The 115,343-nt window shown below is 35.3% G+C and carries 129 protein-coding genes and 7 pseudogenes (2 of these 136 cut by a window edge); 36 read left to right on the forward strand and 100 right to left on the reverse strand.

All coding sequences use genetic code 11. The annotated features are described in order from the left end of the window. Positions 1-4: the start of a LytR/AlgR family response regulator transcription factor gene (locus NST66_RS17385; RefSeq protein ID WP_165636272.1), read on the reverse strand. It extends 707 nt beyond the left edge of the window; 4 of the gene's 711 nt are visible here — the first part of the coding sequence; its start codon is at positions 2-4; its stop codon lies off the left edge, out of view. Continuing rightward, positions 1-2,966, reverse strand: the 5' portion of a protein-coding gene (locus NST66_RS17390; RefSeq protein ID WP_165636271.1) for a substrate-binding domain-containing protein. It extends 22 nt beyond the left edge of the window; the window shows 2,966 of its 2,988 coding nt (coding positions 1-2,966); it begins with the start codon at positions 2,964-2,966; its stop codon lies beyond the left edge, outside the window. The genes NST66_RS17385 and NST66_RS17390 overlap by 26 nt, the downstream gene beginning before the upstream one ends. Before the next feature lie 295 nt (positions 2,967-3,261). Continuing rightward, positions 3,262-3,554, reverse strand: a pseudogene (locus tag NST66_RS17395) (arsenate reductase/protein-tyrosine-phosphatase family protein); the annotation flags it as partial. Positions 3,555-3,834: 280 nt separating this feature from the next. Here NST66_RS17395 and NST66_RS17400 point away from each other — a divergent pair. The 6 genes from NST66_RS17400 to NST66_RS17425 all read left to right on the forward strand — a co-directional run bounded on the left by NST66_RS17400 (position 3,835) and on the right by NST66_RS17425 (position 7,337). Further along, the gene (locus NST66_RS17400) at positions 3,835-4,080 is read left to right on the forward strand and encodes a hypothetical protein (RefSeq protein WP_034649925.1); all 246 of its coding nucleotides are present in this window, start codon (positions 3,835-3,837) and stop codon (positions 4,078-4,080) included. A gap of 16 nt (positions 4,081-4,096) precedes the next feature. Further along, on the forward strand, positions 4,097-4,465 hold the full coding sequence (locus tag NST66_RS17405; RefSeq protein ID WP_016766279.1) for a spore coat protein: 369 nt from the start codon (positions 4,097-4,099) through the stop codon (positions 4,463-4,465). Positions 4,466-4,483: 18 nt separating this feature from the next. Further along, positions 4,484-5,620 (forward strand): zinc-dependent alcohol dehydrogenase, encoded by a 1,137-nt coding sequence (locus NST66_RS17410; protein WP_165636270.1) that lies wholly within the window; start codon positions 4,484-4,486, stop codon positions 5,618-5,620. 17 nt (positions 5,621-5,637) lie between these two features. Next, positions 5,638-5,832 carry a hypothetical protein gene (locus NST66_RS17415; RefSeq protein WP_048019372.1) on the forward strand — a complete coding sequence of 65 codons (195 nt, stop codon included), beginning with the start codon at positions 5,638-5,640 and terminating at the stop codon, positions 5,830-5,832. Between the two features lie 18 nt (positions 5,833-5,850). Beyond that, positions 5,851-6,150, forward strand: coding sequence for a spore coat protein (locus NST66_RS17420; protein ID WP_165636269.1), 300 nt, complete (start codon positions 5,851-5,853; stop codon positions 6,148-6,150). Positions 6,151-6,302: 152 nt separating this feature from the next. Then, positions 6,303-7,337, forward strand: coding sequence for a DUF3231 family protein (locus NST66_RS17425; protein WP_165636268.1), 1,035 nt, complete (start codon positions 6,303-6,305; stop codon positions 7,335-7,337). Between the two features lie 648 nt (positions 7,338-7,985). Here the strand turns inward: NST66_RS17425 and NST66_RS17430 are convergent. The 5 genes from NST66_RS17430 to NST66_RS17450 all read right to left on the reverse strand — a co-directional run bounded on the left by NST66_RS17430 (position 7,986) and on the right by NST66_RS17450 (position 12,943). Then, positions 7,986-9,305, reverse strand: a complete 1,320-nt coding sequence (locus NST66_RS17430; RefSeq protein WP_340843596.1) for an MFS transporter — start codon at positions 9,303-9,305, stop codon at positions 7,986-7,988. 93 nt (positions 9,306-9,398) lie between these two features. Beyond that, complete coding sequence (dgoD, locus tag NST66_RS17435; RefSeq protein WP_013058319.1) at positions 9,399-10,547, reverse strand: galactonate dehydratase; 1,149 nt, start codon at positions 10,545-10,547, stop codon at positions 9,399-9,401. Then, complete coding sequence (locus tag NST66_RS17440) at positions 10,534-11,196, reverse strand: bifunctional 4-hydroxy-2-oxoglutarate aldolase/2-dehydro-3-deoxy-phosphogluconate aldolase (protein ID WP_176343600.1); 663 nt, start codon at positions 11,194-11,196, stop codon at positions 10,534-10,536. The genes dgoD and NST66_RS17440 overlap by 14 nt, the downstream gene beginning before the upstream one ends. A gap of 17 nt (positions 11,197-11,213) precedes the next feature. Beyond that, on the reverse strand, positions 11,214-12,167 hold the full coding sequence (locus tag NST66_RS17445; protein WP_165636266.1) for a PfkB family carbohydrate kinase: 954 nt from the start codon (positions 12,165-12,167) through the stop codon (positions 11,214-11,216). Between the two features lie 17 nt (positions 12,168-12,184). Further along, positions 12,185-12,943: an IclR family transcriptional regulator domain-containing protein gene (locus NST66_RS17450; RefSeq protein ID WP_165636265.1), complete on the reverse strand. Its 759-nt coding sequence runs from the start codon at positions 12,941-12,943 to the stop codon at positions 12,185-12,187. Positions 12,944-13,078: 135 nt separating this feature from the next. On the opposite strand from NST66_RS17450, the pseudogene NST66_RS17455 reads away from it, so the two are divergent. Beyond that, positions 13,079-13,243: pseudogene (locus tag NST66_RS17455) on the forward strand (helix-turn-helix transcriptional regulator); the annotation flags it as partial. A gap of 305 nt (positions 13,244-13,548) precedes the next feature. Here NST66_RS17455 and NST66_RS17460 read toward each other — a convergent pair. The 5 genes from NST66_RS17460 to NST66_RS17480 all read right to left on the reverse strand — a co-directional run bounded on the left by NST66_RS17460 (position 13,549) and on the right by NST66_RS17480 (position 16,552). Next, positions 13,549-14,298 carry an ABC transporter permease gene (locus NST66_RS17460; protein WP_165636264.1) on the reverse strand — a complete coding sequence of 250 codons (750 nt, stop codon included), beginning with the start codon at positions 14,296-14,298 and terminating at the stop codon, positions 13,549-13,551. Next, a complete protein-coding gene (locus tag NST66_RS17465; protein ID WP_165636263.1) occupies positions 14,299-15,060 on the reverse strand; it encodes an ABC transporter ATP-binding protein in 762 nt (253 codons plus the stop codon). 189 nt (positions 15,061-15,249) lie between these two features. Continuing rightward, entirely contained in the window at positions 15,250-15,603 is a 354-nt protein-coding gene (locus NST66_RS17470; protein WP_340843597.1) for a DUF1048 domain-containing protein, read from the reverse strand. A gap of 70 nt (positions 15,604-15,673) precedes the next feature. Continuing rightward, entirely contained in the window at positions 15,674-15,994 is a 321-nt protein-coding gene (locus NST66_RS17475) for a PadR family transcriptional regulator (RefSeq protein WP_028414817.1), read from the reverse strand. Positions 15,995-16,237: 243 nt separating this feature from the next. After that, positions 16,238-16,552: an isochorismatase family protein gene (locus NST66_RS17480; protein WP_165636536.1), complete on the reverse strand. Its 315-nt coding sequence runs from the start codon at positions 16,550-16,552 to the stop codon at positions 16,238-16,240. A 69-nt stretch (positions 16,553-16,621) separates the two neighbouring features. Here NST66_RS17480 and NST66_RS17485 point away from each other — a divergent pair, with 69 nt between their 5' ends. Further along, positions 16,622-17,248, forward strand: coding sequence for a DJ-1/PfpI family protein (locus NST66_RS17485; protein ID WP_165636262.1), 627 nt, complete (start codon positions 16,622-16,624; stop codon positions 17,246-17,248). A gap of 264 nt (positions 17,249-17,512) precedes the next feature. Here the strand turns inward: NST66_RS17485 and NST66_RS17490 are convergent, their stop codons facing one another. Continuing rightward, positions 17,513-18,082 (reverse strand): GNAT family N-acetyltransferase, encoded by a 570-nt coding sequence (locus NST66_RS17490; protein ID WP_165636261.1) that lies wholly within the window; start codon positions 18,080-18,082, stop codon positions 17,513-17,515. A 105-nt stretch (positions 18,083-18,187) separates the two neighbouring features. Continuing rightward, positions 18,188-19,069: an ABC transporter six-transmembrane domain-containing protein gene (locus NST66_RS17495; RefSeq protein ID WP_165636260.1), complete on the reverse strand. Its 882-nt coding sequence runs from the start codon at positions 19,067-19,069 to the stop codon at positions 18,188-18,190. A 192-nt stretch (positions 19,070-19,261) separates the two neighbouring features. Between NST66_RS17495 and NST66_RS17500 the strand changes: the two genes are divergently transcribed. Further along, positions 19,262-20,083, forward strand: a complete 822-nt coding sequence (locus NST66_RS17500; protein ID WP_165636259.1) for a MerR family transcriptional regulator — start codon at positions 19,262-19,264, stop codon at positions 20,081-20,083. Between the two features lie 227 nt (positions 20,084-20,310). Here the strand turns inward: NST66_RS17500 and NST66_RS17505 are convergent, their stop codons facing one another. From NST66_RS17505 to NST66_RS17550, 10 genes are all read right to left on the reverse strand, one after another. Beyond that, positions 20,311-20,724, reverse strand: a complete 414-nt coding sequence (locus NST66_RS17505) for a DUF6892 domain-containing protein (protein ID WP_165636258.1) — start codon at positions 20,722-20,724, stop codon at positions 20,311-20,313. Positions 20,725-21,069: 345 nt separating this feature from the next. Continuing rightward, on the reverse strand, positions 21,070-22,005 hold the full coding sequence (locus NST66_RS17510; RefSeq protein WP_340843598.1) for a sensor histidine kinase: 936 nt from the start codon (positions 22,003-22,005) through the stop codon (positions 21,070-21,072). 2 nt (positions 22,006-22,007) lie between these two features. Then, a complete protein-coding gene (locus tag NST66_RS17515) occupies positions 22,008-22,724 on the reverse strand; it encodes a response regulator transcription factor (RefSeq protein ID WP_034267314.1) in 717 nt (238 codons plus the stop codon). Positions 22,725-23,026: 302 nt separating this feature from the next. After that, entirely contained in the window at positions 23,027-23,896 is an 870-nt protein-coding gene (locus NST66_RS17520; RefSeq protein WP_034267317.1) for a DUF4097 family beta strand repeat-containing protein, read from the reverse strand. A gap of 37 nt (positions 23,897-23,933) precedes the next feature. Beyond that, entirely contained in the window at positions 23,934-24,638 is a 705-nt protein-coding gene (locus NST66_RS17525) for an ABC transporter permease (RefSeq protein ID WP_034267320.1), read from the reverse strand. 95 nt (positions 24,639-24,733) lie between these two features. Then, positions 24,734-25,657: an ABC transporter ATP-binding protein gene (locus tag NST66_RS17530; RefSeq protein ID WP_340843600.1), complete on the reverse strand. Its 924-nt coding sequence runs from the start codon at positions 25,655-25,657 to the stop codon at positions 24,734-24,736. A 420-nt stretch (positions 25,658-26,077) separates the two neighbouring features. Next, the gene (locus NST66_RS17535; RefSeq protein ID WP_325075098.1) at positions 26,078-26,365 is read right to left on the reverse strand and encodes a 3-isopropylmalate dehydrogenase; all 288 of its coding nucleotides are present in this window, start codon (positions 26,363-26,365) and stop codon (positions 26,078-26,080) included. A gap of 131 nt (positions 26,366-26,496) precedes the next feature. Next, positions 26,497-27,444 carry a DUF418 domain-containing protein gene (locus NST66_RS17540; RefSeq protein WP_340843601.1) on the reverse strand — a complete coding sequence of 316 codons (948 nt, stop codon included), beginning with the start codon at positions 27,442-27,444 and terminating at the stop codon, positions 26,497-26,499. Between the two features lie 624 nt (positions 27,445-28,068). After that, positions 28,069-28,278: a hypothetical protein gene (locus NST66_RS17545; protein WP_028414832.1), complete on the reverse strand. Its 210-nt coding sequence runs from the start codon at positions 28,276-28,278 to the stop codon at positions 28,069-28,071. Between the two features lie 679 nt (positions 28,279-28,957). Next, positions 28,958-29,497, reverse strand: coding sequence for a TetR/AcrR family transcriptional regulator (locus NST66_RS17550; protein ID WP_049165934.1), 540 nt, complete (start codon positions 29,495-29,497; stop codon positions 28,958-28,960). 130 nt (positions 29,498-29,627) lie between these two features. On the opposite strand from NST66_RS17550, the gene NST66_RS17555 reads away from it, so the two are divergent. Further along, positions 29,628-29,975 (forward strand): DUF2834 domain-containing protein, encoded by a 348-nt coding sequence (locus NST66_RS17555; RefSeq protein ID WP_340843602.1) that lies wholly within the window; start codon positions 29,628-29,630, stop codon positions 29,973-29,975. Positions 29,976-30,380: 405 nt separating this feature from the next. Then, complete coding sequence (gene lepB / locus NST66_RS17560) at positions 30,381-30,935, forward strand: signal peptidase I (RefSeq protein WP_165636251.1); 555 nt, start codon at positions 30,381-30,383, stop codon at positions 30,933-30,935. A gap of 85 nt (positions 30,936-31,020) precedes the next feature. On the opposite strand, the pseudogene NST66_RS17565 reads toward lepB, so the two are convergent. The 7 genes and pseudogenes from NST66_RS17565 to NST66_RS17595 all read right to left on the reverse strand — a co-directional run. Continuing rightward, positions 31,021-31,191: pseudogene (locus NST66_RS17565) on the reverse strand (carboxymuconolactone decarboxylase family protein); the annotation flags it as partial. A gap of 66 nt (positions 31,192-31,257) precedes the next feature. Beyond that, positions 31,258-31,449, reverse strand: a pseudogene (locus NST66_RS17570) (tautomerase family protein); the annotation flags it as partial. Between the two features lie 114 nt (positions 31,450-31,563). Further along, complete coding sequence (locus tag NST66_RS17575; RefSeq protein WP_028414836.1) at positions 31,564-32,190, reverse strand: hypothetical protein; 627 nt, start codon at positions 32,188-32,190, stop codon at positions 31,564-31,566. Positions 32,191-32,209: 19 nt separating this feature from the next. Further along, on the reverse strand, positions 32,210-32,761 hold the full coding sequence (locus NST66_RS17580) for an SF0329 family protein (RefSeq protein WP_028414837.1): 552 nt from the start codon (positions 32,759-32,761) through the stop codon (positions 32,210-32,212). 1,017 nt (positions 32,762-33,778) lie between these two features. Further along, the gene (locus NST66_RS17585) at positions 33,779-34,129 is read right to left on the reverse strand and encodes a DUF2178 domain-containing protein (protein ID WP_251439535.1); all 351 of its coding nucleotides are present in this window, start codon (positions 34,127-34,129) and stop codon (positions 33,779-33,781) included. Next, entirely contained in the window at positions 34,130-34,357 is a 228-nt protein-coding gene (locus NST66_RS17590; protein WP_028414839.1) for a helix-turn-helix transcriptional regulator, read from the reverse strand. A 240-nt stretch (positions 34,358-34,597) separates the two neighbouring features. Next, positions 34,598-35,182, reverse strand: coding sequence for a DJ-1/PfpI family protein (locus NST66_RS17595; RefSeq protein WP_165636248.1), 585 nt, complete (start codon positions 35,180-35,182; stop codon positions 34,598-34,600). A 137-nt stretch (positions 35,183-35,319) separates the two neighbouring features. Between NST66_RS17595 and NST66_RS17600 the strand changes: the two genes are divergently transcribed. Then, positions 35,320-35,763, forward strand: a complete 444-nt coding sequence (locus NST66_RS17600) for an Lrp/AsnC family transcriptional regulator (protein WP_340843603.1) — start codon at positions 35,320-35,322, stop codon at positions 35,761-35,763. A gap of 133 nt (positions 35,764-35,896) precedes the next feature. Continuing rightward, the gene (locus NST66_RS17605) at positions 35,897-36,796 is read left to right on the forward strand and encodes an alpha/beta hydrolase family protein (protein WP_340843604.1); all 900 of its coding nucleotides are present in this window, start codon (positions 35,897-35,899) and stop codon (positions 36,794-36,796) included. Positions 36,797-37,030: 234 nt separating this feature from the next. Here NST66_RS17605 and NST66_RS17610 read toward each other — a convergent pair whose 3' ends face one another. From NST66_RS17610 to NST66_RS17715, 22 genes are all read right to left on the reverse strand, one after another. Continuing rightward, positions 37,031-38,410 (reverse strand): PTS ascorbate transporter subunit IIC, encoded by a 1,380-nt coding sequence (locus tag NST66_RS17610; RefSeq protein ID WP_028414843.1) that lies wholly within the window; start codon positions 38,408-38,410, stop codon positions 37,031-37,033. Between the two features lie 21 nt (positions 38,411-38,431). Beyond that, on the reverse strand, positions 38,432-38,713 hold the full coding sequence (locus NST66_RS17615) for a PTS sugar transporter subunit IIB (protein WP_028414844.1): 282 nt from the start codon (positions 38,711-38,713) through the stop codon (positions 38,432-38,434). Further along, positions 38,713-40,755 (reverse strand): PTS sugar transporter subunit IIA, encoded by a 2,043-nt coding sequence (locus NST66_RS17620; RefSeq protein ID WP_165636245.1) that lies wholly within the window; start codon positions 40,753-40,755, stop codon positions 38,713-38,715. The genes NST66_RS17615 and NST66_RS17620 overlap by 1 nt, the downstream gene beginning before the upstream one ends. Positions 40,756-41,082: 327 nt before the next feature. Then, positions 41,083-41,919 carry an alpha/beta fold hydrolase gene (locus tag NST66_RS17625; protein ID WP_165636244.1) on the reverse strand — a complete coding sequence of 279 codons (837 nt, stop codon included), beginning with the start codon at positions 41,917-41,919 and terminating at the stop codon, positions 41,083-41,085. A gap of 36 nt (positions 41,920-41,955) precedes the next feature. After that, positions 41,956-43,047: a low temperature requirement protein A gene (locus NST66_RS17630; protein WP_340843605.1), complete on the reverse strand. Its 1,092-nt coding sequence runs from the start codon at positions 43,045-43,047 to the stop codon at positions 41,956-41,958. Between the two features lie 256 nt (positions 43,048-43,303). Beyond that, the gene (ycaC, locus tag NST66_RS17635) at positions 43,304-43,948 is read right to left on the reverse strand and encodes an isochorismate family cysteine hydrolase YcaC (protein WP_098999684.1); all 645 of its coding nucleotides are present in this window, start codon (positions 43,946-43,948) and stop codon (positions 43,304-43,306) included. A gap of 172 nt (positions 43,949-44,120) precedes the next feature. Beyond that, complete coding sequence (locus NST66_RS17640; RefSeq protein WP_340843606.1) at positions 44,121-44,687, reverse strand: NADPH-dependent FMN reductase; 567 nt, start codon at positions 44,685-44,687, stop codon at positions 44,121-44,123. A 155-nt stretch (positions 44,688-44,842) separates the two neighbouring features. Beyond that, positions 44,843-45,781 carry a ring-cleaving dioxygenase gene (locus NST66_RS17645; RefSeq protein ID WP_340843607.1) on the reverse strand — a complete coding sequence of 313 codons (939 nt, stop codon included), beginning with the start codon at positions 45,779-45,781 and terminating at the stop codon, positions 44,843-44,845. A 142-nt stretch (positions 45,782-45,923) separates the two neighbouring features. After that, positions 45,924-46,322, reverse strand: coding sequence for a DoxX family protein (locus tag NST66_RS17650; protein ID WP_013084346.1), 399 nt, complete (start codon positions 46,320-46,322; stop codon positions 45,924-45,926). 541 nt (positions 46,323-46,863) lie between these two features. Continuing rightward, positions 46,864-47,145: a hypothetical protein gene (locus NST66_RS17655; RefSeq protein WP_028409889.1), complete on the reverse strand. Its 282-nt coding sequence runs from the start codon at positions 47,143-47,145 to the stop codon at positions 46,864-46,866. Between the two features lie 10 nt (positions 47,146-47,155). Continuing rightward, entirely contained in the window at positions 47,156-47,545 is a 390-nt protein-coding gene (locus tag NST66_RS17660) for an SHOCT-like domain-containing protein (RefSeq protein WP_028414858.1), read from the reverse strand. Between the two features lie 11 nt (positions 47,546-47,556). Continuing rightward, a complete protein-coding gene (locus NST66_RS17665; protein WP_028409887.1) occupies positions 47,557-47,922 on the reverse strand; it encodes a DUF2089 domain-containing protein in 366 nt (121 codons plus the stop codon). Between the two features lie 350 nt (positions 47,923-48,272). Then, positions 48,273-49,676 carry an MFS transporter gene (locus NST66_RS17670; RefSeq protein ID WP_034267369.1) on the reverse strand — a complete coding sequence of 468 codons (1,404 nt, stop codon included), beginning with the start codon at positions 49,674-49,676 and terminating at the stop codon, positions 48,273-48,275. Positions 49,677-49,836: 160 nt separating this feature from the next. Further along, positions 49,837-50,844 (reverse strand): LacI family DNA-binding transcriptional regulator, encoded by a 1,008-nt coding sequence (locus tag NST66_RS17675; protein WP_063247097.1) that lies wholly within the window; start codon positions 50,842-50,844, stop codon positions 49,837-49,839. A gap of 106 nt (positions 50,845-50,950) precedes the next feature. Beyond that, a complete protein-coding gene (locus NST66_RS17680) occupies positions 50,951-51,898 on the reverse strand; it encodes a dihydrodipicolinate synthase family protein (protein ID WP_028413776.1) in 948 nt (315 codons plus the stop codon). A gap of 360 nt (positions 51,899-52,258) precedes the next feature. After that, positions 52,259-53,065 (reverse strand): DUF2262 domain-containing protein, encoded by an 807-nt coding sequence (locus tag NST66_RS17685; RefSeq protein ID WP_340843608.1) that lies wholly within the window; start codon positions 53,063-53,065, stop codon positions 52,259-52,261. 99 nt (positions 53,066-53,164) lie between these two features. Then, a complete protein-coding gene (locus NST66_RS17690; protein ID WP_034267378.1) occupies positions 53,165-53,641 on the reverse strand; it encodes a hypothetical protein in 477 nt (158 codons plus the stop codon). Positions 53,642-54,090: 449 nt separating this feature from the next. Beyond that, the gene (locus tag NST66_RS17695) at positions 54,091-54,558 is read right to left on the reverse strand and encodes a hypothetical protein (protein WP_034267381.1); all 468 of its coding nucleotides are present in this window, start codon (positions 54,556-54,558) and stop codon (positions 54,091-54,093) included. A gap of 99 nt (positions 54,559-54,657) precedes the next feature. Beyond that, a complete protein-coding gene (locus NST66_RS17700) occupies positions 54,658-56,103 on the reverse strand; it encodes a DHA2 family efflux MFS transporter permease subunit (protein WP_154989945.1) in 1,446 nt (481 codons plus the stop codon). Between the two features lie 701 nt (positions 56,104-56,804). Next, a complete protein-coding gene (locus NST66_RS17705; protein ID WP_340843609.1) occupies positions 56,805-57,311 on the reverse strand; it encodes a DinB family protein in 507 nt (168 codons plus the stop codon). Positions 57,312-57,512: 201 nt separating this feature from the next. Then, positions 57,513-59,210 carry an MFS transporter gene (locus NST66_RS17710; RefSeq protein ID WP_340843610.1) on the reverse strand — a complete coding sequence of 566 codons (1,698 nt, stop codon included), beginning with the start codon at positions 59,208-59,210 and terminating at the stop codon, positions 57,513-57,515. A 68-nt stretch (positions 59,211-59,278) separates the two neighbouring features. After that, positions 59,279-59,911: a TetR/AcrR family transcriptional regulator gene (locus tag NST66_RS17715; RefSeq protein ID WP_154992232.1), complete on the reverse strand. Its 633-nt coding sequence runs from the start codon at positions 59,909-59,911 to the stop codon at positions 59,279-59,281. Positions 59,912-60,189: 278 nt separating this feature from the next. Between NST66_RS17715 and NST66_RS17720 the strand changes: the two genes are divergently transcribed. Continuing rightward, on the forward strand, positions 60,190-60,384 hold the full coding sequence (locus tag NST66_RS17720; protein ID WP_028414863.1) for a hypothetical protein: 195 nt from the start codon (positions 60,190-60,192) through the stop codon (positions 60,382-60,384). Positions 60,385-60,583: 199 nt separating this feature from the next. On the opposite strand, the gene NST66_RS17725 is transcribed toward NST66_RS17720, so the two are convergent. From NST66_RS17725 to NST66_RS17740, 4 genes are all read right to left on the reverse strand, one after another. Next, positions 60,584-60,781 carry a ChaB family protein gene (locus NST66_RS17725; protein ID WP_033580050.1) on the reverse strand — a complete coding sequence of 66 codons (198 nt, stop codon included), beginning with the start codon at positions 60,779-60,781 and terminating at the stop codon, positions 60,584-60,586. A gap of 153 nt (positions 60,782-60,934) precedes the next feature. Then, a complete protein-coding gene (locus tag NST66_RS17730) occupies positions 60,935-62,449 on the reverse strand; it encodes a glycoside hydrolase family 32 protein (RefSeq protein WP_328172105.1) in 1,515 nt (504 codons plus the stop codon). A gap of 54 nt (positions 62,450-62,503) precedes the next feature. Further along, positions 62,504-64,213 carry an alpha-glucosidase gene (locus NST66_RS17735; protein WP_340843611.1) on the reverse strand — a complete coding sequence of 570 codons (1,710 nt, stop codon included), beginning with the start codon at positions 64,211-64,213 and terminating at the stop codon, positions 62,504-62,506. Positions 64,214-64,532: 319 nt separating this feature from the next. After that, complete coding sequence (locus tag NST66_RS17740; RefSeq protein ID WP_165636221.1) at positions 64,533-65,525, reverse strand: substrate-binding domain-containing protein; 993 nt, start codon at positions 65,523-65,525, stop codon at positions 64,533-64,535. A 390-nt stretch (positions 65,526-65,915) separates the two neighbouring features. On the opposite strand from NST66_RS17740, the gene NST66_RS17745 reads away from it, so the two are divergent. The 3 genes from NST66_RS17745 to NST66_RS17755 all read left to right on the forward strand — a co-directional run bounded on the left by NST66_RS17745 (position 65,916) and on the right by NST66_RS17755 (position 68,848). After that, a complete protein-coding gene (locus tag NST66_RS17745) occupies positions 65,916-67,145 on the forward strand; it encodes an MFS transporter (RefSeq protein WP_033580047.1) in 1,230 nt (409 codons plus the stop codon). A 1,058-nt stretch (positions 67,146-68,203) separates the two neighbouring features. Beyond that, positions 68,204-68,464 carry a hypothetical protein gene (locus tag NST66_RS17750; protein WP_033580044.1) on the forward strand — a complete coding sequence of 87 codons (261 nt, stop codon included), beginning with the start codon at positions 68,204-68,206 and terminating at the stop codon, positions 68,462-68,464. A gap of 150 nt (positions 68,465-68,614) precedes the next feature. Beyond that, positions 68,615-68,848 carry a hypothetical protein gene (locus NST66_RS17755; RefSeq protein WP_033580043.1) on the forward strand — a complete coding sequence of 78 codons (234 nt, stop codon included), beginning with the start codon at positions 68,615-68,617 and terminating at the stop codon, positions 68,846-68,848. A gap of 116 nt (positions 68,849-68,964) precedes the next feature. Here the strand turns inward: NST66_RS17755 and NST66_RS17760 are convergent, their stop codons facing one another. The 3 genes from NST66_RS17760 to NST66_RS17770 form a co-directional block, all read right to left on the reverse strand. Next, entirely contained in the window at positions 68,965-70,167 is a 1,203-nt protein-coding gene (locus tag NST66_RS17760) for an iron-containing alcohol dehydrogenase (protein ID WP_033580042.1), read from the reverse strand. Between the two features lie 80 nt (positions 70,168-70,247). After that, positions 70,248-70,757, reverse strand: coding sequence for a GNAT family N-acetyltransferase (locus tag NST66_RS17765; RefSeq protein WP_033580041.1), 510 nt, complete (start codon positions 70,755-70,757; stop codon positions 70,248-70,250). Between the two features lie 234 nt (positions 70,758-70,991). After that, on the reverse strand, positions 70,992-71,333 hold the full coding sequence (locus NST66_RS17770; RefSeq protein WP_033580040.1) for a hypothetical protein: 342 nt from the start codon (positions 71,331-71,333) through the stop codon (positions 70,992-70,994). Between the two features lie 681 nt (positions 71,334-72,014). On the opposite strand from NST66_RS17770, the gene NST66_RS17775 reads away from it, so the two are divergent. Further along, the gene (locus tag NST66_RS17775; RefSeq protein WP_034267423.1) at positions 72,015-72,206 is read left to right on the forward strand and encodes a hypothetical protein; all 192 of its coding nucleotides are present in this window, start codon (positions 72,015-72,017) and stop codon (positions 72,204-72,206) included. Between the two features lie 402 nt (positions 72,207-72,608). Here the strand turns inward: NST66_RS17775 and NST66_RS17780 are convergent, their stop codons facing one another. Beyond that, the gene (locus tag NST66_RS17780; protein ID WP_165573610.1) at positions 72,609-72,776 is read right to left on the reverse strand and encodes a hypothetical protein; all 168 of its coding nucleotides are present in this window, start codon (positions 72,774-72,776) and stop codon (positions 72,609-72,611) included. A 196-nt stretch (positions 72,777-72,972) separates the two neighbouring features. Next, a complete protein-coding gene (locus tag NST66_RS17785) occupies positions 72,973-73,356 on the reverse strand; it encodes a hypothetical protein (RefSeq protein ID WP_034267427.1) in 384 nt (127 codons plus the stop codon). Positions 73,357-73,964: 608 nt separating this feature from the next. Here NST66_RS17785 and NST66_RS17790 point away from each other — a divergent pair. Beyond that, on the forward strand, positions 73,965-74,678 hold the full coding sequence (locus NST66_RS17790) for a hypothetical protein (RefSeq protein ID WP_034267430.1): 714 nt from the start codon (positions 73,965-73,967) through the stop codon (positions 74,676-74,678). Between the two features lie 53 nt (positions 74,679-74,731). On the opposite strand, the gene NST66_RS17795 is transcribed toward NST66_RS17790, so the two are convergent. Both NST66_RS17795 and NST66_RS17800 read right to left on the reverse strand, forming a co-directional pair. Next, on the reverse strand, positions 74,732-74,878 hold the full coding sequence (locus NST66_RS17795) for a hypothetical protein (protein WP_014458831.1): 147 nt from the start codon (positions 74,876-74,878) through the stop codon (positions 74,732-74,734). Positions 74,879-74,921: 43 nt separating this feature from the next. Continuing rightward, positions 74,922-75,842, reverse strand: coding sequence for a CPBP family intramembrane glutamic endopeptidase (locus tag NST66_RS17800; protein ID WP_340843612.1), 921 nt, complete (start codon positions 75,840-75,842; stop codon positions 74,922-74,924). 1,455 nt (positions 75,843-77,297) lie between these two features. Here NST66_RS17800 and NST66_RS17805 point away from each other — a divergent pair. After that, on the forward strand, positions 77,298-77,516 hold the full coding sequence (locus tag NST66_RS17805; protein WP_013058420.1) for a hypothetical protein: 219 nt from the start codon (positions 77,298-77,300) through the stop codon (positions 77,514-77,516). 108 nt (positions 77,517-77,624) lie between these two features. Here the strand turns inward: NST66_RS17805 and NST66_RS17810 are convergent, their stop codons facing one another. Both NST66_RS17810 and NST66_RS17815 read right to left on the reverse strand, forming a co-directional pair. Then, positions 77,625-78,185, reverse strand: coding sequence for an SMI1/KNR4 family protein (locus NST66_RS17810; RefSeq protein WP_155007749.1), 561 nt, complete (start codon positions 78,183-78,185; stop codon positions 77,625-77,627). A gap of 19 nt (positions 78,186-78,204) precedes the next feature. Next, positions 78,205-78,468, reverse strand: coding sequence for a hypothetical protein (locus tag NST66_RS17815; RefSeq protein WP_155007748.1), 264 nt, complete (start codon positions 78,466-78,468; stop codon positions 78,205-78,207). Between the two features lie 290 nt (positions 78,469-78,758). Between NST66_RS17815 and NST66_RS17820 the strand changes: the two genes are divergently transcribed. After that, entirely contained in the window at positions 78,759-79,871 is a 1,113-nt protein-coding gene (locus NST66_RS17820; RefSeq protein ID WP_155007747.1) for a type II asparaginase, read from the forward strand. Between the two features lie 131 nt (positions 79,872-80,002). Here the strand turns inward: NST66_RS17820 and NST66_RS17825 are convergent, their stop codons facing one another. From NST66_RS17825 to mreC, 10 genes and pseudogenes are all read right to left on the reverse strand, one after another. Further along, on the reverse strand, positions 80,003-80,389 hold the full coding sequence (locus tag NST66_RS17825; protein WP_155007746.1) for a hypothetical protein: 387 nt from the start codon (positions 80,387-80,389) through the stop codon (positions 80,003-80,005). A 311-nt stretch (positions 80,390-80,700) separates the two neighbouring features. Then, complete coding sequence (locus tag NST66_RS17830) at positions 80,701-81,564, reverse strand: DUF4097 family beta strand repeat-containing protein (protein WP_340843613.1); 864 nt, start codon at positions 81,562-81,564, stop codon at positions 80,701-80,703. After that, a complete protein-coding gene (locus tag NST66_RS17835; protein ID WP_340843614.1) occupies positions 81,554-82,117 on the reverse strand; it encodes an HAAS signaling domain-containing protein in 564 nt (187 codons plus the stop codon). The genes NST66_RS17830 and NST66_RS17835 overlap by 11 nt, the downstream gene beginning before the upstream one ends. Beyond that, a complete protein-coding gene (locus NST66_RS17840; RefSeq protein ID WP_034267458.1) occupies positions 82,104-82,433 on the reverse strand; it encodes a PadR family transcriptional regulator in 330 nt (109 codons plus the stop codon). The genes NST66_RS17835 and NST66_RS17840 overlap by 14 nt, the downstream gene beginning before the upstream one ends. A gap of 281 nt (positions 82,434-82,714) precedes the next feature. Beyond that, positions 82,715-82,870 (reverse strand): hypothetical protein, encoded by a 156-nt coding sequence (locus NST66_RS17845; protein ID WP_049165958.1) that lies wholly within the window; start codon positions 82,868-82,870, stop codon positions 82,715-82,717. Positions 82,871-83,362: 492 nt separating this feature from the next. Further along, complete coding sequence (locus tag NST66_RS17850; protein WP_340843615.1) at positions 83,363-84,031, reverse strand: phosphatase PAP2 family protein; 669 nt, start codon at positions 84,029-84,031, stop codon at positions 83,363-83,365. Positions 84,032-84,171: 140 nt separating this feature from the next. Next, positions 84,172-85,590 (reverse strand): annotated as a pseudogene (locus NST66_RS17855) (HAMP domain-containing sensor histidine kinase). After that, entirely contained in the window at positions 85,591-86,274 is a 684-nt protein-coding gene (locus NST66_RS17860) for a response regulator transcription factor (protein ID WP_028414891.1), read from the reverse strand. A gap of 261 nt (positions 86,275-86,535) precedes the next feature. After that, the gene (locus NST66_RS17865) at positions 86,536-87,231 is read right to left on the reverse strand and encodes a response regulator transcription factor (RefSeq protein ID WP_028414892.1); all 696 of its coding nucleotides are present in this window, start codon (positions 87,229-87,231) and stop codon (positions 86,536-86,538) included. A 181-nt stretch (positions 87,232-87,412) separates the two neighbouring features. Next, the gene (gene mreC, locus NST66_RS17870; protein WP_049165961.1) at positions 87,413-88,204 is read right to left on the reverse strand and encodes a rod shape-determining protein MreC; all 792 of its coding nucleotides are present in this window, start codon (positions 88,202-88,204) and stop codon (positions 87,413-87,415) included. A gap of 510 nt (positions 88,205-88,714) precedes the next feature. On the opposite strand from mreC, the gene NST66_RS17875 reads away from it, so the two are divergent. The 3 genes from NST66_RS17875 (at position 88,715) to NST66_RS17885 (ending at position 90,074) form a co-directional block, all read left to right on the forward strand. Continuing rightward, positions 88,715-89,479 carry a COG4705 family protein gene (locus NST66_RS17875; RefSeq protein WP_340843616.1) on the forward strand — a complete coding sequence of 255 codons (765 nt, stop codon included), beginning with the start codon at positions 88,715-88,717 and terminating at the stop codon, positions 89,477-89,479. Positions 89,480-89,592: 113 nt separating this feature from the next. After that, positions 89,593-89,751 (forward strand): hypothetical protein, encoded by a 159-nt coding sequence (locus NST66_RS17880; protein WP_155278276.1) that lies wholly within the window; start codon positions 89,593-89,595, stop codon positions 89,749-89,751. Between the two features lie 47 nt (positions 89,752-89,798). Beyond that, the gene (locus tag NST66_RS17885; RefSeq protein WP_140451129.1) at positions 89,799-90,074 is read left to right on the forward strand and encodes a hypothetical protein; all 276 of its coding nucleotides are present in this window, start codon (positions 89,799-89,801) and stop codon (positions 90,072-90,074) included. A gap of 529 nt (positions 90,075-90,603) precedes the next feature. Here the strand turns inward: NST66_RS17885 and NST66_RS17890 are convergent. Next, the gene (locus NST66_RS17890) at positions 90,604-91,506 is read right to left on the reverse strand and encodes a LysR family transcriptional regulator (protein WP_049165962.1); all 903 of its coding nucleotides are present in this window, start codon (positions 91,504-91,506) and stop codon (positions 90,604-90,606) included. 178 nt (positions 91,507-91,684) lie between these two features. On the opposite strand from NST66_RS17890, the gene NST66_RS17895 reads away from it, so the two are divergent. The 3 genes from NST66_RS17895 (at position 91,685) to NST66_RS17905 (ending at position 94,284) form a co-directional block, all read left to right on the forward strand. Continuing rightward, positions 91,685-92,194, forward strand: a complete 510-nt coding sequence (locus NST66_RS17895) for a cyclophilin-like fold protein (RefSeq protein WP_340843617.1) — start codon at positions 91,685-91,687, stop codon at positions 92,192-92,194. Positions 92,195-92,275: 81 nt separating this feature from the next. Next, positions 92,276-93,445 (forward strand): MFS transporter, encoded by a 1,170-nt coding sequence (locus NST66_RS17900; RefSeq protein WP_098112458.1) that lies wholly within the window; start codon positions 92,276-92,278, stop codon positions 93,443-93,445. 131 nt (positions 93,446-93,576) lie between these two features. Continuing rightward, positions 93,577-94,284: an SDR family oxidoreductase gene (locus tag NST66_RS17905; RefSeq protein WP_098112457.1), complete on the forward strand. Its 708-nt coding sequence runs from the start codon at positions 93,577-93,579 to the stop codon at positions 94,282-94,284. Positions 94,285-94,396: 112 nt separating this feature from the next. Here the strand turns inward: NST66_RS17905 and NST66_RS17910 are convergent, their stop codons facing one another. Further along, positions 94,397-94,807 carry a cupin domain-containing protein gene (locus tag NST66_RS17910; protein WP_047751802.1) on the reverse strand — a complete coding sequence of 137 codons (411 nt, stop codon included), beginning with the start codon at positions 94,805-94,807 and terminating at the stop codon, positions 94,397-94,399. Between the two features lie 78 nt (positions 94,808-94,885). After that, positions 94,886-95,749, reverse strand: a complete 864-nt coding sequence (locus tag NST66_RS17915; protein ID WP_328153401.1) for an aldo/keto reductase — start codon at positions 95,747-95,749, stop codon at positions 94,886-94,888. 216 nt (positions 95,750-95,965) lie between these two features. Here NST66_RS17915 and NST66_RS17920 point away from each other — a divergent pair, with 216 nt between their 5' ends. Continuing rightward, positions 95,966-96,514 carry a TetR/AcrR family transcriptional regulator gene (locus NST66_RS17920; RefSeq protein WP_154989911.1) on the forward strand — a complete coding sequence of 183 codons (549 nt, stop codon included), beginning with the start codon at positions 95,966-95,968 and terminating at the stop codon, positions 96,512-96,514. Between the two features lie 302 nt (positions 96,515-96,816). On the opposite strand, the gene NST66_RS17925 is transcribed toward NST66_RS17920, so the two are convergent. From NST66_RS17925 to NST66_RS17970, 10 genes are all read right to left on the reverse strand, one after another. Then, entirely contained in the window at positions 96,817-97,374 is a 558-nt protein-coding gene (locus NST66_RS17925) for a sugar O-acetyltransferase (RefSeq protein WP_047750087.1), read from the reverse strand. A gap of 166 nt (positions 97,375-97,540) precedes the next feature. Beyond that, entirely contained in the window at positions 97,541-98,899 is a 1,359-nt protein-coding gene (locus tag NST66_RS17930) for an SLC45 family MFS transporter (RefSeq protein ID WP_340843618.1), read from the reverse strand. 1,374 nt (positions 98,900-100,273) lie between these two features. Next, on the reverse strand, positions 100,274-100,690 hold the full coding sequence (locus NST66_RS17935; protein WP_098112454.1) for a helix-turn-helix domain-containing protein: 417 nt from the start codon (positions 100,688-100,690) through the stop codon (positions 100,274-100,276). A 191-nt stretch (positions 100,691-100,881) separates the two neighbouring features. After that, complete coding sequence (locus NST66_RS17940) at positions 100,882-101,034, reverse strand: YjcZ family sporulation protein (RefSeq protein WP_013058439.1); 153 nt, start codon at positions 101,032-101,034, stop codon at positions 100,882-100,884. Between the two features lie 283 nt (positions 101,035-101,317). Further along, on the reverse strand, positions 101,318-101,425 hold the full coding sequence (locus NST66_RS17945) for a YjcZ family sporulation protein (RefSeq protein WP_081213975.1): 108 nt from the start codon (positions 101,423-101,425) through the stop codon (positions 101,318-101,320). 201 nt (positions 101,426-101,626) lie between these two features. After that, positions 101,627-101,965, reverse strand: coding sequence for a CotD family spore coat protein (locus NST66_RS17950; protein WP_340843619.1), 339 nt, complete (start codon positions 101,963-101,965; stop codon positions 101,627-101,629). A 183-nt stretch (positions 101,966-102,148) separates the two neighbouring features. Next, positions 102,149-102,337: a hypothetical protein gene (locus tag NST66_RS17955; protein WP_028414904.1), complete on the reverse strand. Its 189-nt coding sequence runs from the start codon at positions 102,335-102,337 to the stop codon at positions 102,149-102,151. A gap of 125 nt (positions 102,338-102,462) precedes the next feature. After that, positions 102,463-103,206 (reverse strand): HAD family hydrolase, encoded by a 744-nt coding sequence (locus NST66_RS17960; RefSeq protein WP_328141717.1) that lies wholly within the window; start codon positions 103,204-103,206, stop codon positions 102,463-102,465. Between the two features lie 216 nt (positions 103,207-103,422). Further along, positions 103,423-103,605 carry a hypothetical protein gene (locus NST66_RS17965; protein WP_033580015.1) on the reverse strand — a complete coding sequence of 61 codons (183 nt, stop codon included), beginning with the start codon at positions 103,603-103,605 and terminating at the stop codon, positions 103,423-103,425. A gap of 133 nt (positions 103,606-103,738) precedes the next feature. Then, positions 103,739-103,945: a hypothetical protein gene (locus NST66_RS17970; protein WP_028414907.1), complete on the reverse strand. Its 207-nt coding sequence runs from the start codon at positions 103,943-103,945 to the stop codon at positions 103,739-103,741. Between the two features lie 513 nt (positions 103,946-104,458). Here NST66_RS17970 and NST66_RS17975 point away from each other — a divergent pair. Both NST66_RS17975 and NST66_RS17980 read left to right on the forward strand, forming a co-directional pair. Then, positions 104,459-104,668 (forward strand): alpha/beta-type small acid-soluble spore protein, encoded by a 210-nt coding sequence (locus NST66_RS17975; RefSeq protein ID WP_047750082.1) that lies wholly within the window; start codon positions 104,459-104,461, stop codon positions 104,666-104,668. A gap of 83 nt (positions 104,669-104,751) precedes the next feature. Further along, on the forward strand, positions 104,752-104,910 hold the full coding sequence (locus NST66_RS17980) for a hypothetical protein (RefSeq protein ID WP_165636196.1): 159 nt from the start codon (positions 104,752-104,754) through the stop codon (positions 104,908-104,910). A gap of 221 nt (positions 104,911-105,131) precedes the next feature. Here the strand turns inward: NST66_RS17980 and NST66_RS17985 are convergent. Continuing rightward, positions 105,132-105,233 (reverse strand): annotated as a pseudogene (locus tag NST66_RS17985) (esterase); the annotation flags it as partial. A gap of 265 nt (positions 105,234-105,498) precedes the next feature. Here NST66_RS17985 and NST66_RS17990 point away from each other — a divergent pair. Both NST66_RS17990 and NST66_RS17995 read left to right on the forward strand, forming a co-directional pair. Beyond that, positions 105,499-106,287 (forward strand): hypothetical protein, encoded by a 789-nt coding sequence (locus tag NST66_RS17990; RefSeq protein ID WP_034267511.1) that lies wholly within the window; start codon positions 105,499-105,501, stop codon positions 106,285-106,287. Positions 106,288-106,291: 4 nt separating this feature from the next. Further along, positions 106,292-106,762: a hypothetical protein gene (locus NST66_RS17995; protein ID WP_340843620.1), complete on the forward strand. Its 471-nt coding sequence runs from the start codon at positions 106,292-106,294 to the stop codon at positions 106,760-106,762. A 194-nt stretch (positions 106,763-106,956) separates the two neighbouring features. Here NST66_RS17995 and NST66_RS18000 read toward each other — a convergent pair whose 3' ends face one another. Beyond that, a complete protein-coding gene (locus NST66_RS18000; RefSeq protein ID WP_098626245.1) occupies positions 106,957-107,475 on the reverse strand; it encodes a YfiT family bacillithiol transferase in 519 nt (172 codons plus the stop codon). A 268-nt stretch (positions 107,476-107,743) separates the two neighbouring features. Between NST66_RS18000 and NST66_RS18005 the strand changes: the two genes are divergently transcribed. Next, a complete protein-coding gene (locus NST66_RS18005) occupies positions 107,744-107,974 on the forward strand; it encodes a hypothetical protein (protein ID WP_155007738.1) in 231 nt (76 codons plus the stop codon). Between the two features lie 79 nt (positions 107,975-108,053). On the opposite strand, the gene NST66_RS18010 is transcribed toward NST66_RS18005, so the two are convergent. The 5 genes from NST66_RS18010 to NST66_RS18030 all read right to left on the reverse strand — a co-directional run bounded on the left by NST66_RS18010 (position 108,054) and on the right by NST66_RS18030 (position 111,257). Continuing rightward, complete coding sequence (locus NST66_RS18010; RefSeq protein ID WP_155007737.1) at positions 108,054-108,545, reverse strand: hypothetical protein; 492 nt, start codon at positions 108,543-108,545, stop codon at positions 108,054-108,056. A gap of 196 nt (positions 108,546-108,741) precedes the next feature. Further along, positions 108,742-109,023, reverse strand: coding sequence for a hypothetical protein (locus tag NST66_RS18015; protein ID WP_025749994.1), 282 nt, complete (start codon positions 109,021-109,023; stop codon positions 108,742-108,744). Positions 109,024-109,104: 81 nt separating this feature from the next. Continuing rightward, positions 109,105-109,290, reverse strand: coding sequence for a hypothetical protein (locus NST66_RS18020; RefSeq protein WP_028414911.1), 186 nt, complete (start codon positions 109,288-109,290; stop codon positions 109,105-109,107). A 557-nt stretch (positions 109,291-109,847) separates the two neighbouring features. After that, complete coding sequence (locus NST66_RS18025) at positions 109,848-110,285, reverse strand: DUF3267 domain-containing protein (protein ID WP_235918727.1); 438 nt, start codon at positions 110,283-110,285, stop codon at positions 109,848-109,850. Positions 110,286-110,675: 390 nt separating this feature from the next. Beyond that, complete coding sequence (locus NST66_RS18030; protein ID WP_063247141.1) at positions 110,676-111,257, reverse strand: manganese efflux pump; 582 nt, start codon at positions 111,255-111,257, stop codon at positions 110,676-110,678. A 119-nt stretch (positions 111,258-111,376) separates the two neighbouring features. Here NST66_RS18030 and NST66_RS18035 point away from each other — a divergent pair, with 119 nt between their 5' ends. Beyond that, positions 111,377-112,018: a DUF1232 domain-containing protein gene (locus tag NST66_RS18035; RefSeq protein ID WP_028414916.1), complete on the forward strand. Its 642-nt coding sequence runs from the start codon at positions 111,377-111,379 to the stop codon at positions 112,016-112,018. A 43-nt stretch (positions 112,019-112,061) separates the two neighbouring features. Here NST66_RS18035 and NST66_RS29300 read toward each other — a convergent pair whose 3' ends face one another. Continuing rightward, on the reverse strand, positions 112,062-112,334 hold the full coding sequence (locus NST66_RS29300) for a DUF3973 domain-containing protein (RefSeq protein ID WP_049165968.1): 273 nt from the start codon (positions 112,332-112,334) through the stop codon (positions 112,062-112,064). Between the two features lie 192 nt (positions 112,335-112,526). Between NST66_RS29300 and NST66_RS18040 the strand changes: the two genes are divergently transcribed. Beyond that, complete coding sequence (locus tag NST66_RS18040; RefSeq protein ID WP_235918726.1) at positions 112,527-112,730, forward strand: SPW repeat protein; 204 nt, start codon at positions 112,527-112,529, stop codon at positions 112,728-112,730. A gap of 378 nt (positions 112,731-113,108) precedes the next feature. Here the strand turns inward: NST66_RS18040 and NST66_RS18050 are convergent, their stop codons facing one another. Both NST66_RS18050 and NST66_RS18055 read right to left on the reverse strand, forming a co-directional pair. Next, on the reverse strand, positions 113,109-113,981 hold the full coding sequence (locus NST66_RS18050) for an AraC family transcriptional regulator (RefSeq protein ID WP_328173281.1): 873 nt from the start codon (positions 113,979-113,981) through the stop codon (positions 113,109-113,111). Positions 113,982-114,230: 249 nt separating this feature from the next. Further along, positions 114,231-114,800, reverse strand: a complete 570-nt coding sequence (locus tag NST66_RS18055; protein WP_028414918.1) for an MEDS domain-containing protein — start codon at positions 114,798-114,800, stop codon at positions 114,231-114,233. Between the two features lie 326 nt (positions 114,801-115,126). Here NST66_RS18055 and NST66_RS18060 point away from each other — a divergent pair. Beyond that, positions 115,127-115,321: pseudogene (locus NST66_RS18060) on the forward strand (winged helix-turn-helix transcriptional regulator); the annotation flags it as partial. Between the last annotated feature and the right edge of the window lie 22 nt (positions 115,322-115,343).

Consider the following 115,343-nt stretch of genomic DNA (forward strand, 5'->3'; position numbering starts at 1 on the left):
TCATCTTGTTGTTCCCCCTTTTCCCTAGCGTTTCTTGATTTCGCAACACTTTGAATAATATCTGGAGCATCTTCATTATAAACGAGCTGCCAAGCATCAATTACATTTTCTTTCATTACTTTTAGAGACGGAACGGCTACATAGGGTGGCGCTTGTTTTCCAAGTAGGGCATACCCTGCTAGAATCGCTTCGGCGACTCCTTGCTGGTATGGTAGCTGGGCACCTAGTCCTTTAATAGGTCCATCCTGTGCAATTTCCAAGGCGACGTTCATACCCAAATCCATTGTCGTAATGACTAAATTGCTTTTTTTTGCAGTACGAGTTGCCCTCAAAGCTCCTTCAGCCGGGACATCCCATACAACAAAAATACCATTTAAATCCTGATGTTCAGCAATCATACCGGATGCCACTTTTTCTCCATCATTCGAATCAGTAATTCCCCTACGATCGACAATTTGAATATCAGGGTACCTTTCCTTTATCGTTTTTTCAAATGCTTCCGTTCTTTGTTTGGTTGCAAAAAAATCAGCATCATGATAAATAATCCCGACCTTACCTTTTCTATCTAATTTCTCAGCCATGATATTAGCCGATTCAATGCCATTTCCATAATTGTCAGCAGAAACAATACTTACATAATCTTTCCCATGCTGCAAACCATTCGGTGTATTGTCCATAAACACCAGCTTTACACCAGTTTGGGCTGCTTTTTGATATACACTTGCAGTCAATTCTGGATCAACTGGAATGCTCACCAGGATATCCGGTTTTTTGGCTAAAATGCTTTCAATGTCGGCTACTTGCTTTTTCCATTTAAATTCTGCATTTGTCACGGCTACTACCTCAATGCCCATTTTCTCAAAAGTAGTTTGCATTCCTTCCAATTGGGACCTTGACCAATCACTTCCAGTATAATGCATAGCAATAGCAGCCTTATATTTCTTTTTCTTAATTTTTTTTAGCTCTTTCAAAGATAACCGCAGTGTTTTTGCTGAGGCAGCTTCCTCGCCATGTGGTCCTGTACTTAAAATTTTATGATCTGGAATATTTTGATTAATTGTATTGTTTAGCGTTTCACTTAGGATTGTCAAAAACTCTTGTACATGAATGGGCTTTGTTAAATAGTTATCAAATCCTTTATCCAATGTATATTGAATATCCTTTGGCATTGCATTTGCACTTACAGCGATGACAGCAATATCTTTCGTTTCTTTGCCTGCTTTTAAAATTTCAAATACTTCATATCCATTAATATCTGGGAGGTTAATATCAAGAAGAACCAAATCTATTTTTTCGTTTGCTACAATTTCTATTCCTTCTTTTCCTGTACGAGCTGATAAGAGCGTATAGGAAGGCTGCGATTTAATGATGTTACTTACTAAGTGCAAGTTGGATTCGTTATCTTCAATATATAGCAAACGATAGTTATCTTCCTTCCTATTATTTGGTGGAGGAAATTCAGTTTGTTCACCCCATTGTATGACAGTCTTTGAATCATTTGGAAGAGGAAGGCTAAAACAAAACTCACTTCCTGTTCCTTTATTGCTTGTTACATTAATCTCCCCTCCCATTAGATGCACCAGCTGTTTAACTAAAGATAACCCAATGCCTGTACCTTCTTCTTTTGCACTTTCAATTCGATAAAATGGAACAAACACTTTAGTATATTCCTCTGCAGAAAAACCCACACCTGTATCTACGATATGAATGTACTGCTTATTCTCTTGTAAACGACAGAAAACGATGACTTTTCCATTTTCTTGATTGTATTTAATAGCATTATCGAGTAGGTTCAGCAATATTTGTTTAAGACGTAGAGGATCAGCAAGAACGATCATATCTTCCCATTGATCCAGTTGGCTATAAATACTGATATTCTTCTTCTTAGCCAATGGTTGTACAATATTGATACATTCCTTGATGACAGTTAGAAGATGAACTTCCTCTACAGAAATCTTTAAATTTCCTGTTTCTATTCTTGACACGTCTAAAATATCATTAATTAAACTTAATAAATGGCTTCCTCCACTTAAAATCTCCTGTACAAAATCACGCTGTTGTTCATTTAAAAATTCATCCATCTCCAATAATTGAGCAAAACCCAGAATTCCATTCAGCGGCGTACGCAGTTCATGACTCATCTTAGACAAAAAACTTGATTTGGCCATGTTCACTTTTTCAGCCTCTTCTTTTGCCTGAATAATAACTCTTTCCATTTTTTTTTGTTCTGTGATATCCTCAAACTCCCATAAGTAGCCTACAAAATCATTTTCCTCATTTAAAGGAAAACAATTGTAGCGTAGTGTCATACCTGTATCTATTTTAATCTCTTTTGTAGTTCTCGTTCGTTTTTCTTTATTTTCCAGCTTAATTTTATTAATTTCTTTATCAAAAAGGTAATGTAAATCGGAAGCGTGCATCCCAATATGGCAATCAATTTCACCCTTCAACTGGAAAATTTCGTAAAATTTCCTATTTAAGAGCCTTATTTTTTTATTCCAATCTGTTACTGCAATCCCACTATCTAACCAATCAATCAAACTACGCTGGAATGCATAGGAATTCATTAATTTTTGTTCTTGTTCTTTTTGAAGAATTTCCTCTTCCATAATCTTTTTGTTAGTAATGTCCACACAAGTTCCGACTACTTCAGCTACTTTATCCTTATGAAATAAAGGTCTTAAATAAATTACATAATAAGTACCTCTAAATTCACCTTCATATTCAATGTACTGTCCTGCCCACGCTTTTTTGTAATAACTGTTTAGTAAATTGGCAGTGTCAATATCATCCCAATACAAATCATGAAGCGCCTTTCCGACGATATCCTCTCGATTAACCCCCAACCTATACAGTAATTCTCCCTCGGCAAAAGTATGAATAAACTCGTTACTTTTTTGTACAAACTTAAAAACCATCCCGGTATCAGTAAAGCCTGGTTGTGCAATATATCTGGAATCCTTCATTCGTTTCGCCCCTAGTTAGTTAAAAAAATATAATATGGATTCTATATGATGAATCCCTTACTTTATGTTCTTTACGGTGCTTAAAGATTAATTTGAAACCAATTATTCATTTGTAATAATTATTGTAATCGCTTTACAAATTATACTTTTCTTATTATAAGCTTCACTATATTGATTAGTCTAACAATACTTACCCATGGGGCTGCCACACCTTTATTAAAGAAGGAAGAGATCAAAACAGAGAGTCGTCTTTTTGACATTACTAAAGGGAAAGATATTTATGTCGTTAATCCTTCTATGGAGCTTTATATAAAGACTTCCAATTATAAATGCATTTTTCTTCATCTGTTCCTTCTGCTTTTGACGGATCGCCAAAGCCCCAGTAAACTCGTTTCACATGTAGAAAAGTTACAGATCAATGCTCTACTGCGTGTCCGCATAGTGTCACAACTAAAACAGATTATTAAGAATTTCAGGATTGATTACATCAGATGTTTGGTTTGAGATATTGATTCCTACTTCTTTCATTGTTTTTACGGCATTAGGATTTAAAGCATGAACTTCAAGTCCAGCACTTTTTACCTCCCACTATTTCCCTTGATACTTTTTAGCCTAACCTTCTTTCATGCCATATTTAAATCAAAAAGTTTGATGTAATTAAAAGAGTTCTTGTTCGACTAACCTATCAGTTAGCTAACAAAAAAAAGACCACCAAAGCGTTTAGCCCCAGCTATTGCCAATTAATTTTCCGGATTATATGTACATTATAACTACTTAATATAATTCACCTATAAAAACATTATAGAATGTTTCCTCCTATATTCGGAACAATAACATTGTATTTACGTAAAAAGGAGGGTAATCAGAAATGGATATTCAAAAATTAGCCGACCATGAGTCATTGGATCTACATGAAGTTATTAATTTTAAAACTCTTTGCTTAGCGAAATCAAAACTAATGCAAGGACTTGTATTTGATGATGATTTGAGAGCATTAATGAAAAAAGATGTTGAACAATCGATACAAGCGCTGGGAGAATTACAGGCAGTTTATCAACGTGCACCTTTTGAAGCCCCTGTTCCTCAAAACCGGCCAACACCAATAATCAATTGAAAAGGAGGTAAATTCAGTGAATCATGACTATTTAGATCCTATAAACTCGCTACACGTACCAGAGCTCGCAGATACCACATTTGCGATGGACTTTCTTCTTCGTGCCAAGGAAGGTGTTCGCAATATCGCAGTCGCATTAACGGAGTCCGCATCACCTGATGTTAGAACCCTCTTACGAGAACAGTTAATGCAAGGGATTGCCATGCACCAAGAAATTACAGAACTAATGATTAGTAAGAAATGGTTCCATCCATACGAATTAAGTGAACAATATCAACTAGACCAACTTTCTGCCAACAATACATTGATGATTGGCAAAATGAATTTATTTCCTGTTGAGACCAATAGAAAAGGTCTGTTTGACCGAACACCTGATGAACACTAACACTGGAGGATATCTATCATGAAGGCAGTAACGTATCAAGGTATTAAAAATGTTGTAGTCAAAGAAGTTCCAGATCCAAAGATTGAAAAACGAGATGACATGATTATTAAAGTAACCAGTACGGCTATATGTGGGTCTGATTTACATTTAATTCATGGCATGATTCCTAACCTGCAAGAAAACTATGTGATTGGCCATGAACCAATGGGAATCGTCGAAGAAGTTGGTCCAGATGTGACGAAAGTAAAAAAGGGAGATCGTGTTATTATTCCTTTTAATATAGCATGCGGTGAATGCCTTTACTGTAAAAACCATTTGGAAAGCCAATGTGATAATTCCAATGATAATGGTGATATGGGTGCCTATTTCGGATATTCTGGTACGACGGGTGGCTATCCAGGTGGGCAAGCTGAATATTTAAGAGTACCGTTTGCTAACTTTACTCATTTCAAAATTCCAGAGACTTGTGAAGAACCAGATGAAAAGTTAGCAGTTATTGCCGATGCAATGACTACTGGTTATTGGAGTGTTGACAATGCAGGCGTAAAGGGTGGAGACACAGTTATTGTTCTTGGCTGTGGTCCGGTTGGCCTTTTTGCTCAAAAATTCTGTTGGCTAAAAGGAGCAAAGCGTGTCATTGCCGTAGATTATGTAGATTATCGCTTGCAACACGCCAAACGTACCAACAAAGTTGAAATTGTAAATTTCGCACATTTTGAAAATGCAGGAATGCATTTGAAAGAAATGACGAAGGGCGGCGCTGATGTTGTCATTGATGCAGTTGGTATGGACGGTAAAATGACTGATATGGAGTTCCTGGCGAGTGGAATGAAACTGCAGGGCGGAGCATTTAGTGCGTTTATCATGGCTTCACAAGTAGTACGTAAAGGCGGGACAATCCAAGTTACAGGCGTTTACGGTGGCAAATATAATGGATTCCCAATGGGAGATATTATGAACCGAAACGTCAATATTCGCTCTGGACAAGCACCTGTAATCCACTATATGCCATATATGTTTGAATTAGTTTCGACCGGAAAAATTGATCCAGGAGATGTCGTGAGTCATGTACTTCCACTTAGTGAAGCAAAGCGTGGCTATGAGATTTTTGACACCAAAATGGATAATTGTATAAAAGTCTTGTTAAAACCTTGAGGAAGGAGGTAGAAAAAATGAATTACGCTTTACATGAAGTTCTTGAGGTCCATGAAATGGCTGCATTTAAGACCAATTGCTTGACTAAGTCCAAAACGATGAGAGGATTAGTTACAGATCAGCAATTAAAAGATATTATGCAGCAAGACATAGATGTATCTACGAGACAATTACAAGAATATGCTTCTATCCTTTCCAACGCTAAGCAGTAAAATAGGAGATGAATACACATGAATCCAATTATTGAAAATTTAACTGGCATGAATGCCCTATCGGATCAAGTGGTTGCAATGGATTTATTGATTGCAGCTAAAAGTGGAGTTAGAAATTACGCCATGGCAGTTACGGAGGCAGGAACACCTGAAATTAAAGAAATGCTCACTCACCATTTAGTAGAAGCTCTTGATATGCATGAACAAATTTCTGCATATATGGTAGAAAAAGGATGGTATCATGTTTGGGATACAAATGAACAAATCACTTTAGATTTAAATAATATCGATACGGCATTGAACTTGCCCACTCTATAAAAATAAAATAGGAGCAGTTTAACATTACCAACCTAAACTGTTCCTGACAATCCATATATATCTTAAAAAAGTTCTGAAGGGACTTGTAATGTTTACAGGGTATGAAGAATAAAAACAATATAAAAAGCAAGCCTAAGAAAAGGAGACTATAAATGGGAACAATTAAACCAATTAAGATAGGCTTAAAAAAATCAAATCCTGATAGAAAATTGACGGCTCCAGAAATGGGAAAACTCTGGGCAACCTATATGGGTAATAGCATGTGTAATTGTATTTTAAATTATTTTCTACAACATGTTGAAGATCAAGACATAAAAAAGCTAGTAGAACATGCGAAAAGACTAACTGAAGAATTTCAAAGTAGCGTCAAAGAGATATTTATCAAAGAAAATATACCTATTCCACATGGCTTTACAGAGGAAGACGTTAATCTAGGTGCTCCAAGATTATTTGAAGATGAATTTTATGTATATTATTTAAAGTATGCAGGAAAAGCAGGACTTAGCATTTATAGTATCGCTATACCTTTAATATATAGAGAAGATGTACGCAATTTCTTAACTTACTGTATGAACTCGACCATGGAATTAATGGAAGAAATTAAAACCATTTTAATGGATAAAAGCCTTATTATTGCCCCACCCATTATTCCAGCTCCAGAACAAGTAAAAATTGCCAGTACTGATTATTTGAGTGGTTTTGTTGGAGATGTTCGTCCTCTACACGCGTTAGAAATTGCTCATTTATACGATAATATTGAAAATAACGTAACAAGCAAAGCTTTAATCATGGCTTTTAGTCAAGTTGCCAAAAGCCAAAAAGTTAGAGACATATTTGTAAAAGGAAAAGACCTTACCCATAAAGCAGTTGAACATTACATAGAAAAACTTCATCGTGAGAACTTACCTGCTCCAGAATTTATTGACCATTTAGTCACAACTTCAACTTTCGCACCTTTTTCGGATAAACTAATGCTGTTTCATAAGGTCGATATGTTTTCCATGAAAATAAGAGCATTTGGGAATTCACTAGCTGTAAATGGCAGACATGATTTAGCGTTACTTTATGGGAGATCTTTAATGAATATAGCAAATTTTGTTAAGGATGCATCAAATATTATGATGGAAAATGGATGGATGGAAATTCCACCAGAGGCTGTAGATAGAGAAAATTTAGCTTCAAAATAGTATTAGTGAAAATAACAAAAACCCCTTATGGAAGGTTGTTTTGCATGTAATTTCCGATAAGCCGTTTTATGTTAACTAAATAAGGTCTATTTAAGTTGATAATGTATTAAAAAAACAAAAGAAACTATCTCATCCTTAATAGTTTCTTTTGCCCCGCGGATTAGGATATTAGATAGATACCTCGCGGTGTCTTGGATAGTTTGCTCAAATGTTGGAATAGCTACGCATTCTTAAGAATTATAGCAGGAAATATTATGTTTCTGCTCTTATTTACTTAGTTTAATTACTACTGCAAGCTACTAATGCTAGCAATAATACAGTAGAAGTTGTTAACACCTTTTTCATACATGCACCTTCAACTCTCTACTAATCATTTCTTACTTATCAACCTGTAACTACTGTTAATAAAAGGTAGAAACTTTGTGTATTTTATCACGCTTTTTGTATTTATGAACATCACTACTACCTAACCTAATAATCTTATTCTTGTACGGTCTGAAATCCTCTTTTATAGGTAAAAAAAGAGCATAAATCCGTTGGTCCCCAACAAAATTTATGCTCTTTCTTTAATAAACCTTTTACGAATTCACTTTTCATCTCGTCACAAATAATTTCAGATGTATGATTCCTATAAAACTACAAACGGCCTTACACAATATCTCGATTCAATTTTTCATCTTTAACCACTTTAATTCTTTCCACTTTTCCTACAAGGAAGATGTACGAAAGTGCTCCTAAAAGGGCCAATGCCGCTATGAATACTAGCGCTGGAGCAAAGTTTCCTCCTTTAGCTAAGAAACCAATAACAATCGGAACAATAATAGAAGCTAGACCGCCGATAAAGTTAAAAACTCCGCCTGTTAAACCGACTAAGTGTTTAGGCGCTAGCGTTGAGACAAAGACCCATGTAATAGAAGCCAGGCCATTTCCAAAAAACGCAATAGCCATAAACATGATAATGAGAGATGTGCTATTTACATAATTGGCTCCAATGATTGAAGTTGATAAAAGCAGTCCTACGATAATAGGTGTTTTTCTTGCAATACCTAGTGATACTCCTTTTTTCACTAAGGCGTCAGATACAAAGCCAGATAATAATACTCCTACAAACGCTGCTAAAAACGGAGCTGATGCTAAGAATCCTGATTTTAAGAAATCTAACCCTCTGTATTCCACAAGGTACGTTGGAAACCAGGTAAGGAAGAACCATAAAGTAGAGTTGACGGCAAACTGTCCTAAGTAGATGCCCCATAGCTTTCTGTGAGAAAAGGCTTCTTTAAGATTTCCCCATTCGAACTTTGCTCTTTCTCCTTTCGTATCCGCAGCTTTAACTAAGCCTCCACCTTCTTCGATATGCTGTAATTCTGATTTATTTACTTTGCTATGCTGAGAAGGATCACGATAAAAGGTGTACCATATAATGCCCCATGCTATACCGATAACCCCTGTAGTAATAAACAGACCTCTCCACCCTAAAAAGTGCTGAATGGTCACCAATGTAGGTGTTAAAAATGCTAGCCCTGCAAACTGTCCCGAAGTATAAAAAGCAATTGCTGATGCTCTTTCCTGATTTGGAAACCAGCTGGTAACTACTTTATTATTGGTAGGAAAAGCCGGTGCTTCGAATGCTCCTGTAGCTAGACGCAGACCAAAAAGACTCACAAATCCCTTAGTAAATCCTTGCAGCAGTGTAACAATAGACCAGGTAATTAAACTAAAGGCATACGTAGCACGAGCGCCAAAGCGGTCAGCCATTACCCCTCCTGGTATTTGTAAAGCTGCATAAGCCCATCCAAAGGCTGAAAATATAAGACCTAGTTCTACGGATGATAGCTTTAAATCCTTGGACATGGCTGTGGCGGCTACAGAAATATTACTTCGATCCATATAGTTGATGACAACGCTTACGAAAATAAATGCTAAAACACGAAATCTAACGCGAGTCGGCTTTTCGCTATACCCCTTCATTCCCTTATCCCCCTGTATATGACTAGTTTAAAAAGAAGATCTGACTGACGGTCATTTGTCAATCAGATCTCCCGTACTAAAATGGTTTCCCCTTTACCATTCCGCTACAGAACCGTCTTTATGACGCCATACTGGATTACGCCAATTATGACCAATATCAGCCATTTTTCTAACATGGTCTTCATTAATCTCAATACCTAAGCCAGGTCCATCTGGAATCTTTACGAATCCTTCTTCATATTTAAATACGTGATTATCAACAATATAATCTAGTAAATCACTGCCTTGGTTATAGTGAATGCCTAAGCTTTGCTCTTGAATAAATGCGTTGTGGCACGTTGCATCTACTTGAAGACACGCCGCTAATGCAATTGGTCCTAACGGGCAATGAGGCGCAGCCGCTACATCAAAGGCTTCAGCCATCGAAATAATTTTCTTACATTCTGTAATTCCTCCCGCATGTGATAAATCCGGCTGAATAATATCAACGTATCCGTCCGTTAAGAGCTTTTTAAACTCCCATTTTGAAAACATTCTTTCTCCTGTCGCAATAGGAATGGATACATGATTGGCAATTTCTCTTAATGCCTCATTGTTTTCCGGCAAAACCGGCTCCTCGATAAACATTGGACGATAGACCTCTAGTTCTTTAGCTAAAATTTTTGCCATTGGCTTATGTACTCGTCCGTGAAAATCAATACCTATTCCTACATAAGGTCCCACTGCTTCTCTGACAGCAGCGATACGTTCTACTACTTGATCAATCTTTTCATATGAATCTACGTATTGAAGCTCTTCTGTCCCATTCATTTTTACTGCTGTAAACCCTTTTGAAACAACTTCTCTTGCTGCTTCGCCTACATCTGAAGGGCGGTCTCCTCCAATCCACGAATATACTTTAATAGATTCTCTTGCTTTTCCGCCTAACAGTTGATGTACAGGAGCATCGTAATATTTTCCTTTTATGTCCCACAGAGCTTGATCAATTCCTGATATCGCGCTCATTAAAATAGGTCCGCCTCGATAGAAGCCGCCTCGGTACATAACGTTCCAATGATCTTCAATATTTAATGGATCTTTGCCAATAAGATACTCCATCAGCTCATCTACTGCAGCTTTAACGGTAGAGGCTCTTCCTTCGATAACGGGTTCTCCCCATCCAACAATTCCTTCGTCTGTTTCTATTTTTAAAAATAACCAGCGTGGCGGCACTTGGAACAATTCATAATTAGTAATTTTCATGTACTTTTTCCCCTTTCGTTATACCATTCACTGCGGCTACGTATGCTTTAGCCTTTTGTGTTAGCTCCTGCAGGTATGCATGAGTAATTTCACGATTTGTATCTACTAAAGAACTTCCAATCCCAAACCCTACAGCACCTGCTTCTTCAAATTCTTGAATATTATCTAAGCTCACTCCTCCTGTTGGAAGAAGTGGAATATGAGGAAGCGGCCCTCGAATATCTTTAATATAGCTAGCACCCAGCCTAGCAGGAAATACTTTGATAATATCCCCCCCATTTTCAAATGCCGTTAGAATTTCAGTAGGTGAAAAAGCACCAGGGATACTAACCGCCCCGTATCTTTTTGTTAGTTTAATAGTTTCAATATTAACCGTTGGAGAAAGGATAAACTTTGCTCCTGCTAAAATAGCTGAACGTGCTGTTTCAGGATCAAGCACTGTACCTGCTCCTACTAGCACTTGATCACCCAGCTCTGTAGAAACCTCTTTAATGGCTGAAAGTGCGTCAGGCGAATTTAGAGTAATTTCTATATTTTTTACACCGCCGTCATTAAGCGCAGAGGCAATTTTCACTACGTCCTTCGGTTTGGCTCCTCTAATAATCGCAACGATTTTATGCTCTAATAAATGTGATAAACTATCCGTCATGGGTAAGCCCCTTTCTTTTATCGTATAACGTCTTCTTTTGTAATCGCATTCATAAATTCGTAAAGCTCTTTCTTATCAGGCAAGCCTTCAATATCACCCTCTACGGTTACAACCATAGCTCCTATAGCACACCCTCTTCTAACCGTTTCTTTTAAAGAAGATTTATCTATTAATCCCGATAGTATCCCAGCGGCAAAACCGTCACCAGCTCCTACTGGATCTATTACTCTAGCAACTTTAAAGCCTTCTACGTAAGCGGATTCATTTTCAGTCGAATAATAAGCTCCTTCCTCACCTAGCTTAATAACGACTAACTCTGCACCTAATTGATGAAACGCTGCTGCAACATCTTCAGGGTTATCCTTCTCAAATAAAAACTGGCCTTCATTCACTCCTGGTAAAATAATATCTGCATATGTAGCCATTTTAATGAGTGTTTGACGCGCAGTTTCTTCATCCCAAAGCGTCTTGCGTAAATTCGGATCAAACACTATTTTTACACCATTTTTTTTAGCAGCTTTTATTGCTTGAAAAACAGCTTCGTGGCAGGAATCGCTTAGCGCAGGTGTAATCCCTGTCACGTATAAGTATTTGGCAGAAGAGATGTACTCTTCATTCATATCATGCGGATTCATAAAGCTTGCTGCTGACCCTTGTCTGTAATAAAAGACTTTACTGTTCATTTCATTTGTCTTTTGCTTTAAAAAAAGACCTGTAGGAGCATGATCATCAAATATCACATGTCTTACATCTATTCCTTCTCCTTTTATACTTGAAAGAACCCGCTCTCCTAGCTCATCTTTTCCTAACCGGCTAACCCATCCCGTTTGATAACCGAGTTTTGACAGGGCAATTAACGTATTGCTTTCTGCCCCTGCAATTTTCGAAGAAAAATCTTTAGCATATCGCATCTTTCCATTCGAGTGTGGGGTAAACAGAATCATTGTTTCCCCCATGCTTATCACATCCATTTTACCCCTCTTTTCACTTATCTCTTTGCCTCTTCATATCCAGCAATAAAAGATATATTAGTCGCTGTTTGAAGCAGCCTTTCTACTATAAAGTCCTTATGTTTCAGCATTCTTTCCTTAGGTCCAGCTACGCTAATAGCAGCTTGAATGCTTCCCTTTGCTCCAAATACAGGTGCAGCAAGGCAAAATAAGCCTTCTTCATTTTCTTCATCATCAATTGCATAGCCCATTTGAATAAAAGAGTCTAGATTGTCATTAAGAACTTTTTTATTTGTAATCGTATAATCCGTAATAGGCAGCAGCTCCGTATGTTCAAGCAGCTGTTCTCGCTGATCTTTAGGAAGAAAAGCTAAAAAGGTTTTTCCTAATCCGGTACAATAGAGCGGCTTTCGGTTACCAGGCTGAGCGGTTGTTCTAATAGAACGGTTATTATCAATCTTAACAACATAGACCAATTCTCCATCTGACAGCAAGGCCATAAACACAGTTTCCTGAACATCCTCCATCAGCTTCTTTAAATACGGTTTTCCCTCAGAAGAAATATCCAATGATTCCATAGCCGCTGTTCCAATTTGAATTAGCTTTGGCCCTAGCTTATACCTTTTTAATGAGTCCTGATTCAAATACCCTTCATTATGAAGTGTTCCCACAAGATTAAACGTACTGCTTTGCGGAAGCGAAAGTAAGTCACTAACCTCTTTTACTGTTAATCCCTCGGGATGTTGAGCAATCAATTCAAATACCCTTAATACACGTTCTGCTGATTTTACTGACATGAAGAAATCCCCTCTAAATCACATATGTGATTTTGAATTTTATATATGATTTACTGATTTAAATACTATCATAGACAGATCATTAATTCAAAATATTTTTACAAATTAAACAAAAATACTTATGACAGAAACTGATTAACTCAGCAGCAACTTGTAGATAAGGTTGGTATTACAAGACAGACTGTTAGCCTCATAGAAAAAGGCAAATATAACCCGTCGTTAAAGCTTTGCTTGCAAATTTGCTACGTCATTGAAGAAACATTGGACGAATTATTTTGGATAGATAAGGAGTTATTTTGAATGAAAAAGATAGTTGATGAAAGGCTTACCTTTTTAAATTTGCAGCATATTAAAATTACATATTTGGAGGCATTATTTTTGTATGTAGTCTTATACCCATGAACTATGTGTACCGGTTAAGAAAAAACAACAAAATGAATGGGAAGATGATGAATAAAAGAAGACCTTGTTCCAGGTCTTCTTTATTTCTACCGATAATTCACATTACGACAACTAGAAGTAATCCCTGTTTTATACTATCAATACTTCACATTAAAATTTCGATGATTCCATATACCTTGGATAGCTTACTCAGTTTATAAAATTCACCCTAATTTGCGTTTGAATTCTTTACTAGCGAAGAAATAAGCAATGACCATTATACCTAGGCACCAGGCAAGGGCACTCCAGATATCGTTGCCAACAGATCCTTCATACAAGAGTGCACGAATCGTATTCACGATTGAAGTCACGGGCTGGTTTTCGGCGAATGCACGAACAGCTTTAGGCATCGTTTCAGTGGGAACAAAGGCGGAACTAATAAAAGGTAGGAAGATTAGTGGGTACGAGTAGCCTGTGGCTCCTTCCATAGATTTCGCTGTCAGTCCTGGAATAATGGCCAACCATGTCAGGGCTAGCGTAAACAGCCCGAGTATCCCGGCTACCGCGAACCAATCTAGGATATCAGCGCTGGAACGGAAACCCATCAAGAGCGCGACGAAGATAACTATCACGATAGTAAGCGCATTGGAAACAAAAGATGTCAACACGTGAGCCCATAATACCGAAGAACGTTTAATGGGCATGGTGATGAAACGGCCCATCAGTCCACTTTTCACATCATTAAATAGCCGCACGGAAGTGTAAGCGACGCCGGATGCGATAGCCATCAGCAGGATTCCCGGTAATAAATAATTGACGTAATTGGCTGTTCCTGTATTTATAGCGCCACCAAATACGTAGACAAACAGTAGCATCATCATAATCGGCGTAATCGCCACCGTAATAATCGTATCCGGGCTGCGCATAATAGTGCGCATCAAACGTCCTAGTAATACACCTGTATTGTTTTTCATTTACATTTCCTCCTTTTTACCGATGATTGCGAGGAAGATTTCCTCCAATGTTGGCTGTTTCTCAATGTATTCCACTTTTGCTGGGGGGAACATCTCTTTAAGTTCAGTAAGGGTACCGGTTTTGATGATTTTTCCGCCATGTAGGATGGCTATACGGTCTGCCAGTTGTTCAGCTTCCTCTAGGTACTGAGTCGTGAGCAAGATGGTTGTACCACCGCCAGCAAGCTCTTTGATGGTGTTCCAGACTTCAATCCGGGCTTCCGGATCAAGTCCGGTCGTCGGTTCGTCGAGAAAAATAACGGCTGGCCCCCCAATCAGACTCATAGCTATATCAAGTCGGCGCTTCATTCCACCGGAATATTGATCCGCCCGGCGATTAGCTGCATCGGTCAAGCTGAATCTTCCAAGAAGATTGTCAGCTACTTCATCAGGATTAGATACCCCTCGCAATTTGGCGATCATTATCAGGTTTTCCTTCCCAGTAAGCATGCCGTCTAACGCTGCGAACTGCCCCGTTAGGCTGATGTTTTGGCGGACGTCAGCCGGTTGACGTTGGACGTCAAATCCGCAAATACTCACTTCGCCGCTATCAGCCTTCATCAGCGTTGAAAGAATATTAACTGTCGTCGTCTTACCTGCCCCATTTGAGCCCAGCAGTGCAAAAATTTCACCGCGCTGCACCTCAACATTCACCCCTTTTAAAACTTCTTTGTCTTTAAAGGACTTTTTTAACTCTTTTACAAAAATCGCTGTATTTCTCATACGTTTTTCCTCCTTTTAAAAAGCTCCACAAGCTTTCTTGCTAGAACTGTCATGCTATAACTAAGCTGAGCATCTCGTAGAGCTAGGTTTTTGATATCTCACTATTTAGTCTGACCAATATTCTGTATCACTTAGTACTGAGTTTAAAAAATGACTGAATAGCAAAAGCAACTAGCTATTCAGTCGATGTTATTGATTAAATTTATTTTTTCCTAATCGTTCCTTAATACTCTGATTCAAATCTTCACGATACTTAACCATATAAGTTTTAGCATTTGCCACTAATTCGTGAGCAAAGGAAGCCACATCGTCTCCAGTAATTTCGAGCACCTGTCTACCTTCTGCAGCACCTGCTTCGAATAAATCAATTAATTCATACTGCATGTGTAGCATATCCATTCCGTTGCCCGATGAGAAATTCCACATGTAGTTTTGAATTTTTTTAAATACAAACTGATAGTCTTCTGGCAAGGCTTCAACCCGTGCCATCATCATTTTATACTCTTTTTTATCACCAATCATTTTTTTGAATATTTCCAACATGTCATTTTTCCTCCTTTTTATAAAGCTTCATAAGCTGCTTTAAAAATATCCGGCGTTCTATCCTATGAAGCTAGTTTGACTTCAAGACGTTGATTTTTGATGATACAAAATCCCACCTTTTCCAAAACAACTCAAGCTCCTTGTAGCCCGCCTCATTAAGCGAGTAAAATTTGCGGGGTGGGCCCATATCTGATGGTTTTTTTTCTATATTCACAAGTTTTTTCTTTTCTAATCGTACGAGAATAGTGTAGACCGTCCCTTCTACGACCTCGATAAATCCAAGCTCGTTCAGGCGGCGTGTAATCTCATAGCCATAGGTTTCATGGCGGCTGATAATTTCTAACACACAGCCTTCCAGCGAACCCTTCAGCATTTCAGTTAAATTTTCGATCTTCAGAACCTCCTCTATATCGTCTGACTTATATTCTGTATTACTTAGTACCAAACCAATTTTTACTTAATAACTTTTAAAATTAAGCTATTAAGTAATACTTAGTATATGTAGATTGTAATACTTAGTACCGGGTATTTCAACTATTTTTAAAAAGATTTTCAAAATTTTTTATGCTGTTTATTATAGAAAAACCATTTTTTATCAAAATGAGTTATTTCTGTTAGTACAATACCTTTTTTATTAATATGATTGTATTGCTTCAGTCAAATTTAACTTTTTGATCAATTCTTCAGTTGTTAAAATTTTGGCAAACTCATTATCTAAAGTTGCTAATGACACAGTATGTATTTGTTCAGCTGGATAATATGCATGATCTGCTCCTTTTACTGCAAATGCAGCTGTGGCATCTGATACGAGATACGTTTCAAATCCTAAATTATCACTCATTCGAGTAACAGTTGATACACAATGTGGAGTTTTTAATCCTACTGTTACGACTTTGTCTATTTTGTTTTCTTTCAAATGATTCTCAACCTCCTTATTTTTTCTGAATATTTTAACTTTTTATAGATATATGTCTTTAAAATGGTATAATATAGAGAACGTCAGTTCGGGAGGCTTAATATGCAAACCAAAAAAGTTTATATGTATGTATTCAATACAATGTCAGATTGGGAGTATGGATATTTAATTTCTGAACTAAATTCAGGAAGATATTTTAGGCAAGGTTTAGCCCCTTTAAAAGTAATGACGGTAGGAGTTAATAAAGAAATTATTAAAACAATGGGGGGGCTGAATATACAGCCGGATATTTCTCTTGATGAGTGCACTCTTCTGGATAAAGATCTTTTAATTCTACCGGGAGGAAATACATGGAGTGAGGAGATTCATCAACCTATATTGAAAAAAGTTGGGGAAGTTTTAGAGCTTGGTACTATTGTAGCTGCAATTTGTGGTGCTACTGATGCCCTTGCAAATAGTGGATACTTAGATTCTAGAAAGCATACGCTTAATAACTTAGAATATACAAAAATGGTCTGTCCTAATTATAAAGGGGAGAAGTTGTATGAGGTTGGACCTGTAGTATCCGATAATAACATGATTACTGCTTCAGGAGTAGCACCTCTAGAATTCGCGAGGGACGTATTAAAAAAATTAGATGTATTTGCATCAAATACATTAGATTCATGGTATAGCTTAAATAAAACTCAGAAGTCCGAATACTTTTTTCAGTTAATGAGCTCAATATAGGTTCCTAATTATATACAAGGTGGATTACAATAATTTTCTTTTTTATTTTTGTATACGTAAAAATAGATAAAAAAGATGATTAAAAACAGCTTTTGTCTACCCTCCTTAAAACCCCAGATAATCAAAATATCTGGGGTTTTTTATTATAAAGGTTTTAATGTTTACATTAGATAACGACAAATACATATCTTTCCCACGAATTTCCTATATCTTAGATTACTAAATATCAATAAATTTAATACTGATTCTGTTTATCTAGATCAATTAAGGAGATACTTTTTCCTCAGGTTCATTAAAAGAAATATTTTTTATCCATTCTTTTTTTAATAATGCATACTGAAGAGTATTTTCATACTTAGGTGTTCCATCTTCGTATTTAGTAAACGAAATAAACTCAACAAAACGTCCTTCTTTACGCATTCCTAATTTTTCACATAGTTTTTGTGATTTATAGTTATCCTCCTCAACGTATGCATAGATTCTTCTTGCATCCAATTGAGTAAACAGATACCTTAGGAACTCCTTCACACTCTCGCTTGCGTACCCTTTTCCCTCATATTGAGCATTAAAGTGCCAACCAATGGAATAAGTATCTGGATCTTCTTTTAAGTAGAATATCTCTCCTATTAGATCATCACTGCCTTTTAAGCAGACTGCAACAAAAGAGTCATCTTTTTTTCTTTTTTGAGCTTTTAAAGCGGCTTCCTCTATTGTGTGAACTTTGTCTTCAAGAAAGCAGTTTACCCTTGGATTAGCCAAGTATTCCAAAAGAGCTTGAGAGTCTGCTTTAGAAAAGTTTCTCAATAGTAATCGATCAGTTTCAATCTTTTTCATTAAAAATCCTCCTAACCTATATTTACGGGCTTATTTCTCTGAAAAGACAACAACAATAATTTAAGGGATAACATAACAATAATGGTTGGCTAAGCTTTTGTGGTTTTAGCTGTTAACGTCTTCAGCAACGCGTTCACCAATATCAAGTACACGCGAAATATTTTGCACAATTTCAGGAAGACCAACTACTGCCTCTTGAAACATCCAAATATAAGCTAGAACTGCATAAATAGCACCAGGCGTAGTACCCTGAACACCTGTAAGTCTAAATAGTGTAGCTAGGGTTAAGAGAATGACGACAATCTCCATCATCCCCCATGTTTTAGCCTCAGCGTTAGAAATAGCAACACGCCACAAACGTAATCGTGCAAAATGTTTTTGAACAATGGTAAGTGGACGATGAACGACTATATCTGCCTCTTCTTCAATCCGGTTGTTAAGTGCGTGATTCAAACGATAAGAACGTCGACCGAACCAATGGTTTATGATTAGTATTGGAATTAGTGCCAATAAACTTAAGAACCCAATAAACCGGTCATAAAGAAATAACATGATAATAGCGCCTAAAAATCGAATAACCGTTGTTACAACTGCTGGCAGCTCCATCTGAAAGAAATCTACTACCTCTCGAGACAATGAGACACGTCCTACAATTCGAGTTCCTTTTACTCCATCAGCACGCTGGCGCTCCACCATTTCTGCAGCAACATTAGAATAAATTCCAACGAATACTTTGGTATCGTAAACGTGCCTGAACAAGCCAACCCCTAGGTGAAGGATCCATAGTAGAGCAAGTGGTATAAGGCTAGCCGGATTCTCTTTAAGCAACCCATCGATTGCAAAACCAATTGTTGCAGCGTAAAGAAGATCGCAAACATTTTCAACAAGAGTGAGCATATAGGTAAGGCTAATTCCTTTGCGATTTTTTGACCATATACCTTGAAGGAGTTGACCTACGGAGGATTTTTTCTTTTTTATCATTTGCATCTTATCTACTCTTTCTTTTCTCTAATTAGACAAACTTTAATTCTATTCATTGCTTTATCTTCAAATTCATCATCAATTTGCCTTTTCACTTACTTTAATGAAATAAAGGACTCGTCATTGCTGTTTATATCCCCTTTCCAGTACAATGAACATCATAAAGTATATGGTTACCGTATAGTCAAGGAGGATTTTATGAGTGAAGAGTTGGAAAAGTACTTTAGTACTGGTGAATTCGCGAATCTCTGTCGTGTAAAAAAGCAAACTCTATTTCATTATGACGAGATAGGGTTACTTTCACCTCAAATAAAAAAAGAGAATAGATATAGATACTATTCGTATGAACAATTTGAAGTCTTTCAAGTGATTGCCTTATTTAAAGAATTCGGTGTTCCATTAAAAGAGATAAAAGTTCTTTTAAAAGATAAAAAATCAATAAATATGATTACTCTTTTAAAGGAAAAATCTCTTGAAATTGAAGAAAAAATTAAGAGCCTTAATCATTTACAAGCAATTATTCAAACGCGTTTACAGTTAGCAGAACATGCTTTAAAAACTGATTTTTCTTCTATTTCATTGCAATATTTAGATGAAGAAACCTTTATGATTAGTGAAAATATTTTAGAAGAAGCCGAACAAAAATATACTACAGTTATTCCGGAGCTCATTCATTATACTCAACTTCATAAATTAGACCGAGGATATCCAATTGGAGCAATGCTTGCGAGAGACCAAATCCAAAAAAAAGAGTTTTACAATTACGAACATTTGTATATCAAAATCCCAAAAGAGATAGAAAAAATTCATTGTCATACACGTCCCCAGGGACTATATGTTGTTGGGTATCAAAAAGGTGCCGAAACCGAACATGCTTACGATCGAATTATTCAATTCGTTAGAGAAAAAGGGTTAAAAATAGGGGAGTATGCATATGAGGAATACGTGATTGATGAGGTAATGGCGGATGGAATAGAGAATTCAATTACAAGAATTCAACTTCAAATTCAAAGCCAATAACGTTTTTTTAGGTTGTATTGCAAAGAGGTACTATATTTACTAAACATATATGGCGTATACAGGCTAAAAATAGAAAACCCAACCTGTGAACTCTAAAGGTTGGGTTTTCTGTTTTGTAAACGGAGTATAGGAGAATTGCTTATTGATTTTTCTAGATGGCAATAATGAGGAAACGTTATTCTTCATAAAGGCGGATTGCTTCTTTTAGCACAATAACGTCCTTCTCATTAATCCTCAATCTCAATTCCAGCTTGCTTAAATGGTTTTAGTACTTCTGGATGACACATGGAAATATAGTCCACTGTTTTTAGATTCGTTAAGTTCTGAAATCCTTCAACAGATAGCACGTCAAATAAATTATCTTCACCGTCCCAATCTGGTTTTAGAATATGATAAATTTCATTACCTCCATCAAAGCAAAGGGATTCAATCTTTTCCAAATCACTCTTTTCCAGAGTTAACTCTTCTAAATAATCTTTGATTTCAACAATGGGTCCAGCTCCAAAATACCATTCGAAATTATTCGTATACTTATCTTTTAAATCGGTTAATTCTTTTAGAAATAATGGCTCTTGATCTAATAAAGCTTCAATAACCACTAATTTAAAATTAAAATCTTTAAACATTCCACTTTTCCCCATTTTTCTACCTCCGATTTTATCTCTGTATTAGGCTTGTAATCGCCCCTGCACTATTCGTATTATAACAATCATCTATAAATAAAACCTACTTATATTGTTGACTTTGACAGCCCCAAAAATAAGAGCCCCTGTAAATGAAGGTCCGCTCTTATTTACTCAGTTTAATTACTACTGCAAGCTGCTAATGCTAGCAATAATACAGCAGAAGTTGCTAAAACCTTTTTCATACATGCACCTTCAACTCTCTACTAATTCTTTTCTACTTATTATTCTTTGACTACTGTTAGTAAAAGGTAGAAAAATAGGTGTTTTTCTTGCAATACCTAAAACAACGTATTACTAATTTTAAAAATTAATACGTTTTAAACATACTGTAAAAATAGTATGTTTAAACGGAATACTTTCTAAAGCAATACTTCCACCCATTTGTTCAATTAATCTCTTCGTAATAGTTAACCCTAATCCACTTCCTTGATAGCGACTGTTCCTTGAGTCTTCTAGCGTATACATTCGCTCAAAAACTCGTTCTTTATGTACTTCATCTATTCCTTTTCCTCTATCTGATATTTCTATATAGATATTATCTTTATCTGTTCTAAGCTTTAAACCTATCATTTTACCATCAGAACCATACTGAATTGCATTAGAAATTAAATTATTAAGAACCCTTTCAATTGCACTTTCATCTCCTCTAACAAAGAGTGATTCTTCTGGTATTTCAATAGCTACTTCAAATTCTTTATTGATTAAAATTTCGTAGTAATCCAATATTATTTTCCGGCTAATTTCGCATATATCAATTCTCGAAAAGCTTAATTTTTTGTCTCCGGATTCAAGCTTTACAAGTTCGAAAAAACGATTTATTAACTCTAGCACCTCTAAGGTTTTTAAATTAACGGTTTTTAACAAACTCATCATTTTTTCTGTACTTAGACTTTTATCATTATTTATAATTTCAATATAACCTAAAATAACTGTTAGAGGGGTTTTTAAATCGTGAGAAATATTTGATAGCATTTTTCTTATTGAACGTTCTACGTTATGGTAATCTGCCACTGTCTTTTGATTGTGTTCTAAAAGACGGTTTATTTGTTTCAATAAAGACTTTATCTGATTATTGTCTGTATATAATAATAGTCTTTCACTTGTTTCTTCATCAATAATAGCTTTGAGCTTGCTTTCTATGTATCTCACTTCTGCTTTACGTTTTAATCGCCTATGAATCAGAAATAGGTTTATACAAATAGAACAGGCCAATAAGATGACGACCAGGTAAACCATTTTTATAAATCCCCCAATTTATAACCTATTCCCCATAAAGTCTTTATGTACGTTGGATGAGAGGGATTGTCTTCAATTTTTTCTCGAAGTCTTCTAATGTGAACATTAATTACGTTTTCATCTCCATGATATTCATCTTCCCATACGGCTTTATACAGTTGTGACTTCGTGTATACATGAGTAGGGTTGGAAATAAATACTTTTAGGATGTTAAATTCTTTTGCTGTGAGGCTAATATCCTTATCTAGTTTCTTCACAGAAAAGCTGTCCATATCGATACTTATATCTCCTATTTTTATGACCTTGCTTTGACTTTCTTTTTTTAACTGCGATGAGTGCATATAATGTAATTCTCTTCTTATAATCGCTTTAATTCTCGCTAATAATTCAATCATAGAGAACGGTTTAGCAATATAATCATCAGCACCAAAACCTAGTCCAAGTGCTTTGTCTACGTCTTCATCTTTTGCAGACATAATAAGAACAGGAACCATACTTTTAGAACGAATTATTTTTAAACATTCCATGCCATCCACTTTGGGCAGCATAAGATCAAGTAAAATAACGTCATACGTTTGTACATTTTGTACATTAAGTATTTCTAAAGCTTCCTCGCCATCAAAAACAGCGGTGACTTCATATCCTTCTTTTACTAACCCCTCTTTAACCATCTCACTTATAAACGGATCGTCTTCTACAATTAGTATCTTGTGACTCAATACTTTCCACTCCTAAAACCTTTTAGTATGCTTACTATTCTATTATCATAAAAAATAACAATTAATTACATTATAATCCTTTTTATACAAAATGTTATAACTAATTAATATAGTGTTAAAAAAAGTTAGTAGTAAATAAACGATATAAATTCTTTACCTATAGTTTTTTAAGATATTCATCAAAAAATGCTATCTTAATGTCGAGGAAGATAGCATTTTCAATAAGTAATTGATTATTAGTTTAGTTCAAGTATTCTTATCAAACATATTATCAAGTATTCTTATCAAACATATTATAATGATTAATTTGTTACATTAATAACACCGTTGTTACTTAATAAATTTAACTTATTGGATCCCTGTCCAATTTTTCCTCTTTGAAGCTTTTCAGTATCTGTGTTTTTCTTAAGTGTATCTAGTTTAAGTTTTACATCGGAGGAATAACTTTTAGCAGCCACGGACAGAGAAGTTGGGGCTTGTTTATAAGAAACGCTGATGTCCCCAGAATCACTTTCTACAGCTAAGGATTTTCCTTCTTTTATATCCTTAATTGAAACCTCTCCATCTTTAGAAGTAACCTTAATCTTTGAAGCATTTACATTTTCCATATAGTTATCGCCACTTGTAGAGGAAATGTTTAAATTTCCAAAAGTACTATCTTCCATACTTAACGTTCCATCCTCGGATACAAACATTGCTGTATTAGCTGAAAGGCCTTTTATTTTTTTATCACCAGAGTTGTTGTGAACTATAAAATTATTAGTAGAAATTTCACTCAATTGGATATCACCATATTTATTATTTAAGTCAATTTTGTTTATTTTTGAACTTGGAATGGCAATAGAAATTGTACCTTTCTTTCCAAAAGTAAACCCTCCCAAAAAGCCACTTTTCTTTTGATCCTTTTGCTTGATTATTAATGTTTTTCCACCTTGTTTAAAAGTGACACGTTGTTTTTCTTTTTTCTTCCCTTTAGCTGATACAATCACTTCATTTGAATGACTTTTCTTCAACCTTATATCCCAAGACTCACTATCCACTTTTAAAGCATTAACACTCTCGATATTGTAAGACTTATTTTTCTCAAAGCTTTTTGCTTCGGCAATATTGACTTTGAAAGTGAACCCACAAATTAAAACTAAAGCTACAGAAGTTGATACAATCTTCTTCATCTCTTTTCCTCCTATTTCTACTCTTAGAAATTATGTATTATGCTATGTCAACACTGTCTACTTTTCTTATTGCCAGATAACCTATTAGAAGTCCAAGAAGACAAAGTACGCCAGGAATTGCTACAATTTCATATAAACTTACCGTCTCTCCTCCACTAGAAATTGTTGCATTAATTAAGAATCCAATTACTAGAGACGAAGTTATTGTAGTAGCAACTGATTTCTTCCTCATACCAAAAAATAAAGGAATGAAACTCACGCCAGCCATCATAAGCGCACCAATAAGAGTTGAAGGTACTGTAGAAATAATGTCATTCACCTTTACAGGTTTTTCAACCAGATATACGTGCGGGTTGATCCAAAAAATTAATAAATCGATAATAAAAGTAGCAATAATAATACTGACAAAGCAGAATACGAAAACAATAAGCAGTTTCGCTTGCATTAACTTTTTTCTTTTTAATGGATAAGTGAATAACAACTGAATTGTTTTATTTTTATATTCATCAATTATTAGCCGAGACAAAATGACACTAGAGAAACAAATAAATACAATTCTAATAAAAATATTAGCTAACGACATAAAGTCCGCATAATCTGGATACATAGGTTCAATTTCATTTCTTGATCCCCACCCCATAAGTGCAGCTATAAAAAAGATAGCTAAAATGCAAATGACTACATTTTTTATATACCTTGATAATCGATGTTTTTTGTATTCTAATTTCATTAGTTTTAACATTTTCAAAAGCTCCCCCCAATGGAATTTAAGACGTTTCAATTTAGTGCTCTTTAAATGATGTGATAAGGAATTGGAAGTTAAGATGATATACGTGATTAAATGTGAATTTCTTCACTATTCATTGAACTTAAAAAGTACTCTTCTAGTGAACTGTTCTTTTTGTTGATACTTTCTATACCAACATCATTCATAACGAATGCTTTAGAAATCTCTTGCTGAGTTAATGTTGTCTCATATATACGTATCATCTCTTCACCAATAACTCTAAAGTTTTTTATTCCTAAATTTTGTTCTAAAATATACAAAGCTTTTTTTATATTTTGAACCTGTACTTCTATATACTCAGTTTGTTTTCCGTTGATACTCTTCATAGAAACTTCTTTTATTAATTTTCCATTTTGAATAATTCCGATTGTATCTGACATCTGTTCCATTTCAGCTAAAATATGACTAGATATTAATAAGGTAATTCCATAATCTTTACAGAGTATTTTAAAAAGGTCTCTCAATTCCTTTATACCAATAGGATCGAGTCCATTAATTGGTTCATCTAAAACCAGAAGCTCTGGCTTTGTAGAAATAGCTCTAGCTATCCCTAACCTTTGTTTCATTCCCAATGAAAAATCCTTCACTTTTTTGCCTTCAATATTATGTAATTTAACAAGCTCTAGAGCGTGATCAATAGCTTTGTTATCGTAATAACCCATATACTCGCAATGTAAAGATAAATTTTCTCTAGCAGTGAGCTGCTCATAAAAAATTGGATATTCAATAATAGTTCCCATCCGCTTTAATACTTCAAATGATGTGTTCGTTAATTTCTCTCCAAAAATCTCTATTTCACCACTCGTTGGCTTGATTAAGTTTGTGAGCATTTTCATAATCGTCGTTTTACCAGCACCATTCGGACCTAAGAAGCCATAAATTTCTCCTTTCTTCACGTGCATATTAACTTCAGAAACAACCTGTCTCCCTTTAAACGCCTTTGTAAGTTGGGTAGTTTTCAATATGTATGTCATTTATCTTCTCCTTTTCAATTTATATGGTTATTGTATAAAATGAAATTTTCTTTTCTCTTACTTAAATCTTACGTTTTTCTTAATTTTCTTGTTACATAGTTCTAAAAAGAGTTTACATATAAATAGCTTCCTATTTATGTACTTGTTTGTCTTTTTAGTAAGCTAAAAGGTTTGCTAAAACAGCCGTGTATAAACGATAAATTGGAAAAACAAAGGAGCCCTTGGGTATTAAGGGCTCCTTTTTTTCTTGTCTTTTAGAAAGAAACTTTATGTAAACTAGCGTTTTATATGATATAACTAATAAAGTGTTAATCATATTTGAAGCCTTTAGATTTATGAATCTAAAGGCTTTTTTGTACGGATAACTGAGATTATGGTAAATACAAACTTACGAAGTATGACTCTTACTAAGCAAATTTTTTATTTATCGTTATATTGTTTTATAACTGTGACTATAACTGCCAGTAACAGAACAATTGCGCTATTTATAAGTAAATAGTATCCAACTTGTAAACCATAAAATATGGAAAAAGCGTCTCTAATGATCAACAGTGCTAATATACCGCCTACTGCCCCGAATAAAGCCGCCAGTATCAATATTGTAAAAGCAGCAGCGTATAGACTTTTCTTTTTTTTGTAGGAGATAAATCCAACGATATTTGAAATAATAAGAAAGAAGCCGATAAGTATTAAGAAAAAGGTAGCCATTTTCTTTAATTCTCCTCTACGGACTATTAATTGGTTAAAATTTCTAATACCTAATATCACTTTAACATAACATTCTATGTAAAAGTTTTGCTTCTTATAACAGGTTTGATATTCATCCAAAAGAAGATGACTTACATTTTAAGATCTTTCTTTATATTTTTCCTTATAGTTAAACTGGCTAAGCGTTTACGCGCTGATTCCATAGGACCCATTTTAAAATAACGAAGCCACAAAGTAGCAAATAACATTTGAAACAAGCAGATTATTATCCAAATCATAATGACGAAGAATGAACGAGGGTGTCCACCCAATCCAAGGCCCCATCCATAAAATAAAATTGAACTTAAAACATTTTGTAACACGTAGCAACTTAAAGACATCTTACCTACTTTTTCTAAAACTCTCCATAACGAAAAGGCCTGAAATTTTTCAATTAGAAAACTAATGGCTCCCATGTATCCAATCGACAAAATAGGGGCAAATACATACCTTACTGGAAAATCAAAGTATCCTCCAGGAACAAATAATAATAGGTTTAGAGGTAGCCCAACTAAAAGTCCTGTCTTCATCATCCTCTTTCTGATATTAATACCCTTGGAGTTATTGTCAAAAGCCCCTATTCTCACTAGTAAAACACCAATTAAAAACATGCATATATTAAATGGAATGACGAAAATTGCTTCTGTGCGCAGCTCCCAAAAATGAAAAAGTCGATACTGAATTTGATTCATCCATGATCCATGTTGATAAAGGTTCATCACTTCTTTCGGCACAGCAACTAGCTCATCTCCTATTGAGTTAGTTAGCACACCTAAGAACACAAGTAATATAAAGAAAAGATGAATCGCTGCTGCACTAATCATTGTTATTCGTATCATCGTCTTCCGCATTTTTACGATAAATGAAACAATAATTGCTGTTACTGCATAAGACATTAAAATATCGTACTCTAAGACAAAAATAAAGTGCAAAAGCCCTTCCATTAATAAAATCAAAGACAGCCATATGTATCTTCCTGGCCACGTCTGATTTAACCGTTTTGATTGCTGATATTTCAGCTCTAAACCAACACCAAACATAATAGCTAAGAGGCCAAGTAATTTCCCGTTAATTAAGGATAGAAAAAGGATTCTTAAAAAATCATCTCCTGATAACCACCATTTGTTATGGGTAAAAGTAAATATATAATTTATATCTCCCAGATAGGCAAACAGCTAAATGTTCGTTCCTAATGTTCCCAGAATCGCTAGTCCTCTTAATATATCTAACGAGCGAATTCGTTTTTTATTCTCCACTTCTCATGCCCCCATCCTTTACTTTCATTCTAATAACGTTCCGAATACATTTCTAAAAAGGATTGTTTATTTTGTTACTCCCCTTCTTGATATGTCATAGTTCAACTATATTAGATTACGTTGCGTCACCTTCAACCCTTATTTTTAAATGAATGAATTGATAAAAAGAGCGTGGATACGTTTTGAGAAGTGCAAAGACTACCCGCTTTGGAAACAGGTTTAGCCAAAATTCAAAAGATATACTGGCGTACGCAGAGTACTAATTACAAAAAAAGAAACCCTAGTATTTTCAAGGTTTCTTTCTTTCTGATATTCCACTCTAAGCGACAATTGAAGATAAATTAAAATGCTTTTACTGCAATATAACGTTTTCCAACGTTTTGTAATTCATATTCTAAAAGCTAGCATCTAGCTTTTAGAAAGTTCGTTTATCTCCCTTTCAATAAGAGCTACTGAAAGCTCGAATGCTTGTATCCTTCTTTTAGCTAAGGTTATTTGAGATTTATATCTATCGGCATTTTCTTTAGCTTCAAACGTTTTTACTGTCTGTCTGAGTTTATGTAAAGTTGAATCAATTTGCCGTTTTGCTTCAACTAATTCAGGCACATCAAATTTCATTTACGTCTCTCCTTTTTATCATTTTTATCGGTCAGATGTCTTTCTTTAAAAAGATGGTTTATCATTCGAGCTACTGTTATCTATATTTTTTATGTTGTACACGAGTAAAAATCCAAAAGCACTTATCATACCAAATACTGTGAACACAAACTTACTACTTGAGACTTCTACTAACACTATACCTGATAAGATAGTTTTTTTATCTATAAAAATTGAAAAGATTCCTTTGAAAGAAGCAGGTTCGTCTGAAATTTTTAGAGTTAGCGTTAATTTTTATTTAGACCCCCAGCGGTTTTAAAATAGCCTCTGCGTAAGAGTTACGCTAAATAACACATTCAAATTCTCTCAACGCAATAAAATTTGTCATACAAATTTCAATTTTCATCTTCACAACAAAAATAGTTTGTGATATACTTCACATGTAAGGATGTTCATAACGAACTAACAAACTCTTGAATGTAAAGTAGAAAAAGCTATTTCACTCCGATGCCAATACGATTGAAATAGCTTTTTTTATGTTCTTATTTCGAGAACCCCCACCTTTTCTGCTGCTATGGCCTTCTGTACAGTTCTCTAGGAGAAGTAGTTACATCTATCTTACTCGCTTGCTTTTAGAGTTTGATTTTCCTAACCTATCACTCAAAAAATAGAGAGGGTTCTATTTTCCGCTTATTGCAGATCAACCCTTATTAATTGCCGCAATCGCTTTTGTAATACGAACATCATCACCTATTGTATCTAAAAGAGCAATTCCTTCAATTGTCACAAGAGCCAGTGCCGCTATTTGTTCTTTATCCTCTCCTTCTCCCACTTGAATGATATCCATGTAAAACTGATAAAAGCTGTCACAGATTTCCTTTGCTACAGAATAAAAGGGATCCCCCTCTTTTGATGCAACCGCAACTAATTCAAGCCACAGCTTAATGTATGGACGAACTTCAGGATCTCTCATCATGTTATACAAATGGGGAACTAGCGTCTGAAATGAATGTTTTTCCATTTCTGTATTATGCAGCATGTAAATAAGCTTTTGAGAAATAAAGGATAGCACAACCGTAAATAATTCCTCTTTGTCATTAAAATAATGAAGTAGCATTCTATCGCTGGTTTCTGCTGCTTTCGCAAGATTTCGCAAGCTGGAGGCCTGCAGACCATTTGATAAAATATAGTCAGCCGTTTTTTCTATAATTTCTTGTTTTTTCTTTTCACCTTTTTTCATATAAAGCTCCTTACTGTCTTTTTCTGTCGTATAGATACAATTATGAAGGAAACTTAGCTGCTTTGCATTATTCCCATTCATTTTTTTGTTGATAAAAAATGTAATGAGTGCTACATTTTAAGAAAGGGGGATGATTGAATTGGTAAGTAAAAACGACAAAGCAATGGACAGTAACACATTTTCTAGGAATAATCGAATAGCAAAAGCATTACTTATTTTAGTATTAGTATCTTTTTCTGTTTTAACAGGTTTGGCCGTATATCATTATGGCTTCCTTGGTATTTTTTCTCAGGCATTTAACAACTATGCTTCTATGCAAATATTCTTTGATTTATTGATAGCACTAATTCTAGTGCTTGTATGGATGTGGCATGATGCCAAAAAGACAAATCGTTCTTTTTGGCCATGGGCACTAGTCACGCTAATAATTGGCTCGTTCGGTCCCCTTTTGTATCTGTTGCTGCGCAAACGCATTTAGCAGATTAAAAGACTTTGTATTGCAAAAAGAAAGCCTTTTGCAAAATAAAACAAGGCTTTCTTTTTATCTAATTAATTATTAATCAGCTGTTTCCCCTAGTACAACTTTAATAGCCTTTGCGAGCATCTTTGCTGTACGCGTTTCTTCCTTTGAGGAGTGGTTTAGAGATTTATATAAGGTTCCAACCTTATAACACTATCATTTGGAAAGATAACCAAATAAAAAAGATTCTCTTAGATCGCCAAAAAGTAAAGATAATAAAGCAGGATCAAAATCATGCAATGAAGTTTATTGAACTTGTTAAAAAATTATCTAAATAAACCCTTAATTGTTAAATTAAAAGTTTATTTCTATATATTGTGTTATACTCTTAAACATGTATTACGGTTGTAGAGGAGTTTTAAATTGAAACAAAAAGAGATTTTTTCGTGGATCAAATCCATCATTATTGCTTGTATCCTGGCTTTTGTGGTGAGAGAGTACATATTTACGCCTATAGTAGTAGACGGCGAATCGATGATGCCTACTTTAAAAGATAGTGAACATATTATTCTTAATGAAATGGGTAAAAATAACCCAGATAATATAAAAAGATTTGATATTATCGTTTTTCACGCTACAAAGGAAAAAGACTATATTAAAAGAGTAATTGGTTTACCGGGTGATCATATAGAATATCGCAATGATACGCTATATATAAACGGAAAAAAATATGAAGAGCCTTATTTGGATCAATACAAAAAAGAAATAATAACAGGCCCGTTAACTGAGGATTTTAAACTTGAGGATTCTACAGGCAGCAAAACTGTTCCAGAAGGTCAATTGTTTGTCATGGGAGATAATAGAATGTATAGCTTAGATAGCAGATCCCCTAAAGTAGGAACAATCTCCGTAGACAAAATCGTAGGAAAAGCAAAATTAGCTTATTGGCCTTTAAAAGAATTTCAATGGATGAAGTAACATATTTAAAAGCTCCCTCACCACAGGGAGTTTTTTCTATTAAAAACAAACTAAAAAGTAATAATATTTATCTATTTTGCCTCTATTATTGCTTCCCCACTATACTCAGTGCTGCAGCTGCTTTTGGCCACCCCACGTAAAAAGCCATATGAGTTATTAGTGCAATAATTTCTTTTTCAGTCACTCCATTCTTTTTTGCCAGCTGCAGATGAAAAGGCATTTGTTCAGTGTTGCCAATACTGATTAAAGCAGAAAGTCACAAAGTTAGGAGCAAGATCTCTCATGTCGTTCAGCGGCTTAGACTCAATGCGGTTATCCATGTTTATTTTTCCTCCTTTTGATTTACCATTTGCGCGATTCCTTGCCCAAATGACCAGTTTTCAAGGGTTGTTTCTTTTAATGTAATAAAGATATTGTTTGTAGAAAGGTCTAAGTCAGTGTGAAGTCCCTCTGCAATGGACTGATATAGCTTCTTTTTCTGCTCGATAGTTCTCCCCTGCCCACATGTAATAGAAGGAAACTTATTGAACGTAATGAATTTATCTATAAAAAAATCCTTTGCTTCCAGGGCAAAGAATTTTTTTGCAGTTATAGAGAGCTTTGTCCCTTTTACAGATTAATATAATACTCATCCACTATCTCTATCATGAGCATAGTTTTTTGATAAGCTGTCTTTAAAGTCTTGAGGAAGCTTCATATTTCTAAAATTTAAGCCAATTAAATCTTCAACATCTTCATTTAAATACGACCATTTAGATGGTGATGTCATTAAATGGTCTAACAAAACAGATTCATTAAAACCTATGACACATATATCTAAGCTCCTTTCTCCCCATATCGCCCACTGCTTAGAAGAAGAAAACCATACCACCTTCTCTGAATTATAGTAAGGGGCATCCGCAGGGTAATCCTCCGGTCCAATTTCTAAGGCATTTCTATACTCTTCACTTGATAAAGAAGTAGGAAGCTTCAAGTAATTAAAATAGCCAAACTCTTTATAAAAATAGTTTGTGGGGTGTGGATCTAAAACCGCAACTGTAACTTCCTTTTCACTAAAGATTTTTGTTAAATATTGTACGGTAGGCCAAAAATCATCACACATCACCCAATAGAACTCTTCAAATAAATAATAATCACACCTTTGGTTAAATACTTGGTCAGGCAATTCCTTATTTGTGTTAAAGATACTTTTTAAATTTTTATTAGTGGATTGAAATTCTTGGATATCTTTAATGAAGAAATTTGTGGGCTTCACAGTTTAGCCTCCTTTTTTATTAACTGGGCGTATGTTTGAACGGCGTGATGTTATCAACCTCGCACCTTAGTTCATAAAATTGCATGATTAAGGGGGGGACATTAGAATCATATCTTAAAGCTTCCAATGTCCTCTTGCCTAACCTTCTATCTACTAATGCAAGAGCTTGAAGAATAATATTCTCAGAATTTAATGCTCGATGAATGGTCAGCTGAGGATACTGGATAAAAGCGCCATAAACATGTTCAGCGTTAAAAACGCCTCTATGTTTTAGAATACTTGCAGTGTAGTCCATATCATCTACCTGGCCAATGAATTCTGGGAAACATTCATATAAACACTCGGGAAAAGGTTTGCTTGTTTTTCTCTTCACTTCCTCCCAGAGGTTATCATGTTCCATTAAATATTCTGCTGAAGAAGCATTAAAAACTTCCTTTTTATCTAAAGTAATCCAAATACGCGTCTGCTCTCCACGAGAAACGTTATATTTAGTTAGATGAATACTCAATCTATGCTTCAATTTACCACAGATTAAATTCCCCATATCTTTCTTTACTTTTGTCCATTTCATACTATCCTTGTACCCCTATTCTTTCCTAAAACTATACGCTTCAGCTTATAGAAACATTATATTATATAAGATATTTGTTTTTCCTAATGTATTCAGCATATCCATATACCTTATCAAGATCTATTTCTTGCTGCTCTTTCTCTTCTAAGTCAAGCACTCTTTTCTATCTGCGTACGAGTTATGCTAAACCGAATATTCAAACCCCATCAACGCAATAAAGAAGCAGCCTCTCGCAAATAATGAGATTGCTTCTTGCACCTTAAAATTTGTCATACAAATTTTGTTTGCTACCTTCACAACAAAAATAGTTTGTGATATACTTCACATATAAGGATCTTCATATGAACTAACAAACTCTTGAATGTAAAATAGAAAAAGCTATTTCACTCCGATGCCAATACGATTGAAATAGCTTTTTTTATGCTCTTATTTCCATCACCCCATCCTTTCTTAGCTGTACGTTGTTTGAGTCTGCTTCCACTTGCTTCTGCATGTGAAGCGCGATCTTTTCAAAATCTATTTCATCATACTTGCTCATAGTCATACTCCTTTTAAATAAAAAACATAAAAGCCGCCTCGGTTTGTCAGATAAGGCAGCTTTTACGAGAAATTTTATATAGAATTTGTTTTACTATGAATTATAGTATATTTTTCCGATAAAAACTATATTTTCCTATAAAGCCACAATTGTCTGTGCAGAGAATATAGTTAACTATAATTTTAATTGTAACTATGATTTAGTTATTGATCATCATCTATTTCATTTTATAAAACGTAACCAATGGTCTATTATAATTGAATGTCTGAAATGTTGAACACTAAAGAAAGGAAATGAATAATGGTTGGTCTGTAGGAATGTATCAATCTTATTCGTCTAAAGATGACCATAAAAATAAGAGTAGGCATTGTCATGAAGTTAATAAGGCTGTTGTAAGAAAATTATAGTTAAAACACTAAAGCCAAAGAAATGTATAGCCTTCTATGACTTTTTTACTGCTGGCAAATCTGCGTCATTCTCTAGTTTAAAAAATCCCTTTTATATCGAACAGCAAGATATATACCTGAAGCAATGAATGCAATGGAATATTTAAATAAGAAGAAAATTTGCCACATATATTCTTTTGGAAAAATCAAGTCGCACAAAATGACTCCATACAGTACAACGAGGGCACTTTTTAAACCGATTTGACTTGTTCTTTCGTCAGACACACTCATACCCATTTTCTTTTGAAAAACATATATTAAAACTGCTCCTACTATAAGCGATATAAATCCAATACAAATAAGCATATTCCAGTTACTATTTGATTGTTCTGTCCAGGTTTTCAAAGGAGTAAAAATGGCATTTTCTATTTTGTCAGTTATCATTTAATCCCTTCCTTTCACATAACTAAAAATATCGTTAACATCTACGTTAAAGAAATCAGCTATTCGAAAAGCTAAAACAAGAGAAGGCGAATAATTATTCTTCTCCATCACATATATCGTTTGTTTAGATACTCCAACTGCGTCAGCCAATTCTTTTTGAGACATCCTGTTTAAAACTCGGTGCTCATACACTTTATTTTCAACGTAGTCACCATTTTTTTCTTTCAATGTAATCACCTTCCTTTTTTTGACTACAAGTATATAATACAACAAACTTTGATAAAGGTAAAGTAAACTTATACAAAAGATAAATATTATTATACAATTTAGGGAAATAAAAAGAGTTAGACTCTTAGCGAGGAGTCTAACTCTTTTTCTATTTCAACATCAAAAAATAAAGTACTCATTTCCTTTTACTGTTTAAAAACGGTTCATTTTCGTTTCTTCGCTAAAAACAATATTTGTTGATTAGTTAAATCCCATTAAGTTTTTCACCTGTTGAACATTCTCTAAAGAAGTTAATTTTTCTAATAGTAAAAAGGCCACATCAAACCCGGTGCTGGGGTTTGAGGAAGTAATTATATTGTGGTCTACGACAATATAATCTTCTTGAACAAGTACACCAAATTCTTTTAACTGTGCCCTTCTTATACTTTTAGGGTGATTATAGGTAGTAGCTTTTTTACCTTCAAGAATTCCACTTTTTCCAAGTGAAAGAGCGGCAACACAGACACTGGCTATAGGTTTTCCTGCTGAGTGAAATTCTCGAATAACCTGCAAGAATCTCTCATCGTAAGCATCTTCGTAAAAATTTGCTTCTTCAAAGCCACCTGGTATAGCAAGCGCATCAAATTCTTTTACATTAATATCTGATACTAGCATTTCTGGAATTACAGTAAAATTCCATGTACATGTTAGTTTTGGATGTAAGCCCGCTGTTATTAGTTCAGTCGTGCCGTCTCCCTCAAATTTATTCCATCCAAACACATCTGTAAAAACGCTTGCTTCTACAGCTTCAAATCCATTTGCTAAAAGTAATAATATTTTCTTCATTAAATCATCTCCTTTCAGTAAATTTTATGAAATACTCATGCAATGTTATATACAAATAATTAGGTTATTTCTAAAGATAGCTTTACTAAATTAGGTAATTACTTGATAATAATTAATAAAAAAAGGTTGACGATAAAATGGACGTAATAGATAGAAAAATACTTCATGAACTGCAGGCAAATGCTAAGATTTCAATGAAAGAATTAGCTCAAAAAGTTTACTTATCTTCTCCTTCTACCATTGAACGAGTGAGAAGGTTAGAGGAAAACGGGATTATAAAAGGCTATAAAACAATTGTTGATGCAGAAAAATTGAATAGAAACATAACTGCGTTTGTTTTATCTGAAACGACAAAATGTAAGGATCTTGCCGCGTTTTGTTGCGTTCATCCTGATGTAATGGAATGTTATCGTGTGGCAGGAAAAATAAGTTACATAGCAAAAATATGTACAGAGTCCGTACATACTTTAGAAGAATTTATTGCTAAAGCTATGGAGTTTGGTACACCTTCAACAAACATCGTTTTATCATCACATACGAATATGGAACTTAAATTATCTCAAGATACTAGCGATGAATAACTTTAAAAAAGCATGTTTATATATTTGTTAGTTAACAGTATCCAAATTGATTTTCCAAGAGAGCTAAATCAATCAAATTTCATATATGAGCCTGTTGTAATAGGGATCTTTAAAAACAAGGAGGAGGATATACGTGCAAATAAAAAAAGATGAAAGACAGGCATTTTATGCCGGATGTCAATTCGTAGATATAGAAGATCAAGGAAATGAACACGTCTTGCCTTTACTTATTATGTATCCTACATACCAAGAAGAAACAGTTGAAAAGATCGGACCTTACACGATAAGCGCTGCGCAAGATGCTCCGCTTTCAGACGGATTATTTCCTTTAGTCATTATTTCTCATGGCGATGGAAGCACGCCTCTTGCTTATCGAACCATTGCCCAGTTTTTAGCACGTCATGGTTTTATTGTAGGGGTACCTCAGCATCCATTTAATAATCGAGAGAATAATACGCTATCTGGAACAATAGATAACCTAAAAAATCGCCCTACTCATATACGTACTGTAATTGATTGGTTTTTAAAAGAAAGTCCCTTTTCTCCGTCCATTAAATCAAATAATATTTCTCTTATTGGCCATTCAATGGGAGGATATACGGCTCTTGCCGTAGCAGGTGGAGTTCCTACTTCTTTTCCTTCTGAATCTCCTGATCAAAAGCCTTATTGTTTATCTGTTGATCATGATAAGCGGATTCAATCACTTATTCTTTTAGCGCCAGCCGCCGGATGGTTCAGAGAAAGAGGGGCTCTTGAAGACGTGAATATACCTATTTTAATGATTACAGGAGAAAAGGATACGATTACTCCTTCTTTTCACGGGGAATTTGTGTTAAATGGGGTTTCTGATGCGGAAAAAGTTCAGCATATCGTTGTAGAAAATGGAGGACATTTTTCATTTCTCAGTCCATTTCCGGACTTTATGAAATCTCCTACCTTCCTCCCTTCTCAGGATCCGGAAGGCTTTAATCGCAAAGAGTTTCATGAAAACCTGCAAAACACTATATTGAACTTTTTATTACATTCTTTTTAACAGATTAGTCAGTTGTACCACCTTTTCTTTTGAAGCAATTATATCTAGAAAAGAGCAGTTAAAATCCCTTAGAAACTGATGAGCTTCTAAGGGATTTTATTTGTAACCTTATGCTTACGAATCAGATGCCGGCACCCTAAAGAATCCTTGAAGCGGTCAGAATGCCTTTGTTAATTGCATGAACTGATAATGAATGGATTGACGATACTACTTCAAGCTCTTGTCTATCATTTTTTATTTCTCGACTTTTTTGTAAGGCACTGCATGACTTTCTTGCTTGCGTATACTGGCCAAGATCATTATCAGTAACACTAAACCAATACCAACCATAATGGTAGTTTTTCCACCGAAATGAGCTAGCCCACTCAAGAATAGTCCCACTATACCGAAGTCTGAATCTGAAAATGTAGCATTTGATAGACCCAAATCTCCCAACACGGGTATTAATAGAATTGGCATGAAACTGATTAAAAGGCCGTTCACAAATGATCCTAAAATCGCACCGCGTACACCACCCATTGCATTTCCAAACACCCCTGCAGCTGCCCCCGTAAAGAAGTGAGGTACTACACCTGGCAAAATAATGATTCCTCCTGATAAAACTAGTATTAACATACTAACAATGCCGCCTAAAAAACTTGAAAAGAAACCAATTAATACAGCGTTTGGTGCATAAGTATATATAATTGGAACATCTAATGCTGGCTTTGAATTTGGCACAATTTTAGAAGATATCCCTTTAAATGCTGGTACAATTTCAGCTAATACCAATCGTACACCAGCTAAAATGACGAAAACGCCGGCAGAAAACATTCCTGCTTGAAGTACCGCAAATAAAATATAGTTTTTTCCGTCACTTAATTTTCCTTCGACATAACCAGGCCCCGCAAAAAGAGCGACAATAACGTAGAAAATCGCCATAGTTAATGCAATACTAACCGTACTGTCTCGTAAGAAGCCGAGCCCTTTTGGAAAGTTAATTTTTTCTGTTGATACAATCTCTTTCTTTCCCTTTACAGCCATCCCCACGAGACCACCAACTGCAAAACCAACTGCTCCAGAATGTCCTAGTGCCACATTATCATTACCTGTTAATTTACGGATAAAAGGCTGAACGAGGGCTGGAGAAAGCGTCATAAAAATTCCCACTGTTAAAGCACCAAAAAGAATTAATGAAAACGATGTAAAACCACTTACGGATAAAATGATGGCAATCATACATGACATGTACAAAGTGATATGTCCTGTCAGAAAAATATATTTAAATCGTGTAAAACGAGCAATCAGCAGGTTTACAATCATACCAAAAAACATAATTAATGCGGTCGAAGAACCATATTTACTCAGTGCAATCGCAACGATGGCTTCATTATTTGGAACGACACCGTTTACGTTAAATGCTGCTTTGAACATTTCTCCAAATGGAGCGAGTGCTTGCTGAAGAATCCCTGCACCTGCTGTAATAACCAGGAACCCAACAAACGTTTTTGTTGTTCCTTTTAGTGTATCTGAAAGATTTTTCTTTTGTGCAAGTAGACCTACTAGAGCAATTATGGCTACTAAAACTGAAGGTTCACTCAGAACGTTAACTAATACATTTAACACCTGATTCATCGCTATCACCTCTCAATTTCTTTACAGTAGATTTTTTTCTTGCAGAACCCCTGTTAATTTAGCGCGTAATTCTTCTAAATCAATAATATTATCCAAAATTACGACGTTTCCTAAGCTTGCCCCGCCCTCTGCAATATCTTTTGCAAGGAAGAACACGTCTGCATCCTCTGGTGTTGCAGAACCTAAATCAGAATGATTTACTTCTACGCCGCTTACTCCCATCTCATTCAACAACTGTTGAATATTCATTTCCACCATAAAACTTGTTCCTAATCCTGATCCGCATACTGTTAAAATTTTCATTATTCATCTTCTCCTTTTTTTCGCATCATAGCTATAATTTCAGCTGAAGTTTCAGCTTCTTTTAAACGTTTTAATGAGTCTTCATTTACTAAAAATGAGGTCAATTCTGACAGTGCTTTTAAATGTAATTTGTTATCAATGGCTGCTAGACAGATAAACAAGTCAATTGCATGTTCTTCTTGGTTCAGTAACAAAACTGGTTTCTTCATTCGTAGAAGGGACATACCAAGCTCTTGTACACCTTGTTCTGGCCGGGCATGAGGAATAGCAATTCCTTTCCCTATATGAATAAAAGCTCCCATTTCTAAAACTCTATCAATCATTGCTTGAGTATAGGCTGAGGTAATATAATGCTGTTCCTCCAAAGGTTTTGCTGCCAATTGGATTGCTTCTTCCCACTCTAGAGAATCGTCAGAGAATTGAATCTTATCCTCTGTTAAAAGTTCAGAAAGCATAGGGGCGTAACTCCTTTCACGTGTATGGCTTTGTCTTAAATGTTTCGTTAAATCTTCATAAAGCGCTTTTTCATTTTTAATAGTTGCATATTTTCGTATGGTCGCCATTAACTTATCCATTGGGATAGTTGATTGAACCGGCAAATTGAAATCAGCTGCCACGGCCTGCTGCAAATAGTTTTCCTCTAGCGCTGTTAATAGTGGACGTGTTAAATAAACAGGCTTGGATGATTCCAAATAAATAGTTGAAAAAATCATATCGTAACTGTCTGGTGACAGTTTTTCGATTTCTGCAGCCGAATATGATTCTGTAAAATGCAATTTTGGAAACAGTTGTCGTAATTGCGTTCGTAGCATCATAGAGGAACTAATCCCGTTTGGGCAAACGATTGTGGCTTTATACACTTTAGGTTTAGCCTCCAGTTTTCGAACATGCCCACCGAATAAAATCGTAAAATACCCTATCTCTTCATCTGAAATACATTTCCCCGTATATTCAGAAAGCGGCTTCAACGCCTGTTTAACAAATTCAAAGAGTACACCGTGCTCTGTTTTAATTGTGTCAATCAACGGATTTGATAATGGCACTTCACAGATGATTCTAAAATAGGCTGGTACCAAATGTTTATATAAGAGCGATTTTAAAATATGCCTTTCCTTAAATGGTACTAATATTAAGCGCTCTACTTCTGAAATAATAGTACTCGATACAAGGTCAAGCTTTTCATCAATATGGAGCTCGTCTATATTCTGCATAGCAGATAACAATTGAACCGTTAGATAGATAACCTCTGCTTCAGCCACTTCATCAAATAAATAAGCTGATAGCTCTTCCCCCATTTTTAGTAAGGGCTGTTCTTTCATTAATTTAATTTGCTTGATTGGTAGAATCAGTTTATGATGCCCAGACCTGCACTGTAGAAATAAGAGTTCATAAACTAGCTGATCTAGCCGGTTACTAACAAAATCAATCCGATATTTTTTAGCTAAATCATTTACGTTCTCTCTAATTGCTGAACCCGTATTTTCATAATTCCAACTATTAAGAACCTGCTTCATCCCTGAAATGCCCATTGGCAATTGCAAAAGTGTTCCAATACAAATAGTTGCAAATCGACGCTTAAGCCTCTCTTCTCCCTCTAGATGAAAGCCATCTGTCCGGTTATAAGATAACTGAATGCCTTCTTTCTCACAATACGAACGAAGCTTTTTAATATCCGCTAGTGCTGTATTCCTGCTTACCTGCAGAAAAGACTGATAATGTATATTTGCTATCGGCTCTTTTCTTATATACGTGTATAAATAAATTAAGTATATCCGCTCAGTCTCTTGAAAAACTGACTGCTGACGGTTAAGCGATGTTCCTTCTAGTTTCCAATAATTTTTAATTCTTTCATCAACCTTAAATTCTATATCAATCACTTGAATTTTCGGTAAATCTAAATTGCTTAATGCATTGTTCAACTTATCAAGCGTATAGGCAAATTGTCGAGGTGATAAATTTATTTGAAGTCTCAACTCCGGAATTGATAACTTCGGGTAATTAATCATCTGCTCAAGCAGCTGCAATGATTTATGATCAAACATCTTATTATCCTCCTCGTGTTTATTATAAAATAGAAGTGTTAGCGATTACATAACTGTTCAATCCAATCTTTGTTGTCATTTTAGAATAGCTGTTGGACTGAAGGTTATATTTCCCATTTAAAAGTTTAACATAAGCTCTCGCACCACAGAATGGCAAACGTTTATTATTTGATTTTTATCTTTTAAAGCTATAGTAAAGCAATTTAAATGACCTCCCCTACTATAGTAAGCTTTTCTATCGGCGTAAAAAAACAAAAAAGAAGTGACCCTTCGGTCACTTCTTCTGTTTATTAACTATTTGCCGAGCTGTTTTTACTTATCAAACATTCAGTCTCTTAAAAACGACAGCAGCGCTTCGTTAAATTCGTGTGCATGCGTTGCATTTAAGCCGTGCGGACCGCCTTTTATTAAAGCTAATTTCGAATCAGAAATGGCTTCATGCGTTCGCTTTCCGCTATATTCAAATGGAACGATCTCGTCTGCATCACCGTGAATAATAAGAGTCGGTATTGTAAACTTAGCTAAATCGTCTCTAAAATCCGTTTTGCTGAAAGCAGCTATACAGTCTAGTGTTCCTTTAGGCGATGCGGCTGCTGCAATATCCCGGTTGTACAGTCGAAATGGTTCGCTGACTAAGCCCTTTCCGTCTTCAGCTCCAAAAAATGTTTTTGTAAAATCATCAAGAAAAGCTAAACGATCATTTTTTACGCCGTTTTCAAATTCTTGAATGCCTGCGTCATCTAATGCTCCTTCAGGATGATCTTCTGACTTATAAAGAAATGGTGGTACAGCTCCTGCAAATACGGCTTTTTCTACTCTATCTGTGCCGTACGTTCCTACATAGCGAGCTACTTCTCCGCCGCCCATTGAAAACCCGACTAGTGTCACATTTTTTAAATCCAAATGTTCTAGCAGCTGATGTAGATCAGCAGCAAATGTATCATAATCGTAGCCGTCCCATGGCTGAGAAGACTTCCCGAATCCTCGGCGGTCATACGTGATGACTCTGTGTCCAGCCTCAACAAGAGCCGGAACTTGATATTCCCAAGATCGTCCGCTTAGTGGCCAGCCGTGAATTAAGACAACCGGCTTTCCTGTCCCGTGGTCCTCATAGTATAGTTCAATAGGTGCTTCATTTTCTGTTCCCACATTAATTTTTGCCATTTTGCTACCTCCATTATATAGTCGTTCTTTATTTGGTTAAGTGGTCGTAACCCTAGCGTAGATCATAAAAAAGATCGCTAATTCTCCTATGATGAGCGTGCTGGGAACAATCAGTATTAAGTTAACAATAAAAAATACCGCTAAAATCCCTAAAAACAAGCCTAAATGATACACTTTCAAACGATGTTCTTCGAATCTATATTGGTGAAAAACAAGAGTGGTTGCCATGAAGTAAAGCAGCACGGATCCGAATACAAAATATAAGCTGAATGTGTACTGAACTTCATGTAAAAACATGAGTTTAATTGATGCTGCAATCATGCTTAGAGACATGAGGATAAGTAAGTGTCCGTAAATAATCGTTTGTCCGGCTCTTTGAATAGACTTGTTTACTTTCTTTTCTACATTCTCAAAGTACTGCCACCACATAGCAATGATCAGGACAAATGAAATAACCGCAAATAAGATTGTATTCCAGTCTCCTTTTTGAGGCTGTATCACAGCAAGAATGCTGACAACGGATTCTCCAAACAGGATTAATGTTAATAAAGCAAAGCGCTCTAATAAATGAGCGGTGTTGGTCGGTAATTTTGCCAGTCTATTATGCCCTAAAATAGGTAAAATCATGTCCACTGCAATTCCTGTATACAACACGGCGTAGCGAATCCACGAATCAAAAAGAAGCGAAAGAAGTGAGATGAAAATCCCAATTCCAAAGCATGTACCTAAAAATACAGCAACTTTTTTTCGTTCATCTCGTTCAAATTTTTGAACAATAAGGTATTGAATCGAGGTTAACGCTCTTAGCCCAATATAGCCAATCAAAAAAGAGACGTAATATTGATTAAAATCTACGGACAGACTTGAGATCATAATAAGAACAAACAGCATTTGAAGAATCATAAAGATGCGCTGATGCAAAAAATCTTGTCCAAACCGATTGATAAACATCGTTTGTCCGGTCCACGCCCACCATATAGGAATAAAGATTAGTACAAACTTTAACAAATACTCTCCATGAATATACCCTTGTTCAACGTGAAGCAAAACATGCGTAGCAGTAGCAACGGCTGCCACAAATAACAAATCATAAAAAAGCTCCAGCCACGTAACTTTTTTTTCTTCCACTACTCCGCATCCCTTCCTATCATTTACCAGGCTGTCGTGAATGTACTTTATTTTATATATAAGAGACGCATACTTCATGAAAGGCAGCTTAGTAAAAGATAGGTGAGCCAACGGTTCATCAGTCGGCTCACCTATCTAACAATTACTTTTATGTTGTTACATTTTCTCCGTCACATAAATGATCCATAGATGCCATTCTACTTTTGTGTTTTATATGTAAAGAGAACGACCGATGCCAAACTTAAGCTCCGCTACGTTAGACACTCTGCTTGCTGAAATCGCGCTGAGCTCCTCTATAGCTGCCCATCAAGTTTTGATAACCAGGAAGATGACTAGAAATTAAATTGCCAAAACCTTCAACGTCGTTGCGCCAGTCACGCTGCAGCTCGCACGCTACGCTAAACCAGTTCATAAGCTGCGCGCCGCCGTGAGCCATACGCGTTAATGCCGCATCTGCGACTTGCTTGTTGAACGTGCCGGAAGCATCTGTCACAACAAACACTTCGTAGCCTGCTTTAATGGCAGAAAGCGCAGGAAAAGCAACGCAGACGTCTGTCACTACACCCGCGATAATCAGCTGTTTTTTGCCTGTCGCTTTAATGGCTTTAACAAAGTCTTCATTGTCCCACGCGTTAATTTGTCCAGGACGAGCTATTTTTGGCGCGTCAGGAAACAAATCAACGAGTTCCCCCATTAGCGGGCCGTTGGGTCCATTTTCAAAGCTAGTTGTTAAAATAACCGGTAAATCAAAGAATTTAGCCGTATCACCAAGAGCCAATACGTTGTTTTTAAATTCATCAACACCATAATCACGTACAAGGCCGGAAATAAGGCCCGTTTGGTGGTCGACTAAAAGCACGGCAGCATCATCTTTTGAAAGGCGAGAGTAAAGATCAGACATTTTATCATCCTCCTTAAATTAAGGCAAGTAAGGACACGTACCTTTTCCATTCCTTACAAGCGGTCTATCATTTGAACGGTTTTTTGGATTTCATTTATGATCTGTTGAGTAAAACATGTATAGAAAGAAAAGCTATTTCTGAGGTGAAGGTTCGTGAGGTGTGTTCTCTTTCTTAATCTAGAACAGGAACAGGCGCTTGATCAATCCAATGAATGAACTGCTGTAAGTAGCGCTGAAGATAGCGTTTCGTTGACTCATCAGTTAGGACCTTTTGTTGAGCATCAACTTTTTCATGAACTTGCGAAATCAGCATTTTTTGAAAGGGTAAAACATTGACTTGCATCGCTTCTAGTACTTCTCTCGTTTGCATTTGAGCAAAAGCCGTACCGAAGCCTCCTGGAGTTGCTCCAATGAGACCAACTGGTTTTCTGTTTAAAACAGAAGAAGTCCGAGGCCTTGATGCCCAGTCCAAAGCATTTTTTAATACCCCTGTAATTCCGGAATTGTACTCTGGACTTACAATGATCACACCGTCAACATCTTGAATCGCAGCTCTAAAGGATGCGACAGATTCTGGTGATCCGTCAACTTCTAAGTCTTCATTAAAAAAAGGCAGGCTGCTTATTTCAATCCAGCGATATTGAGCTGAGTCATCTAATGTAGTCAATGACTCAGCAATCATTCGGTTATACGAATTCTTTCGTAAACTTCCACAAATAAGACCAATGGTTTTTGTCATCTATTCACCTCCTCACTTGGAATTAATTTCATATTACCACGGTGTTTCAAATATAGATATTAGTTTTATATATAGATAAATTAATTCCTTCTTTGTACCTAATTTAGGGTTAAACTAGCGTTTTACCATTACTAAAGGAATTATTTCAGTAAAATTCAGTCTAATTCTCTCACTTCAAAAGGAATCAAAGCTCTTTCAATTTGATCTCGATGGGTTTCGTACTGTTCAGGAAGCATGAGCTTTTCTCCCATTGTTTCAAGTGACTCATCATGTGCAAAGCCTGGAGGGTCTGTTGCAATTTCAAATAGAATTTCTCCGTGTTCTTTAAAGTAAATCGCATTAAAGTAATTTCGATCTCGAACAGCCGTCACTCCGTATCCGCTATCGGCTACGTATTTCTGCCATTCTAACTGATCTTCATCATCTTTTGCTCGCCATGCAATATGGTGAACCGTTCCAACGCCCATTTGCCCGCGTCCAATGGTTGTTAATTTTAAATCGATGATATTTCCAATGTCAGCTGATGATTGAAAACGTATAAAATCTCCTTCTTGCCCTACTTTTTGTAGACCCATTACGTTTTCTAATAATTGAGCTGTTTCATCAGGTCGAACGGATAATAACGTAGCGCCTCCGAATCCTTTAATAGCAACATCCGAATTAATTTCACCAGCTTGCCACATGTTCTTTTCACCTTCTTCTCTTTCCACAATCTCTAGATGCAAACCATGAGGATCGTCAAACTCTAAATACTGCTCTCCAAATCGCTCCATCTTTGTAGCTGGAACTCCAAACTTAGCTAATCGCTGTTCCCAAAAGCCCATCGCACCTTTTGGAACCACATAGGAAGTTACGCCAACTTGCCCGTCGCCTATTTTTCCTTGTCGTGCATTTGCCCACGGAAAGAATGTGATAATCGTTCCAGGTTTTCCGCCTTCATTCCCAAAGTAAAGGTGATACGTTCCTGGATCATCAAAGTTTACCGTTTGTTTGACCAAGCGTAACCCTAACACGCCCGCATAGAAATCAACATTTTCCTGAGGATGACCTACAATCGCCGTGATATGATGAATACCCGCTGTTTTTTTACTCATTACTACCATCTCCTTCGATACATTTTTCGTCATATGTTTCGTTATCCCTCTTAAAATTACAACTATTTATCGTAAATATCTCGAATTCGAGATATTAATCAAAAAATAAAAGCACCTTGCTTATTCCAACCCATTTTCTCTTTTAGAAAATAAACGTATCTAGTGCATAATAACCTGGTCCAGCAATAGCTACACCGATTGCTACAACTAAAAGCGTAAGATTATATTCATATCCGTTTTGTGTTGCCCAGTATCCATTTGGACCGTGTACTTTCACAATCGCCATAACCATTGTTCCGGCAATCAAAAGTGCTCCAAGCGGCGTAAGAAGTCCTGCAGCAAATAAAGCTCCACCTACTAGCTCAGATAAACCAGCCATTAACGCCATTCTAACGCCTGGCTTCATTCCGATAGATTCAAACCATCCGCCCGTTCCTTTTAAGCCGTGGCCGCCAAACCATCCAAATAACTTCTGAGTTCCATGAGCCATAAAAGATAATCCAATGACCAAACGTATTAACAGTAAACCAATACTCACCATTTTTTATTCCTCCTATTTTTTCATCATCTTAAAATCTTTAATTAAAATATCTTGAATTAAGGATAATTATAAAATCATATGCTCCTACTGTCAACATAAATTTTTATATTTTTTTGCAGCTAGTTGAAACGCTTAACGGCTTATTAAAAACATATTCATGATTTTATGTGGATATGAGCACGGGGGTGGAAAATATAACGGGTGAACTTTGTTGTTCTTACTAAAAGTGAAGTGGTTTTTGAAACGCAACTATACTTAATGATTCTGAGCTAAATTGAGGCCCTTTTTTGTATCAAAACTTATTTCAAGACCTATAAACAGAAGCGTATACATGAATAAAAGAAGCAATCCCGTATCGCCAGAGTTTGCTCCTTCTATTTGGACACATAGAGAATACCCAACTGTTAGATAGTACTTGTGTGTATAACTAACCGAAGTTTTTTTCTACTTTCAAATATTTAAGACCTTTTATTAAATAAGCTCAGACACTCGGAGCCATTTTTATTTTAGTTCTTTAAAGCCAACTGCACTTTACACTAAATTATAGTTTAACTCTTACCTCCGTACCGTCAGTAGCTTTAACATCTACTAGCACCATTCCCTTATGTTTCTTTAGTTCCTTGACGATAGGCTTTAGCACACTTTTATCTATTAGCGGAAAAGTAAAGTTCAGCTCTTTTCTTTTAAAATGTTCTTTTGTCCATTTATCTATATGCTTCTGGATAAATTTCGAAAAAGCAACGCTAATAGCAACGTTTAAAAGAGCATATGGAATTGGGATACTAAACCGAGCTTCTTTGGTTTTCACTTTTACATGAATCATAAGCGCACCGTTACTCAATGATGACTGAAACGGTATCTCCGTTCGCCGATTTAATATCAACAATCTGGCCATCTAACTCGTTTTCAATTGCTTCAACAATCAGGTTTATATCTATATCTTTTACATATTTTTCTGATTGAGGAATACTTGCTGCGATGCTGTGTCCAGCCATTAATACCAGCTTGACAAGCTTTATTGGCAAATTAACCTTCACATTATCATTTTCAGTTGAAACAACTCGAACTTTTAACGTTTTATCTAAATACGCATTTGGTTTCTTCAAAAGCTTATTGCCTGTTTCTTCTTTTTCTTTTAATACTTGAATCAGTTCTGATCCCTTTTCTGCATCAATTTTTCCTTCTTGAACCATTGTTAACACTTTTGTAATTTCCTCTTTCACAAAAATCCCCCCTATTCTTCTTTTAAGAGCTTGATGGCTTCTTCTGCTGTAATTTCACCATTTTCTAACATAGACACAACTTTTTTCTCATCTACTTCGTTTTTCTTCTTTTCTACATATCCAAGAGATGAAATGATGTCAGTCAGCTTGCCTCGGACGGTTGGGTACGAGACGCCCAGTTCTTTCTCAACTTCTTTGATATTTCCTCTGCACGTTAAAAACACTTCTACAAAATGAAGCTGATCACTCGATAAAGATGCCAGCTTAGATAATTCAAACTCATTTTCAATCGTCGTGTGACAATGGCTGCACTGCAGCTTTGTAATTTTTAACGTTTCACTGCAGACAGGACAATTTGTAAGTACTTTATAAGCCATAATCAAATCCCCTTCTTTTAGTTAATTTGATTATACAACAATTATTTAATATTAAAAACAATAAAATTAAATTAATTTAATAAAAAAATTAAATATATAAATACTAATTTTAATAATATTAATATCCCACTTTAAGTTATACTTACTAAGAAATGAGATGCTTCAAACCTACAAAAATGAATATATGATAAACTTAAATAAAAAAAAAGAGAAGGATAAACCCCTTCTCTTCAAAAAATATATGTGTTGTCTTCATCGCAGACTTCATCATATTTCCCTCTTCATGTCAGTCGAAACACGGCTTGCACTGTTCATTTTTATTTATACCTTACCTCTTGGAACTTGCTCTTTTATGGTGCAATATCTTCTAAAACCTTTTCACGTGTTTCAATCATCTTAAATGCCATAAATGCACCTACTGCAGCTACACAAGCAAACAGAACAAAAACAGAGGTAATTCCCTTAGCGCCTAACACAAAGCCAAGTATCGTAGGAGCAATAGCTGAAGCTAGTCGCAGCCATGCTGTTGCAAACGCGATTCCAAGTACTCTCATACGTGTTGGATAAATTTCTGGCGTATAGAGATAGAGAAGAACTGTAATGGTTCCCATAACGCCGTATGCTGCTGAACCTAAATACATAACACTTTCAGCAGATTTGGCACCGTTAAACCAAAGCGTTGTTAAAAGTAATCCTACAACTAGAAAAGCAATAGTTGCCCATCTTTTACGTCCAACTCTATCAATAAGTAAAGCGCACGCAAATACAGCTACTGTTTGAATCACATTCGTTAATGACGCTGCATGTAGAGATTCCTTCAATGGAAGGTTATACACTGTTTTATATAAACTTGGAAGCCAGTTGTTAAGTCCATTCGCAACAAAGTAAGAAGAAAACCAAAGTGTCCAGACAATGAGCGTTCTACTCCGGTAAAAAGGAGAAAACAATTCTTTCCAATCGCCTTTTACTACAGCTTGAGGTGCACTAATTTTTGCTTCTATACGTTTATCTGTACTCGATTCAATCTCTTCAATTACTCGTTCTGCTTCGTCAAACCTGCCCTTTGAAATTAGCCAACGAGGCGATTCACGCAGCTTAAAGAAAAATAAAAAAACAATTAACCCGCCGATACCCCCAATCAAAAACATCCACTTCCATCCAAAGCTAGGTACAACTAAAGCACCAATCTGTGCAGATATCATCAACCCAAGAGGGAAAATCATTTCATATAGCATAAAAAAACGTCCGCGCCCTTGTGCAACTGAAAGTTCATTTATATAAGCTGCGGCAACAGGAACTTCACCACCTACTCCGATACCTTGTACAAACCGTAACCACAGTAGCGCATGAAAATTACCTGCAAATGCACAAGCAATACTCATGATTGACATTAAAAAAATGGTCCATTTAGCACTATAGACACGTCCAAATCGTTCCGCCAACCACCCAAAGAAGATAGCTCCAATTGCTTGTCCAAGATATCCAGAACCGATAAGAATACCGATTTGACCAGGGGTTAAATTCCATATTCCAATTAACACGGGTAAAACGAATGCCAGAGATAACGCGTCAAAAGCATCAAAAAACGTGGCTGAACCCATAATTACGCGCGGTTTAATATGCCAACGTGAAAAGGGAACGCTTTCTATCCGTGTAAGCAGTTCGGTAGCACGATTAGACAAACCAATTTCTTCGTGATCATAGTTGATATTCTTAGTGGGTTCTGAAGAATTTCTGTTCAATTCTGTATTCATACATAAATCCTCCTTAATAGCAATTCCCTCAAATCGGAATGACAATCACCCTAAGATACGTGAAACAAAACTTATTAAATCAGAAATTAAATGAAAGGGTTTACAGTTAAAGGCAGCAAATAGTAGACTCTAAAATCTTTTTAGAGCCTAGGTATGAATCTTAGTTATGTTTTGGACTATCGGTTGTAGATCTGTTAATATACTCCATATTGAATACGACATCTTTTTTTCGAATCTGTTTTCCTTCGAGCATATTCATCAGTATCGAGGTTGCTCTTTGACCAATACCTAATAAATCGACATGCACTGTAGATAAAGCAGGCGTAATAAAATCTGAAATTGGAACATCATCTGCACCAACCACTGATAAATCTTTGGGTACAGATAGTCCAAGCATATTGGCTGCCTTAATAACCCCGATGGCTAAATAATCAGATGAGCAAACGACCCCTGTAATGTTGCTATGTTTCTTTAAAAATGTCGCTACTTCTGTTGTTGCTTTTAAAGCGTCAAACTCATCAATCTCAAATACGTTTTCAGAAGAAAAAGGTAAACCTAGTTCATCCATTCTCTTTTTATATCCATTTAAACACCTGACACTATGCATGGAACTCATCGGCCCATTTACTATTCCGATATTCCGATGTCCTAGCTGATAAAGAGCATCCACTGCTTGTTTGATACCATCTTCATCATCCGGTCGCACGCATGGGAAAGGAGACCCTTCTAAATAGCTCCCTACTACGACAATCGGTAATCGGATACTTTCTAACCATTCTAGACTTAGCTCCTCATTTCTAGGTGCAAAAAGAATAACCCCATCTACAGCTTGAGTTTCAAGCAACCTCTTCTGTTGAGAAGAGGTAAATGACATCATCATATTATAGTCTGTTTGGTCGATTCCTTTCGCTATTCCTTCTAAAACGGTTGAAAAAAATGGATTGTTCAAAATAAATGATCCTCGTGGAACCACAACTGCAATATTTCCTGTGTTTTGTTTAACAAGTCCTCTAGCTCCTAAATTAGGACGATAATCTAATTCTTCCATTACTTTACGAATTCGCTCTGCGGTTTTCGCTCCAACACCAGGTTTATTTGTCAATACTCGTGAGACAGAAGCTGTTGACACACCAGCTTTAAGTGCCACGTCCTTAATACTTACGCTCATAGTACATACCTCCGTGGGTCAAGTATATCTATCTATTATAAACGAGTCCCACCTAAATACTAAAGAATAGTGGTTGCAATCTTGCAACCACTATCTACAATGTTTATTACGCTTTCACTTCATCTTTTAATAATCCGACTTTTAGTAAGCCTTGACGAATTTCTTCTACTTCCTCTTCTTTTAAAGGTAATACTGGACGTCTCGCTAATGAACTACTAATTAATCCACGTTGATACATCGCTTCTTTCATACGCAAGTGAGAAGTAGAAGAAGGTTCATCCATTTTATATACAGCCTGCTTTAATTCAAAGATACGGTCATACACAGCATTCGCAGCCGTTAAGTCTTGATCTTTCACACATTTCACTAATTCTGCGATTAAATCTGGCACAAAACAACCAAATCCAACTAATGCACCGTCGATTCCTTGAACTAAAGTAGGTAACAAGTATTCATCATGACACGTTAACAGTGAAACATCAGGCGCATTCTTTTTTAGAGCTCGAATATCCACTTCATATTGTGCAATATCTCGTTGTCCGACTTTAATAGACACAACGTTTGGAATCGCAGCCATTTCTAATAATTGGCTGGTTGTATACGAAGTTTTTGTCCAAGTTGGATATTGGTGAACAACGATTGAGATGTTGATCGCTTCTGCCACGTCTTTAAAAAACTGTACTGGTGATTCTTCTTGCATTCCAAATCGCAGCCAAGAATGCGGAGGCATAAGAAGGATCCCACTTCCTCCAGCTTTTTCTACAGCTTGCGCGTGTTGGATAGCTTCGATTGTTCCCTCTGCTGAAACACCAGAGATAACAGGAATACGTCCTTTTAATTCATCAGCTGCAATTCTTACAGCTTCTGCACGTTCTTCAGGTAGTAAAGTCATGATTTCCCCTGTGTGACCATTTACTACAATTCCATTAACCCCTTCGTGACCTGCAACCCAGCGAACTAAAGAACGAAAGCCCTCTTCATCAATCGAATAATCGTCCTTAAATGGGATAAGAACTGCTGGAAATACGCCACTCCATTTTACTTTGTTTTTCATTAAAAACATCCCCTTTGTTGTTTTAATTTTTAACTTTAAACTTATAGTAAACGTTTACGTAATTAATCATAAAATGTAAACGGTTAATTGTCAATATAATTTTTATTTTCTGATAAATAAAGATAAAAACTGCTTTTAATCGTTAAAAACTCCAGCAAAAATATAATTATCACAGAATAATTTAATAGTAAACGTTTACTATCACGAAAAACTCATACAAATCCGTTTAAGCAGCATAGTAATTCGTATATGCTCCAAGCCCTAAAAAGAGTAAAAACAAGATTGAATAAAAAAAGAGAAGGATAAACTCCTTCTCTTACACTACATAATTGTTTTTAAACTATCATTCAACCACTCTATTTATCCTGCAATTTGAGCCCTAGTAAAAGTCCCATTTATATTTCCTTCTACAACGATACTATGTCCTGCAAACATATCTCCATCAGAAAAATAAAAATCAAAATCACCTTCTGGATAAACGGATATAGTGTCTAAACTCATAAAATCCATAAACATTTCTTCTGTAATTTCCTCTATTTCATCTTCTTCCTGTAGCCAATCGTTTGCTAAATCGACCAGTTCCGCTGCGGCATACATTCTAATTTTCCGGCTCCATTTATCCTGCTCCCCAAAAAGTGTGTGTGCTGTCTTCAGCGCAGATTTCATCATACTTTCATCTTCATGCCAGTCGAAATACAGCTCGCGCTGTTCATTCTCCCAAGCAATGTTTCTTTCAAAAACTTTAATACCCTTTTCAAGTGTAAACTTGCCAAATATCTCATCATGATAATAAACCGGCTTTACTGATTCTTTTACTATCGTTTCTAACTCTCCGTCTTCATACTCTGGTTCCAGAATGTTAACGAGCATCATTGAATCCGTTCCCATACGTACTTGTAGCTTTACAACGGTATTACTTTGCAGTAGATTCATTGCTTTTTCCACTTCTTCCTCGTCCACTAGCCATCTAAGCTGTATCTCTTCTTTTTTGACAGCTTCATTTTCATCTAAACTTTTCCATGCGATTAAATCAATTGATGCTGTCCATAACGTCTCTTCACTGGACATTCCAGCACCAATCCCTACTGAACCTGTAACCGCTGCTATGTCAATTACGTCTTCTGAGAACTCTTTTTCAAATGTCTTTTTTTCATTGAATTCACTCATTTAATATACATTCCCCTCTTTAACTGCTGTTGAAAAATTCGCCCTAAATATATAGTCACAAACTGATATGTTAATTCTCTGCTTTTATCTCTTATCTCTTTATAGCGGTCCACCTTCAAAACCAATAGGCCATCCGCTTCTGTTGAACTTTACTTTATATTGAAATACATTGGGATAATCGCCGTAAACAAAAGCTAAAGAACATCCTGCAAGAATATGTCCGTCAAAATTTAAAAGCTGCCCAAAACTTACAGCGGACAGATAATAGACACTAAATTTTTGTGCAGAAATGAACTGCTTTAAATACTCGAATGACCTTTTAAGATAGATATGTAATTGTTTCAATATACAATCCGCCATTTCAACAAATTCCTCATATGGCTTTTCACTATTTCCCTCTATCGTAATTTCAACTTCTTCCCATTCTCCTATATCCGTACTCCAAAACCATCGCCTTGTAACTGGGACTTCAGCTTCATTTTCATCAACTGATTTAGATAGAACAAGTTTTTCATACCCATTTTGTTTGAAGTTAGAGATCGTATAGGTCCGTTCAGAGAACTCAAAATCACTCATTTATTCCTCCTCCCTTCCATGCTTTTACTACTTATGTAGAAATATGTTTTTAGGTTTCTACGTTTAATTTTAGTATTACACAAAGCAGACATCAATTAGATTACTCAGCCTCTTTCAATAAAACCTCTTACGTTTTTCCGATTACTGTTACTATAATAAGAAAGAAGCACATTACCTATAAATTATAAGTTGGAGGGCTAACCAATAAATAAGAAAATCGCTAATATTATCGTCTTTTTTGTGTGGTTCCTTTTCTTGTTCCTTCTATGGATCATCTTCTCTTTTTCTAACGGGCAAGATGGCCAATGGTGGTCCATGTATCATTTGAACGCGAATCAATATGGTCCTTGGACTTTAGAGATTTCTTATATAAAGATTAGTGTTGCTGCTGTTATTTCGTTAGTAATAGTTTATATCGTGAGTTTTAGGTTTAAAAGCAAAAGATAAGATTAATTCCATCTTTTCACCTTTTCAAATAAATACTGCACTCCATATAACAAATATGCTTTGTAATGAAGGTAGATAAAAAATTGAAAATGATTTATTCGGTTTAAACTTACAATTTTCAACCTTTTAAGAACATCAATAAAGTAAAAAGCAAAGATTCCATCAGCTATAACATTCAGCAATAAAAACTTCTTAAAGTTTCCATATGAACATTTAAGCAGCCACATTGAAAGAGGCATATAAGGCCCAATGCTAAAAGGAAGTTCATCTTTTATAAACGAATCTTTTTTATCATAAAATTTCCACCACTTCTTCTGATGCCCATACAAATGATTAATAATTTCAAAGATAATAATAAAAATCCCTGCTAACGAATAACGTCTTATGCTGCGTTTTCCTATAAACAACAACGATAACCACGGAATTGCTATTATAGATAAGTTAAATCCTAAGTGTTTTCTTGATATCATAAGTGAACTCACCTCAATATACTTCATCTAGTTCTTCTTATAGTGTCCGCCTATCACAAAAAAAAACACAAACCATCTATAATGGTCTGTGTTTTTTTATTAATGCGCTTTTTGTTCAACATTGACTCTCTTGATAAAGAACGAGATAACCAATCCAACAATTGAAACAATAATCGCAAAGACGAACGCATGTTGAACACCGTTGGTAAAGGCAAGAACTTGGTTTAATGGATCCATTTTATCTGATACCGTCTCAAGGAAGCTCCTTGAACCTGATGACAGAATCGAGATTCCAACAGCTGTTCCAATTGCTCCAGAAACCTGCTGCAAGGTGTTCATAATCGCTGTTCCATGCGGGTACAGCTCCGGTGGAAGCTGGTTTAAACCATTTGTTTGAGCGGGCATCATAATCATCGAAATGGCGATCATAAGCGCAATGTGTAATCCAACGATAAACCCTGTTGACGTTTCCAGCGTTACGGTTGAAAAACCATACATGGTGCCGGCTACAATCACAAGACCAGGAATAACTAGCCATTTAGGACCAAAACGGTCAAATAATCCGCCCATAACTGGTGAAAGAATTCCGTTAATCACTCCTCCAGGAAGAAGCATTAGGCCAGCGGCAAAGGTTGATAAAGCTAATGATGTTTGTAAGTACAGAGGTAAAATCATCATCGCAGACAGCAGTACCATCATGCAGACTAGAATTAATAAAAGACCAATTGTAAACATTGGATACTTAAAGGCTTTAAGGTCTAACATTGGCTCTTTCATCTTCGTTTGACGAATAGAGAATGCAACTAACGCGATCGTTCCAATGACAAGAGTTAGAATAACCTGTAGACTTCCCCAGCCCCCGCCTTCTCCAGCGCTGCTAAATCCAAATACAATTCCTCCAAAACCTATCGTTGAAAGAACAACGGAAATCATATCGATTTTTGGCTTTGTTGGTGTCGTAACGTTCTGCATAAAGAAAGCTCCAAACACCAAGGCAACCACTAATAACGGAAGTGAAATCCAAAAAATCCAGTGCCACGTTAATGTTTTTAAGATTAAGCCTGATACAGTTGGTCCAACAGCTGGCGCAAACATAATAACGAGGCCGATGATTCCCATTGACTTTCCACGCTTATGCGGCGGAATAATAACAAGAATTGTGTTAAACATAAGCGGTAAAAGTAAGGCCGTTCCCACAGCTTGCACGACACGGGCAATCATGAGTACCCCAAATGTTGGTGCGATAGCGGCAATAAATGTTCCAATAATCGAGCAGATTAGCGATGCTATAAAAAGCTGTCTCGTCGTAAACCGCTGAAGAATAAAACCTGAAATAGGTACCAAAATTCCTAACGTTAATAGATACCCTGTTGTTAGCCATTGTGCCGTTGTTTCGTGAATACCAAAGCCTGAAATTAGCTCTTTTAATGCCATATTTAGCGCTGTTTCACTAAATAAACCGATAAACCCGGCAATAAGAAACGACGTAATAATCGGCAGCGCTTTGATGTTAGAGCTTTCGGCTGCTGTTTGTTGATTACTCATATTAAATTGTCTTCCTCTCTTTTACGTACTCTTTTTGGTGAATTTTTTCTATCTCAATGATAAGTTGATTAGCAGACAAACGATACATACCGATATAAAGATTAGTAATAAGTTTAAGACATTGTGCTGATTAAGCTTTTTCCTTCTCTTCTCTTTTGACCGGATTGCTTTTTGTCTTCTAAATTCGTTTCTTTCCACAGATACCTCTCTCTCCATTTCATTTCTAAATTACGTATGTAAACTGTTTCCCATTTATGTATATGCTTTTTCAATAAGCAAGATAGAACTAAAAAATGAAAAGAGGAAAGGCATATATTTATACCATTCCCCTGCACAAAAGAAAAATGAATTTTCACTTTGTATCCAGGAATATTGTAACACAGCTATAAGCACTGTTTCTATCTAAAATATACTAAATAATGATATCTATATACCTAACTCAGTTCACTCGCGACAATTATAATTTGTTTCTGTTATTTTGTTGGGACTGACATATATAGTGATTTTTGAATGTAATAGAAGTTGAGCTTCTATCATTAATTTTTTATATTTAAACCTACTATAGAACACACGTTCTCAAAAGTCAATCTTCAACAACAATCACAAACAGAGCCAACTAAAAAGATATTCTCCTAAACAGAAGAATATCCTAGCTGAAAATTCATTTGAATAACTAATAGTTCTGAACAGAATGATTGAATTCAGTGTCTCCATTTTAAGATATGTTCATTTTCCGTTTGAAGCAGCTTCGTCATATAAACGATTTGTCCCGTATGATAGGCATAATGTTCAACGGCATATAAGATAACACTTAAGCAAGACTGTATTTTACTTGGTTCTGGAATTAAGGTACTTGTTGTAGAGGGCATTTGTATGGATTTTTCTAAATCGTTAAAATCAAAATTCCCGATAACTTCTTTACTTTGTTGTCGTGTAAGGATTAAATTTTCTATCAGCTGATCAGCGTTCATTACTCTGTTGTCAGTAAACTCTTTAGATCGCTGTCTAATAAAAGGCTTACCACCAATTATGCTGGCGATAAATGCATATTCGCTGCCGGCAAGATGTAAACACAAGTTTCCAATACTATTCGTTTCTTGACGGAACTTTTTCCAAATGTCATCATCTTCTAGTCTACTAATACAAGTTTGAATTATATTCAATTGTGTATCAAGGGATTCAATACTTGCTTTTATGAAGGAATTCATCTAGGTTCTCCTTTTGGATTTTTATTCTATTTTATAAATAATTATACATATTTCCAGCTATATTTGCACTGTATTTTTTGTATTAGTTATTAATTTACATAAAACATACCTGTAAAGCGTACATGTAGAAATGAAAAGAGCAAACTCTCTTACACGTGAGTTTGCTCTTTCTCTTCTTTATTCCAATTTCTTCAGTTTAACTTATTGTCCTATATCCTTCATCCTTTTAAGAGCTTTTCTATATTCTTGATCTCTCATATGCAGCATTTTATCGGGAGAAGGTTTAGGCTGACCAAACTTTTTCAAAGCTTCTCTATACTCGCTGTCACCAATGACTCCATTCGAAACAATCTCTTTAGGCGAACGCTCAAAAACGGGAATAGCTTTTTTACTGTGAACCTCTTCGGTACTCAGCTTTTCTTTATTTTTTTCTTTATCATGCGGCTTATGAGCCAGCTTGTGTCCTTTACCTGTTAGGACCATCAAAAACGAGAGAATGAATACTACAATGCTCAATACACACGAAAACGTAGAAAATGTATGATACGTAATGATTTCAGATTTTACATGTAGAGACTGAGTAAAATTTTCTTTACTGGCAACCTGGCTCTCTGCGCTTACTGTCGCCAGGTGATCTTTATACACCTTTGCAAAAACAATACTGCTGATTACAGGGATGACTGCCGATACTGTAACTCTTATAAATTGAACCGTGACCATTCGAGGGACTAAACTTGGTAAAGGCCCGCCTAAAGCAGCACCCATAAGACCTGCAGCGACCGTGAACCCTACTCCTGCGATTAAAGCAGCGAAGTTACTAACAAAGAGAAAAGCTGAAGCATGACCGTCCACATACATCCACTGTATGTTTACTCCCATAATAATGACGGCTCCTATAATACCTAATACGCCCGGCCCGACTTTATCATATAATACGGCACTTAATATGGCCGCAATTACTATCCCCACAAAAAGCCCGATATAGATCAGTGACATCTCTCCTTTATCAAAACCAGATCCACTTTTAAGCAATCCTTGTAGAGATAAAAGAGTGAGACTCATACTAATATTTCCTATAACAGCAATTAGGATAGCAAGAGCTGGTTTTCGAGAAGCCACTAATCGAAAGGGAATTAAAGGATTTTTAATATGCCATTCTGCTATAAATAAAAAACATAAAAAAATGATGCTTCCTACTATGCCTATCCATACATAAGTAGATGCCCATCCTGATTTTTGGAGATTAAGTAATGTAAACGTAATAAATGCAGTAACCATAAACATTAACGCTACACCGATGATGTCAAATGGTTCATGATGTTTTTGCTGTTGCTTGGCATGATCATTTGTTAAAAATTTGTAGCTAAAACCTATTCCCAGTAAGGAAAGTACGGCCGCTATATAAAATAACCATCTCCAGTGTCCGTAGCTTTTCACTAACATTCCGAGAAAAATACCCACAACGCTAGAGCCATAAAACCCGCCAATAAGAATCAGTAATGCCAAGTTCCGTTTCTGAATCGGAAAAGAAAGAACCAGCATTGGAATCATCATCATAAGTGCTAAACCCGTTCCTGTCCCTTGTAAAAAACGACCAATTCCCATTCCTAAGAAGCTGTTAGAAGCAATACTTACGATAGCTCCTACAAGAAACAAACACATCGAAAGAACATAATTCCTTCTCTCCCCTAACTTGTGTCGAAGGATAGGTCCAAACGGAATACAAAATGCAAAGCTTATAACCCCTATTAAAACCGGTGTTATCGAAATATAAGATTGATTTTGAAACGTTTGTTGGAGAATGTCACGTATAGAATTTAATGACGTGTTTAACATTAAACCAGGACCAATAGCTAAAACTGCCAGTAAAGAAATCCCCCAGTGTTTTTCTATTTTCATACCACAATTCCTTTCTGCCTTTCATGATTGTAAAATATCTTTATTTGAACAAACTAAAAAATAAAGCTTCAGTAAGGAAGCTTTATTTTATTTTCTAAACCTGCCACTCGAATTGGCCCTAGAAGGGTTAAACGGGTTAATTTATCAGCCATAAATGCAGGGCTAAATTTCATATCGCTTTCTAACCAAGAACAAATGACACCTATATGAGCTGATGTGATATAGCTAATCAGGATATCTTTAGGAATATCCAGTCCATCCTCTTCTTCTCCAATCGAAGAGATTAGCTCTCCGTACACTCTTTTCTTTACAATTTCCGTCATATGACTTCTGAATTGAGGCAATCCTCGATCACTTAGCATGACTTTAAAATAATCCGCGTGTTCGTAGATGAATTCAAAAAGCTTTAAAAAAGAAACAGACTCATCTTTTTCTTCCACTTCTGAGGAAGCCTCGTTATTTTGTTTAGGCTTTACCTGCTCTATTAGCTCTTCTAGAACTTCATTCATAATCTGAACAAGAAAGTCTTGCTTATCTTGATAATGTAAATAAAATGTTCCTCGCGTTAATTCCGCTTTTTCCGTAATTTCTTGAATCGTAATGGACGTGACATCTTTCTCTTTAAGAAGTTCGACTAAAGCGTCTCTTAAGTATTTATTTGTTCTTTTTATCCTAGGATCTACTTTTGTTTTTTTAGACATAGTTGATCTCCTTGTATCACTTTTATTAAGACATACGATGGACTATTTAAACTATCCTGTATCATCAGCATATATTCTATACATAATGTAAACTAATGAACATTATGTATATTAAGTCTCACAAAGTATTGCCAATCTGTCAATATCAAAAATTGGGTAGGGTTAAAACATTCCATTGTTAGAGATGGATTGCGTGAAATCTTTTGTAAAAACGTTCAAAAGAAATGGTATTAGAAATGAGGTAATAGTAAAAATTGATATTATGGAGGTGTTTTCTTATGAAAAAGTTTGAAGTAACGTTTCATTTAATCAATGGTGAAATCAGTCATATAGTTGAAACTAAATCACTTATTCGTGCAAAGAACTACATACAATATAGATTTGAAGATAAAAGTAAAGTATTGGACTTAGCAAATGACTTAGTACTCGTTAAAAGCAGCGTTCAATACTTTACCGTAGCTGAAAAAGAATAAGTAATGATATAAACAAGGTAGAAATTGCTTGTTCCACCGCTGTTAATTTCCATGCAAGGCTTCGGTTTTCGCAGGCGGCAAGTGAGCCCGCAGGAGTCTTGGCCTCGCTATCCAATTAACGGCTACAAGCACCTACATTCACCCTCATAATAAAAAAGATCCGAACGGTTTATCGTTCGGATCTTCAGCTCTTTTCTCGCTATTTTTTCACCCAGTTGTCATTACTATCCTTTTTGTACTTTGTTTTTACTGCATTCCACGCAACTTTATGCGCCGTAGCTTCTTCTTTGTATTCGTCACTCGCTGAGTTAAATGCTTCTTTATAAATTTCCTGAGCATGATGAGGAAGGTTATCTTTTACTCCATCAGGCAATTCTTTTAATGAATTGTAAGGCATAACAGTGTTCCTCCTTGAAAGCATCGTTTACTACTGATTTACCTGTTCTTAATGAGTATAAACATTTAATAAATTCTGAAAACGAATGGGAGTTTTGACTCTATAAAAAAGAACAGCACCTCTCTAGGAAGCCTGTTCTTCAAGTGAATCTAATTACCCTTTAAACATCAGCGGGGAAACGCCCTTACTTAAGTTCCATTTGCTTAAGGTAATCAATTCAATTTCTTGATCAGCAAAGAAACAAATACCTTTTGCATTTTCTACAGGGTAAATTCTGCTCGTCATCACTTTCTCGCCTTCATTAATAAAAACTTCAATGGACGATTTATCGACAAAGAGATGAAGATGCAGGTGGTTATCATTTAATCCAACAGGTGCTTTTCTTACTCCTCCATCACCTTCACCTGAGTTATCGCGATTAAAGATAAACAAACTTTCTAATCTATCATAGGTTAAAAGCGTTTCTTGGTGAGTTTCGTTATCTGTTCGCAATTTCACTCCGAATTTTGAAGCGGCTTTTGCGTTAATTTTCACTTCAAGTTCGTAACAATCACCTGAAATACCTGCAAGTTCTTGTTCTCCACTAACGATAATATTTTTATACTGCACGTGATGTTGACGAAGCTGCTTAAGCTCTGGAATTGGTTTACTAATTATGTTCCCTTGTTTAATAGAAAGCTCACGCGGAATAGTCATTGCTCCTGTCCAATTGTATTTTTGTTCAGGCATGCAGCTTTCCCACATAGCCATCCACGCTATCATAATTCGTCTGCCGTGTTCATCTTCTGTTGTTTGAGGAGCATAAAAGTCAAACCCGTAGTCTAAAAGTTGAAAATCTTCATGTTGAAGCAGCCCCGTTTGATAGTCTAATTTCCCTTTTACATATCCAGCTTGATGTAAGTTATGATAGAGATCCCCTTCTGGTTTTACTCCTTGAGGCGACATGACAAGCACGTCCTGTCCGCCGAGACTAAAAAGATCTGGACATTCCCACATAAAACCAAGATTCCCTTGGCTTTTGGCCATTATATTTATAAACTCCCAATCCATTAGATCTCTTGAACGATACAAAAGAACTTGGCCCTCATGATCCTTCGTGCGTGACCCAAGAACACAATAATAATAGTCATCTTTCTTCCATACTTTTGGATCTCTAAAATGATCAGGGTGAATATTCCCTTCAGGCACTGAATCAATAACTGGGTTTTGAGCTGCTTTATTAAAATGAACGCCGTCTTCGCTTACAGCAAGACACTGAACTTGTCGTAAATCCGTATCATAGTTAGCTCCCGTCCACACATTCCCTGTATACATGGCATAAAGCTTTCCATCTTTTTCAACTGCACTTCCTGAAAAGCATCCATCTTGGTCATATTCTTCACTCGGAGCAAGAGCAATAGGGAGATGTTCCCAATGAGTGAGATCTCTACTTTTTATATGTCCCCAAAACATTGGCCCCCACTCGGGAGAGTATGGATGATGCTGATAGAATAAATGATACTCACCTTTGTAAAAGCAAAATCCGTTTGGGTCATTCATCCAATATGCCGGTGTAGACACATGGTATTGTAATCGCCAATAATTCTGATTAACAGCCTCCTGCTCGTTTAACACACTCTTCATTGCCTTTGAAATTTTTTCTTGATGTTGATTTTTTAATGTTTTCAACCGATTTCTCCCTGCCTTTCTTTACGTGAATGAGTTACTTGTGATAAAAAGAGATTAAAACGATGAATCAATCTCACAAACAATGGATTCGTAAGGTCGCAATTTTAGTTGATTTGGGTGTAATTCCAAATGATCGTAGTTCGATAAAATAACTTCTTTCATAGTAAAATCTAAGTTTAAAGCTAATTCTTTATGATCAAAGTTAGCGATTACCGCTATTTTTTTATTATTAAACTCCCTTGCGTAAGCCATGATTTGTAGACTATCTTCAAACAAATCTTCGTATTTACCAAAAGCGATAACCTCTGAATATGGACTGCTTTTTCTTAATTTAATTAAATTTTTATAGAAATAAAATAAAGAATTATCATCTTTTAAAGCATTCTCAACGTTAATAGAAGAGTAATTAGCATTTATCTCTAGCCACGGTGTGCCTTGGCTAAACCCTGCATATTGAGAATGATTCCACTGCATAGGTGTTCGGGAATTATCACGGCTGCGTCTCCAAATTGCTGCTAATGCTTCTTCTTTTGAGAATCCTTCTTTCAGCGCAGAGTGATATTGATCAATTGAAGCTAAGTCATTGTAATGCTCAATCGACGGATACTCTACATTTGTCATTCCAATTTCTTGTCCTTGATAGATGAATGGTGTGCCTTTTAGTAAAAAATAGACCGTAGCTAACATTTTTGCTGACGTAGGTCCTATATCTTCGGGTTTAATAAATTTGTTTAAAGAACGAGGCTGGTCATGGTTTTCTAAATAAAGTGCTCCCCACCCCGTATTGTTATAGAATGTTTGACTATCAGAAATGGCTCTTTTGAAATCAAGCAGATTCCACTTATGCGGTTCATACCATTTTCCTTTTTTTCCTACGTCTAAATCAACATGATCGAATTCAAAAAGCATACTAAAATGTCCTTCTTCTCCCGCGTAAATAGGCAGTTCTTTGTGTGATACTCCAGGAGCTTCCGCCACAGTTAAGATATCATGTGAAGCAAAAGCTTCTTTACTTAGTTCACTTAAAAATTCATGAATGCCTTCTTGATTTGTTTCAATTACATTCATTTCACCATCCGAATTAGCAAAGTCCTGTCGTTTTTTTATAAATGTAATGGCATCTACTCGAAAGCCGCTAATTCCTTTTTCTAACCACCATGTGACCATTTTATAGACGGCATTTCGAAGATCAGGGTTTTCCCAATTAAGATCAGGCTGCTTTTTAGAAAATGCATGAAGATAATACTGTTCTGTTTGTTCATCATACTCCCAACATGAACCGCCAAAAATAGATTCCCAATTATTAGGAGGGTTTCCATCTTCTTTTCCATCTTTCCAAATATACCAATCTCTTTTCGGATGATTTACATCACTTTTTGATTCTAGGAACCACTCATGTTCATCCGAAGTATGGTTAACGACTAGGTCCATAATAATCTTTATATTTCTTTTTTTGGCTTCATCAATCAGTAGATCCATATCTTCCATAGAGCCAAATTCTTCTGCAATGGCTTGATAATCAGAGATGTCATATCCGTTATCATCCATTGGAGATTGATAAACTGGACTTAGCCAAATAACGTCGATACCTAACTCTTTTAAGTAATCTAATTTTTGAATAACTCCTTTTAAGTCGCCAATTCCGTCACCATTCGAATCGTAAAAACTTTTCGGATAAATTTGATATACAACTGCTTCTTTCCACCACTGTTTATTCATCGTTATAGCGCTTTCTGGATTCTTTCTTTCGCTTAGTTGAACCATTTCTTATCAGCTCCTATGTATTTATATTAAAATGATGTATATATTCTTCTGCTTTTATGGTATCGATACCATATGTAATTAAAAAAATTTATGTTATTAAAAAATCTGATATAACCCTTTATACCTCACGCTTCTATACTTACCTCAAACTCTTTGTTCTAGTATGCGATAAATAGCTGAATGTAGAGGAACTGTCTTCTGCTTTAAGGTAAATTTATTGTATTATATTATGGGAACGGTTTCAATTACTTTTCTGAAAATTTTTCAAAAAAGGTGAGAACTAATAGATTTAGCTCTCACCTTCATCTGTTATCTCCTATCACGTTGAACTTCGAACAACTAGCTCAATTGGGAGTTCAAACGTTTCTACTGTCGATTCAGAATCATTCAGCATATCGATCAGGATTTCCATTGCTTTAATCCCCATTTGATTAATCGGTTGTCGTATAGTTGTTAGCTTTGGATCTAACATTTGTGCAAGAGGTTGGTCATCAAATCCAATAATCGCCAAATCATTAGGTATACTTAGACCAGACTCTTTGGCTTCGATCATCATTCCTCCAGCAATTTCATCACTTCCTGTAAATATAGCCGTTGGGCGATCCTCCATTGACAGGATTTTTTTAACTACTTGTTTTCCGTCTTCAATACTATGTTGATTAACAAAAATCCATTTTGGATCCGGCTGAATTCCTGCCTCTTGAAGTGCTTTTTGATAACCTTGGTTACGGTCCTTGTCCTTACCTTCCTCAGCGAACAATCCACCTGTACAGTACCCGATTTTCCGGTGTCCCTTTTCAAGTAAATGCTTTACGCCTATATACGCACCCTTATATTGATTTAATCGAACGATTGGAACATTTGCGTTGTTTACATATTCGTTGCACAACACAATAGGACCATACTCAGTAAACGGCTCTATGAGACTCCAGTCATTTTCAATGGACGTCATAATAATTCCGTCAACTTGCTTTGTTTTCAGTAAATTTAAAAATGCTAATTCTTTCTCTTTATCTTCATTACTTTGAAAGATTAATACATGATAGCCCTTTTTATAAGCAACTTGTTCAATTGAATCGACTAAATAAGAGAAAAATGGATTTATAATCCTTGGTACAATAACACCAATTGTAGTCGTTACCTGTCCTCTTAACTTTCTTGCCGAAGGATTTGGCGTATAATTAAGCTCTTTCATTGCTTTTAGCACACGATTTTTTTTCTCTTCTGAAACATACGAATGATTGTTTATAACACGGGAAACCGTTGTTTTTGATAACCCCGATAATTTGGCTACGTCGTATATTGTAGGCATGTGTTTATCACTCCATCACTAACTGAAATCAGTTTCATACTTATTTTACGTTAAAAAAGAGGCAAAATGCAATGAATGAATTCGTTTGCAACTCTATACCATCTGTTCAATAAGAATACAGTAGAATCCCTATAGGTCTTTGAAACAGCCCTTTTTATATAAAATGTTTCATGATTAATAAATCAGTACATATCAAATTGTTTATTTTATATGTAAGAAATCAGTACCATATTAAAAAAACACATTACACTTAAACAAACCTTTTCTGGAAGGTATTTTTGTTAATTATTTTCTTGTTGACATATGAAATCGGTACCATATATAATACAATCAATCGAAAACGCTTTCTAAATAATATTTAGATACATAAACAGCAAAGGGGATTTAAATATGGAAAACAATAAACTTTATTGGAAACTAAGCAGTTTCTTTTTCTTATTCTTCTTATCTATTGCCTCTATTTTTACTTTTTTTGCTATCTGGTTGGGACAAAGCCTTAACCTTTCCGGAGCAGAAACAGGTATTGTTTTTTCTGTAAACGCTGTCTTTACTATGCTTTTTCAACCTCTTTATGGATATATCTCTGATAAATTGGGGTTACGAAAGAATTTATTATACTTCATTTCAATTTTAGTTATTTTATCTGGACCGTTTCTAATTTTCATCTATCAACCTCTTTTAAACTGGAATTTTTGGGTAGGAGCTCTGACAGGCGGAGCTTATCTTGCCATCACCTTTTTAGCTGGAATCTCAGTCATCGAGTCATATATCGAAAAAGTTGGCAGAAAGTATGCGTTTGAATTCGGTCGTGCAAGACTTTGGGGATCAATAGGAGCTGCCGTTGCTGCTGCTATTGGAGGACGAATGCTTAATATTAACCCTGATATCAACTTTTGGATTGCATCGGGATCAGGCGTTATCTTATTACTTGTTATTTTCCTTACAAAAGTAGAAGTATCCACTATTGAAGAAAAGAAAGCAAAGTCCCTTTCTATTCAAGATTTAGGTAGCTTATTTAAACGAAAAGACTTCTGGATTTTTATGATTTTTATGCTCGGGACTGGCTGCATTTATAATGTTTTTGACCAGCAATTTCCTGTATATTATGCCTCCCTGTTCCCAACAGAACAATTAGGAAATCAAATCTTTGGTTACTTGAATGCAGGTCAAGTCTTTTTAGAATCAGGGATGTTATTAGTTGCTCCATTCATTGTGCGCAAAGTAGGTCCTAAAGGCGGTTTAATTTTAGCGGGAATCATTATGATTTTACGCGTAGTAGGTTCAGGGCTAGTATCCGATCCATACAGCATTTCCTTTATCAAGCTTCTTAACGCACCAGAGTTTGCCATTATCATCGTTTCTGTATTTAAGTATCTGGCTACACATTTTGATACGAAATTCTCTTCCATCTTATATTTAGTTGGATACCAATTCGCAATGCAACTAGGAGCGGTTATACTCTCCCCTATTGTAGGAAACCTATACGATTCCATTGGCTTTCGTCACACATACTTAATCATGGGAGTTATCGTGACTGTCTTTACTCTATTTGGTGCATTTCTTTTAAGAAACAACAATCAAGCATCTAAAGATAATAATGATTCAAAGCTTACTGCTTAGAACAAGGAAAAATATTTATTAACTGTGATTCTCGTAATTTTGAAAGCCCTTGCTAATTTTAGCAAGGGCTTCTTTTTGATGCGTTTCTTCTATTAATAATATATGGAACTAAAGTATATATCTTTTCAAAAGAGTTCATGGATAAAAACAAAAAATAAAACGCTTTCATTTTTTATTCTATTAACTCATTTCCTTTGTTACAATGAAATTATAGGGATTATAGCAGAAGGGCAGATGGGACATATGAGTACAAATCTATTGATCATTTTAGGGGTTATATTTCTGACAACAGTTGCTATCACTATTTTAATTAAGATTCCTGAAGAGGAATAAACTACATCATAAAATAAAATAAAAAGCCACCTCATTCTTTTGATATTAAAAAGTGAGATGGCTTTTTCGAATTTTAAGCATTGCAAAAGTTTAAGAAAGATTAGGTCTATAAATAACTATAGCATATTAATTGAAAGGTTGTCATACAATTTTAGATAGAAAGAATCCCCTTCTAGTAAGGTATATACGTAAACAATGTGTGAAAAAACAAGAATTTTATTATGTCGTTGCTGTACATACTACATTTTAAGGAATTCATATGATAGTTAATAAAAAAAGAACTCCACTTATGGTAACTAATGATATAATTACCTTTAACTGTATAAGAGGTGATTTTGTTGATAGAAGATTTATTGGAGGAACACTACCGTTTTTCCCTCCCAAGGAAACAATGGCTGCTAAAAAGAAACTTAGTCTATTACGTAAGCAAGAATGGTTTAGAACGCCTTAGTTAAGAAAGGATCGACGAACTATGAAAAAATCGAATAAAGATCACTTACTTTGGAACATGTTAAAGCTATGGATTTCTATACCTAGAAATATTCGTGTAGCATTTCTTTGGGCTTTTATTTTAGGAATCTCCTACTTGGGCTGGGTAAAGCTAATCCACCGATTTATTTGACATTAGCAATTTACTTTCGGATCGTTTTTATTGTGAAATAATCCAGAGGAGTTATTTGAGTTGTAAAAGATAAGAAAAGCTTATTGGAAAGGGATAGATTCATATGGCTGTAAATATGATTTTTAATCCATTTTTTGCTTTAATAGTCCTTGTTGTAGGGATGTGGACGGCAAGTACGGTTCACCAATTTTTTGGGTTAGTATCGATTTTAGGAGGTTTGTTATTAGGGTTCTCTACCTTATTCAAAAACGGTACAACAATCAATAAAAAGTCAAAGGTTTTAATTTTTGCATCTTTTGTTTTTCTGTTGAGTTTATTCTCATTAGCTTACTTGGTTGTATCGGCCTTTATCTTTCATTTCTAAAGACACTTTAAGTAAATAAATAAGCAGATAAAAGGATCTTCTAACTAAAGATCCTTTTTTAATGGGGCTAATGCGTATTATAGGAACCAACATCCACTAGTCCTATGTTAAACTGTACATAGAAATATCGATGGGTCTGGAGGCAAGGTAATGAAACGTGCAATAGGAATATTTCTTATTGCTCAAGCTTTATTAACGTACTTAACTATTAATATGATTTATACTCCTTATACAACTACAACAGTGAATAACAATACGGGAGCAGTGACAGTTTCGTATAGTTACCCTTGGGTATATTGGTTAGATTTTATTGGCTTGGGCATTATACTTATAGTGGGAACATATTTAGTTTTTGCCAAAGAAAAGAAGCAGATCTTTAATTAAAGGTCTGCTTCTTTTCTTTCAGCGAATTTCTTATTAAAAATAGATACTACTTAAAAACTGGCCCCAAATCGTTAGACACTGTCTGACAATTGGGGCCGGTTTTTAATTTTCATTCTTTAATTCAAGCTCTCTACTTCAGAATGCCGTTTTTTATCTACACGGTCAAAGTAAGCTTGTTCAAGAATTTGCATATAATCAGCCTCGGTAATTAAGCGGACGTTACTTGGCGTTGAGTTGTTTTGCATAGCCAACTTTACAATGCTCGGAAAGTCTTCTTTCTTTACACCCTCTAGCTTTTTTAATTTAGGAATATTTAATGATTCTGTTAATTCTATAATTCCTTGAATTAATTTTTCAACAGCTATTTCATCTGAATCTGAATCTTTGGCAAAATTCATATACCTTGCTAATGTAGCATGCAGCTGCTTATTCTCCATAGAATTAAAACGTAATACGTATGGTAAAAACACTGCGTTAGCAACTCCATGCGGGGTATCATAAAGCCCTCCAAGCGCTTCTGCTAAGCAGTGTACCGAAGCAACATCTGCAGATCCGAAACACAAGCCAGCTAAGAGACTTCCTTCCAGCATATCTTGACGAGCCGCTTCATTTTTACCATCGCGGAAAACGATAGGCAATGCCGAAACAATCGTTCTCATTGCTTGAGCCCCAAGCGCTTGTGAAATAGGATTTGTGACTTTACAGGTATAACCTTCAATCGCATGAACGAGGGCATCAATGCCAGTCGCAGCCGTAACAGAAGGCGGAAGACTTAATGTTAGTTCAGGATCAAGAATCGCCAAGACAGGTCTTAATGTACTATGTTTGAGCGTCATTTTTCGATGTGTAGATGCCTCGGTAATAACGGCAGAACGAGTAACCTCTGAGCCCGTACCTGAAGTAGTTGGAATACAAATAACTGGTGCGATGTTTGAATACAGAAGTCGGCCGTCTGCATAGTCAGATGGTTCTCCGCCGTTTGGGCCGCACAGCGCAATAGCTTTTCCCGTGTCCATCGCACTCCCGCCACCAATGGCCACAACTGCCTCCGCACTAAAGTCACGAAATAACTTAGCACCTTCCAAGCAGTTCGTATCTCGAGGGTTTTGTTCAATTGAATCAAATACCAGCACTCGGTAACCAGAAGCCTCCAAGGCAGTTACAATTGGTGAAACTAATCCCGCACGAACCACACCAGGGTCACTCACGACTAAAATTGATGAACCAATATTTAAAGATGTCAGCATTTCTGGTAATTCTCTAGCTTTCCCCATTCCTACCTCAATTCGAGTAGAACAAAAATAGTTATAAGATTTCATTTATACCCCTCCCGTTGTCTAAAATCAAATACATACCTTAAGAAGCACTATTTTTAAAAATTTCATCATGGCCGGTAAGCTTACTTGTTCCATTCTGAAGCTAATATACCCATAAAATATGTATCTACGTATTTCCCATTCACATAGGCATGGTTTCTTAATTTTCCTTCGGTAACAAAACCAATTTTTTCATACAATGCAATGGCCTGTTCGTTTATTCCTCTTGTGGTTAAATAGATTTTATTTAGACGAAGCTGTTTAAACCCTAAATCAATCATTTGCTCCATAGCCATTCGACCATATCCGTGACCTCTAGATTCTGAAGATAGGAGAATTCCTATACTAGCTCTTCCATGTGCATAGTCTATATCCTTCAGAAATACCCATCCGACTAATTCTTTTTCATCGCTTTCAATTCCTAAAATTAAATCGTTGTTCATTCTTTTGTTTTCTACTTCTTGTACCACCTCTTCATAAGTTAAAGGTGTTCTGCCTATCATTCGTATTGCCCGTTCATCATTTAACCATTTATGTAAGTATTGAATGTGAGTAGTTTCAAATGGCGTAAGATGTATTCTTTTTGTACTCATTGATTTATCTTCTCCTTCTAAAGAAATGCAATCACAAATTACAATTCATTCCATACTTGATTCCATAAATATCGCTGACAAAGGTAAATGTGTATTCCTACTTACGATATACAACAGCCAAATTAAAATAAGTAGGTGCATAATTGAATGAAGCCATTAATCTGTTTAAATAGACCACTTTTGTATATAATTCTGGAATCAATAAAAAAACCCTCTCTTACATTTTACGTATAGTTAATCTTTGTCTTTAATTAGGGTTAATTCATCGGTTTGAACTATTAAATCAATTATCTTATTTCCTTTTTCGTAATACGTCGAGGCACCTTCTCGGTCCCTTTCCTTCCACCCTTTTGATTTAATCACTAATTTATATCCTGACGGAATGCCGTTTTCTTCAGAAGCTTTAGACCAATCATATATTGCTGTACGTTCTTTTCCTTTTACTAACTTTGCATTTTTAGGAACAGGGAAACCGAAAAACTTATCAGATGGGATATAGGCAAAGAATGTAACAAAATAAAAAATCGCTGCTCCTATTAGTAGAATTGCTGAAACGGTCGTCACGGCTTTTTTCAACTTATTGCCCTTCTTTCAATGACATTTTTACAATGAGATGGATCTTATTGCATTAAAATTTCTGTTGTTTTAGATTTAAGCACCTTTTTGTACATTCGTCTTATAGAGCTTTTTCAACCAGGAATAAAGAATACATTCGCTAATTATAAAGAGAAGAACGCTTATAAACGTAGTGGCTAAAAACTTAAAGATGTTAAGAATAGACATAGCGTGTCCCCACCACCAATATCTAAAATCCGTTCCGAACAAAACGAAATGGATAAAAAGAGAAATTGCCTGAAATTCTCCTACTGATCTATGAGATTTTATAATAAGTATTCTTCCAATAAAGAAACTAATGATGAAAGATAAAATAATGAATACAAAATAAAGAGAACTGGCCAATAAGGCTTCCTGTGGTGAATACATGATAACATCCTTTCATATTGATTATTTTACCATTAATTATAATTAAAGGAAGTTAACTTTTAAGGATTTGCACCTTAAAAAATATTTAAATAGAAAAAGAATTTTTTGTAGCATTGTTGACACATTGTTTCTCAAAAAACAGGATCAATTTTTCTCTAATCTAAGGTTGGTTCTTCTAATAAACCCCATTACGTTAATCCGATGTAATAGAAGAAGGATTTTTACTTTTTAAGATAGAATAGTTCCTTAAAGAATCATAAAGGAGTTGATTTCATGTCTAAACAAACAAAAGATAGAAAAGAAATAAAGCTTTTGGATTCTCAAATTTACTTATGTGAGGAAATTAGAAAGCTGTTGAGGAAAAAAGAAAAAAGAAGTCTAGCCTTTGAACAAGAGTATACAGAACATGATATATTACACATTGCTTTAAACAGATTAATGAGTGAGCTAATCTCTAGACATTAAAAATTTCATCTATTATATTTGATATTATTCGAAATAGATACGTTTAATATAAAAAAATAGACAGAATATTTCATTAATATCTTTACTTTGTAAACGTTTTCGTTTATACTAATTATAGGTTGGATGGCATGAGTGGCTGTCATAGTATTTAGCGTAGGCGGGGCTGATATGAGGGAACAGGGCATAGAAGAAATGTCCTTTTTTTGTTTGGGCAACATTTGTTATAAACTAGGAAATGTTATAAAACTTCTTTCAAACGCTTTTTTTGTTTCATATGCCCTATCCAGTCTAGAAATTGAAAAAGACCACCTCTTCCCAGTTACAAGAGGTAGCATTTTTTAAAATTGAATGAACAGTAGTCGTTAAATAATGCTTTATTGCTTCTTGAGTAAGTTGCTTAACTTAAGAAATGGTATTCGTAGACAGCATATTCACCGCTTTTTCCAACAGTAAAATATCTTCTTCAACCATTCTTTTCATATCATCGAGATCAAGTTGAATATATTCTTCTTTTAAACGTTCTAATTCCCTGACGAACAGGGATCCCGTATAGTACCTATAATTTGTCACTACTATTTATCCCCTTTGTATGCTCTTAATAGATGTAATTCCCCTTTATTCAGATTAACAACCAATAAATGCAAAATTTTTTAAAAAAATCCTTCCCTGATGTAGGCAAAGGATTTTTAACTTGATTAGAATAGGGAAAATATGTTATTAACGTGGCCAGATTTTTAGTTTCATATACATACAACGTTTTATCGTTCTACTTTGATTTTAAATCAAATTTATCTTCTTTCCCATTCCATTTTATTGTCACGTGATAAGGAGCGTTGCTGCTTTGAGTCGAACACCCGCTGCAGCTTCCATTTAAATTAATTTTCCCTTCTGTCTCGTCATCCGTACCTGATAATTTGCTTGTTTCCCCTTCAACAACATAAGAAACTTTTCCTACTTTCTCCTTGTCTTTTCCTTTATAGATGATACTGCCTTGCCCATTTTCAGTATTCTCTCCTTTATTTAAAAGATATAAAGCTTTCCAATGATCTCCTTCACCTTCGAAACGCACACTTTCTTCTTTGGTACCACAGCTACCCAATACTAATAAAAAAATAGATATAAGTCCTAAAAACAAAAACTTCCTTTTCAATTTAAATCCTCCTACACGATAAAAAAGCACCCAACTATCCTATTAGGTGATTTTTTGTTAGTATCTGTTCTTTTTTTCAAGTAATTTAATTAATCTATCATTTTGTTTCACTATCGTTCTTAGCTTAGCTTCTAACGAACATAAAGTGATAAAGACGGCTATAAATCCTATAATGGCAAAAAACATATTAGCTGATATCCCCCATACATCATTTTATTTTCAGAACAATATCTATATAATAACATTTTTTCTATATTTTATATCATAATGTTGTTTCTTAGTTAACATAATAAATAAAAGGAATAGGAAAGTGTTCTCTTAAAGGAAACCTTCAGGGCCGCCATTTAAACGTTCTAGCTATACCAAAATACAGAATGAATATGCCTTCATCCACGAACTCAACAGCTTTCCTTTATAATAAATACCCTTTCTCTAGCTAATAATAAGTAAGTAAAATATGTATATACTATAAACTAACACCATTATTAAAAGTATGATGGTTACGAACATCTACCCATAATTGAGCAATGTTTCTATCTAAATCATGGTTTCTCTTCTTCTATTAAAGGGAATTAAACCCTAAAAGTGAACCTTAAAAGGAGACCATCATGGTTACAATTGAATCAATTATCATAGGTATTGTTTTTATCCTCATTCAACTATACGCATTAACGATTGTCGAACGTTCTCCAATCGGGGAGCAAAAGCTGCTCTCATTATCAGGCGGTGTAGCTATTGCTTATGTATTTATTTATATCTTACCGACGCTTCATAAGAAACAAGAAGAGTTTGGAGGATCGCTAGCCCTTGATACTGAACTATATTTTCTTGGTCTTCTCGGCTTACTCGTCTATTTTTCAGTGTATTCATTTGCTCAGACAAAAGCAGCCACTCACCTAACGGAACTGACCGTTTATATGGTACAGGCTAGTTTTTTTATGATTTATTCTTTTATCATTTCTTATGTCGTGTTTTCAACCGATGTTAAGCGAGTTGAATCAGTATTCTACGGACTGGCTATCAGCCTTCATTTTATCGGGTGGTCTTACCATCTAGGAAAAAAACATCCGCGCTTACACAAAAATAGAGGTCGCTATATGCTTGCCGGAGCAACTTTTCTTGGGTCAATTTTGGGCGTCTTTGGCCCCTCATCAGGCCTGCTTATTGAGTCGATGATTGCTTTTAGTTCAGGTGCAATGTTATTTAACGTCATCAGTAAAGAGCTCCCTTTTGAAAAACATGCGCATTTGCCAACCTTTTTAATCTCATCTCTTGTCTACGCGGCTACAATGATTTCGTTAAAAGCTTTTTTCAATTGGTAGTTGCGTGCGCGTGTTTTTACAAAATAAAAAGAGCAGCCTTAAAGGCTGCTCTTTTAAAGTATGGTTTTTATTACTAGATATACTGCAGCAATCGATGCAAGAACGATAAGCACATTTAAAATACGATGTTGAGTAGCTAAGTGGCCCCGCTTCATTTCTGCACGAGTCAATGGTTTATTTTCATCGTGATTTCCACTCACTCTGTTACATCTCCTATCCTGTTTAGGTATTGGTTCTGCCAATTTAAGCAATAAGCTGATCTTTGTCAGCTGCTTCTTCCTTTTTTATCTTCCCTCTACATAAGACATAGAAAACACTGAACATAACAATCGACCAAATAAGGTTAGCTCCTGGCTCAGTGTTAGCTACCTGAAACAAACTCGGTATAGACCCGAAAACAGAATCATCCGTTGTAAGGAACAGAGCGAGAAATATGTTGTTGGCTGCGTGTGCGCCAATGGTAATTTCTAAGGTTTTTGTTTTAACCGCGATATATGTAAGAGCAAAACCAGCTACAATATAATCTAGTCCCACCAATATAATCGATTTATTCATTTCAGGATTAGCAAAATGACCTATTGAAAACATTAGTCCCACAATAATCGCAAGTAAAATTGGACGCTTCACTTTCTTACCCACCCATTGAAGAAGAAGACCTCTAAAAAACAGCTCCTCGGTTGTTGTTTGAATAGGTACTAATAAAAGCGTGATCAGTACTAACAGGGCATACTCTTTTAAACTTACATGATTCCATGAATAATCCGAGTGGTTAAACACGACATCAATTAATTGTGAAACGATTAGTAACAGACTAAAAGCTCCAAAAGACCATATTACTTTCTTCCAGTTCACACGTTTGTTAGCAGTGATTAGTGATTTCATTTTTCGTTTGTGAATAAAACGAATCCCGATCCATAAACCAAAAATCCAGCATATGTACATAATATGAGACAACAGAAAATCAAGATTAGCATTGATTCCTACAGCTAATCCGCTATCAAAATCAACATATGATTTTCCACTTTCATCAGCTGCAACCATTATCATTTCAGCAATAATATAAATAATGGATCCTAACAGCATAAACACAGAAGCAAGGATTGTTGTACTTACATAACGCTTCCAGCTATTTTTTCCTTCTTCCACATTTAAATAGTTTTTCATTTTATTCTTACTCCCTCAGCCTTCTCTTCTCAACTACATCGTTCTTCTCTACTTCGTTGTTGTCTAGGCAATGTAAAAATCTATTAGGACCCGAAGTCCTGCAATTATGTTAACTACCGCCTGCTTTTTACCTTTGAAGATAAGGGAAGAGACTGACAACATTAAGAAATTACAACTCTACCCATTACCTCTTTATATAAAATTTAGCGCCTTAAAAGCCGTCAAAAAACAGCTTTTTCTAAAAAAAGACTCGACACTAAGTCATCGTTAACCTTTATATCCTGCTCATACGTGCCCGCATACACATAATTTTGAAGAAAATACTTGCTACTCAAGAATATATATCCTAGAACAACTAAAATAAATATTTTTTTCAACATCGTCCTCACCTTTTTATCTAAAGTTTTCCCCTCGCGGCTGCTTCCACAATCGCTAAGGGCTTATCCATAAATAGCTTTTCATTTTTTAAAATTAGCTACCATTCTATCTAACACCGCAAAAATGTATATAAGTTACAATTATATTACATTATTATTACAAATGTAACAATTACATTATAACTAAGAAAATGAGGATAATCAATATGAAGTGTTTAGTAAAGCAAATAAAATTGCTAGATTAATATGATGCATCTAAGTAAATCAAAACATTATGCAAAAGTGCACACGTTTTCTGGCAGGAATATTTAAATATTACATAAGAGTGCTTTTAACTCTTTTCATCTCATTATGGACTGATCTTTGATCTTATAGCATTTTTGGATTTTAATTGAAATTTTGGTTGTATATTCTATAATAATGAAGGTGAACCAAAGAGGCTGGTGAAAAAGGTAGGTTTAATATGGCTGAACAAGTAAGTGGTGTAAAGTACTACTGACATAGTCAAAAAGTTTAGAGCGTAACAAAAAATTATTTTATAGAAAAGGAAAAAACAACAGCTTTAAACGTTGGAGGAATAAGTATGAACAACAGTCTAGTGTCTAAAATTAAGCTATCGGAGTCCTTTAGGTGGTTGGAAATTTGTGAAATAATATGGATGATTTGATTTATCTTATATGTGGAACAATTCTTTTAGTAATCTTCCTTTTTAAAATTTTAATGGATAAACAATTTATTTGGCTTCTTGTTTTGCTTCCTATAGTAAGTCATTTTCTTTTTATTAAACTTCCTATTTTTGATTTTATAAACGATGCTTATATAGGGTGGACTATTTTATTTTTATACATAATAACTTTCTTATTTTTAATGCTTCATGATTCGTAAAAAAACCGTATAGATCATACTTCTTCTCAATATACCATATATAGCTGAATTGGTTCTGATGCAAAAGCTTCAAGGAGGTTGCAAGTAATCTCTTAAATGGGAACATAGTGGTGATACTACTAGCGTACATATTGTTACGGAAAAGCATAGAAAACAACTATGCTATAGCACTTTAGAAGAAGGTGGAAATAAAATGATTTTTATACCTATATTATCTTTAATAATTGGTTTGTATCTGTTGGTTTCAGGAATTTTTATAATTATAAGGGATAAAAACATAAAAGGAAAAACTAAAAAAGCGTTAGTTTTTTTAGCAGTAGCATCGGATATAGCAACCGATCCAGTGTCATCTTCAGGATTCCGGATTATGCTGGGTGCTGTTTTATTAATAGCTGGATTCATTTTATTATAAGAAATAAACGTTAATAATTCATTGTATTTAAAAAGGTTCCATCCATTTAGAGATAGGAACCTTTTTTATGATTAAATATACAGCCTTGATACTGATTTAGCTTAATCATTATTTGCGGCTATAACCATTCTTTAATTGTTTTGGATCTAATGGTGGTACACGAAATAGCTGCTTTAAAAAATCATCGAAAGTGTCTGCTATTTTAATATACTCCCATTCTGTAGTGTCGTATGTTGAAGTTGAAAAGTTTTCTGCGATATACATAACAGCAGGATTTTGTGATCTATTGCGATAATCCAACACGACCCAATAGTGAAAATCCGTCCATAACACCACAAATTCACCGGTGAGGCTGACTTCTTTTAATAGTTCTTTAGAAGACAAGATGCTTATATCATCCTTTTTAAAATGTATAGGATCAATGTCACTAATCCTTGCTCTCTGCCCGTAAGGAATACTGTCGGTATCTCCATCAGGTAGCATAAAGTATGGGTAGTTAAGTCCTCCACCATTTCTTATTTTCATTAAATTCAATAATGAACTAGGTAACTTAACACCTAAAATAGCTTCAGCTTGCTTTACGATTTCATCATTTATCGGATAATCTATACGCTTATATTCACTATCGTCGCTCCAAAAATTCTCCCCTTGATAAAATTCTTTTTTCAAGACTTCACCTTCTTCCAACTTAAGTATTAAGTAACTGTTTTAATTCCTTTTTTAAGCTTTTATAATGCCAATGAATATGATCAAGTTCTATCTCTATTTCAATCAATTGTTCGATTAGCTTTTCTTGATTTAGTGAAGAGCTAAGAGTTTCTCTAATTAATCGATCAAGTTTATTACTGCCTTCGTAAATGTCGTTTAAATCAACTGCTAATTCCACACACTCCTTTTTTAAACCTAGTAAGGAAAACTTCTTTATTAGTTCATCTACAATGATCGGCTTCACTACTTTCTCTCCCTTTTAAACTCTATGTATTTTAGATATCTCCATCCTCTATAAAAGATTATTAAAACTGGTTAGAGTAGCTTATTAGAATAGTTAAGTTCCATATTTTTCTTTATTTGTAATATTATTTACTCATTTTATCATACAGTGTGTACCTTTTCTTCTAATTTATTTGTTTGGAGAAAGATATTTCAAATACAGATCTTAATAAAATAGCACCTTGGATATTTCAAACTCAAATTACTAATAATACTGTCACATGTATTTTGCGTAAAAGGAGCTAAGTAACGATGAAAGTGAAAAAAATAATAGGCATCACCTTTTTATCAAGCGTTATCTTATTTTCGGAACCTTTATCATTGGTCAATGCATCAGTAGATGATTCTAAAATGACTGTAAAACATTCAGTGAAAGAAGAGCTGCCCAATATAAAGGTTTTGGCCACTGGAGGTACGATTGCAGGTTCTTCTGAAAGCAGCACAGACACAACTGGATATGAATCAGGAGCCCTTGATATTAAAACAATCATTAAAGCTGTTCCTCAGTTAAAAAAACTAGCGAATGTAAGCGGAGAACAAGTCGTAAATATCGGAAGTCAAAATATAAATAACAGCATTTTATTGAAGTTAGCCAAACGAATTAATACACTATTAGCGTCTAAGGATGTTGACGGTGTTGTCGTAACACACGGATCTGATACGATGGAGGAAACGGCTTATTTTCTAAACTTAGTAGTAAAAAGTGAAAAACCTGTAATTGTGGTTGGTTCAATGAGACCAGCTACCGCTATAAGTGCAGATGGGCCGCTAAACTTGTATAATGCAGTGAAAATTGCTTCTACAAAAGAAGCACGAAATAACGGCGTTTTAGTAGCGCTTAACGATCGAATTGGCGCAGCTCGCTATATAACAAAAACGCATACAACAGCAGTTGATACGTTTAAATCTCCTGAACAGGGATATGTAGGAGAAATAGCTGGAGATCAGGTATTATTTTATAACAAACCAACTCGCAAGCATACAACACAATCAATATTCGATGTATCAAAATTAGATAAGCTTCCTCAAGTAGACATCATATATGGGTATCAAAACGACTCTAGGAACTTTTATGACACGGCCGTAAAAGCCGGAGCAAAAGGAATAGTCGTCGCAGGAGCAGGAAATGGGCTGCTATCTGATGCTGCCCTAACAGGTGCTAGAGATGCGGTAAAAAAAGGCGTAGTTATTGTTAGATCTAGCCGCGTAGGCAGCGGGGTTGTGACACATGAAGAATCAGATGATAAAGATAAGTTTGTTACATCCGATTCATTAAATCCACAAAAAGCCCGTATTCTTTTAATGCTTGCTTTAACGAAAACAAAGGACCCTAAAAAGATTCAAGAATATTTTAATGAGTATTAATCAAAAATATCTTTCCTCCTCTATTTTGGTGCTTTAAGAACAATCGGTAACAAAAGTATAAACAGGCTGAGACACCACTAGCATACTTTTGTCTCAGCCTGTTTTCATAAGAAAAAACATCAGCAGGTCCCTTATTCATTTCCCCAGTTCTTGCTTTCCATAATTAAATGATGGGATGTGTTATCTAGGACACGCCATACCACGGTCTTACCTTCTATATCTTTTAACTCAATAGTTCCCTCTAGCTTATTGGTATTCACATGGACACGTTTCTCATCTATTCTTTGTGCACTTTTTAATCTCGTTCCAAATGTTGCAGGACTTTCTTCTGTTAGCTTTACAATTACATCTATCATACGTTTGTCAGAAATATAGTTTTCGCTGTTTTCATAGTTTTCATCAGCAGGTCTAATAGCGTGTTCTAACCCATTTTCGTACTGGCGCCAATCAACAATTAAAAAAATCGCAAATACTAAAGACACTGTTAGTAATAAGCCATACACAACATTTCGTTTCATTTACTTTTGCTCCTTTCGCAGGAATAGGTTGTATCAGAAAATAGTATCGTTTTATTTAAACAAATATTCCTTTTTTGAAGAAAAGATAAAAGAAGATATATTTTTTTTAGACCTTCCATGCTCAAATTACAAGAACCAAGAGAGATTTGTATACGGCTCATTTTTAGCTGCCACTATTACTTTACTTCACCATATACTGAATTTAAAAAGGTTCCACTCATTAACGTTCAATGAGTGGAACCCCTTTAATTATCTGAGGCTAGCTCTGTACCTACCTTTTTGTAGGTGAGCTTATGCCATATAACAAATAGTTACTTTACTACTGAAATATTGCCGTTGTGGGTAGCTAGTTTAATAATATTCTTTCCTTTTCCAATAACAGCGTCCCTATCATATTTATTCAGAATATCGACTTTTCCATTGTCGACAGAAACGTTAAATTGAACGTTACTTGGTTCTTTTTCCGTCGTAATCTTAATCTTTCCATTGTTCGTTTTAAAGTCAATATCTCGATCAAGTTCTTCTGTTTTGAGAGCGATACTTCCGTTATGCGTTTCGCCTTTTAAACTACCTTGCACGTTACTCAGCGTTATTTTCCCATTATTTCCTTTTACTCCAACTATTTTTGCCGCAGCATTTTTTATGCTTGTGAGTCCATTGTGTACGCTGGTGGTCAGGTTTTGTGAATCAATGTCCTCTAATTCCACACGTCCATTGTTTGCACGGACAGAAACATCCGCTGCACGTAATTTTTTAACAGACACATATCCGTTGTTGCTGGAAATCACCAATGAACTATACTGTTTTTTAGGCAGATAAACGTTGATGGATAGCGGTTTTAATACACTAACAATGTCAAAATTGACCCAGCTGCGCTGCTGTTCATTATAGGAGATAAAAAGCGTTGAATTTTTAACGTCAGTAGTGAAGTCTCTTTTTATATTAGGAGATGTTTCGCCTTTTAATGTTACTTTGATATTATCACCTTTGACAGGATACACATGAACACGAGTATTATCCGTATCGATGTTTACCTTGGATACTTGATTACTGTTGATCGTTTTTTCTTTTGAAATAGGTTCAGGATCAATAGCACGATAAGTAAGGAGACTTCCTATAACCCCAATAAGAATGAAAATTCCTGCAAGAACGGAGAGTTTCTTTTTATTCAACACGTTTTAAACCGCCTTTCACCAGTGATACATTGTATTTCAGATAACGTACAAAGCCTTTTATAGCTAGCTTCGTTACAACAAACATACCTAGCATAATAAAATATCCAATTCCGCAAAATGCTAACGACATAAATAAATTAAAGAGAAAAAAGCCGCTCCAATGTACAATAGCCTCACCGAGAACTAGAATAGGAGATAGCAAGAAACATAGACCTATGGCCCAAGCTGATAAAATAAAGCCAGCTAATGCAACGGCCGGACCAAGAACAATTACTACATTGAAAAAAGCTAAACCAATTACGGACCAAGTGGCTCTTAAAATATTTTGAGTTGTTGCCTTAGCTGTTGCTTGCTCAACGTGATAATCTGCCAGTAATTCTTTGGCTATTTGATTCGGGGATCCTAGCGACGCTACAATTTCTTCTTCTGTTTTTCCTTCTTCTAAGCCAATGGAAAAATGTTCTTCATAATCTTGTAAAATATCCGCTCGTTCTTTTGAGGACAATGGTTTTAAGGATTCATTTAATTGCTGTAAAAATTTACTCTTCGACATTGTTCACACCTTCTTTAATTAATTGATTAACACCTCTTGAAAATTCGTTCCACTCATCGATAAGTTCGTATAAATACTCCCTTCCTTTAGCTGTAAGCTGATAATATTTTCTTGAAGGACCTTCTGTAGATTCTTTTAAGTACGTTGTAAAATATTCTTCTTTTGTTAATCGGCGCAGAAGAGGATATACCGACCCCTCTGATATTTCAATTTGATCGGAGATTTTTTGAACTAATTCATATCCATAGCGGTCTTTCTTATCAAGTAACACAAGGACACACAGCTCTAAAACCCCTTTTTTAAATTGCACGTTCACTGCTCTTCACCCTTTTCTTTTCACAGTCCACTACTGTTTATTGTATAGTACTGATTTATAATAACTTCCTAATAATTACAATATATCACCAGCTATTGTTTATTGCAAGGTACTGTTTAATATTTTTAAAAATTTTAACCATTTTACAGTCGTAAGGCATTTTTTATAAAGCAAGGTTCAACCTTCTTTTTCTAATTAGCTTATATATGGAATTATTTTTAACGCGACCAAAATAAAAAGTAGCCTATAACTATAGACTACTCAGCAGCGAACATTCTAGGCTATTTTTCTTTTGCTTGCTTGATAAATAAAAAGAAAACCGTAATTAAGATAAAATAATTTAGCGGGTTTTTAAAGATATTACCATCTAAAGCTAATTGTAATAAGATCCATAAAGCGAAGATAACTAATATGGCTGGTATTGTAAGTTTGTTCATACATTGCTCATCCTTAGTCTCAGAGTAATACAGTAATCATGACTCTCAATATTTTTTATACTGTAAAAATTAAATCCACAAATAGCTTTGAAAGTATATTGATTGAATTCCTGTAAGAATATCACTTTTTAAGATAAAATTTAACAGTTTCCGCCACAATCGATAGAAATGGATCAATTTCATTTGATTTTTTTGTAATAAGTTCAAGAAAAAAGTAACCGTTATTTTACATTTTCTAATAATAAAAACAGTCAATTTTATGACTGTTTTAAGTAGGATGCTATCAAAAATTTCATTTCCTAGGTGGTGTATCATCTTTATAAAAAATGCAGTTCTTATAGATTCGTTTTTTATTCCCCCTACTGAAAAAACGTCCATAAATCAATGCTGGCTGTTCATATCAGTACTTTTGATAATCCACACTTAATTATGAAGCCAGTCACTTGCATCCTTAGCCTATATGATTATTTCCGTGTTGATATATCATCGTATTCATTCTTTACTTTGAGTAGATCTTCTTTGCTCAACCTTCTTCTCCTGATAGCGTTGATAGAACCAAATAGCAATAGCTAGCCAGCAGCCGCTAGCAAAATAGCCTCCAATAACGTCGCTAGGATAATGCACGCCTAAGTAAATACGACTAATACCTATTGCTAGAATCATTGTAGTGGTAATAACGATTAAAAGTGTACGTCCCCAGCGAGTAGAAATATGACGCCAGAGCAAAAATGAAAGGACGCCGTAAACAGCAAAAGCACTCATAGCATGCCCACTTGGAAAGCTATAACCATTGATTTCGATTAATCGATGGAAATCAGGACGTGCACGATGAAAAAGTAGTTTTAGCAGCTCATTGAGGATTGGAGAACCTACAATAATCGCGATAAATAAAATAAGCTCCGCTCGATGTTTTAATACCTTATAGAGAAAAAACAAACTAAAGAGAGAAATCACTGCAACAGATGGCGAAGAGCCAATAAAAGTAAAGCATTTCATAATAGTCGTTAGCCCAGGAGTTTCGAACCCTTGAATTAGCGATATAATAGACCGATCAAATGCGACAATTTTTGATCCATTAATTAAAAGAGCCATCCCACTAAAACAAATAAGGGACAACAAGCTTAATATAAAAGCAAGTGTAAATTGAAACTTCAACTTCATACTAGACACCTCTACTTTCTGTGCTTTATCAAGCTACTTTTGATGAAATCTGATAAGGTCATTTTACTTTTAGATTTTGATGCTTCTTTGCTTTTGAAGTTAGGAGTATTAAAAATAAAGAGCTTGTTTTATATGCACATTTATAGAGAGTTAGTAAACAGAGGCCATACAGCCGTTACATTTGTTCCTTCGCCCTCTTTACTCTCGATGTTAATCGTACCGTGGTACTTTTCAATCCATCGTTTGGCTATAGCCAGTCCTAAGCCAAGTCCTCCTTGTTTTCGGCTCCTTGCCTTATCCACTCGGTAAAATCTATTTAAAATATAAGGTATATCCTCTTCTGGAATTCCAATTCCTTTATCCATTACTTTAAGGGATACCTTTTCATTGATGAGAGAACAGTCTATAACTACCTCTTTCTCTTCCTTCTTAGAATATTTGACTGCATTATCTAACAAAATGATTAATATTTGTTCTAGATGGCGAGAAGAAATATTCACGTACAGATTTTCATGTGAGTGTCTTATTTTAAACTCATAGTTGTTATACAGTACTTCAAAATTTCTTACAACATGTTGAACAGTGGCCAATACGTTAATAGGTTCAACATCTACAGGATTTATCAGACTATTTTCAGCTCGGGATAGCTCCAATAATTCTTGCACAAGATTCGTTAAACGCTCTACTTCTTTCAGACTGGATTTCAAGGATTTATCTAATACTGCTGCATCATTTTTCCCTCAGCGATTTAACAATGTCAAATGTCCTTGGATAATGGCTAACGGAGTTCTTAATTCATGTGAAGCATCCTCTACAAACTGTTTTTGCTGTAAAAAAGAGTCTTCGAGGCTATCCATCAACTCATTAAATAAACTGCCTAATTGAGCAAATTCATCGTTTTTTTCATTAACTGGAACACGTTCTTCAAGGCCATTTGTTTTTATTTTTTTCATCGTCAATGTTAACGCTTGAACGTTAGATAGTATTTTCTTTGCTAGAATGGTTCCACCTAGAATACTAAAGATTAGTGAGCCTATCCCTGCAGCAAGCATTAATAAAAAAATCTTGTCCATAAAAGCATCAGACATCTCCATATTTCTAACAATTTCAACCGTTCCAGTGAAGTTGTCGGTGACAATTGGAGAACGAAGAACGAGTAGACGTTCATCGTGGTTTCGAATCACTTTATACTCTTTGTGCTTCACCGCCTTCGGTTGCTGCCAGTTTGGTGAAACATTGTTTGAGGTACTGGTTATAATGTTCCCTTTCCTATCAAGAACACGAATCAACTGATTCTTTTCATTAATTTTCGATAAGTATCCTTCACTGTTTTCAATTTGTTTTAAGGATAAAGGTTCATCATCAGATTGAATAAAAGCGAGAACCTCGTTTAATTGATGAATACCATTTTGCTTCTCATAATTTAAAATACCGTTATCGATCACAATGTATTGAAAGAGGTTATAAGAGAGAAAAAGAAAAAATAAAAACATGGAAGACCATAACGTTATCTTCCATCTTATAGGTAAATCTTTTATACACTTTATCCACTTTCTCATTTAAACATCACGCATCACGTACCCAACCCCTCTGATGGTTTGAATATATAACTCTTTGTCCTGCGCACTTAATTTATTTCTTAAATATCTAACATATACATCGACAACATTCGTTTCAACAACTGAATCGTACCCCCACACTTGCTCTAAAAGTATGTCTCTCGTTAATACTTTGTTAATGTTACGCATAAAAATGGCTAGGAGTTCAAATTCTTTATTCGTGAGTTCAATTAGTTTTTTTTCTTTTATCACTGTTCTTGATTCCAAATCAAGTTCAATATCTTTAAATGTTAATAGTAGCTTCTGATCCAGCATCTTGTTGTTTTCTTGACGTCTAAAAATGACTCGCATTCTTGCAAATAATTCTTCAATTGCAAATGGTTTGGACAAATAATCGTCAGCTCCATTATCAAGCCCCATTACCCTATCCATGACACTATCCTTAGCTGTGAGCATAATAACAGGAGTATCCTTAGTTGTTCTTAGTCTTCTGCATACCTCAATTCCATTTAATCCAGGCATCATTAAATCCAATAATATAATATCGTACTTCTGCTTGGTTGCTTTATCTAAACCAGTACGACCATCGTAAGCTACGTCAACTAAATATCCTTCATATTTTAGTTCTAATTCTAAAAATTCTACTAATCCTTCTTCATCCTCTACAATTAGTACCTTTTGCATATAAAGTACTCTCCTTTGTCTAAAAATTAAAAACGTAAAAACTGCTTCTACAAATGAATATGAGTACTAGTACTATATCCCTCAATTTTGAAAGATAATAAGAAGAAATATGAAATAAGTTTTCTATGACTTTCTTCTTTATAGGCTTTTCTTCAATTTATCAAATAAAAATTAGATTTGAATAAAAAAGAGATTAAGAATAAATGAATTTATTTCTTAATCTTCTTTAATGAATCATATAAAGTTGCTTTCCTTGTTTCTTTAACTTTCTTTAATGGTGTATCCTATACCTCGAACAGTCTCAATGAGTGAGGGACTAAATCCTTCTTCAATTTTCTTTCTCAAATAACTTATATAAACATCAAGTATATTTGTATCTCCTTCGTATTCATATCCCCATACATTTAGTAAGATTCCTTCACGAGTAACCGTCTTATTTTTATGGATGACTAAGTAAATTAATAAATCATACTCTTTAGGGGTTAAGCTGATTTTTTGCCCAGCTCTAGTTACTTCTCTTGATTCAGTATTTATAACCATATCTTCAATTAATAATAACGAGTCTTTTTCTACCTTATTCCTAATAACAAGGTGCTTATAACGTAGTAAAGAACGTATCCGAGCCAGCAATTCTTCAGTTTTAAATGGCTTAGTTATATAATCGTTTGCGCCATGATCTAACCCCAGTATTTTGTCTAGAGTTGAGTTGCGAGCTGTCAAAAGAATAATAGGCACGTAATTTTCTCTCTTTCTTACTTTACGCAAGACCTCTATACCACTCATTTCCGGTAGCATAATGTCAAGTAAAATTAAATCAAACATATTTGATAAGGCCATTTCGAGACCATCTCTTCCATTGTTTTTAATTTTCACTTGGTAACCTTCATGTTCAAGTTCCATTTTTAATATATTGCCTATTTCTACTTCATCTTCCACAATTAAAATACTTTCTTTCATCTAACTAACCCCTCTTTTCAATCTCTATATTTTTGCTTTGCATATCGATCGCTCTTTCCAATAATAAAGAGAAGTGTATAGCTATCACAAACCAACATCTCAGTGGACAATAAGAAGTTTTAAGTGCTGAACATAAAAACATAAGATAAAAGACTTCTATTAGAATGTGATATTAAATTCCCTACCCATTGTTCTTTGCTTTAATAACAATTACTTCACTAATATCATTAAAGTTGGATGAGGGTTTTACAACGGCCAATTGCGTTAATCCATATTCATCAGGCTTTACTTTGATGACTTTTCCTAAGGCTAATTTCCTTTGAAAGATTGAACTGATAGGAGAGGTTTGAACTTTATCTCCTACATTAACCTCAGCCTCACTAGGGATTTTTCTAATAATTAAATTACCTTTTTTATCATCGTAGCCTTCTAATGTTCCATTCACGCTTTTCCTATCCTTTAACATTACCGCCATACGATTTGTCCTAAGGTTTGAGCTAATTAGTTCTACGATAGAGGTTGACGAAAAAACGTTGGATACCTTCCCAACGACTCCATTTGTACCTAGCACATTCATATCTATTTTTAACCCCTGCTTCTTTCCTTTATCAATTGTTAATTCATTGTTCCAGTTGTTCGTTGAGCGGCCAATTACGGTAGCTGTTACAGGATTATAGGTTTTCACCTGATCTTCTGTTTTTAAAATTTTTTTTAAGACTTTGTTTTCATATTCCAACTTATAAGCATTTGCTTCCTCCTGATTTTCAGTGGCTAGCTTATTCTTTAAGATAGAGTTTTCTTTGTAAGTGGAAAATAATTGACTCACTTGTTGAGGTTCACTCCAAGAAAGATTGTCTAAAGAAAGTAAGCTATCTTTGTACAAGGTTCCAACAAAAATAAGTCCTCCTACAGTAAGAATCCCTCCTATCAAAATATATGTATGTCTTTTCTTCTTTCTTTGAAAACGTATCACAATGGCACCTTCCTACCAATAGTCATGCTATTTATAATCTTACTAGCTGTTTCTTAAAAATTTCTTAAGTATCATCATCTTTGACCTCTTAACAACTGTTCAACGTTCTCCTTCTTTTAATGAATCGTACTTATTTTCTAGTTTCAAAAGCTGAAGGCATAACGTTATGTTTAAAAAACTTGGCTCACATAATTTAAATTTAATACTGTGTAATGAAATTTAAATGAAATTAAAATGAGAATCCGATAAAAAATAAATATTTTATTTTTATAAAAACATCATGGTGCAACAGAGTTGATAAAACATTTAATTAAAACATTAATAAAAAGTTTTTTATAAAAATCTCATTAAATTCTTATTTATTTTTCATTTTGATTTTAGAAAAAGACTGTACAGTTTGAATTGCAGCGATGAAGCTTTTAAAAAATTTCTTTAAGAAAAACGTTAGGCAAGTGTGCCGTTTATTTAAGAGAATAAACAGTTAGCACAAGAAGGAGAGAAAAATTAAAAATGCAAGCATCTTCGCCAATGAATAAAATTGCACAAATTACCCTTGTTTTTTGGATTATGAAGATTTCTGCTACGACACTGGGTGAAACCGCAGGTGACTTGTTAACACAAACATTAGGAGTTGGATATGCAGTTAGTACGCTGATCTTTTTTAGCATATTTTTAATTACACTTGTAGCTCAACTAAGCTCTAAGAGGTATATTCCGGCCCTTTATTGGACTGTTATTCTGTCAACTAGCGTAGCTGGCACAACTATGTCTGATTTTATGGATCGTACACTGGCATTAGGTTACGCAAAAGGCTCGATGATATTAATCACTATATTGTTGTCGATATTTGCATACTGGTATTTTAGCGAGCGTTCATTAAATATCAACTATATTAGAAACCGCAAGGCTGAAATACTTTATTGGATTGCCATCCTTTTCTCAAACACATTAGGTACAGCTTTAGGAGATTTTTTGTCTGATACGTCTGGCCTTGGATATATAGGTGGAGCTATTTTAATTGGCAGCTTACTAGCATTCATTGTTATATGTACCTTCTATACAAAGATTTCTCGTGTGTTTTTATTTTGGGTAGCATTCGTTTTGACTCGCCCTTTCGGAGCAACATTTGGAGATCTTTTGACAAAGCCACATGAAAAAGGTGGTTTAGACTTAGGTACGGCAGGCTCTTCTCTAGTCCTAGCCTCCATTCTTATTGCCTTTATGATTCATACGACATTTAAACAAAATAACGTAAGCTCAGAACAAGCGCTGTAGATTTCCTTTTTTATTTAATACATTACAAAACCCATAAAAAGAAAAAATCTAACGAAGTGACTAATTGCATGAACCACCTCTTTTTCGCACATACTCGTAAGGAGGTGGTGTTTATGGTTAATCAGTTAGAATTTCTTACCCAGCATGTTAATGATAAACAATACGATTACTGGCTTCATCATGATTTATTTAGTGCTCAATGGTGGCTAATTATCATTTTAAGTGCGCTTTTCTATTCGTTTTTTATCTCCTCATTGACCGACAACGAATAATATTTATTCTCTTAGTATTTTTCATTAGCTTTGTTTTAGTTGGTACTGTGGATGAACTCGGAAAGTTCTTTGGCGTATGGAGCTACCCTCATCAATTATTGGTCTTTACTCATCGTTTTAATTCCGTTGATTTTGCAGTTATCCCGGTTATACTTACATTAGTTTACCAATTCTTTAGCAAATGGAAGTTTTATTGGATTGCTTCTCTTATTGCTTCAGCTTTTATCGCTTTTATTGGAGTGCCTATATTTACTTTTTTCCATATTCTATGGAGCATATTAATTGCAGACACAAAAAAAGCTCACCTTAAAAGGTCAGCCTAAATAGGGGAGTTCTATAGAAAATGTTGTATTGCATTACTGATATTTATACTAGCATCTAATAGTGAAAAATTAGTGAAATGTTCGTCTCACTTATCTTTTTAAAAATTTCTTCTTTGAAAAATGAAGTCTACGTTTTAAGCTCTCACTATAAAAGCGTGAACTCGTGACAGGCTACGCTTTTATACATCTATATTCCATTAAGATCTATGAAAGTTAACCGGTCTCTAATCAGCGCTTACTCGTTCAAGCCTGCTATTTTTAGGTACGTCTCTTTTATCTTCAATCGCTCTCCGTAAAGGAAGCTAAAAGAACTGTAAAATATATGGACGAAAAAGCTAATCATTATCTTGATATTATTAACGGTTTATCGCCAGATGACACTAACCCTGGCGAATGGGAGTTAATACATCCTAATAAAACATCCTAAGGCTCTTAACATCACCTCCATACCTGCAGTAAAAAGACTTATCTACCATACCGTATAGATAAGTCTTTTTACTCCATTTGTTTGAACTAGACCGATGCGCTGTCAGTTTAGAGTTTGTGAAAATTCCCCCTGCAGTTCTTTTAAAAACGCAGCAGCTGCAGCTGAAAGAACATGATGCTTTTTCCACACAATATTTAAACCTGATTCAAGTCTTGGCTGTAACGGTCTGAAACAAAGGTTGCTATTAGTAGACGTATTGACTATTTTATCAAGTGTTATGGCATACCCAATGCCTTCTTCAACCATAATGGCCGCATTATATGCAAGATTGTATGTAGTAACGATGTTTAATTTATGAAAGTCTTCGCCAAACCAATCCGAAAATTCATTTTTTGAAAATGTCTGCTTCATGGCCTGTCGTGAACAGATTAGTGGAGCGTTCAATAAATCCGCAGCTTGAATGCTTTCTTTGAGGGCAAGAGGACTGTCTCTTCTCATCACAACGCCCCAAACATCTTTGGCAGGGATATTAAGATAATTGTATTTTGAAATATCAGCCGGTTGAATTAAAATGCCAAAGTCAAGCAGCCCCTTGTCAAGCCGTTCCGTTATATCTTCTTCGTTTCCGCTGTAGAGGTGATATCGTATATTTGGATAACGTAACTGCACATCTTTTGCGACTCGTGCAATATGTTTCATTGCTTCTGTCTCCCCGCCCCCTATATAGATATCACCACCTATTGTTTCTTCCATGGAACTAAACTCCGCCTCTAATTTATCGACCATATTAACAATTTCCTCTGCCCTGTTTCTCAGAAGCATTCCTTCATCTGTCAAAATGATACTGTGACTGCTGCGAATAAATAATTTTTTGCCTAACTCTTGTTCAAGATCTTTTAATTGTCTAGACAGTGTTGGCTGTGTCACATGCAAAACATCAGCGGCTTTCGTGATGTTTCCTTCTCTTGCAACCGTAAGAAAATACCGCAAAACTCGAATTTCTATATCCCTCTCCTCCTTTCATAAGCTTTAGTATATACACTCCAGAAATGCTTATCAAACATATCATGATATAAGATATAAGTATTTTTTATATTTGGAAGAAGCCGTTAGAATAAACAACAAAGAAGTTCATATCACACCATCAACATCTTTAATAATTCAATGTGGAAAGGATCTTAAGATGAAAAAAATGTTATATCTGCCTTCTATCTTAGTAATAAGCGCTGCACTCGCTGCTTGCGGCAACAATCATTCTTCTGCAACCGACCATAATGCCAGTAAGCATTTAAACCGCGTACCAGAACAAACAGAAGAAGATAGTATTTCAAATACAAGAATAAAGTTAACGTTCAACAACAAAGAAGTGTTTGTTAGGATGTACGATAACCCAGCAAGTAAGGATTTTCTAGCTCAACTGCCTTTAACCGTAACGTTTGAAGATTATATCGGTAAAGAGAAAGTTAGTATTTTACAAAAAAGATTATCTATAGATGATGTACAAGCCGAAGACCTATCCAAAAAAGGAGACTTTGCTTATTACGCTCCTTGGGGAAATGTAGCTATTTTTTACAAAGGTCTTGAAGATGCTACAAACGACCTTATCATACTAGGTCAAATTGAATCAGGAAAGGAAAATTTTGAAAATATTGACGGTACTTTTACAGTTAGAATTGAAAAAGTGACTAAGTGAAAACATGACAATACACCTTTAACCACCCCACTTTACAGCAACTAGAACACAACATTTTTTAGAAAGAAGGATCTTTATTTTATGTCTAAACAAAACAAGCTACTTATATTTGTCTTAACTTTAGGAGCTTTCGGTATTATCAATACTGAAATGGGCGTTATAGGGATATTACCCTACATTGCGGATCACTTTCATATCAGTGTATCAAAGGCAGGATGGCTGGTGAGTCTCTTCGCGCTTACCGTGTCAATATCCGGTCCAACGATGCCGTTATTATTTTCGGGAGTCAATCGCAAGAAGGCAATGCTGCTTGTACTTGGTATTTTCATTTTAGGTAACATTATCTCTATCTTTACTTCTAATTTTGCTATTGCCATCATTGCGCGTGTGATTCCAGCTATTTTTCATCCAATTTATTTTTCAGCAGCTTTTACAATGGCAGCGAACTCAGTCAGCAAGGAAGAGGCTCCAAAAGCTGTTTCAAAAGTCTTTATTGGCGTATCTGCAGGTATGGTACTTGGTGTGCCAATCGCAAGTTTTCTTGCAAGTACAGTCTCGTTTCAACTATCAATGACGTTTTTTGCTGTTATTAACGCGATAGTATTTATTGCTACGTGGGCATTCTTCCCTTCTATGCCTGTTACAGAAAGACTTTCATACGGAGCACAGCTAAGCGTATTAAAAAAACCCGTTACTTGGCTTTCTATTATTGCCGTCCTTTTACTGAATTCAGCAGTATTTGGGGTATATAGCTATCTTGCTGAGTATCTTAAAAGCGTTACGAACCTCTCTGGACAATTAATTAGTTTCATGCTGGTTCTGTACGGTGTGGCAAATATTATCGGAAACATTATCGCAGGGAAATTACTTACGAAAAATGCCATTAAAACTGTAGTCGTTTTCCCTTTCGCATTGGGAATCGTTTACATCATTTTATTCTTCATCGGACAGTTTACTTGGCCGATGGCTATCATGACTTTAGTTTGGGGAATATTTGCTGGTATAGGAACGAATATTAATCAATATTGGATTTCCTCCGCAGCTCCAGAAGCCCCTGATTTCGCGAATGGATTATTTTTAGCATCCGTTAACTTAGGAACAACCATTGGTACAGCCGTAGGTGGACTGTTTATATCAGGAATGGGTATACAATACGTTGTACTAGTAGGCATCTTGTCATTAGTATTGAGCGCAATATTTATTTTACCAAGAAGTTATATGAAACGTCCTGTAAGTCAACTTTCAAAATAAGACATTAACGCAACTTTCTTTCGGGATCCCTAGTAGGATCCCTTTGTTTTCTTTTATTACATCTATGAAAAGCTGAATTCTATTCTAGTCAATACTTACAGAATTAATAAATAAAAAATGGAGGACTTGAAATGGAAAAACATACTAAAGTTGCACTCGTCACCGGCGGAAATCGGGGTATTGGCTATGAACTAGTGAGACAATTGGCGATGAAAGGTTTTAAGGTCATTTTGACGAGCCGAAATTCAGAAACCGGACATAAAGCCGTGCAAAAACTTAAAGACTCTTATCTTGATGTTTCGTTTGTAGTGATGGATATAAGCAGTGAAGCCAGTATCCGCCAAGCTGCAGCTACAGTAAGTGAACAATATGGACGATTAGATGTGTTAATTAATAACGCGGGCATATATTTAGATAAAAATCAAAAATTAGTGAACTTGGACCCTTCTGTTCTAGAAAAAACGCTAGAAACGAATTTCTTCGGTGCTTACCACGTAATCCGTTCCTTTATGCCTCTTATGGAACAGCAAGCCTACGGAAGAATTATTAATGTTTCCTCCGAATATGGAGCAATGAGTGAAATGTCTTCTTCAGGAGTGGGCGCTTATAAGTTATCCAAGCTTATTCTAAATGGCTTAACGCAATTAATAGCTGCGGAAAGCACCAAAGATATCAAAATTAACGCGGTCGATCCAGGATGGGTAAGCTCAGATATGGGTGGACCATCAGCTCCAAGAACGCCGCAGCAAGCTGCTAGTTCTATCCTTTGGTTGGCAACGATTGGACCTGAAGGACCTTCCGGAGGCTTTTTTAAAGATGGAAAACAAATCAATTGGTGAACTTTTATGGCGTTAAGGCTATTTCCTATGACATCTTGAACGCATAATAAAAACCCTACGGATTATTAGGAATAATCCGTAGGGTTTTTGCTTCTAAGATACATACGATCTATTATTTTATGCTATTATATTCCTCATCTGTTACTGGTTCTAACCATTCCGGCGTACCGGCAGTGATGGCAATGTGTTCAAACCAGCTGTCTTTTGCAGCACCATGCCAATGTTTGACACCATCATGCGTCACAATAACATCTCCAGCTTTTAAGAATTGTGCAGGTTTTCCTTCTTCTTGGTACCAACCTTCGCCCCCTGTTACTAATAGAAGCTGAAATCCATCACGATGAATATGCCAGTTATTGCGGCATCCAGGTTCAAAGGTTACATTTCCAACTCCAACGTTCACTTTAGGATCTGCGATTAAGGTTTGGAGATAACTTTGTCCAACAAAAAATTGTGCATACGCTTCATTCTTTTCACCTGCTGGAAAAATAACGCCATTTTTTACTTCTTCATGTTTTGCCATTTTGATTCCTCCAATAATATCATTCATAATTGTATCTCTTGGCTCATTCATTGCTATAAAAAGTCCTTGCTCACCTGTTTATTTTAATTTTCCGCCAAATACCGGGAAGTAGCTGTGCTCACCATAATCTTGAATAGGTTTGACATTTTTCAAAATTTCCATATCTGCATCGCTGATCACAAAGTTAAGCTTTGCATTGATTCTCATATGATCTGGATTTGCCGTCTTAGGAATGACTGCAAGACCAAGCTGAATATCATAGCGCAGGCAAAGTTGAGCAACAGACACTCCGTATTTATCAGCTATTACCTTCACTTCTTTATTATCAAGAACCGCACCGTGCGCAATTGGTGAATATGCTTCTACCAAGATGCCATTCTTCTGGCAGAACTCAATTAACTCCAAAGGCGTATTGCTCACATGTGCCAATATTTGATTGACCATAGGCTTGATTTCACAGCTAGAAAGAATATTCTCTATATCATCCTGAAGGAAGTTAGAAAGGCCGATTGCCTTTACCTTCCCTGCCTTATAAGCATCCTCCATTGCTTTCCATGCCTCTTTGTTTTCTTCGAAGTAGCGTTTCTCTTCTCTAAACTCCGTCCAAGGCTGTGGACTGTGGATAATTAGAAGATCAATGTAATCCAGCCCCAACTTTGTTAAAGACTCATCAATGGAATTCGTAACTTCCTCATAAGTTTTTGCTTCTGCTGCAACCTTTGTTGTAATAAAGAGTTCTTCTCTTGCAACACCGCATGAACGGATTCCTTCGCCTATGCCAGCTTCATTCATATAAGCTTGTGCCGTATCAATATGGCGATACCCGCTAGATACCGCATCGCGCACTGCCTGAGCTGCCTGTTCGTCATCAAGCAGCCACGTACCAAGACCTAATAGTGGAATTTCTACACCGTTTGATAATTTATACGTTTCGTTAAACATGTTTTTTATCTCCTTTGAATTGTTTATTTTTCTATACTTTAAAAGTATCTATCTGCCTGTTAAAAGTAAATCAACATTGATTGATTAATCAACATCTGTCTATAATTATAAAAGCAAATAAAATCCTTTCAATCGTTAATTGAAGGCGATTCGTTGATTACTCAACAAATGAAGAGGTATTGTTGAATATCTTTTAAAAAAAGTGAGGTTTTTAAAATGGCGAAAGTGGATAGAAGAATACTCAAAAGCCAAGAGGCTATAAAAAATGCAGTGACTGAATTAATGACCCAAAAACGATTTGATGACATTACCATTCAGGATATTGCCGACAAAGCAAATGTTAACCGAGGCACGATTTATCTTCACTATATGGATAAATATGATTTATTAGATAAGATGATTGAAGAACATATGAACAACCTCGAAGAACTATGTCATTCGGCTGCTGATATGACGTTCCAAGAAGGAAATTATGTTTGGTTTGAATATTTTGAGCGTCACCATCTCTTCTTTTCAACCATGTTAGAAAGTAAAGGCGCTCATTATTTCCGCAGCCGTTTTCTCGAGTTAGTCATCCAAGAGTATGGTCCTGAAGTTGATACAACTGAAGGAGAAAACAAAGGGTTTCGTAAAGAGGTTGTTATTCAGTTCTTTGCCTCGGCCGTTGTAGGGACAGTAGAATGGTGGTTTAAAAACGGGATGCACGTTCCAACCGATGTAATAGCCGAGCAAACCGGCATATTGTTAGATCGGAATTTGGAATAATTTAATCCGTTTTATACGTACACATAAATGAAAATTCCCCCAAAGTGTAAAAGTGGCAGAAACTTTCTTATTAGAAGATTATGTTAATAAGCTGAGTTAGAGATGATATGACTTGCAGTCAGATAAAGAGATCCTCTCAACATAAAAGAACAGCACTAAACCTGCTGAGTATCCATAGGTTTAGTGCTGCTCAAACATTTTGTTTTTTTAACGGATATTGATTTTTACAGAAGGAGTCATTTCTATCGGGAATAACTCTTTATTTTTTAGTTAATTTATAAACAATGTTTAGCTAGTAAAAATTAATCCAACTTCTTTATAATCTTTGCGGGGTTCCCTCCCACTACTACATTATCTGGAACATCTTTTATCACAACAGCTCCGGAAGCGACTACAGCATTATGTCCAATTGTAACGCCTGGATTGATGACAGCTCGTCCCCCAATCCATACATTATCTCCAATCGTGACGGGCTTGGTATATTCAACTTCTGTAATTCGCTGTTCTGCATTCACAGGATGAGTATTCGTATAAATATGTACGCCCGGTGCCATCATGCAGTTCTTCCCTATTGTAATTCGTCCCCCATCTAAAAGTGTGCAGTCAAAGTTCGCATAAAAATTTTCTCCTACGTGGATATTGTATCCGTAGTCGCATCGAAAGTTAGATTCAAGGTAAATGCGTTCTCCTGTTGAACCAAATAGTTCCTTTAGTAACTCCGTACGCTTTTCATAATTCGTCTCATCTGTACCGTTAAACGAACGAACAAGCCTTCTTGCATCTTCCCGGTCCTTTACTAATTCTTGGTCTGCTGGAAAATACAGCTCGCCATCCACCATTTTTTCTTTTTCAGTTTTCATTGATTCATTCTCCATTCTTGTTATCAAATTTCCCACTAGATTGAATTCGTTTACATTTTATCATGATAGTCAATACAAAAATAAGATGTTTATAGATTCCGGTCAATAGCTCGAACACAAAAAAGCTAAGAAACCACGCTGCTTTTGTACCATGGACAGTTACTAATTAGTTTGTATATGTTTCCTTAATAATTGAAACAGACGCTGCTCCCGTAGCAAGTAAAATACCTGAGATTAAAATCATGCCTGGCATAGAAGATCCGATTATTGGGAACAAAGCAAAACTCAAGCAAGAAGCTATAATTTGCGGCAAACAAATACTTCCATTAAATAACCCTAGATATGTTCCCATATTCTTTCCTGACAGGGCGTTGGTAAGCATCGTGAACGGAAACGTCATCATAGCAGCCCAAGCGATACCAATTAAAATAAATGAAACAAGCAGCATCCATTGATTGTGAATAAAAAAGACAGATCCAAAACCAATACCGCCTAGCAGTAAACTAAAAGCATACGCTGGCTTACGTTTGTTGTTTGCTACGCGTGACAAAACTAGTGACCAAATGACTGCGGCAATCGACTGTACAGCTGATAAAATGCCGAACCAGTTGCCAGCTGCTTGATAGCCTGAGCTAGACGGCTGATTCGTATACCAAACGTTTTCAGCGACTGCACCTGTACCGTATGTCCATAAATATTGAAAGCCCATCCAGCAGAAAAATTGAACAAGTGTGACCGTCCAAAAAACCTTTGGAGCGTTGCGAAGCAGTTTAAAAACGTTTACATTTTCTTTTGTAGCTTCATCTGGAATACCATGGTATGCTGCAAATTCTGCAGGTGAATATTCTTTTACTTTAAGTATTGTAAATAAACTACAAATAATTAACACAACGGCTCCAACATAAAATGAAATAACAACTGATTGTGGTACTACCCCTTTTGGTGCACTATTTGATACGCCTAATACCGTTAAAACAAAAGGGAAAATACAGGCTAGCACAGCACCGCTGTTTGATAGAAAACTTTGAATAGAATAGGCAAACCCTTTTTGCTCTTCATTGACCATGTCTCCAACCATCATCTTAAATGGCTGCATGGCTACATTTGATGATACGTCCATAAACAAAATAGTGATGGCGCCAAAAGTCATAGCAGCCACCGCACTAAAACCAAAACTGCCGGCGTTTGGCAGCAAACACATAACAATTACGGCTACAATTGCGCCAATCAGTAGATAGGGGATACGACGGCCAAGCCTTGGCATCCAGGTACGATCTGAAAAATAACCAACTAAGGGCTGAACCACTAAACCGGCCAACGGCGGTAAAATAAAGAAAAAGCCTAATGTAGTTGGATCAGCACCGATTGTTTGAAATATACGTCCCATATTTGAACTCTGTAATGAGAATGCCATTTGTACACCTAAAAATCCAAAACTAATTAACCATATGGTACTGATCGGTAGATAAGGTAAGTTTGGCTGAACGCTTTTTTCACTGGTTTCAACGATTCTTTCTTCTAACATAACTGCCTCCTATGATTCAATTAACAGCCGCAAAAGATAGATGTTCTGATGTAAAGTGCTACGACATTCGTTGTGAACGTTCTCAAAACAACGATGAATACTGTAAATGCTAGTGTCTTTGGCTGGCTGTTTTCTATTTTGCTAGATTACCTCAGGAATACGGCATAACTAATAGTCCTGTCTAAAAATGCTGTTTGAGTATGTAAGAATTTTCACTATCTGCTCATCCGTAAGCTGCTGACTATCGCTTATACCTTCTTGAAAGTTTCATAAAATCTAATTATTAAAAACATTAGAATACTTTTATTTGAACATTATATACTAAACTAATAATTTAATGCAATCGTTTGCACAAATTATTTTTTAAATATTTAAAGACCTTCGAATCTCGTGACACTTTGCTTACATACTCATTATCATCGCTTTAATATTTCTAAGTAAAAGGAGGCTTTACTCTTGAAATCTTATAAAAAACCCAAAGAATATACGTATTCCTTGGGTTTGAGTTCCTTTAATTCACTTAATTTCCTTCTGGAGCAATCCATAATAGAACAGAAATTATCTGTAATATAACTTTAACTGAAGGTTTTTGTAACCATAAGGATTATAAAGAAGATAACCGCGAAGAAAAATCCTTGACTGACAGGGCTAGTAGTCTTTTTACCTAAGGATTTTCGGGTAAATAGCTTGAAAAACAATGGAAACAGAATGCCTCCAATGATTGCTGTAATTAGTGCTTTAACTAACATCCAATACTCCTTTCTAAAAACTGTTAATATCCCTATATAGCTGGTTCAGTAGAGAAAACAACATCGCCCCATTTCCCGGGCAAATATTTTGGTAACCAATTAGGAATGTTTAAGAGTTGATCCCTTTCTATCACTCTACTTTCTTATGTAAAAGGTTTTACAATTAAAAGCATAATAAACATGATAATCGCAAACAAAGCTCCCTGAAGAACAAAGTTTATTGGCCTATGAGTAGCTTCATTTGCTTTTAGAAAATACTTTGACCATCTTGTATGCATCATTACTTTTGCACATAGGCTAAATAAAACCCCCGCAATGATTGAGGCAACTGCTGTTTTTAAGATATAAATTCACTCCTTTCTAAAACAATTAGAGGGTACCCATAACTTAACATAAACACCTAAATCATACAAAAAAACCATAGGAAAACGTATGGTAATCGCCCGTAAACCATTCGTTTACAGACGAAACTGTGAATTAGACTACGAAATTTTGTGAAAAACCGCTCATTTCCTTACTACTAACATTTTTAATAAACCCTCTAAAAGAAAATAATAGCCAATGTTAATGTTTGTATGACTACAAGTACAAAAACAGGCTTTAAGGTTCCTTAAAGCCTGTCCACTTACCTTTCTTCCTTAAAATCTTTTTTTATATTCCAAAACGTTTTCATTAAATCCTCATAAAAAAACATCGTTAGAAAACCTAGTATGGTAACCCCCGCTGAAAATTTACCTAAATCTAAAAATAATCCTACGAATACAAGAATGATTCCAACCACAAAACCAGGATCTGAAAAATCCTCACTTTTTTTTCGATCAATTGCTATTTTGCTTTGAAATGATTGATCTCCCTTAATTAATTCATCCAGCGTCACATTATAAACCTCACTTAACTTAATAAGGTTCTCAATATCCGGATACCCTTTATTATTTTCCCACTTATAGACGGCTTGTCTAGATACATTCATTTCCCCAGCTAAGTCTTCCCTGGACATCTTTTTTTCTTCCCTTAACTTCTGCAGCTGTTCCCCTAAATTCACTCTCATCACCTCTAAGGCTTAGCTTACAATAAATATGTAAAAAATTCCATAAACGCTTAGTAACAAGCTGTAAACCATTGGTTAACGCGGCAAATATAAAGCGTAATCACTGGACATGTACAAATTCAACACAGAAAAAAAGCTAGCATAAAGCTAACTTTTTTAAGTTAGAGATAAAGGCAGGCTAATAATTAGCAACCGCCAAATCCTCCCCAACAAGCACAGCCAATAATGATTAATAAGATAAACAGCACGATAATTAAAGCAAAACCACTGCCACCTCCGTAACCGCAGCCGCCGCCATAACCATAGCCACAACCTCCGCCATAACCGCCAAAGAACATAAACTTCACCTCCTTCTTCTTCATACATTTAGCATATGATAAAAAACGAAATGTGCTCCACGAAGTGGATAAACTACGTTTTATATCACTATAAAAAAACAATAACCTTTTAGTTTCTTTTACATACAATGAAGCATCCTCAGATCCCATATACGAGTTTTACGCCCTCTGCAATAGAGTGTTTGAATTCCGCCCAATCAGTTCTATTGCGTATAAAAGCACTCCCTCACAACCTCGAATAAAAAAGTCTTTCTCAAATTAGAGAAAGACTTTTTTATTGTTATTAACAGCCAAATCCGCGGCCGTAACAGCTGCATCCAATAATGACAAGAAGAATAAACAGAACAACTAATAAAGCAAAACCAGAACCAGCTCCACCATAACTAGACATATAAACACTTCCTTTCGTGATATTTAACTAAAGGAAAAAACTTTAAACTTACATGGGTTAAGGTATTATATGTAGACACAGCTCATATCGATTGGATTTTGGTCTAAAATGGGCTATTTTGTTTAACGATAGCTAAATAACATCCTAAATTTCACATAGTAAAAACCCTTCATTGTTAAAATGAAGGGACTTTTTTGGCTATCAGCACCAAAGACGAGGTCTAGGAGGACAGCTTGGAGCACAAAAATGTTGGTGCGTTTCCTGACATACAACGGATTCTGTATGCGGGAATGAGTGCATATATTTATAATTTTTTTGATAAACATTTGTAGTATGACTCGGATGCACCACTGGCACAAACACATCTTGACCAGTAAAAGATGTATTTTGTTTAACTGGGTCATACTGAGCAGGCATGGTTTGAGGAGGCAATTGACCACAAGGTTTAGCTTGAGGATAACCACAGTTACCTTGCTGAGGATATATAGCCCCGTGATAACCACCGTAATTAGAGTGCTGATAAGGATAGTTGTTTCTCATATTAAAAATCTTCTCCTTTCTGTTAGTAGACTCCTATTACTGTATGTGAAACAACCATAGAATGTTTGGACAAATACCTAAAAAAGACCCTAAATAGTTAGGGTCTTTTTTACTAAGAGAAAAAATGTGTATCCTTAGTAACATAGCTATGATACTAAGAAATAAAAGGTTTTTTAATTCCCCTTATTCCTCAAGATTAACATCCATCGCTCCGTTATCAATATTATTTAAAATGGTTTTGTTTTTATCGTCTAATTCATTACGTAAAAGTGAATTACGCGTCGCTTCGTATAAATCGTAGCTTCTTTCATCAACTGGAGAATTATGATCTTCACATATCATTTTTTCTGATTCTTTGGATTGACCTCCCATATCAGTCACCTCCTCTGTATAGTATGTGAGTTGATTAGAAAAAACATAAGAGCTTTATCTGGCTACTGTTAGGTAAGGTTTAATCAACGGTTAGCTGTTTCTGTATATTTTGTTTACATATGACCTTAGGTGGACACAACCGTTTCTTGAGCTTGCTTTTGAATGATTTCTGGAACTTCCAGCAGTGAATGAACGGTTATCATTTTACCTTTTGGCGCAATATCAATTTCAACTTGGTTATAGCTCCACTCCAGTTCAGAAGGTACATGAATCGCATGTATCCCAACCTCTACTGCCGGTCTTATATCGGTTTTTAATGAATTGCCAATCATCCAAGTCTTTTTTGGATCGTACTTAATTTGGTTTAGTATCTCTTTTAATGCAGATGTATCTTTTTGTTCAGAAATAAATACCCTTTTTTCAAAGTATTTAGCTAGCTCTAGCTGAACAATTTTTCTACCTTGATTTTCCTCGTCTCCACCTGTGTGTAAGTAGAGATCATGTCCTTGTTCTTTAAGCTTATCTAATACTTCATACATATTTGGCAGAGGCTCTATCGGTACTTCAAATACACTTTGGCCAATTTTTTTGACTCTTTCGACTCTATCTTCATGAATATCTTGATGATTTTGTTCACTAAAAAACAAATAAGTAGCTACTAATGATTCTGGAAAACGGGAAGAGTGAAGGCCGTACTTTTCGATGCTTTTTAAATCTATCTCTAACTGCTTTTGTTTTATTTCTTCCTTAGTCAGCTTCTCAAACCATTCCTGCAATTGAGCCACAAAAGCATTTATGGTGTCTCTAAAATATTTATTACAGTGAACAAGCGTATCGTCTAAATTAAAAAGTAAGGTTTGCTTCTGCATTTCGTGAAATCCTTTCTACAATGGATGTACAGACAATATATATATAAATACTAACCGCTTTACCTATCCACGCCTAAAACCAAGATGAATTTTCCAATACCTTAGGCACAAGCAATTGATTACTACACTGAAATGAGAATATTTAATGGAAAGATCCTTCTAACATATAAAATAGAAGGATCTTTTTATAAAATAAAACGCTGCAGAATATTCCTGCTAATAAATATAACGTTCAAAATGTTCTCTATTCATATTTGTTTTGAACGTAGAGGTACTCAGTCCTGAACGATTTATTAGCGGTTGGCTGCCTTCGTCTTCTTTAGGTATATTCATTTCAAGACCTTGTATAGTGAAAGGATCATACATATACGTTGTTCGTTCATTTTCTGTATGCGACATTAACTTCACCTCTATTAATAGCCCTCGTTTTTTTAAATCATGTTAACTCGTTTACAGCAGATCCTCTAATAAAAATAGCTACGTTTCATAGGTCTTTTCGCTAAAAAAGATCCGCCATTTTCGACTTTTTTTATTACGTTGTAATTTCTTGTGGCTCTTCGCCTTCAAGGTCAGTAAAGAAATTTTCTAAAGATTCCCTTGGGTCAAGAGCACGTCCGTCTTCTTCGACAATACGGTTAAGCGTAGGGTCATTATTGCTATCTTTATTTTTATAGTTGTTATAATCAACTCTTTCTGCAATTCCTGAATTATCAACGTCTTTAAAGTCTTTCTTTGGCATAAAAACACCTCCTAGCCCTATTGTTTGAAAATTTGAAGATAAAATAAGTGGAAGGTTAAGTTATATTTTTATTTCCCCAGAATTAATTAGATACTTGTTGCTAAGAGATATGTACAACATGCTTAATTGTTTTACGAAATAGGGAAACTAAAACGTCAAAACTGAATTTACAGAGGAAGAATAACTAAACACACTTCTTAAAATAGCTATAAAAAGCAATCATTTTTATTAATCCAAAGACTAATTCTTTAAAGAATTAGTCCTTTGTCATTCAATTAGTATACTCTTGAACATGAAAAAAGAATGACAAATGAACTGTCATTCTTTCTCCTACACATGGCAAGCGTATAGTTTTCTTCACAAGGAAATGAAACATGTAATTCCACTTTTCACAGAGTAACTTGTTTCTACTCTTTAGTATCATTAAATGATAAGGTCTAAACACCCACAAATTACCATGTATATACTTCTTGCCCTCTAGGAAACTTAAGGAAAACAAGGAGGTGACACAACATGGCAAACAACAAAAGCAGCAACAACAACGAATTATTAGTATACGGTGCTGAACAAGCAATCGATCAAATGAAATATGAAATCGCTAGCGAATTTGGTGTAAACCTTGGTGCTGATACAACTGCACGTGCAAACGGATCAGTAGGCGGCGAAATCACAAAACGTCTTGTGCAATTAGCTCAGCAACAACTTGGCGGCGGACGCTTCTAAGACAACTTTATAATTGATGGCTGAAGGAAGAATGGATCTCCATTCTTCTTTTTTGTACGAATAAAAAAGGAAGGAGAGATTATATGCAGCAAAATCAACCGGCTAAAGAAAATGCGGGCTTTACTGAAAAATCAGCAGCTTCTGCAACAAATGCTCAAAAAGTAAAACAAGAAATCCAAAGAGACATAAATGAAGGACAAGGTGCAATGACTTCTCGAGAAGCAGGCGCAATGCGCGATTAAAAAAACACTTTAAGCAGTTTTTAATCACGGACTCTTTGTATAAGAACCTATAAAAGTACCTCAATTAACCGAGGTACTTTTAGCAGTCTACTCTATTTCGATGCGGGAGATACTGTGACTTCGGGTGTGTTTCATCAGGTCCATACTAGTGAAACACAAAGGCAAACGGTCTAATCCCCAATATATAAAAGGCGAGCCTGCCTTGTCCACCTGAAAAATAATTAGTTTGTATTTTTTCCGTTGCCATTCAGTCCTTCTTTTATGTACCCGTTAACCTGACTATTTGAAAGCAACACAATATGTCCAATGCCATAAAGTTGAATATATTTCTATATCTTGAACAAACGAATCAAGACGCCGTGAAGCATCTAACCACCTCTTTATTAACATAATACCAATTGTTAGAAACAACATGTAAAAAAGCTCTCTATCGAAAAATAAAGAGCTTTTTCTCATCAACGAATTCTCCATTTTGACAAAGATTAAATGTATATCAATGGATTGCATAAAATAAGTAAACAAGACCATATTAAATATGAATGATAGGTATAAAAAGTATATTTCCTTCCAAACCATAGGAGATCGTATATGAATAATTATAAAAATGACAATACTGCAAGACGCTATATTGCTCATGTTAGTATATTTGGAACGACTCAAATCCATTTAAGAAACCCCTATATTGTTGCTTGGTGGTCAGCAGCTTTTCCAGGGTTTGGACACTTGCTACTGTCTAAATATCTTCGCGGCTTTGTGTTATTTATATGGGAGGTCGTCATAAACCTTAAATCTCATGTGAATTTAGCAATGATTTATTCTTTTCAAGGAAACATTGATATGGCCAAAGACGTGCTTAATACAAGATGGCTTCTTATTTATATTCCCGTTTATATTTTTGCTATATGGGATAGTTACCGAACAACCGTTGATTTAAATAAAATATACGTGTTAGCTGAAAGAGAAAATCATCGGTTCAACTCCTTTAGTATAGGAGCCATGGAAATAAACTATTTAGATAAACGGAATCCCATCTTGTCGGTTGCCTGGTCCTTTTTGATGCCAGGTCTAGGACAACTTTATATTCATCGGATCATTGGTGCTTTCTTTGTTATCATTTGGGCAGTCATTTTCTTTTATTACTCTCACCTGCTTGAAGGGATTTCTCTACTATTTTTAGGAGAAATAAAACAGGCTACTTCAGTTTTAAATAAAGAATGGTTGTTATTTTTCCCTTCCCTATATGGTTTTGCTACTTTTGATTCCTACATGAATACTGTTGAGAACAATAAACTTGTGGAAAGAGAGCAAAAAAATTTCTTCGAGAAAACGTATCAACATCCAAGCTTTTGTATTATGAAAGGAAAAAAGGTGGAGTGAGAATATGCAGATTTTTTCTACATTTGAATACTCCAGTTACATAGAATTAGCTGTTTCAGAGCTAGAAAGAAAAGGGATAAAGAAAGAAGGTATATTTATTGTTCCTCTCAATAATCGAACGGAAGATCGCCGGATTTTTGATAGCCTTCATCGAGCCGATGGAGTTTCTCTTATTGATTTAGGAATGACTATAGCCACAGCCTTTTCAGTCATTGGTGCAAGCATTGGTTTTAAACTAAGTTGGGGACCCATCTACTGGGGACTAATTAGTGCTTTTATCGGATTTATCTTAGGACTAGGAATTAAACTATTTATGTTTAAAGTAGTCAGGAAAAATCAACGGCTTTTACGCGGCAAACATTCGGAAGTCATACTCATTGTTGATTGTCATACGGTGGACGCCGGAGTGGTTGAACAAACTTTGTGGGAAAACCTTGCCTTAGGTGTTTCGAAAGTCAGATCTGATGGCTTATAAAAATAAGTCATCACCAAGCAAGATACAGGATGAATGAATCACTATGCAAGTTTGGTAATAACTTCCTTAACACATTGAGGGAGTTTGTCTGCTTTTAAGCTGTATATTTTTTAATTAACATAATGTCATGTTATTAGAACCAAAAAAGCTTTTAAAAAGAGCTTTTTTGGTTCTAACATATGTTAAATGCCTTTCTACCATCCTTTTTGATTTCTTAATGTCGTAATATGAGCAACATGATGCTTTCCATGCCACGCATAAGTAGCTATCAATTGCTCAATCGTCACTTCCCCGTTTTCAGGATGGTTGATCGTTTTCTTCAAATCTTTTTCATTAAGTGAGTTTAACAATTTATGAAGACGCTTATGTAAAGCTGAAAAAAGTTGGAGAGAAACTTCTATGGGTAGCTCATTATCAGGAAGATTCGACCAAGCCACTTCATCATATGCTTTAATAGTAGGCTCTTGCTCTGTTAACCCTAATTTAAAACGGGTATAAGCATTCATATGGGAGTCAGCTAAATGATGGACAACTTGACTTAATGTCCAGCCGCCTTCTCGATAAGGCGTGGCTAATTGTTCTTTTGTCAGTCCTTCTACAGCATCAGCTAATTGCTTTGGGGCATCTCCAATGTCATGAATCCAACCTTGAATATCTTCTTTCTGAATATTTTCCTTCAAGGTAAATTTTCCAATAGGATATTGATTAAACATACTTCTTCCTCCCTTTCTAATTTTGTTACTATCTATTATATCAATTTTAAATATAAATAAATTCAAATATTCAGAATTAAATATAGGTGAAAAATTATAATTTATAAATATGGTGTGTACTTTCAGTTACCCTCATGTACCTTCTACGCAGTACAAAGACCTGCCTTTGCTATAATTCATGATAATCCCCCCCTAAATTAGGCCGTTTTTAATAAAAACAATAAACATATAGAAAAACTTGCCGTAAAATTAAGTTGAGGTGAGTAAAATGAGCAGTGATTATAAAAGCTATTTCTACAAAAAGTTCTTTTTAATATATTTTATTACCCTTTCATTATTTATTATCGTTGATATTATAGAATCAGGAAGAATTACACTTTTTTCTTTTGCAGACAGCTGGAATTTCATTTTGTATCAAATTGGTTTTTGTTTAATTGCTATTGGCTTTTTTAGTGCCTTCCTTGCAACCTTATTATGGAAAATAAAAAAAGTTAAATAAATACGTCATAGCTCCCCACAGAAATAACAAAAGACCTTCAGCTATTAGAAGATCTTTTTTGGATAGTTGCTTTAAGCGCTTATAATCTTGACTGAGAATCATTGGTTTGCCTAATTACTTTTTCCACAATGTACTGATATCCATATAAAACAATGGCTAAAACCGTAGTCATCCCCCAGTACATGCTTGGCGACATCTTTTTCATTTTAAATATGCCCGCTTTTTTCAAAGCACCGCCAAAAGGGAAAATATTAAACCAGTCTAACACCGTATTGGCAAGTAAGTATTTTAGAAAAGAGCCGTACGTTAGCTTAAATATCCAAAGTGTTCCTATTAAGTGCGGACCTAATATATAAGTAAAATCTATAGGTGCTTTAGGAAATAAAGGATTGTTATTTCTAAACCATTTTTTCTGATTGGCAATGACGGTAAACACAATGATGAATAAGTTAGCGAAAGTAGCTACAGGCAAAAAGCGGACAAATGATTTTGTTCCTATAAAAGGCGCAGTTAACCATGGAAAGATTAGCACGCTTAAAGAAATGATCAATTTTCTTTTATACTTACGCATGAATTGTCTCCTCAAACTGTATTTTCGTAAATATTATTACCTAAAATTGAAAGTTTATGTAATATACCACAACGATTCCAGACAAAGATAACCTAGCTAACGATGACATACGTTTATTTCTAGTGACGATGGCATTAAAATCCAATCCTCAAAAAAAGAAGCATCTAGTCTTTAAAGACTAAATGCTTCTCCTCCTTTACACCTTATAGATTTCATTAGACGACAGCCAGTCAACGAATTGATGATACGGATAATATGTAGTCCCTTTCAGCTCTATTTTTGGAGCTCCAGGATATTTAGTTAACAGTTCTTCAATTTCACCCTTACTCAAATGAAAGTGATAGTGTAGATCTTTTTCTTTAATCAAATAAGGATATTTTGATTTCCTTTGAGGTTTACTAAAATTTTTTAAACCATCGCCTATAAAATAACCAAGGGCAGCTAATCCTAACGCTAACCAAAAAAAGTTCATTTCCAAAACAGGATACCCTCCAAACATTTCTAATAAATACATTCTAGCGTAAGATTCATAACAAAGAGATCTTACTTTATAAGATCTCTACAAATTAGCCAGTTTTTCATCAGCTATAAACTTCATAAGTATACCTGCCCCTGAAACATTTAATAATATGCTGCTTCCTAAAATAACACCATATAATAATCCAGCTATATGTAATGTTAAAGCTAAAATCAGAAAGACTGTTCCTATACCGACTAAAAATAATCCCAAGCTTCGATTATCCATCTATTTCACCACCAAAAAAGTAAATATAGTTATATTTTAACATAATTATAATTATTTCACTTATCAAAAAGAAGGAGAAGCTAAGCTATGTTAGTTTCCCCTTCTTTTTGTAACTCCAGTTTTCATTAAAAACCCTGCGGATATAATACAGGCAGCAGATAAAAGCAACCCTGTTAATCCCTGTTTTAAAATAAACCCAAAGATTATAATAGAAAATGATCCTAAAAAGAACATCAACTTGACTAAAACATTTCTTTTGCTCATTTATCCAATCATCTCGATTCTATATACAAATAATACATATAGTTACTCCCTCTGTTCTCTTTGTCCAGCACTCCAAGCTAACGCTAATATAGAAATCGTTACAACTAGTGCAGTCACCATAACTATATCCACCCCTTATTCCTTATAATTACATTTTAACATAATTTTAGAATACTGTTTGAACGGAGGTTACCCGAAACTAACTAGTATAAAACGGATTACCAGCACAAAAAGGGCACCTAATTACTATAGGTGCCCTTTTTAGGTATTAGTACAAATAGACCCCTGTCCTACTACTTTACTTGGTAATAACCTCTGCAAAAAAACGAGTTCTTCGGTTTAATCGCAATTAAAAATGAGTTATAGATATCTGAGCCAGAAATGAATGTATTTATCCAACATACAAATAATAGGATGGATCTAATATTTCCTGATACATAGAACGACGTAATAGCAGGAACTATCGATAATACAAGAAAAGGCAAGCTCATAAAGATCCAATATCTCGTTTTAGATAGAGTTGCATTTGTATTGAGCCAGAAAAATATTCCGCTAAATGTCAAGCTCACATCACCTTTTTTATATACGACTAAAACGTGCAGACATTCATGAATAGCAAAGACAATCATACCCATTATAATAAGATAAAAGAGATTGATGTGAGTAAAGTCTGCTCCAAAGAAATAAGGTATCAATAGAATAATAATTTGAAGTAAATATACAAACTTCATATAGTGTTTTCGATACCACGTATTCTGGATAAAAGGCGTCCATTCAGAAAAGTCCCTGCTTATTTGTGGCAAGTGGCGAAACCAAATGATGATAAGCGTTCCCTCCCTTGTCCAAACTTCCACTAATTATGCGTTTGTTTTAACGTAAAATCTCCTAATATATATTACACTTTATTATTTAAATATTGAGTAAGTAAATACACTGCAGCATTTGTAAGTTGATCAATATGTCCCTCCCCCCTAATATAAAGAATATATTGAATATATTGATTATATTTCCATTTTATCATAGGTTAGTGGATGAACACGATATACGAACTTGATCAACATAATGGACTAACTTAAAACATAAGGAAGAGACGCCGCTTGCTTTAAATGGCGTCTCTTCTTTTAGAATATTTGAGTAAAAGCTACAATTAAAATCGTAATCCCGCTGATTAACGTTCCAAATTGACCTAATGTAAACTTCCCAATTTGAACATTTGCTGCTTTTTGCCCCACCATTACTCCTAGCCATACCGTTATAAAACTACCAAATGCTGATGTAAGCGAAATAGCTAAAGGTGATAAACCAAGTAAACCCGCTCCTAGACCGTTTGTAAGTGCATTGGCTGAAAGTGCAACACCTAGCACACTGCTTTCAACCCAGCCAATATATCGTACGTTTTCTTGACCACTACTATCTAATTCATCAATTTCATTATTTTTTTGGGAACCAACTAATAAAATAATTCGAATTCCAATTAGCGTTAATAATACGACGGCTACAATAACATGGAACACCCCTGGTAAAATCGTTGAAAGCCATCGGCCAAACATAATCCCGGTCATGCTAAAGAGGAAACAAATAGCTGCTATTAGTAAATTAGAAAGCCATTTTATCCTGATTTTTCGTACTCCATAAGATATTCCTACACCAAAGTTATCTATACTTGATGATAGGGCAAAACCTAAAATGAATAACCATTCCATTTTGTATTCTCCTTTTGATGATAATATTGAGGAAATTTGCTTACTTGTTGCATATATTGTTGATAAACCTTCAATAAAATGAGTACTGCGCGTTGAAAAATATAAAGAGGTGAATCGCAATGTCTAACATCCAAAATGAACAAAGCCTTGGTCTGTTATTACGGTCTTTATTAAAGGAAAATGCTTTATCTATGCGGAAACTAAGCTCACTTACGGGGATTGATACGGCAACTATTTCACGGATTATAAATGGAAAGCAGCAAGCAAATCTACATCATTTAAAGCAATTTGCACACTATTTAAATACGCCTCTTGAAGCATTGATTGATCCTGCTGAAGCTGCTTCAAACCATACAGAAAATGAACTAGAAACAGGCATTCATTACTCCATCGATAAAATTCAAGAAATACTTAAATCTTTTAATATAGCAGATACCAACTTTACGATTGAACGTGTAAAACAAGAACTAACAAAATATAAGCAATATGCACAGACAGACGAAGGACACAGCATGATCATAAATAACTTTCAATCCAAAATAGAGCAAGTAGGAAGCGTTGGTACTTTCATCGACCAATTAAAGCAAATGTATCTTGAATATTGTAGCGAAGAAACCTCAGCCGCCAAGCGCTCTATATTGGGAAGTGCGCTATTGTATTTTATTTTGCCTACCGATATTATTCCAGACTACGTCTTTCCAATCGGTTATTTAGACGATGCAATAGCTGTACAACTAGTGATGAATCAACTTACGGAATAAAAACTGAGTTTTATTAAGGGAACTGAACGCGGCATTCCGCTATTTATTGTGAAAATGGAACTTTTTCTGAACCATGACGATGAGCAGGCAAATACTCTATTGCCTTCTTTAATTTAGATAATTCCTTTGGCACAATCTTTTTAATAATTTTTTCTTTTTTACATGGCTCGCATGACTCATGGTTGCATCTATGTGCACACATACCTAAAGGGATTTTCTCTCCTACAAATGGATCTATATAGACTCCATTTTCAAATAACTTACTCTTAATAAGATGTTCATTTTGCAATCTGCAGCAATTAACACAATAGTACATTTGTTTTCACTCTCTTTCTTATACTTGATTTTGAAACATCTTATGAGAACTCATCAACAGAAGTGCTTGTTCCTACATGAAAAGTTGAAAAAATCTCAACAGGCGTTGATGAATACTCAACACACGTTACTTCCAAACATATAGTTTAATCATGACATCACTACGAGTATCATAATTTGAGGAGAGATAATGATGAAAGCAAGAGGAATTGCTAACGCTGTAATCGGTATTTGGTTTGTTATGGCCCCGTGGATGCTTGGGTTTTCATACGATGCAGGGGCTACGTCAGCAAGTATTGTATTTGGAACCCTTCAACTGGTTATGTCTTTTTGGGGAGTTACTAAACCCGGATGGAATTCATGCCAAAATTGGATTTCGCTCATTACCGGATTATAGTTTATTCTTTTTCCCTTTATTTATTCATTAACAGACGGTGTGCTTTGGTCTAGCGTCATACTTGGGTTAATGACCGTATTACTTAGTTTATGGAGCTTGAACTCTAAAGCAAGATTAAAATTAAAAGCTGTAAGTTAAAAAGCGAATAATATTCCAGTGTTTGCTTAAACTACTCAAGATACCGCAACGTATCGACTATGTGAGAAATAATTCTCCTAGCAGAAAAGCTCCCTACGGAAATAGGGAGCTTTTTCTGCTTTTTATGTAAGGACGGTACATATTTATTTAGTCAACGTAATGTAGTTGATAGAAAGCTATAAAGTAGCAAAGGTAGATCACATTTGCGATCTACCTTTGCTCTCCATTACGGAGTCATCATTACTTTTTTAACACGGGTATCCATATTTCACTTTTAAAGGTTGGCGACGTTACATTTTTATGTTCATTCCATAAGATTTCCGGCCCTTCTACTTGTTCATAAGTTGAGGCTGGAAACCATTCTGAATAAATTCGTCCCCATACATCTTGTAATGTGTCAGGAAATGGTCCGACTGCTTCGAATACAGCCCATGTTCCAGCTGGCACTTCAAGTTGTACTAAATGATGGGGACAATCCTTAGTTGTGGCTACACCGATATAATGGTCCAGCTGCCCTTTTTCCTCCATTCTCCCTTCAGAAAAGTTCACAGATGCACTAAGCAAACCCAGTGGTGTAACATTAGAAAGTTCTTTTAATTCACGTATTGTTTCATCGTTCAAGCTTTCCCACATAGCAGCAATCTTTGGATTGACTCCATGAAAGATTATTGGAACTCTTTCTTTAATACCGACTATATGAAAGGCCTCTTTTTCCTCAATGCGATAATTCATCTCATTTCCCCCTTTAATTGATAACTGAAAGGTCATTTTTGGAAATACTTTAAGTGAACTGCCGCTCTTTTTAGCTTCGGAAGGAGTTATACCATGCAAATTTTGAAAAGCTCTTGTAAACGAATCCGGTGAGCTGTAATTGTACTTGATCGCAACATCAATGACTTTGATGTTACTATCTTTAAGTTCAAATGCTGCAAGTGTAAGTCGTCTTCGGCGAATATATTCTGATAAAGTAATACCTGCAAGAAAAGAAAACATTCTTTTAAAGTGATACTCAGAGCAAAGAGCCAGTCTTGCTACTTCTCTAAAATCGATATCATTGGTTAAATTCTCCTCAATATAGTCTAAAGCTCTATTCATATTTCTAAGCAAATCCATTTATATGACCTCCCTTATTATCAGAATAGCAGGATTTGAATAGAGCTATCCGACATTTCATGCACAGTTATGCAGGCTTTTTTCTTCTGTTCATAAGTTTTCACAAACTTAAACAAGCTATTCAAGATGCAATTTTAGTTAACATAATAACTTTCGAAAACAACAAATAAAGAGCCTTAAAGTATAAGGCTCTTTATTTGTTCTCTATTCACCTGTGTTTTTATGAGCAAATCCCAACCAAAATAGCAATTACACTGCATCTGTCATTACATATAAATGGGATGGCGCAATTTTGTTTTCTAAAATTACGTATGGATGGCATTTCATTAAAGCGAGCTTAAGAACTTCTGGTACTCTCTCTTCATCATAAGCGCATACTAAATACAATCCGCCTTTATTTACTAATTTATCGGCTTCATTCTCAAACTCTTCTAGAATAGGTATAATTCCTTCTTGCTGTCCCCATTCTACATGAGCCCATATTTGAAAAGATGTATTGTTTTTATAGAAAGGATCTAAGTGTCTAGAAAGGTGTTCAAAGATTATGGCAGGCTGAAAACTTCCACTTGAACAGTAATAATCAAAATTATTAATAGTATGTATATAGGTTAATTGATCTTTAGTTAGAATTCCCTCTAATTTTTCAAAAATTAGTGGAATTAATCTTTCACTTTCTATAACTAAAGTATGTCTCTTCTGTTCAATACCCGAAACAATATAAGACACAAGATTGTCTAAGTAACTTTTCATATCGTCAATGTTGTAGTAAATATGAACGCTTTCATTATTCTGTATTAATTGAGCAAACTGATTTTTCAAATATGTACGCTCCCTTATATAAAATCAACCTAAATTTTAAGCCTCTTAAAATAGTAATTTGTTTATCTGTTAGAAAGATTCTACGCTTTGCGTTCCTGCATGTCAAAATTAGATGTTCTTCCCTTTGTTTTGGGGTGGACAGCTGTTTTTAGAACAGTGTATCTATATTGATTGCAAACGTTTGCGACAATTATTCTAGCAGCTTGACTAAAGGATACTATACCCTTTTCAAATACGATTAAAACCTAACAAGAAGTAATTATGGAATTAAACTTAAAAGAGAAGCTCCAACGTTTCTTCTATATTCACTTATGTCCTCTCAAAACCTTCAATTAAAAGAGTTAGAAAAAGACGGGATTGTTCACCGTGAAATCTATAAAGAAATCCCCCCAAAAGTAGAGTACTCCCTAACCGAATTCGGAAGATCTCTCGAACCAATCATTTTACTTATGAAAGACTGGGGAGAAACGCATAAGAACAGAATTATTAATGCGAGAGCAATGGAAAAAGAAGAAATTTAAATATAAATTATATTTATTAATA

It is taken from the genome of Priestia sp. FSL W8-0524 (assembly GCF_038005965.1).
Taxonomy (GTDB): domain Bacteria; phylum Bacillota; class Bacilli; order Bacillales; family Bacillaceae_H; genus Priestia; species Priestia zanthoxyli.

Excerpts from the sequence above, each read along its gene's own strand:
- NST66_RS17400 (WP_034649925.1), top strand. The coding sequence starts at position 3,835 with ATGGATATTCAAAAATTAGCCGACCATGAGTCATTGGATCTACATGAA.
- NST66_RS17410 (WP_165636270.1), top strand. The coding sequence starts at position 4,484 with ATGAAGGCAGTAACGTATCAAGGTATTAAAAATGTTGTAGTCAAAGAA.
- NST66_RS17415 (WP_048019372.1), top strand. The coding sequence starts at position 5,638 with ATGAATTACGCTTTACATGAAGTTCTTGAGGTCCATGAAATGGCTGCA.
- NST66_RS17420 (WP_165636269.1), top strand. The coding sequence starts at position 5,851 with ATGAATCCAATTATTGAAAATTTAACTGGCATGAATGCCCTATCGGAT.
- NST66_RS17425 (WP_165636268.1), top strand. The coding sequence starts at position 6,303 with ATGGGAACAATTAAACCAATTAAGATAGGCTTAAAAAAATCAAATCCT.
- NST66_RS17430 (WP_340843596.1), bottom strand. The coding sequence starts at position 9,305 with ATGAAGGGGTATAGCGAAAAGCCGACTCGCGTTAGATTTCGTGTTTTA.
- dgoD (WP_013058319.1), bottom strand. The coding sequence starts at position 10,547 with ATGAAAATTACTAATTATGAATTGTTCCAAGTGCCGCCACGCTGGTTA.
- NST66_RS17440 (WP_176343600.1), bottom strand. The coding sequence starts at position 11,196 with ATGACGGATAGTTTATCACATTTATTAGAGCATAAAATCGTTGCGATT.
- NST66_RS17445 (WP_165636266.1), bottom strand. The coding sequence starts at position 12,167 with ATGGATGTGATAAGCATGGGGGAAACAATGATTCTGTTTACCCCACAC.
- NST66_RS17450 (WP_165636265.1), bottom strand. The coding sequence starts at position 12,943 with ATGTCAGTAAAATCAGCAGAACGTGTATTAAGGGTATTTGAATTGATT.
- NST66_RS17460 (WP_165636264.1), bottom strand. The coding sequence starts at position 14,298 with ATGAAAAACAATACAGGTGTATTACTAGGACGTTTGATGCGCACTATT.
- NST66_RS17465 (WP_165636263.1), bottom strand. The coding sequence starts at position 15,060 with ATGAGAAATACAGCGATTTTTGTAAAAGAGTTAAAAAAGTCCTTTAAA.
- NST66_RS17470 (WP_340843597.1), bottom strand. The coding sequence starts at position 15,603 with ATGTTGGAAATATTCAAAAAAATGATTGGTGATAAAAAAGAGTATAAA.
- NST66_RS17485 (WP_165636262.1), top strand. The coding sequence starts at position 16,622 with ATGCAAACCAAAAAAGTTTATATGTATGTATTCAATACAATGTCAGAT.
- NST66_RS17490 (WP_165636261.1), bottom strand. The coding sequence starts at position 18,082 with ATGAAAAAGATTGAAACTGATCGATTACTATTGAGAAACTTTTCTAAA.
- NST66_RS17495 (WP_165636260.1), bottom strand. The coding sequence starts at position 19,069 with ATGCAAATGATAAAAAAGAAAAAATCCTCCGTAGGTCAACTCCTTCAA.
- NST66_RS17500 (WP_165636259.1), top strand. The coding sequence starts at position 19,262 with ATGAGTGAAGAGTTGGAAAAGTACTTTAGTACTGGTGAATTCGCGAAT.
- NST66_RS17505 (WP_165636258.1), bottom strand. The coding sequence starts at position 20,724 with ATGGGGAAAAGTGGAATGTTTAAAGATTTTAATTTTAAATTAGTGGTT.
- NST66_RS17510 (WP_340843598.1), bottom strand. The coding sequence starts at position 22,005 with ATGGTTTACCTGGTCGTCATCTTATTGGCCTGTTCTATTTGTATAAAC.
- NST66_RS17520 (WP_034267317.1), bottom strand. The coding sequence starts at position 23,896 with ATGAAGAAGATTGTATCAACTTCTGTAGCTTTAGTTTTAATTTGTGGG.
- NST66_RS17525 (WP_034267320.1), bottom strand. The coding sequence starts at position 24,638 with ATGTTAAAACTAATGAAATTAGAATACAAAAAACATCGATTATCAAGG.
- NST66_RS17530 (WP_340843600.1), bottom strand. The coding sequence starts at position 25,657 with ATGACATACATATTGAAAACTACCCAACTTACAAAGGCGTTTAAAGGG.
- NST66_RS17535 (WP_325075098.1), bottom strand. The coding sequence starts at position 26,365 with ATGGCTACCTTTTTCTTAATACTTATCGGCTTCTTTCTTATTATTTCA.
- NST66_RS17540 (WP_340843601.1), bottom strand. The coding sequence starts at position 27,444 with ATGTTTGGTGTTGGTTTAGAGCTGAAATATCAGCAATCAAAACGGTTA.
- NST66_RS17545 (WP_028414832.1), bottom strand. The coding sequence starts at position 28,278 with ATGAAATTTGATGTGCCTGAATTAGTTGAAGCAAAACGGCAAATTGAT.
- NST66_RS17550 (WP_049165934.1), bottom strand. The coding sequence starts at position 29,497 with ATGAAAAAAGGTGAAAAGAAAAAACAAGAAATTATAGAAAAAACGGCT.
- NST66_RS17555 (WP_340843602.1), top strand. The coding sequence starts at position 29,628 with ATGATTGAATTGGTAAGTAAAAACGACAAAGCAATGGACAGTAACACA.
- NST66_RS17580 (WP_028414837.1), bottom strand. The coding sequence starts at position 32,761 with ATGAAATGGACAAAAGTAAAGAAAGATATGGGGAATTTAATCTGTGGT.
- NST66_RS17585 (WP_251439535.1), bottom strand. The coding sequence starts at position 34,129 with ATGATAACTGACAAAATAGAAAATGCCATTTTTACTCCTTTGAAAACC.
- NST66_RS17595 (WP_165636248.1), bottom strand. The coding sequence starts at position 35,182 with ATGAAGAAAATATTATTACTTTTAGCAAATGGATTTGAAGCTGTAGAA.
- NST66_RS17600 (WP_340843603.1), top strand. The coding sequence starts at position 35,320 with ATGGACGTAATAGATAGAAAAATACTTCATGAACTGCAGGCAAATGCT.
- NST66_RS17610 (WP_028414843.1), bottom strand. The coding sequence starts at position 38,410 with ATGAATCAGGTGTTAAATGTATTAGTTAACGTTCTGAGTGAACCTTCA.
- NST66_RS17615 (WP_028414844.1), bottom strand. The coding sequence starts at position 38,713 with ATGAAAATTTTAACAGTATGCGGATCAGGATTAGGAACAAGTTTTATG.
- NST66_RS17620 (WP_165636245.1), bottom strand. The coding sequence starts at position 40,755 with ATGTTTGATCATAAATCATTGCAGCTGCTTGAGCAGATGATTAATTAC.
- NST66_RS17625 (WP_165636244.1), bottom strand. The coding sequence starts at position 41,919 with ATGGCAAAAATTAATGTGGGAACAGAAAATGAAGCACCTATTGAACTA.
- ycaC (WP_098999684.1), bottom strand. The coding sequence starts at position 43,948 with ATGTCTGATCTTTACTCTCGCCTTTCAAAAGATGATGCTGCCGTGCTT.
- NST66_RS17640 (WP_340843606.1), bottom strand. The coding sequence starts at position 44,687 with ATGACAAAAACCATTGGTCTTATTTGTGGAAGTTTACGAAAGAATTCG.
- NST66_RS17645 (WP_340843607.1), bottom strand. The coding sequence starts at position 45,781 with ATGAGTAAAAAAACAGCGGGTATTCATCATATCACGGCGATTGTAGGT.
- NST66_RS17650 (WP_013084346.1), bottom strand. The coding sequence starts at position 46,322 with ATGGTGAGTATTGGTTTACTGTTAATACGTTTGGTCATTGGATTATCT.
- NST66_RS17655 (WP_028409889.1), bottom strand. The coding sequence starts at position 47,145 with ATGATTCATGTAAAAGTGAAAACCAAAGAAGCTCGGTTTAGTATCCCA.
- NST66_RS17665 (WP_028409887.1), bottom strand. The coding sequence starts at position 47,922 with ATGGCTTATAAAGTACTTACAAATTGTCCTGTCTGCAGTGAAACGTTA.
- NST66_RS17670 (WP_034267369.1), bottom strand. The coding sequence starts at position 49,676 with ATGAATACAGAATTGAACAGAAATTCTTCAGAACCCACTAAGAATATC.
- NST66_RS17675 (WP_063247097.1), bottom strand. The coding sequence starts at position 50,844 with ATGAGCGTAAGTATTAAGGACGTGGCACTTAAAGCTGGTGTGTCAACA.
- NST66_RS17680 (WP_028413776.1), bottom strand. The coding sequence starts at position 51,898 with ATGAAAAACAAAGTAAAATGGAGTGGCGTATTTCCAGCAGTTCTTATC.
- NST66_RS17685 (WP_340843608.1), bottom strand. The coding sequence starts at position 53,065 with ATGAGTGAATTCAATGAAAAAAAGACATTTGAAAAAGAGTTCTCAGAA.
- NST66_RS17690 (WP_034267378.1), bottom strand. The coding sequence starts at position 53,641 with ATGAGTGATTTTGAGTTCTCTGAACGGACCTATACGATCTCTAACTTC.
- NST66_RS17695 (WP_034267381.1), bottom strand. The coding sequence starts at position 54,558 with ATGATATCAAGAAAACACTTAGGATTTAACTTATCTATAATAGCAATT.
- NST66_RS17700 (WP_154989945.1), bottom strand. The coding sequence starts at position 56,103 with ATGAGTAATCAACAAACAGCAGCCGAAAGCTCTAACATCAAAGCGCTG.
- NST66_RS17705 (WP_340843609.1), bottom strand. The coding sequence starts at position 57,311 with ATGAATTCCTTCATAAAAGCAAGTATTGAATCCCTTGATACACAATTG.
- NST66_RS17710 (WP_340843610.1), bottom strand. The coding sequence starts at position 59,210 with ATGAAAATAGAAAAACACTGGGGGATTTCTTTACTGGCAGTTTTAGCT.
- NST66_RS17715 (WP_154992232.1), bottom strand. The coding sequence starts at position 59,911 with ATGTCTAAAAAAACAAAAGTAGATCCTAGGATAAAAAGAACAAATAAA.
- NST66_RS17720 (WP_028414863.1), top strand. The coding sequence starts at position 60,190 with ATGAAAAAGTTTGAAGTAACGTTTCATTTAATCAATGGTGAAATCAGT.
- NST66_RS17725 (WP_033580050.1), bottom strand. The coding sequence starts at position 60,781 with ATGCCTTACAATTCATTAAAAGAATTGCCTGATGGAGTAAAAGATAAC.
- NST66_RS17735 (WP_340843611.1), bottom strand. The coding sequence starts at position 64,213 with ATGGTTCAACTAAGCGAAAGAAAGAATCCAGAAAGCGCTATAACGATG.
- NST66_RS17740 (WP_165636221.1), bottom strand. The coding sequence starts at position 65,525 with ATGCCTACAATATACGACGTAGCCAAATTATCGGGGTTATCAAAAACA.
- NST66_RS17745 (WP_033580047.1), top strand. The coding sequence starts at position 65,916 with ATGGAAAACAATAAACTTTATTGGAAACTAAGCAGTTTCTTTTTCTTA.
- NST66_RS17750 (WP_033580044.1), top strand. The coding sequence starts at position 68,204 with ATGGCTGTAAATATGATTTTTAATCCATTTTTTGCTTTAATAGTCCTT.
- NST66_RS17755 (WP_033580043.1), top strand. The coding sequence starts at position 68,615 with ATGAAACGTGCAATAGGAATATTTCTTATTGCTCAAGCTTTATTAACG.
- NST66_RS17760 (WP_033580042.1), bottom strand. The coding sequence starts at position 70,167 with ATGAAATCTTATAACTATTTTTGTTCTACTCGAATTGAGGTAGGAATG.
- NST66_RS17765 (WP_033580041.1), bottom strand. The coding sequence starts at position 70,757 with ATGAGTACAAAAAGAATACATCTTACGCCATTTGAAACTACTCACATT.
- NST66_RS17775 (WP_034267423.1), top strand. The coding sequence starts at position 72,015 with ATGTCTAAACAAACAAAAGATAGAAAAGAAATAAAGCTTTTGGATTCT.
- NST66_RS17790 (WP_034267430.1), top strand. The coding sequence starts at position 73,965 with ATGGTTACAATTGAATCAATTATCATAGGTATTGTTTTTATCCTCATT.
- NST66_RS17800 (WP_340843612.1), bottom strand. The coding sequence starts at position 75,842 with ATGAAAAACTATTTAAATGTGGAAGAAGGAAAAAATAGCTGGAAGCGT.
- NST66_RS17805 (WP_013058420.1), top strand. The coding sequence starts at position 77,298 with ATGATTTTTATACCTATATTATCTTTAATAATTGGTTTGTATCTGTTG.
- NST66_RS17820 (WP_155007747.1), top strand. The coding sequence starts at position 78,759 with ATGAAAGTGAAAAAAATAATAGGCATCACCTTTTTATCAAGCGTTATC.
- NST66_RS17825 (WP_155007746.1), bottom strand. The coding sequence starts at position 80,389 with ATGAAACGAAATGTTGTGTATGGCTTATTACTAACAGTGTCTTTAGTA.
- NST66_RS17835 (WP_340843614.1), bottom strand. The coding sequence starts at position 82,117 with ATGTCGAAGAGTAAATTTTTACAGCAATTAAATGAATCCTTAAAACCA.
- NST66_RS17845 (WP_049165958.1), bottom strand. The coding sequence starts at position 82,870 with ATGAACAAACTTACAATACCAGCCATATTAGTTATCTTCGCTTTATGG.
- NST66_RS17850 (WP_340843615.1), bottom strand. The coding sequence starts at position 84,031 with ATGAAGTTGAAGTTTCAATTTACACTTGCTTTTATATTAAGCTTGTTG.
- NST66_RS17860 (WP_028414891.1), bottom strand. The coding sequence starts at position 86,274 with ATGCAAAAGGTACTAATTGTAGAGGATGAAGAAGGATTAGTAGAATTT.
- NST66_RS17865 (WP_028414892.1), bottom strand. The coding sequence starts at position 87,231 with ATGAAAGAAAGTATTTTAATTGTGGAAGATGAAGTAGAAATAGGCAAT.
- NST66_RS17875 (WP_340843616.1), top strand. The coding sequence starts at position 88,715 with ATGCAAGCATCTTCGCCAATGAATAAAATTGCACAAATTACCCTTGTT.
- NST66_RS17880 (WP_155278276.1), top strand. The coding sequence starts at position 89,593 with ATGGTTAATCAGTTAGAATTTCTTACCCAGCATGTTAATGATAAACAA.
- NST66_RS17895 (WP_340843617.1), top strand. The coding sequence starts at position 91,685 with ATGAAAAAAATGTTATATCTGCCTTCTATCTTAGTAATAAGCGCTGCA.
- NST66_RS17900 (WP_098112458.1), top strand. The coding sequence starts at position 92,276 with ATGTCTAAACAAAACAAGCTACTTATATTTGTCTTAACTTTAGGAGCT.
- NST66_RS17905 (WP_098112457.1), top strand. The coding sequence starts at position 93,577 with ATGGAAAAACATACTAAAGTTGCACTCGTCACCGGCGGAAATCGGGGT.
- NST66_RS17910 (WP_047751802.1), bottom strand. The coding sequence starts at position 94,807 with ATGGCAAAACATGAAGAAGTAAAAAATGGCGTTATTTTTCCAGCAGGT.
- NST66_RS17915 (WP_328153401.1), bottom strand. The coding sequence starts at position 95,749 with ATGTTTAACGAAACGTATAAATTATCAAACGGTGTAGAAATTCCACTA.
- NST66_RS17920 (WP_154989911.1), top strand. The coding sequence starts at position 95,966 with ATGGCGAAAGTGGATAGAAGAATACTCAAAAGCCAAGAGGCTATAAAA.
- NST66_RS17925 (WP_047750087.1), bottom strand. The coding sequence starts at position 97,374 with ATGAAAACTGAAAAAGAAAAAATGGTGGATGGCGAGCTGTATTTTCCA.
- NST66_RS17930 (WP_340843618.1), bottom strand. The coding sequence starts at position 98,899 with ATGTTAGAAGAAAGAATCGTTGAAACCAGTGAAAAAAGCGTTCAGCCA.
- NST66_RS17940 (WP_013058439.1), bottom strand. The coding sequence starts at position 101,034 with ATGTTCTTTGGCGGTTATGGCGGAGGTTGTGGCTATGGTTATGGCGGC.
- NST66_RS17945 (WP_081213975.1), bottom strand. The coding sequence starts at position 101,425 with ATGTCTAGTTATGGTGGAGCTGGTTCTGGTTTTGCTTTATTAGTTGTT.
- NST66_RS17950 (WP_340843619.1), bottom strand. The coding sequence starts at position 101,965 with ATGAGAAACAACTATCCTTATCAGCACTCTAATTACGGTGGTTATCAC.
- NST66_RS17955 (WP_028414904.1), bottom strand. The coding sequence starts at position 102,337 with ATGGGAGGTCAATCCAAAGAATCAGAAAAAATGATATGTGAAGATCAT.
- NST66_RS17960 (WP_328141717.1), bottom strand. The coding sequence starts at position 103,206 with ATGCAGAAGCAAACCTTACTTTTTAATTTAGACGATACGCTTGTTCAC.
- NST66_RS17965 (WP_033580015.1), bottom strand. The coding sequence starts at position 103,605 with ATGTCGCATACAGAAAATGAACGAACAACGTATATGTATGATCCTTTC.
- NST66_RS17970 (WP_028414907.1), bottom strand. The coding sequence starts at position 103,945 with ATGCCAAAGAAAGACTTTAAAGACGTTGATAATTCAGGAATTGCAGAA.
- NST66_RS17975 (WP_047750082.1), top strand. The coding sequence starts at position 104,459 with ATGGCAAACAACAAAAGCAGCAACAACAACGAATTATTAGTATACGGT.
- NST66_RS17980 (WP_165636196.1), top strand. The coding sequence starts at position 104,752 with ATGCAGCAAAATCAACCGGCTAAAGAAAATGCGGGCTTTACTGAAAAA.
- NST66_RS17990 (WP_034267511.1), top strand. The coding sequence starts at position 105,499 with ATGAATAATTATAAAAATGACAATACTGCAAGACGCTATATTGCTCAT.
- NST66_RS17995 (WP_340843620.1), top strand. The coding sequence starts at position 106,292 with ATGCAGATTTTTTCTACATTTGAATACTCCAGTTACATAGAATTAGCT.
- NST66_RS18000 (WP_098626245.1), bottom strand. The coding sequence starts at position 107,475 with ATGTTTAATCAATATCCTATTGGAAAATTTACCTTGAAGGAAAATATT.
- NST66_RS18005 (WP_155007738.1), top strand. The coding sequence starts at position 107,744 with ATGAGCAGTGATTATAAAAGCTATTTCTACAAAAAGTTCTTTTTAATA.
- NST66_RS18010 (WP_155007737.1), bottom strand. The coding sequence starts at position 108,545 with ATGCGTAAGTATAAAAGAAAATTGATCATTTCTTTAAGCGTGCTAATC.
- NST66_RS18020 (WP_028414911.1), bottom strand. The coding sequence starts at position 109,290 with ATGGATAATCGAAGCTTGGGATTATTTTTAGTCGGTATAGGAACAGTC.
- NST66_RS18025 (WP_235918727.1), bottom strand. The coding sequence starts at position 110,285 with ATGAAGTTTGTATATTTACTTCAAATTATTATTCTATTGATACCTTAT.
- NST66_RS18030 (WP_063247141.1), bottom strand. The coding sequence starts at position 111,257 with ATGGAATGGTTATTCATTTTAGGTTTTGCCCTATCATCAAGTATAGAT.
- NST66_RS18035 (WP_028414916.1), top strand. The coding sequence starts at position 111,377 with ATGTCTAACATCCAAAATGAACAAAGCCTTGGTCTGTTATTACGGTCT.
- NST66_RS29300 (WP_049165968.1), bottom strand. The coding sequence starts at position 112,334 with ATGTACTATTGTGTTAATTGCTGCAGATTGCAAAATGAACATCTTATT.
- NST66_RS18040 (WP_235918726.1), top strand. The coding sequence starts at position 112,527 with ATGAAAGCAAGAGGAATTGCTAACGCTGTAATCGGTATTTGGTTTGTT.
- NST66_RS18050 (WP_328173281.1), bottom strand. The coding sequence starts at position 113,981 with ATGGATTTGCTTAGAAATATGAATAGAGCTTTAGACTATATTGAGGAG.